We start from the raw sequence: 115,343 nt of genomic DNA, 5'->3' as shown, positions 1-115,343 counted from the left end.
TTTACATTCTTGTACGGTTTCGCGCATTCTTTGTAATGCGCGTTTTGCGTTTAAGCGTCAGCTTAATAAAGCTGCAGTGGCGCGCAACCAAGCTAGGCCTTTGGCCACACAGTTTTGTTTTAGGTGTGACGCCCCGCTTGGTTCGGGGCGTTGTTGTATCTGCAGTTTAGGTTTCTATCCCAAGCTTTGGTACGAAACAACTAAGTTATTGGGGCTAAGGCCCTTTTTTTGTTTGTATGGAGGAAATTTGTGTCAAAACTCGAGCAAGAATTAACAGCAATGTTGGAACCTGCGGTTGCCGCATTAGGGTTTGAATTATTGGGTCTTGAGTTTGTGCAAGCTGGTCGTCATTCTACATTGCGTGTTTATATCGAACATGAAAATGGTATTACGGTAGACAATTGTGCAGATGTAAGTAGACAAGTCAGTGCGATTTTAGATGTCGAAGATCCGATCACAAACGAATACGATTTAGAAGTGTCGTCACCTGGTGTTGATAGACCGCTGTTTAAACCAGCACATTATGAAAAAGCGCAAGGCGAAGAGGTACGTATTCGTACTAAATTGCCGCAAGATGGTCGCCGTAACTTTAAAGGTGACTTAATTGCTGTGAGTGGTGACATGATCACTGTGAGCATCGATGGTAATGAACATATGATTATGCTTAGCAACATCGAGCGTGCGAATATTATCGCAAAGTTTTAACTATTGAGTGCGAAGGACAAGGGCAAGCGAGGCATTACCTATGGCAAAAGAAATATTATTGGTGGCAGAAGCCGTTTCCAATGAGAAGGCAGTCCCAAGAGAAAAGATTTTTGAAGCGTTAGAGTTCGCACTAGCGACTGCAACAAAGAAAAAACATACTGGTGAAATTGAAGTTCGTGTTTCAATTGATCGTAAAACGGGTGAATACGATACGTTCCGTCGTTGGATGGTTGTAGAGCCACAAGAAGATGGTTCACTAGAAAACCCATACGCAGAGATCACGATCGAAGCTGCTCAAGTAGATGAACCAGAAATTCAACTTGGTGACTACGTCGAAGAACAAATCGAGTCTATCAAGTTTGACCGTATTACGACACAAATGGCCAAGCAAGTTATCGTACAAAAAGTACGAGAAGCTGAGCGAGCATTGATTGTTGAAGCGTATAAAGACCAAAAAGGCGAGCTGGTAACCGGCGTTGTTAAAAAGGCAACTCGTGACGCTATCGTGATTGATTTAGGCAACAATGCTGAAGCGGTTATCTACCGCGAGGATATGTTACCACGCGAAAGCTTCCGCCCTGGCGACCGAGTTCGTGGTTTGCTTTACGAAGTTAAGCCAGAAGCACGTGGCGCACAATTATTTGTCACTCGTTCGAAGCCTGAGATGCTGATGGAATTGTTCCGCATTGAAGTACCAGAAATTGGCGAAGAAATGATTGAGATTCGTGGTGCAGCGCGTGATCCTGGTTCTCGTGCAAAAATCGCAGTTAAATCTAACGATAAACGTATTGACCCAGTTGGTGCGTGTGTGGGTATGCGTGGTGCGCGTGTTCAGGCGGTTTCTACAGAACTTGGCGGTGAGCGTGTTGACATCGTGTTATACGATGACAATCCAGCACAATTCGTTATCAATGCAATGGCACCAGCTGAGGTGGCATCAATCGTGATGGACGAAGATTCTCGTTCAATGGACATCGCAGTAGAAGCGGATAACCTAGCGCAAGCAATTGGTCGTAATGGTCAAAACATTCGTCTTGCTAGTCAGCTAACTGGTTGGGAATTAAACGTGATGACGGTTGAAGACATGGAAGCGAAAAACGCGGAAGAGTCTGACAAGCTAGTTAACTTATTCACAGAAAACCTTGATATTGATGACGACTTCGCGACGTTACTTATCAACGAAGGTTTTTCTACACTAGAAGAAGTTGCTTACGTACCGGTTGCTGAGTTCCTAGAAATTGATGGTCTTGATGAAGACACAGTTGAAGAACTGCGTAACCGTGCAAAAGATGCATTAACGACAAAAGCACTTAAGACAGAAGAAAGCCTAGAAGGTGCAGAGCCTGCTGAAGACTTATTAGCACTTGAAGGTTTAGAGCGTCATCTTGCATTTGTAATGGCAAGTAAAGGCGTTGTTACGCTAGAAGACTTAGCTGAGCAAGGCATTGACGAACTCGTCGAAATAACAGAATTATCAGAGCAAGAAGCTGGGCAGTTGATCATGGCTGCACGTAACATTTGTTGGTTTGGTGAAGACGCATAATTTATTAACGGAGGTAACACACACTATGGCAGAAGTGAGCATTGAGAAACTAGCCGAGACAATTGATACAACTGTTGATAAATTGCTGCAGCAGTTGAATGATGCAGGGATCACCAAAGGCAAAGACGACACAGTTACTGAGTCTGAGAAAGCACAGTTGCTTGACCACTTGAGCAAGCAACATGGCGGTAAAGGCGCTGAAGGCCCTGAGCGCATGACTCTACAACGTAAGAGTAAAAGCACGCTGAGCGTTAAAGGCTCAACGGGCAAAGAAAAGTCTGTATCTGTGGAAGTACGCAAAAAGCGCACTTATGTGAAAAAGAGCTCGATTGACCAGCAAAAAGAGCAAGAGCGTTTAGCTGCTGAAGAAGCTGCACGCCAAGAAGCACAGGTGAAAGCACAGCAAGAAGCTGAGCAACAGGCTAAAGAAGACGCGGAACGTAAAGCGAAAGAAGAAGCTGAGCGCAAAGCGAAAGACGACGCAAAACGTAAAGCTGAAGCTGAACGTAAAGCGAACGAACAGCAAGACAAAAAGGTGGACAGTGTGCAACTTGAAAAAGAGCGCATTGAAGCTGAGCGTCTGCAAAAAGAAGCAGAAGAGGCAGCATTGAGAAAAGCTGAAGAAGAAGCGAAGCGCCAAGCTGAAGAGGCGCGCAAGTTAGCAGAAGAAAACGAAGCTCGTTGGAAGCAAGAGGAAGAGGAACGTCGTCGTCGCGAAGAAACGGCGGACCACCACTTAACGACCTCAACTTACGCTCGTGAAGCGGAAGATGAGTCTGATGCGCGTGAAGAGAAAAGTGCACGTCGCAAGAAGAAGAAAAAGGCTCCAACGAAAGAAAGAGAAGAACTACCAGTTAAAGGTCGCAAGGGTAAGCTAAAAGCACCTACTTCGTTACAGCACGGCTTCCAAAAGCCAGTTGCGGATGTAAAACAAGAAGTACGTATTAGCGAAACCATTACCGTTGCAGAGCTTGCATCTCGTATGGCTGTAAAAGGCGCAGAAGTTGTTAAAACAATGATGAAAATGGGCGATATGGTGACTATTAACCAAGTTATCGACCAAGAAACTGCGCAGTTAGTTGCTGAAGAAATGGGCCATAAAGTCATTCTAGTAAAAGAAAATGAGCTAGAAGAGCAAGTACTAAGTGACCGTTCAGAAGTTGAGTCAACAGAGCCTCGTGCACCGGTAGTAACGGTAATGGGACACGTTGACCACGGTAAAACGTCAACACTTGACTACATTCGTAGTGCAAAAGTTGCTTCAGGCGAGGCCGGTGGTATTACTCAGCACATTGGTGCATACCACGTTGAAACTGAAGGCGGCATGATCACCTTCTTAGATACCCCAGGACACGCTGCGTTTACGTCAATGCGTGCACGTGGTGCAAAAGCAACCGATATCGTAATTCTAGTTGTTGCGGCAGATGATGGCGTGATGCCACAAACCAAAGAAGCGGTACAGCACGCGAAAGCGGCGGGTGTTCCTTTGATTGTTGCTGTAAACAAGATGGATAAAGAAGGCGCTGATCCAGACCGCGTTAAGAATGAACTTGCTCAACTTGATGTTATCCCAGAAGAGTGGGGCGGTGATACGCAGTTTGTTCATATCTCTGCAAAAGCGGGTACTGGTGTAGACGAGTTACTTGAAGCGGTTCTAATGCAAGCTGAAATCCTAGAGCTAACAGCACCAACTAAAGGCATGGCGGCAGGTGTTGTTATCGAGTCACGCCTTGATAAAGGTCGTGGTCCAGTTGCAACCGTACTTGTACAGTCAGGTCAGCTAAGCCAAGGTGACATTGTTTTATGTGGTCTAGAGTATGGCCGTGTTCGTGCGATGCGTGACGAAAACGGAAATGAGATCAAAACAGCGGGTCCGTCAATTCCTGTTGAAATTTTAGGTCTTTCAGGTGTACCTGCAGCCGGTGATGAGGCAACCGTTGTTAAAGACGAGCGTAAAGCGCGTGAAGTTGCTTTGTACCGTCAAGGTAAATTCCGTGACGTTAAACTAGCGCGTCAGCAAAAAGCGAAGCTTGAAAACATGTTTACTAACATGACTGAAGGCAACGTATCTGAAGTTAACGTGGTATTGAAAGCGGACGTTCAAGGTTCAATTGAAGCGATTGCTGATTCACTGACTAAACTGTCAACTGACGAAGTTAAAGTGAAGATTGTTGGTTTTGGTGTAGGTGGTATCACTGAAACTGATGCAACGCTTGCTGCAGCCTCTAACGCAATCATCGTTGGCTTTAACGTTCGTGCTGATGCATCAGCGCGTAAAGTGATTGAAGCTGAAAACCTAGACTTACGTTACTACAGCGTTATCTATAGCTTGATTGAAGAAGTGAAACAAGCAATGTCGGGTATGCTTGCTCCAGAATTCAAGCAAGAGATCATTGGTCTTGCTGAAGTACGTGACGTGTTTAAGTCACCGAAGATTGGTGCTATCGCAGGCTGTATGGTTACTGAAGGCATCGTTAAGCGTAGCGCACCAATTCGTGTACTTCGTGACAACGTAGTTATTTACGAAGGTGAACTTGAGTCACTTCGTCGCTTTAAAGATGACGTACAAGAAGTACGTAATGGTATGGAATGTGGTATCGGTGTTAAGAACTACAATGATGTGAAAGTTGGTGACCAAATCGAAGTATTCGAGACGGTAGAAGTTCAACGTACACTGTAATTCTAAACTGAAAGTGTGATTAAAATGGGGGCAATTGCCCCCATTTGTCTATTGTGTTTAAATAAAATTTATTGTTATTTTTCAATATTTTAATTTTATAAGTGGTGAAAATGAGAGAATTTTCTCGCACAGACAGAGTGGCTCAGCAAATTCAAAAAGAGATTGCGGTTATTCTACAACGCGAAATTAAAGACCCCCGTTTGGGCTTCGTTACAGTATCTGCTGTTGAGGTGTCTAGGGATTTGTCATACGCGAAAATCTTTATCACAGTCCTTAATACTACGGATGAAGATAAGACTAAGCAAAGTGTTGCGATTTTAAATGATGCGACGGGATATATTCGTTCAGTGCTTGGGAAACGAATTCGTGCTCGTATCATGCCAGAGCTACGCTTTGTGGTAGACAACTCTTTGCTAGAAGGTATGCGTATTTCTAACTTGGTTGATACGGTGATCCGAGAAGATAACCAAAAGCGTGGCCCTGAGTCATCTGAGGACTCTTCTGAGAATCCTTCTGGAGATGAGCAAAAGTAATGGCTAGACGTTCTAAAGGTCGTCCCGTTGACGGCATTGTGCTGTTGCACAAGCCGCAGGGGATCTCGTCGAATAAGGCGTTACAACAAGCTAAAGGCATTTACTTTGCGCAAAAAGCAGGACATACGGGCGCACTCGACCCGCTCGCAACGGGTATGCTCCCGATCTGCTTTGGCGAAGCAACCAAGTTTACTCAGTTCTTATTGGACACAGATAAAACGTATGTGGTGCGTGCAAAGTTAGGTGAACGTACGACGACATCGGACTCTGATGGTGAAGTTGTCGAAACAAGACCAGTCTCTATTGACCTAGAAACACTACAAAATGCTGTAAACAGTTTTTTGGGTGAATCGGACCAGTATCCTTCAATGTACTCTGCGCTGAAGTATCAAGGTCAGCCTTTATACAAGTATGCGCGTGAAGGCATAGAAGTGCCTCGTAAGTGCAGAAAAATCAATGTGTATAGTCTGACACTAGATGAATATGATGCTGACAATGAAGAAATTCAAATGACGGCACATGTTTCAAAAGGCACCTACATTCGTACCATTGTGGATGATCTTGGCGAAAAGCTGGGGTGTGGCGCGCACGTGATCATGTTACACCGCTCTAAAGTGGGCCATTATCCGAGCGAAAAAATGGTGACGATAGAGCAGCTTGAAGAAAAATTGCAACAAGCAAAATCTGAAGGTCTAGAACCGTCAACGTATATTGATGAGTTACTACTACCAATGGATACCGCGTTGGTTGATTTACCGGTTGTCGCAATCACGCAAGAGCAAGGCAAGGCATTTAGCCATGGCCAGGTTGTGGTGTGTGGTGAAGTGCCCGATGGCGTCATCAAAGTGGTCGCGGATGGTCAGTTTATTGGTATCGGCGAGCGCAATGCCGATGGCCATTTAAAAGCAAAAAGAGCCTTAGCGACCAACCAGTAAGTTTTACTAGCGTCAGATAATACTTGCTGGTACAATTCGCGCCTCTTACCGCTTTGGCTGAATTAGTGATCGGCTAAAGCACAATTTAAATTCTATTTTTGGAGTTATTATGTCACTAAGCAACCAAGAAAAAGCAGAAATCGTAGCAAAATTCGCACGTGCTGAAGGCGACACTGGTTCACCAGAAGTTCAAGTTGCACTTCTAACTGCTGACATCAACAAGTTACAAGGTCACTTCGCTAACCACAAGCATGACTTCCACTCACGTCGTGGTCTTCTACGTAAAGTTAGCCAACGTCGTAACTTGCTTGACTACCTAAAAGGTAAGAGCGTTGAGCGTTACTCAGCACTAATCAAAGAACTTGGCCTACGTCGCTAATAATTTGATTACTTGTTGGCTTTTTAGCCAACATCAGAAAAAGGGGCCTAATCGCCCCTTTTTTTGTGGCTGATGTCCAAGTATACTAAGCTACTTCGGCATAGGGCCGAAACTGCGCCGACATCATTTGCCAATTGTAGTGCTTAAGTTGATTCGCGAGTCTACTTAAGACTGTAATTGGTAGTTGTTGGCGTTTATATTTTGTTTTTTGAAGGAAATATTTGTGCAAGCAATTATTAAAGAATTTCAACTAGGTCAACATACCGTGACTCTAGAAACAGGTGCTATCGCTCGTCAAGCTGACGGCGCAGTACTAGCGAGCATTGGCGACACATCGGTACTTGTTACTGTTGTTGGTAAGCGTGATGCAGCACCAGGTCAAGATTTCTTCCCACTAACTGTTAACTACCAAGAGCGTATGTACGCTGCGGGTCGTATCCCTGGTGGTTTCTTAAAGCGTGAAGGTCGTCCAAACGATGGCGAAACACTTATTGCGCGTCTTATTGACCGTCCAATCCGTCCTTTATTCCCAGATGGTTTCGTAAACGAAGTACAAGTTATCGCGACAGTTGTTTCAGTTAACCCTGAAATTCAACCAGACATGGTTGCTATGATTGGTACTTCAGCAGCTCTTGCAATTTCTGGTATCCCATTCAACGGCCCAATCGGTGCTGCACGTGTTGGTTACATCGATGGTCAATATGTACTTAACCCAACGCTTAAAGAGCTTGAAGAAAGTAAACTAGACCTAGTTGTTGCTGGTACTGAGAACGCGGTACTTATGGTTGAGTCAGAAGCGGATGTGCTTTCTGAAGAAGAAATGCTAGGCGCGGTTGTATACGGTCACGAGCAATCTCAAGCTATCATCAAAGCGGTACAAGAGTTTAAAGCGCAAGCTGGTAAACCAACATGGGATTGGGTTGCGCCAGAGAAGAACGTTGCTCTAGCAGACAAAATTGCAGAACTTGCTGCAGACAAAGTTGGTGAAGCTTACCGTATTACTGACAAAGTAGCGCGTAAAGAAGCACTATCTGCAGCGAAAGAAGCAGTGGTTGAAGCGCTAACAGCACAGCTTACTGAAGGCGAAGAGTTAGATATACAAGAAGTATCAAAATTATTCGGTTCATTAGAGAAGAAAATCGTACGTGGTCGCATCATAGCAGGTGAAAAGCGTATTGATGGCCGTGAACCAGATATGGTTCGTGCGCTTGACGTGATGACAGGTGTTCTACCTCGCACACACGGTTCTGCAATCTTTACACGTGGTGAAACTCAGGCGCTAGTAACAGCTACTTTAGGTACTGAACGTGATTCACAGATGATCGATGACCTTACTGGTACGCACAAGCACCACTTCATGTTGAACTACAACTTCCCTCCATTCTGTGTAGGTGAAACTGGTTTCATTGGTTCTCCTAAGCGTCGTGAAATTGGCCACGGTAACTTAGCAAAGCGTGGTGTTCAAGCGGTCATGCCTACGCTTGCAGAATTCCCGTACTCAGTGCGCGTTGTTTCTGAAATTACAGAATCAAATGGTTCATCTTCTATGGCATCAGTATGTGGTTCATCACTAGCGCTAATGAACGCAGGTGTTCCAATCAAAGCATCTGTTGCGGGTATCGCAATGGGTCTTGTGAAAGAAGAAGAAAACTTTGTCGTACTTTCTGACATCTTAGGTGATGAAGATCACTTAGGTGACATGGACTTTAAAGTTGCGGGTACAAGTGCTGGTGTTACAGCGCTACAGATGGATATCAAGATTGAAGGTATCAACAAAGAGATCATGCAAATTGCGCTTAAACAAGCGAAAGCGGCACGTTTGCACATCCTTTCAGTAATGGATGAAGCTATCTCAGCACCTTCAGAAGAGCTATCTGAATTCGCACCGCGTATCTATACGATGAACATTCCACCGAAGAAGATTGCAGAAGTGATCGGTAAAGGTGGTGCAACAATTCGTCAATTGACGGAAGAAACAGGCACGACGATTGAAATCGAAGACGACGGTACAATTAAGATTGCTGCAACTGATGGCATGAGCGCAAAAGACGCAATTGCTCGTATCGAAGCATTAACTGCAGAACTAGAAGTTGGCACGATTTACAATGGTAAAGTTGTACGTATCGTTGACTTTGGTGCATTCGTTAACGTATTGCCAGGTAAAGATGGTCTAGTACACATTTCTCAGATCAGTGCTGAGCGTGTGAACAACGTGACTGACCACTTATCTGTAGGCCAAGAAGTAAAAGTTAAAGTACTTGAAGTTGATCGCCAAGGCCGTGTTCGCTTAAGTATCAAAGAAGCACTAGAGCAGTCTGCTGAACAAGCGCCTGAAGCGCCAGCAGAATAATTTGTGCGAATAAAATAAGATAGTATCGAAAGGGGGCTGTATGGCCCCTTTTTTTATGCTTTAATGGCCGCTAAAGTAAGCGTAGTAAAGCGGCTAAGGAAGAAAATGAAGTTTAGATCAGTTTTTATTTTGCCCATCGTGTTTTTGGGGCTCGTTGGCTGCCAATCAAGTCAAAGCAATCATGCTCAGCAAGTTGTCAATGTGCCATTGAGCGTGCCACTTGCAGCTAATTTTAGAAATGAAATTGCCATTGCTCGTTATTCTGAGCTGCTACTTGCGAGTGATTTACAAGAAGAACAAAAAGCACAGCTTTATTATAATCGCGGCATGCTTTATGACAGTTTAGGTTTGAGCACGTTGGCGCGTATAGACTTTAATCGAGCGGTGAAAATGAAGCCTGATCTGGCTGAGGTATACAACTTTTTAGGTATTCATCACACCTTGCTGCAAGAGTACGGCAAAGCGTATGAAATGTTTGATGCGGTGCTCGAACTTGACGAGCAACATGAATATGCCTATTTAAACCGTGGCATTGCGTTGTATTACGGCGATAGACCCGCACTTGCAAGCCAAGATTTTTCCGCATTCTTATCTCGTTCACCGCAAGACCCTTATCGCGCGATGTGGCTTTATCTAGCGCAAGTAAAAGTTGACCCACAAATGGCGAAGATGCAATTACGCAACAATAGCGACGAGATAGATCATGACAAATGGTCGAGTCAGCTTGTTGATCTATACCTCGGTGATTTGAGTGAAACACAGTTTTTGGCGCAAATATCAGAAGGTATAACCGACCAACAGCAATATGCAGAACGACTTTGTGAAGCATACTTTTATTTGGCGAAGCTTTATCAAGCTCGCGGCAATGAGCAAGTTGCCATTGATTTCTTTAAATTGACGCTCGCGACCAATGTGTATGAGTTTGTAGAACATAAATACGCGCGTTTGGAGCTAGACATTCTTGCTGGTAATGCTGCAGGTTAACTTTCTAAGCTTATGTGTTTTTATATTACTGATGATGACGCAAAGTCATCATCAGCCATACCTCGAAGAGACGACTACGAGGCAACAGTATTTAGCTCGATATCCACATAGTTACTATTCAATTCAACATAATGTCCCTTTACAGAGCTTATCTGACGATACCATCCTTGCATTGCAAACTTTGAATGAGCCCGAATTGAAATTTGAATGGTCCATTCGCCTTGCTCAGCAAAAGAATTACGCAGCGAGTGCATTATATTGGTCGCAATACCACGATGACGCTTCAACGGAACAACTCACACGATTACAAAATCAGTTAATAGCGCACCGCTCATTTGTTGGTTTAGCGCAGTTAAAAACGATAACGAGATTGTCTGAGTATGCTGATGCGATGCTTGCCAGTGAAAATGGCGTTAAGCCCGATCTCTTTTCTGAAAGTAGGCTTTTTGAGCTTGGCCTAAAGACGTTAAACGAAACAGTGAGCTTTAGTAGTGTATGTAAAAATAAGGTGTTGCTGGTTGCGGATCACTACTCAGCGGTCAGTCATCTTAGACAGTTACGGGCACAATACAATGAGCAACCAGAACCTGCTGCAAACAGTTTTTGTTTGAGTGAAGTGTTTTATGTTGGTGACACAATGGCTTGTGATGTGACTCAAAATGGGTTTGCTCGTTGCCACGGTGGACGTTTAGCGCATCAATATGGTGCTAAACTCAATCATGTTGACTATGTGATAGCAATGACCAAAATGGGCTTAGCAAATGTCACCAGTGGGATGATGATGCTATCGACCGACAGTGACTACGCAATCTTTTTGCATGAGCTGATGCATTTCAGCGGTTTTGAAGATGAGTATGCCGTGTCAAAAGGTAAAGCGAGTTGGCTGTGCAAAGCTTCTGGTCAATATGCGCCGAATTTGCAGGTATCGGCACAGCCACCAAAAGAAGGTTGGTACTTGAGCCAAACTTGTCAACATGGGCAACTCAATGCATATAAGCCATCTAGCGAATGGGGCATTATGCTATTTCAAGAGTTACCTTTGAGCGAGCAATATCGAAAATTATGGCGTAGGGCCATTGAATCAAAGCAATATCAATTACCCTATTTTAGTACAAATGCTGAGTGACAAATGAGCATTTATGCACAGCTTTTTGGCAAGATATGAATTTAATCTGAAATGTTTATTAAGGTTGTTTAAAGTTTGCACGACTAGCGGCTAAAACTATAGACAACTCAAATACTAATAAGTATAAATGGGAAAGTTTTGTGTGCTTAAAACCAAACTCATGTGTTTTATACATTACGGTAGGTTGCACAGGCGCTCAGTGTAGGTCGTGCATTCACGACGCTGAAACAAAAAGGTTTAATCTATGACTTTGCTTTGGATACCCTTGCTATCCTTAATCGGCAGTATTCTCTCATCATGTTCGGGTAAGTTAACGCGCAATCAAACAACTGCATTGACGCTTGTAACACCCATAGTAGCGCTAGCATGGGCTATTAATCTTTCATTGGATGTCTTCTCGGGTCAAGTACTCAGAGAAAGCGTATCTTGGATCCCGCTACTTGGGATTGAATTGGCCTTTAGGTTAGATGGGCTTGCGTTACTCTTTGTGTTTATGATTTTGGGCATTGGTATTTTGGTGATCTTCTATGCGCGCTATTATCTGAGCGAGAAGGATTCTATGCCAAAGCTATTTGCGTATCTAATGCTCTTCATGACCGCCATGCTGGGCATTGTTATGTCTAATAATGTGCTGCAGCTGTGGGTGTTTTGGGAGCTAACGAGTATCAGCTCGTTCTTACTGATCAGTTACTGGTGGCAAAAGTCAGAGGCGCGAAAAGGGGCGCGCATGGCACTTGCTGTGACAGGCGGTGGTGGTCTAGCACTGTTAGCGGGTTTAATGATCATTGGTAACATTGTAGGTAGCTACAACCTAGATGTTATTTTACAAAGCAAAGCGCTGATCCAATCTCATAGTTTGTATGAAGTTGCGCTTATTCTTGTCTTGTTGGGTGCCTTCACTAAGTCGGCCCAATTTCCATTTCATTTTTGGTTACCACACGCCATGGCAGCACCAACACCGGTAAGTGCTTACTTGCACTCTGCGACCATGGTTAAAGCGGGTATATTTCTGTTAGCAAGATTTTATCCTGCTCTGGCGGGGACTGATCTTTGGTTTGTGTTGGTTGGTTTAACGGGGCTCGCGACATTATTGTTCGCAGCATACGTCGCCTTGTTTAAACATGACTTAAAAGGCTTGTTAGCTTATTCGACCATTAGTCACTTGGGTCTGATAACGCTATTACTGGGCTTAGATACTGAGTTGGCAACGGTTGCAGCGATTTTTCATATTATCAACCACGCGACATTTAAAGCCTCGTTGTTTATGGCGACGGGGATCATTGATCATGAAACGGGCACGCGTGATATGCGCAAGCTCAATGGTATGTGGCGGTTTATGCCTTACACAGCAACACTGGCGATGGTCGCAGCTGCTGCAATGGCGGGTGTGCCCCTATTAAATGGTTTCCTGTCGAAAGAAATGTTCTTTGCAGAGACTTTATACCAGCAATTATTGGGGTCAATGTCTTGGCTAATCCCTGTCTTGGCAACGATTGCAGGTGCGTTTTCGGTTGCTTATTCTGCGCGTTTTATTCACGATGTTTTCTTTAATGGTGAGCCTGTTGGATTGCCTAAACAGCCTCATGAACCACCACGTTATATGAGAGTGCCGATTGAAATTCTAGTGGCGCTTTGCTTGATTGTTGGTATGTTCCCGAATTTAGTGATCGACAGTATTTTGAATGTCGCGTCGTCAGCTGTGCTAGGGCGTGCGGCTCCTGAATTTCAAATCGCTATCTGGCATGGATTTAATTTACCGTTGCTGATGAGTGGTATTGCCGTATGCGGTGGTTTATTTATTTACACGCAAAGACGTTATTTATTCCAATTTCAAGCGTCTTTGCCGCCACTGAATGCCAAGAAAGTATTCGATACGTTTGTGTACACTATCGTTAAATGGAGTCAGCGAAAAATCGTCGCGATAGAAAACGGGTCGTTGCAGCGCTATCTAATGCTGATGTTTGTTGTAGTACTGCTTTGCGCAGGCTGGCCTTTGTTTGAAATGGCCCAGCTTGTAGGCGATAAAAAGCCAACCTCGGTTGATATGCATAACGGTATTGGTGCCGCCTTATTGATGATAGGCGCGATTGGGACAGTAATTTGGCATCACCTAAGAATGGTGTCGCTGTTGATGGTTTCCGTGGTTGGCTTGATGGTTTCTGTCGCATTTACGCGTTTTTCTGCGCCCGATTTGGCTTTGACTCAGTTAACTGTAGAGGTAGTGACCATCATCTTGTTGATGCTTGCGCTGTTTTTCTTACCACAAAGAACACCTAGAGAATCTAGCTCTATCCGAGTACTGAGAGATCTTGGGATTGCCTCTGCAATCGGTGTTGTTGTGGGGAGTATTTGTTATGCCATGATCACGCGCCCGCTTGACTCTATTTCCGAGTTTTTCATTGCCAACGCTAAAACAGGTGGGGGTGGTACCAACGTTGTTAACGTTATTTTGGTTGACTTTAGAGGGTTTGATACCTTGGGCGAAATCACGGTGCTCGGCATTGCTGCGTTAGGTATTTACAAGCTATTGCTCAACTTGCCATTGTTTATGCCTGCCAGCGATAGCGAAGGGCGTCCTTGGGCTAAAGAGCGCTATCCAATTCTATTGGCGAGTATTTCACAAAGCTTGCTGCCATTAGCGTTGTTAGTGTCCTTCTATATTTTCTTGCGTGGTCATAATTTACCTGGTGGTGGTTTCATCGCAGGCCTAGTAACCGCAATCGCCTTTATTTTGCAGTACATTGCGCATGGCTCAAATTGGATTGCAGAGCGGTTGACAATTAACTATCGAAAAATCATCGCATCAGGCATTGCCATTGCGCTCGTGACAGGTGTCGGTAGTTGGTTCTTTGATAGGCCATTCTTAACCAGTTGGTTTGATTATTTTGATTTGCCGCTGGTTGGAAAAATTGAGCTAGCAAGCGCCCTTGTATTTGATTTAGGTGTTTATATTACGGTTGTTGGAGCAACATTAATGATTTTAGCTAGCTTAGGTAAGCTCACTGCCGATGCGCCAAAAGAAGAGGTGAATTTCTAATGGAACTGCTATATGCATCTTGCGTTGGGTTACTGGTTGCTTGTGGCGTGTTTTTGATCCTTAGGGCAAGAACATTTCCCGTTGTGCTGGGCTTAACCATGTTATCTTACGCGGTTAACTTATTTCTGTTTTCGTCGGGTCGCTTATCACTGAACCAAGCCGCAGTGTTGGGTCATGCACAATCTTATGCAGATCCTTTACCTCAAGCGTTGGTATTGACCGCTATTGTGATTGGCTTTGCAATGACGGCTTTTGTGGTGATTTTAGCGATTCGTGGACGTGCCGATTTGGGCAATGACCACGTTAATGGCCAAGTTGTAAATAATAAAAATAAGGGTAAAGCATGATCCAGCATTTGACTTCTTTGCCTATTTTATTGCCGATGCTCGCAGGGGTGGTGTTGTTAATGCCACCTTGTGGGAAAAGCTTGCCTATCCGCCGCGTGGCATCAGTACTGTTTAGTGTTGTAACATTACTCGCATCCATTTTGTTATTATTACATGTAAAAGATGCAGGTACACAGGTGTATGCCATCGGTAACTGGTCCGCACCATTTGGTATTGTGCTCGTTGCTGATCCACTTTCAGTATTGCTCATTAGCTTGACTTCATTGCTTGGTGGTATATGTGCCTTATATGCGTGTGCGGGAGATGACGAGAGAGGGGCATTCTTCCACCCACTTTTACACTTTTTGGTGTTGGGGGTGAATGGCGCGTTCTTAACAGGCGATATGTTTAACTTGTTTGTGTTTTTCGAAGTGTTGCTGATAGCGTCTTATGCGTTGCTCATGCATGGTGGCGATAAACATAATACGCGAGCAGCTTTGCAGTATGTCATTATGAACTTAGTTGGTTCTGCGGTTTTTCTCATTGCGTTAGGCACTTTGTATGGGGTGTTAGGCACGCTCAACATGGCCGATATGGCGAATAAAATTGCCAGCTTGCAAGGCGATGATATCTATTTGGCTAAAATCGGTGGTTTGCTGCTATTAGTGGTATTTGCATTAAAAGGCGCATTGTTGCCGTTGCATCTTTGGTTACCGAATACTTATGCCACAGCATTGCCTGTTGTTGCTGCACTCTTTGCGATTATGACTAAAGTCGGTGTGTATTCTATGATGCGTGTTTACACCATGATCTTTGGCGAGCATGCAGGTGAGCTGAGCTTAATGGCACAAGAGTGGTTGTGGTGGCTAGCGATAGCCACGATTGTTTTTGGTGCTATCGGTGTGCTTGCCAGTCAAGACTTACGCAAATTGACAGCGAATCTTGTGATTGTATCAGTGGGTACTTTAGTCGCCTTAGTTGCTGTACAAACGGTGCAAGCAAGTGCAGCCGCGATTTATTACTTAGTACATTCTACATTGGTGAGCGCCGCATTATTTTTACTTGCCGATCTTATTGCTCGTCAACGGGGTAAAGTATCAGACAGACTCACGGCAGGACGACCTGTGATTCAGCCAGTGTTACTGGGTGGGTGTTTCGTGCTTGCTGCTGTAACCGTTATTGGTATGCCACCACTATCAGGTTTTGTGGCAAAGATTTGGTTGTTAAAAGCAACGCTTCAAAGTGATTATGTTTATGTGTTCTGGCCCATTTATTTACTTGCGAGTCTCGCGTTACTGATGGCGATCGCGCGCGCCGGAAGTACTTTATTTTGGCACCACACAACAAACAAACCCATTGAATCAGCAGACGAGATGAAAGTGCACCCAGCGCAACTAAGTGCTTTGCTGTTACTGATTGTCGCATCACCAGCTTTAGTCATTTTTGCAGGTCCGCTGACTGACTATGCTTTTGCTACTGCAACGAGTTTGCATGACTTTGGTGCTAACGTGAGTGCGGTACTTGAGGGAGGTCAGTAATGCGTTTAGAGTCTCGTTTTTCATGGCTGCCAACGCCATTTCGAAGCCTGCTATTATTTTGTGTGTGGCTTTTGTTGAATAACAGCGTTTCTGCAGGACATATCATTTTGGGTTTGTTGCTCGCGATTATTATCCCATTGATAACGCACCCGTTCCGCACAAAGCAACCGCTTATTTTAAAACCAGGCTTAGCACTGCGCCATTTATTGCTGGTTTTATACGATATTATTACAGCCAATGTGCAAGTCGCATTGTTGATATTGGGTCCCAGCAAACGCTTAAAACCAGGATTTGTAAAGGTGCCGTTAGATTTGGCGCATAGTATGCCGATCACTATTTTGGCCAGCACAGTAAGTTTAACGCCAGGCACGGTAAGTGCGGAGGTGTATCCATGGCTTGAATCTCAAGCGGATGAGAATGAACCTCAACAACGCTATTTGCTGATCCATGTACTCAACCTTGAAGATGAGCAAACGCTGATACAGACCATTAAGCAGCGTTATGAAGCGCCACTTAAGGAGATTTTTGGATGTTAGAAACGGTTATTTTGATTGTGTTTGCCATGATTGGCGTGTCGCTCATGCTTAATTTATGGCGCCTAGTGGTTGGGCCTTCGGTGCCTGATCGAATTTTGGCGCTTGATACCATGTACATTAACAGCATCGCGTTGATCATTCTGTATGGCATGAGCATGGGCACTAGTTTGTATTTTGAAGCGGCATTACTAATCGCTATGCTCGGGTTTGTCAGTACGGTTGCAGTATGTAAATACTTGCTTCGCGGCGATATTATTGAATAGGTGTAAATATGTCTGAGTGGATTATTTCAATCTTATTATTGATAGGCGGCTTTTTCGTACTTGTTGGCTCAATCGGTTTGGTTAAAATGCCAGACTTTTTCATGCGCTTGCATGGTCCGACAAAAGCAACCACATTGGGGATGGCATGTTTGCTGACGGCTGCAATGGTTTATTTCAGTCAGCTGCAAGATGGTATCAGTGCGAAAGAAATCTTAATTTCTATTTTTTTATTACTTACCGCACCGATCAGCGGCTATATGCTCATAAAGTCAGCGATCCATCATAAGCTCGATAGCGTCGAGCGTACATCAGGTAAAGATAATATTGAAGACGATGTATAAATTGTTTTAATAAGATAAAAAGGCATGGGGAAACTCATGCCTTTTTTATTGCTGGTGATTTCATTTGTTGCACTGATTGCACGTTTGTGATTTGCTGTACAAACATAAAAAAACCAGCTTGATGGTTGAATTGTAATCAGTTTTTGTTTTTATATTAGAAATAGGGCTGAATCATTCACCCACACGCATATCGACATGTCACACCTAAAAGGAAACATATGGATCAGGCATCGATTAAAAATAAACTACTTATCTTCCTTGGCGCATTAGTCACGACATTAGTGATGCTACTCACGCTTTTTATGTGGTTTCATTTAGAGCAGCAAAATGCCAGCCAAAATGAGCGCGTACATGATGTAATTTACCGTCAAGCGCAGCAGAGTTTAACTGCACAAGGCCATTATTATGCCGAACGTGTTGCGGGTTTTATCAATGAAGCGTATCGAGTGCCGAATTCTGTGGCTGGGGTTTTAAGTAATACAGCACAAAATCAACCATTGTCTCGCGAAGAAGTGCAAAGAGCCATTGCGGGCGCTTTAGCGAAGAATCAGTTTGTTTCTTCTATGTATGCGCAGTTTGAAGCTAACGGTTATGATGGTAACGATGCTCAATATATGGCTGGTGCCAGTCATTCAGTAAAAGGCGATGGTACCTTAGAAGTGTATTTTACAAAGGATCTATCTGGTATCACGCAACAAGCTGTTGCTTCAGCCGCAGATAAATATTTAACAGCCAAAAACGAATTTGGGTTACGAGAAGCCGAATGGTACTTATGCGCTCGTGATAAAAACCAGCCCTGCATCATGGAACCCTATTTATACGATGGCACGTTAATGACCTCACTGACAGTGCCGGTACAAGCACTGGGCCAATTTGTTGGCCTAGTGGGCGTGGATGTCAATTTACCCGTATTTCAGCAACAAGCCGTTGAGCTATCGAAAAGCTTGTATGGTGGTGCGGCAAAAGTGTCTTTATTAAGTGACCTAGGATTGGTGGTTGGTTCTAGCCACTATAAAAAGTTAGCGCGCCCACTGCGCGAGTCGATGTCTTCTGACCGTGCAAGAGCTTTACTTTCGCTGCATAACTCAAGTGATTTTTTGGAAATCGGTGGCGATATTGCCATTGCCTTGCCAATTCATATTAAGCTTGCCGATGTAACTTGGTCACTACTTATAGAAGTGCCTAAAGAAGTTGTTTTAAAAGATGCGGCTCAATTATCGCAAGCGCTAGATGCCTCCGCAAAATCGGCAAGTCAAACCATGTTGGTTGTTGGCGTTGTGATTGCAGCCGTAGGCATAGTACTCGCGATTTGGCTTATTAACACCATTATTAAACCCTTGACTCAGATCCAACTGAGAGTTGAAAGTCTAGCAAGTAGTGAGGGAGATCTAACTCAAGCGTTGCATGTGAGCCAACACGCAGAGTTAATAGCGCTGGCCAAGGGATTTAATATATTTACAGATAAGCTTCGGCATATGATCGATGATCTGAAAACACTGGCGGAGCAGTCTTACCAGCAGTCGTTTATGACAACGGAAGTTGCTATCAACATTAAGAACAAAGTAGCAAATCAGCATAATGAGATAGACAGTGTTGTTGCCGCTATCAATGAGCTAAGTGCAACAGCCAGTGAGGTTGCTCGCTCGTCAGAGCAAGCGGCACAAAGTGCCAACGAAGCCGCAGAGCAAGTGCAGCTTAGTGAATCAAGCATTGTTAAGACGACGCAGACCGTGCAAGCAATGGCCACGCAAGTGTTGGAAGCCAAGCAGGCGATCAATAAAGTGGTTGAACGCAGTGCGGATATTTCTCAAATACTCGATGTGATCCGTGCAATTGCGGAGCAAACTAATTTACTCGCATTAAACGCGGCAATTGAAGCGGCAAGAGCCGGTGAACAGGGGCGTGGTTTTGCGGTTGTTGCAGATGAAGTTAGGGCACTGGCGTCTAAGACGCACGCTTCAACGAATGATATCAGTGAATTGATTAATAATTTAACCCATGAAGTTAATCGCTCCGAAGATATTATCGAAAGTTCGGTTTCGCAAGGAGAGCAAGCGGTGTCGTACTGTGAAGAGTCGGCGCAGGCAATGAGTACGATGGTGTCTATGCTGGCAAATATTTCCAACGAAGTGACACAAATAGCGACAGCAGCAGAGGAACAAAGTGTCGTGACGGAAGAGATCAATGGTAACACCACTGGGATCTCGGATGCGGCGGCTGAGTTGTCAGCGCTTGCCGATCAAGTCGAACAAGCTGCCAGCACTATGACGCAGATAGTTGAGCAAAAACATGCGCAGCTCAATTTATTAAAAACGCGCCAATAGTGAGCGCAAACTGGCATAACGCGTTTAGTTAACATAGAATAACTGTTAATTTATACAGTTATTCTATGAGCTCTTCATAATGAAGCTTTATATTGCAGAAAAACCATCATTGGGTAGAGCAATAGCCGACGCACTACCCAAACCACACGTTAAGCAAGATGGTTATATTGAAACAGGCGATGGCAGTGTTGTTTCTTGGTGCATTGGTCATTTACTGGAACAAGCTGAACCGGAAGATTACGACCCTAAGTATAAGAAGTGGCAATATCATGACTTGCCCATACTACCAACCGATTGGCAATTTAAAGCAAAACCAAAGACTAAAAAACAGCTGGTTGTACTCAAGCGCTTGATAAAAAAAGCAAGCATTATCGTTCATGCGGGCGATCCAGACCGAGAAGGTCAGCTACTGGTTGATGAGGTGTTGCAACACATAGGCCTGTCGGTACAGCAAAAGCAATCGACACAACGCTTACTGATTAGTGATCTAAACCTACAAGCGGTTAAAAAAGCACTGCAAACACAAAAATCAAATAAAGAGTTTATTCCACTAAGTGTATCGGCGCTTGCTCGAGCGCGTGCCGATTGGTTGTATGGAATGAATCTAACACGCGCCTACACGCTAACGGGGCAAAAAGCAGGTTATCAAGGTGTGCTATCTGTTGGCAGAGTACAAACGCCAGTATTAGGCCTAGTTGTGCAAAGAGATATAACAATAAAGAACTTTGTGTCTAAGCCTTTTTACGAAGTTTTCGCACATCTTTTAACGGACGAAAAAGAGTCGTTTGTCGCTAAATGGCGACCAAGTGAGGCATGTGCACCGTATATGGATGAAGAAAAACGAGTACTGGTAAAAGCGTTAGCGGAAAATGTGGCTTCGCGCATTCAGGGTCAACCGGCTGAAGTGGTAAAGCTACAGAAAACGCCCAAGAAGCAAGCTCCACCTTTACCTTATAATTTGTCGGCGTTACAAATTGATGCAAATAAGCGTTTTGGTATGTCGGCTAAGCAAGTGTTGGACGTATGTCAAAGTCTGTATGAAAAACATAAATTGATCACTTACCCACGTTCGGACAATCGTTATTTACCCAATGACCATTTTCACGAACGTGAACAGGTGCTCTCGGCAATTGCGAATAATCAGGGATGCGAGCAAGAAAAAATTGGCAACGCAGATCTATCACTTAAATCTAAGTGTTGGAATGATAAAAAGGTAGAAGCACACCATGCCATTATACCAACGAGCAAAAAACTAAAGTCGTCACCACTTGGCCAATATGAGCAGCAAGTGTATGAGCTTATCTGCAGGCAGTATGTGGCGCAGTTTTATCCTTCGTATACATATAATGAGACTGTGGCTGAGATTTCAATCGCTGGGGGCATATTTATTGCCAAAGTTAAACAAGTGACAAATTTGGGCTTTAAAGCTTTGTTTGGCAAAAATCAGTGCGAGGATGGATCAGAGTCCTCATTTTTGCCTCCTTTAGCAGAAGGGCTGCAGCTATTGTGCAGTGATTCTGAAATACGCGAGAAACACACGCAACCTCCCCAACATTACACTGATGCATCTTTGCTCGGTGCTATGACGGGTATTAGTCGTTACGTTAAAGATCAAGACATCAAAAAAATCTTAAAAGATACTGATGGATTAGGTACTGAGGCTACAAGAGCTGGGATCATCGAACTTTTGTTTAAAAGAGGGTTTCTACAACGAGAAGGAAAGCTAATCAAAGCCAGTGAAATAGGGCATGCAATGATAACCATGCTCCCAGAAACGCTTACTTTGCCGGATAGAACGGCATTGTGGGAATCACACTTAGCGAAAATAGCCAATAAAGAATGCAGCTATCAAAATTTCATGGATCCGCTTGTTGGTCAAATTCAAGAGATAATCTCAACCGCACAACTAACTAATACAGTGAGCTTTAGAGGGCTTGCGAAACCGAAGAGCGCTAAGCGCCGTTTTAAGAGCCGCGCAAAAAGTTCAGTGAAGGTTAGCAACTAGACTTGTAATTACAGCTATTGCCTCAATATATGAACAAACTAGCTAAAAACGACGATAAGCAAAGTATGAGCAACCAAATTCAACTAACAAGTGAAAATATACAACAGGTGCTTGGTGAGCAACACCAAGATAAACTGATCTTACTGACTTTTTTTAGTGCACAAAATCCAGACTGTATTACACAGGCTGCAATATTAAGTAATCTGGCCACAAGTTATGAGTCGCATCTTGTAGTGGCAACAGTGGACTGCGATCTTCAGCAAGCATTGGCTTCGCAATTAGCTCAGCAAATTGGTTTACAAGCACTACCCACGCTTGTCATGTTGAAAAATGGCGCACCAGTTAACATGCTACCAGGGGCTCAAAGTGAAGAAGAGATTAAAAAGGCATTGGCAGAGCATTTACCAAAGCCTGAAATGTTATTACTTGACCAAGCGAAACAAGCATTAGCAAATGACGACTTAAATGCTGCGTTCAGTTTCGCCAAACAAGCGTATGACATCGACGCGGATAATACGCGAGTTAAGCTTGTGCTAGCGAATATATGTATTCAGATACAAAAGCTGGATGATGCGCAAGCGTTGTTAGATTCCGTGCCTGGATCAGAGCAAGATCCATACTTCCAAAATTTACAGGCAAAACTAGAGCAAGCAAAACAAGCTCAGGAATCGCCTGAAATAAAAATGCTAAGTGAAGCTTTACAGGCTGAACCTGAGAACAATGATATAAAACTGAAGTTGGCAGGTTTACTTGCGCAAGCAGGTAAAAAAGAAGAAGCGCTAGCGCTGCTGTTAAACATTTTGCAACGTGATATGAATTTCATGTCAGCAAGACAAGATTTTTTAGATGTTATCGCTTCGCTTCCTGATGGTGATGCGCTTGCTGCATTATATAGACGTAAGCTATATAGCCTTCTCTACTAACGGCTAAAACGTAAAAGGTACACACACACTGTTTGAGGACATAAGTGATGTACTTTTTGCAAAAATAATTTGCATCTTTGGTCTTTTCAATAATACTTAATGTCCCGCTGTGCAAAAAACAAACTAAAACAGCTCGCAAAAAACAGAAAACATATCTTTTGTGGGTTTTTAGTTTGTTTTTTGTTCGAAAGGCGTGTTTTTATAAGTTTTTATAAAAAAGTGCTTGCGTAATTGTTTGGGATGCCTATAATGCGCATCCACTGACACGGAGCGCTGCGCTGAATAAGCAAAGCAGCAACGAGTCAGCGTCAAGTAAAACTTAAACTTGAAACTTCTAAAAAAGAAACTTCAAATTAAGTGTTGACAAAAAATCGGGAATGCTTAGAATGCACATCCCTCGAGACGCGAAAGCAGCTCGAAACGTTCTTTAAAAATATGAAGCAATCATCTGTGTGGGCACTCGTACAGATTGAGTTCTAACAGCAAAATCTAGCCTCGCTAGAGGATGCAAACAAATTTAGAGTCTCAATTGAACTGAGTGACCAACGGAAACAAGTTTACTTGTTTCAGCACAGTCAATTCGATTTCTTAGGAAATCAAAATCAGAATTCAATGAGCACGAAACTTAGGTTTCAAAAAACTTTTAATTGAAGAGTTTGATCATGGCTCAGATTGAACGCTGGCGGCAGGCCTAACACATGCAAGTCGAGCGGTAACATTTCTAGCTTGCTAGAAGATGACGAGCGGCGGACGGGTGAGTAATGCTTGGGAACATGCCTTTAGGTGGGGGACAACAGTTGGAAACGACTGCTAATACCGCATGATGTCTACGGACCAAAGTGGGGGACCTTCGGGCCTCACGCCTAAAGATTGGCCCAAGTGGGATTAGCTAGTTGGTGAGGTAATGGCTCACCAAGGCGACGATCCCTAGCTGGTTTGAGAGGATGATCAGCCACACTGGGACTGAGACACGGCCCAGACTCCTACGGGAGGCAGCAGTGGGGAATATTGCACAATGGGCGCAAGCCTGATGCAGCCATGCCGCGTGTGTGAAGAAGGCCTTCGGGTTGTAAAGCACTTTCAGTAAGGAGGAAAGGTTGGATGTTAATAGCATTCAGCTGTGACGTTACTTACAGAAGAAGCACCGGCTAACTCCGTGCCAGCAGCCGCGGTAATACGGAGGGTGCGAGCGTTAATCGGAATTACTGGGCGTAAAGCGTACGCAGGCGGTTTGTTAAGCGAGATGTGAAAGCCCCGGGCTTAACCTGGGAACTGCATTTCGAACTGGCAAACTAGAGTGTGATAGAGGGTGGTAGAATTTCAGGTGTAGCGGTGAAATGCGTAGAGATCTGAAGGAATACCGATGGCGAAGGCAGCCACCTGGGTCAACACTGACGCTCATGTACGAAAGCGTGGGGAGCAAACAGGATTAGATACCCTGGTAGTCCACGCCGTAAACGATGTCTACTAGAAGCTGGACTCTTCGGAGGACTTTTTCAAAGCTAACGCATTAAGTAGACCGCCTGGGGAGTACGGCCGCAAGGTTAAAACTCAAATGAATTGACGGGGGCCCGCACAAGCGGTGGAGCATGTGGTTTAATTCGATGCAACGCGAAGAACCTTACCTACACTTGACATACAGAGAACTTTCTAGAGATAGATTGGTGCCTTCGGGAACTCTGATACAGGTGCTGCATGGCTGTCGTCAGCTCGTGTTGTGAGATGTTGGGTTAAGTCCCGCAACGAGCGCAACCCCTATCCTTAGTTGCCAGCGATTCGGTCGGGAACTCTAAGGAGACTGCCGGTGATAAACCGGAGGAAGGTGGGGACGACGTCAAGTCATCATGGCCCTTACGTGTAGGGCTACACACGTGCTACAATGGCGCATACAGAGTGCTGCGAGCTCGCGAGAGTCAGCGAATCACTTAAAGTGCGTCGTAGTCCGGATTGGAGTCTGCAACTCGACTCCATGAAGTCGGAATCGCTAGTAATCGCGGATCAGAATGCCGCGGTGAATACGTTCCCGGGCCTTGTACACACCGCCCGTCACACCATGGGAGTGGGTTGCTCCAGAAGTGGTTAGCCTAACCTTCGGGAGGGCGATCACCACGGAGTGATTCATGACTGGGGTGAAGTCGTAACAAGGTAGCCCTAGGGGAACCTGGGGCTGGATCACCTCCTTATACGATTTAGAACTTATTTGTTCGTAGTGTCCACACAGATGATTGTTGCTTGGTCTTATGACTGAGTGATATTGCTCTTTAAAAATTTGGAAAAGCTGATAATTAATTCTTGTAGATATTTATATCTATAAAGAGTTTTCAAAAGTAAAACATGCCGATAAGCAGTTCTTATTAAGGATTTGTTTATTAGCGTCTACTTTAGTATTCAATATTAACTTCTGGCGAAGTTAAACTGTCTTTGACGATACAAACCATTTTGGGTTGTATGGTTAAGTGACTAAGCGTACACGGTGGATGCCTTGGCAGTTGGAGGCGATGAAGGACGTACTAACTTGCGATAAGCCTAGTTGAGCCAGTAAGAGGCGCTTGAGACTAGGATTTCCGAATGGGGAAACCCGGCCCTTTGGGTCATCATGCAGTGAATACATAGCTGTATGAAGCGAACGCGGAGAACTGAAACATCTAAGTACCCGTAGGAAAAGAAATCAACCGAGATTCCGAAAGTAGCGGCGAGCGAAATCGGACTAGCCCTTAAGCTTTAGTGTAGTTAGTGGAACATTCTGGAAAGTTTGACGACACAGGGTGATAGTCCCGTACACAAAAACTTATCTAAAGTGAAATCGAGTAGGTCGGAGCACGTGAAACTTTGACTGAATATGGGGGGACCATCCTCCAAGGCTAAATACTCCCAACTGACCGATAGTGAACCAGTACCGTGAGGGAAAGGCGAAAAGAACCCCTGTGAGGGGAGTGAAATAGAACCTGAAACCGTGTACGTACAAGCAGTAGGAGCACCTTCGTGGTGTGACTGCGTACCTTTTGTATAATGGGTCAGCGACTTATATTTTGTAGCGAGGTTAACCGATTAGGGTAGCCGTAGCGAAAGCGAGTCTTAACTGGGCGCTTAGTTGCAAGGTATAGACCCGAAACCCGGTGATCTAGCCATGGGCAGGTTGAAGGTTGAGTAACATCAACTGGAGGACCGAACCCACTAACGTTGAAAAGTTAGGGGATGACCTGTGGCTAGGAGTGAAAGGCTAATCAAACCGGGAGATAGCTGGTTCTCCCCGAAATCTATTTAGGTAGAGCCTCGGACGAATACTTACGGGGGTAGAGCACTGTTAAGGCTAGGGGGTCATCCCGACTTACCAACCCTTTGCAAACTCCGAATACCGTAAAGTACTATCCGGGAGACACACGGCGGGTGCTAACGTCCGTCGTGAAGAGGGAAACAACCCAGACCGCCAGCTAAGGTCCCAAAGTGTATGTTAAGTGGGAAACGATGTGGGAAGGCTAAAACAGCTAGGAGGTTGGCTTAGAAGCAGCCACCCTTTAAAGAAAGCGTAATAGCTCACTAGTCGAGTCGGCCTGCGCGGAAGATGTAACGGGGCTAAACATACCACCGAAGCTGCGGCTGCGAATATACCACCCAAACTATTTTAAGATTAACGTTGACGCACGAAGTGCCCAACACGTTGAGTTGGTAAGAGATAGTTTCGGGGTATATTCGCGGGGTAGGGGAGCGTTCTGTAAGCCGTTGAAGGTGTACCGGGAGGTATGCTGGAGGTATCAGAAGTGCGAATGCTGACATGAGTAACGACAATGCGGGTGAAAAACCCGCACGCCGGAAGACCAAGGGTTCCTATCCCATGTTAATCAGGGTAGGGTAAGTCGACCCCTAAGGCGAGGCTGAAGAGCGTAGTCGATGGGAAACGGGTTAATATTCCCGTACTTGGAATAATTGCGATGGGGGGACGGAGCAGGCTAAGTAAGCATGGCGTTGGTTGTCCATGTGAAAGTGCGTAGGCTGGTGACTTAGGAAAATCCGGGTCGCTAAGGCTGAGACACGAGACGAGCCACTAAGGTGGTGAAGTTACTGATGCCCTACTTCCAGGAAAAGCCTCTAAGCTTCAGATTATTTCGAATCGTACCCCAAACCGACACAGGTGGTCAGGTAGAGAATACTAAGGCGCTTGAGAGAACTCGGGTGAAGGAACTAGGCAAAATTGTACCGTAACTTCGGGAGAAGGTACGCTGTTGTTGGTGATGGGATTTACTCCTTAAGCTGACGACAGCCGCAGTGACCAGGTGGCTGGGACTGTTTATTAAAAACACAGCACTGTGCAAAATCGTAAGATGACGTATACGGTGTGACACCTGCCCGGTGCCGGAAGGTTAATTGATGGGGTTAGACGTAAGTCGAAGCTCTTGATCGAAGCCCCGGTAAACGGCGGCCGTAACTATAACGGTCCTAAGGTAGCGAAATTCCTTGTCGGGTAAGTTCCGACCTGCACGAATGGTGTAACCATGGCCACGCTGTCTCCACCCGAGACTCAGTGAAATTGAAATCGCAGTGAAGATGCTGTGTACCCGCGGCTAGACGGAAAGACCCCGTGAACCTTTACTACAGCTTGGCACTGAACATTGAGCCTACATGTGTAGGATAGGTGGGAGGCTTTGAAGCGGTGACGCCAGTCATCGTGGAGCCGACCTTGAAATACCACCCTTGTATGTTTGATGTTCTAACTTAGGTCCCTTATCGGGGTTGAGGACAGTGCCTGGTGGGTAGTTTGACTGGGGCGGTCTCCTCCCAAAGAGTAACGGAGGAGCACGAAGGTTGGCTAAGTACGGTCGGACATCGTACGGTTAGTGTAATGGTAGAAGCCAGCTTAACTGCGAGACAGACACGTCGAGCAGGTACGAAAGTAGGTCATAGTGATCCGGTGGTTCTGAATGGAAGGGCCATCGCTCAACGGATAAAAGGTACTCCGGGGATAACAGGCTGATACCGCCCAAGAGTTCATATCGACGGCGGTGTTTGGCACCTCGATGTCGGCTCATCACATCCTGGGGCTGAAGTCGGTCCCAAGGGTATGGCTGTTCGCCATTTAAAGTGGTACGCGAGCTGGGTTTAGAACGTCGTGAGACAGTTCGGTCCCTATCTGCCGTGGGCGTTTGAGAATTGAGAGGGGCTGCTCCTAGTACGAGAGGACCGGAGTGGACGAACCGCTGGTGTTCGGGTTGTGATGCCAATTGCATTGCCCGGTAGCTACGTTCGGGATCGATAACCGCTGAAAGCATCTAAGCGGGAAGCGAGCCTCGAGATGAGTTCTCACTTTAACTTTAAGTTAACTGAAGGGCCGTTGGAGACTACAACGTTGATAGGCTGGGTGTGGAAGCGTAGTGATACGTTAAGCTAACCAGTACTAATTACCCGTGAGGCTTAACCATACAACGCCAAAGTGGTTTAAGAGACAGAAGTTAGTATTAACTAAAGTAGATTTTTACGAATTATCAGAATTTTTCCAGATTTAAGCAAAGTGAAGGTCGCGACAGCAGTGTTGCTTGATATTCACCTTGCGCAAATGAAATGCTCAGCAAAGCTTGAAGTAATTAACCATTTGCACTCCAGTTTTCCTGGTGACTATAGCGTTTTGGAACCACCTGACCCCATGCCGAACTCAGAAGTGAAACGAAACAGCGTCGATGATAGTGTGGCAGCTGCCATGTGAAAGTAGAACATCGCCAGGTCCTAATAAAAGAAACCCCGATACGAAAGTATCGGGGTTTTTTGCGTTTTAAGCCTGTTGGAAGGCGCCTTTGGCTTTTCCAACCTACAAGGTCATTCCTATTCGTAGGCCGGTATAAGGTGCGAAGCGCCGCCATCCGACAATGAGAAATAATACCAATCCATCTTAACTTTTTCCCACCTCTGCCGACTCTCTTTGACACATTTTTATCACTCGTTTTGTACATGAAACAAAGTCATTCCAAGCTTCACTGCAACTCTCTACAATATCTTCATAACCTTTGAAACAGCGATCCGCTAAATGGTGCTGCCGCAGCCAACTCCATACTTGCTCTATCGGATTCAGTTCAGGTGAATAGGGTGGTAGTTTGATAATAGAGACATTATCAATATCTGTTACCAGTGATGCTTGATGCCATCCTGCGCCGTCCATCAACACTACAGCATGTCGGCCAGGTGCGGTTTTCGCTGATATTAGCTGCAAGTGCTGTTTCATGACACTCAAATTCCCCCATGGTGTGATGAACGCTTCAGTCTGTCCTGTTGAAGGGCACACAGCGCCAAATAGATAGGCATAGTCAAACGCTTGTTGTTTGACTGCCCTAGGCCGGGTTCCTTTTTTGCCCAAAGGCGTGTCGTAGTGTTTTGCTGACCAAATCTGGCTTCGTCTTGAAACCAGATATCGACGTCATTCAGACTGATAAATAGCGGGATCGTTTTGATCAATTCCATTTGCAGTTTTTTTAAAGTCCTGTTGAACTTGCTCGGATTGCTTAGGGTGGAGAGAGCGGCTAGTGATCCAGCTAAAGCCTAAATGTTTCAATAGTTTGTAAATCGCATTAGGATGGTAAGAGACGTTAAATTCATCTTCAATATATTGCTTTATACGATACCCCGTTAGTCTACCACCGCTGTCATTTTGACTGTGTTTTTCAATATACTGGAAAAGTTTTTTCTGCTGTGCATCGTTAAGGTAGCAACGTTTACCGGTAGGTTTTGTAGCGTCAAGGCCAGCTATTCCCTTATCTAGGTAGCGTTTTACCCACTCATTTAGCATTCTTCTGCTGACATGAAGCATGGCAGCAATTTGCGTTCTGTTGTGGTTATCCCGGTAGTGCGCGACCGCTAAATAGCGAATTTTTTTACGTGCGTCCTTTTCGGATTTAGCCAGCTTAAAAAGTTCGGTAGAAGTATGAGTATTGATAGCTTATTTATTGGTTGGAAAATAAATACAATTAGATCACAAATCATTACTGGATAGTATAAGAAAGAAATACTACAAAAATATATATCTTTAGTTGCAATTAGTGGGGTAATTGGTTTAGCCTAAATATGAATATTTTCATATTTAGGCTGAGCATGAAAGGTAAATGGGTTAGTCAGGAAAGCTTGGAAGTTTACGTTTGGTAGGTTAAATACTAGATTTATTTATGCTGTTAGATATAGCGATTACTCTAAGTGTATCGCGATGATTTTATTCGTCGCTGGATTTTTCGACTAGTATTGTTCTAAATGGAGAAAAGGAGTAGATTAATGAGTAATGTATTGACAATAAAAAATGAACTGCCGAAAGAAGTTTTGAAGAAAGTTATTGGAGGATCGGGTGGTGGTCTAAATGGAGCTGAACCACCTAATGAACATTTGACGTCGGATAATACTCGAACTTAATTTTTGCAGCAATTATAAAGGGAACTTAAGTGAATGAAATCTTAATAAATATAGGGTTGGTGTTTGTTTTTTTGCAAGCCTGTGCGTTGTTGTTGTTCCTCTGGCTAGCACAAGCGTCCGTTAGGTCGTTGTTGTTTGGACGACCTAACAAAGAGCCAAGTACAGAATTTGAACACTCATTTTTCATCTATATTTGTGTCAGTTTAGCATTTCAGGGAATAGGCTTTTTCATTGGCGACATTATATTCTCCATTGATATGGGAGTGCAGGCTAAACGACAAGTTTTTTACATTTACTACAGCATTCATGAAGCGCTTTTTTTAGTCGTTATGCTCCAATGGCATAATTATAAACGTTGTGAGTTTGCACGTATGACAACATACGGCTTTTATGTGTCGTTCACATTAATGATGTTGTTTTTATTAAGGTATGTTGACCGTGTGATTTTTAACACAGAAATTCTTAGGGGCATCTATAGTCAAGTAATTGCCTTATCCAATTTATGTATAACCTTAATTTTTCTATCCTACCCCTTAATGCGTTTACACCATCTAATTAAGGAAAAGCTTTTTAATAAAAAATTACCTCAGTAGGCACTTAGGCTAGCTAGGTTCTCTGTGAGTAAATATTGAATTTTTTAAGTTTTAAAAAAAACCTAGTTAGATTTATTAAAAATGAGCGAGGCCCACGAATGGACCTGCTCATTGGGCTAGTAACTTGATTGGAATTGGTTACGATGCATTGACGTCTTGTTGCACTTCAACTTCTTGACCTGTGGTTAAACGCTCAGCACCACGAACTGCAATAGTATCACCAATAGATAATGAACCTTCACTGACGGGCTTGATGGCGACAAACTTGCCCTGGCCTTTACCTACCTTTACAGGAATTTGCTCTGCTTTGTTATCTGCATTGATGCGTACAACGTGTACGCCTTGCTTGCGCAAAATCAGTGCGTCTCGGTTAACAAGCAGTTCGGGTTGATTGCTATTTAAGGGTACTACCACATCGACTAATTGACCAGCGGCCCAGCTGTGGGTACTTTGATTAGGCAATGTTGCCCTAACTTCAAATGATTGTGAGCGAGGGTCGGTTGTAGGTATTACCGCAGTGACCGTTGTATCTGCTCGGTTCAACGCCCCAAGCGTGCCGGCTGAGATTGGCAAAATCATGCCTGTTTTGATGTACTTTAAATACTTTACGGGAACGTACAAGCGGGCTTCTAGGTTATTGATGTCAATTAAGCTAAGTAGTTCATCTGCTCTATTCACATCTTTTCCTGAACGGCTGTAGCGTTCGCTGATCACACCTGAAAATGGTGCTCGTAGAGTCGAGCGATTGAGTTTGTCTGCGATGACCTTCAATTCAATCTCAGCGAGTGCAATGTCTGATTTAGCCAAATCATGTTGTTGCTTTACTTTATCTACCTGACTTGCTGCTGCGCTACTTGTTTTTGCAAGTTGTGTAAGTCGCGCAAGTTCTTGCTTTTGAAACTGCAAATTGATCTTAGCGCGATTCAGCATTTCGTTTTGACGAGCCTGTTCCAACTCTAGAGGCAAGGTGTCTATGCGAGCGAGAACTTCTCCCTTTGTGACTGATTTGCCAGGCTCCGCTACATAAGTCAGCAGCCCTCCAACGCCCGCTGTAAGTTTTACATCTTGTTTTCCATACAATGTACCATGTACTGCAAATTCGCTTTGTAACGGCGCATTTGTCAGTTTTTCAACCGTGACAGGCGATTTTGCGTATGCCATTGGTGAACTAACAATACTCGACGCCAGTAATAAAATGCCAACACTGAGTGAACATGAATTGAATAGTTTTTTTGATAACAACATAATAATTCTCTTATTGGTTGGCGACTAAGTTTAACGCAGGTTTATCTGAGATAGACGTCTTGTTAACACGAGGTGGGCGCTGCTTTCCAAGCTGTAATAGGCTAGGCATTAATACCAAGGTGAATATTGCACTGATAGCCATACCGCCAACAATAACAGTGGCGAGCCCTCGATATATTTCTGACCCAACGCCCGGCATCAGCATCAGCGGCAGCATACCGAATAGGCTCGTTAACGTGCTTAAATAAACTGGACGCGCGCGCATGAGCACTGCTTGACGTACAGCAGCGCTTCTAGTGATACCTTGATTTTCGCAATAGCGGGTTTGATCTACGAGCAAAATTGCATTGTTAACCACCAAGCCAAGTAAAATAATAAAGCCGATCATGGTCAGTAAATCTAATGATTGGAACGTAAATAGGTTGAGTACGAATAATGCTAATACACCGCCAGCAACGGCTAACGGCATGACGAGCAGTACTAAAAAGCTATCTTTAGCTGACTTAAATAAGGCTGTCATCAACAAGAATAGAATGAACAAAGCTAAGGCAAAGTTAACTGTCATTTCCTCAATCGCAGAGTTCATCTTCTGTGCGTTACCGCCCAATATAACGCTTGCATTAGCTGGGATGCTTTCTCGTACTTTTGGCATTACATGTTGTGCTAAAAGTGCTTGCGCTTCTTGAAGGCTCATTTTTGGTGGTGGAGTCACTGCAACGGAAACTGTGCGCTTGCCGTTGACACGACGAAGCTGGGTTGGGCCGACTGTACGCTCAAGCTCAGCAAGCTCTCCTAGTGTTTGAATACCAGCGTTAGGGGTAACGAGAGGAAGGGCTCTGAGCTCTTCTGGCGTTTGCCAAGCGTTTGCCCTTAAGATAACGTTCATGCGCTCGTTACCGTTAAAATACTCGTTAATAAACAATCCGCCTGTAAATGCTTGAACGGCCTGAGCAACATCATTTCTGGTTAACCCAGCTTGCGTGATCCGTCTATCATTCGGATTTAGACGAAGTTCCGGTTCTGCCATATCTAGACTAGGCTGGGGCTGTGCCGTCGCATCTGGCATCGCTTCTTTTACTGCGGCAAGCGCGGTTTTTGCACCCGCGATTAAATCATCCATGTTTGGTCCAGTTAGATCAATGTTGATAGCTCGACCATCGCCACCGTTCGACACTTGGATCATGGAACCTCGAAATAGAAAAACCTGTGTGTCGGGTAAATCTTGGAAGATCTCTTCACGAGCAACTTTCATTAATTCTTCGACTCGTTGAGGGTCGTCTGAGTAAATGAAACCACCTGCATTTGCGCCAAATACATAGAAGTTGAAATCCTTTATTTTTGGTGTTTTCTCTCCTGTGTAGTAGGGCATTAAACGCTTTTTAACGCGCAATGCAATTTCCTCTTCCATGTAGTTGATATTGCCACCCGGTGGCGTGTTTAAACTATAGAAAAAGCCGTCAGTGGGCGCCCTTGGCATGAAGTCTGTTTGAGGCAGCAAGGTGAGTGTCACAAGTACAGAGCCGCCAAGCAAAGATGCAATCCAAGTCAGCTGTTTAGTGCGATTATCGGTAAGCGACATCACAAACTGAGTGAGCTTAATCCAATACGATTTATACGGATCTTCTGTGTTACCGTTTTCAGGTAAATATTTGTTTGCAATAGGGATAATAGTCAACGCACAAATTAAAGATGCGATAACTGCAATGGATAGTGTGAGTGCCAAATCAGAGAATAATTGTCCTTCAATACCCGCCATGAACATAATCGGTAAAAAGATAGCAACACTGGTCGCCGTTGAGGCAAACAACGCGCCAGCTACCTGAGTGGCACCTTTTAACGCGGCTTTGCTATTGGCTAATCCTTCACTTTTTAATCTGGCGATGTTTTCTTGCACAATGATTGCGGCGTCTAGCACAAGCCCTACCGCAAATGCGAGACCTGCTAGTGATACGACGTTCAAGCTTCGCTCGAAAATATTTAGCGCTAAAAATGCGACCATAAGTGAAACAGGGATCGTTGCAGCAATTACAAGTGTTGCTCGCATGCCCCTAAAGAACAGCCATAAAATGCCACAGGCCATTAATACGCCAAGGCCTAGGTTACTTTTGACTAGTTGTAATGCGTTACGGATATGTACGGAAGCATCGTAGCTCAGTTCAATAGCCAATCCAGCGTCTTTTAAAATACCGCCATTTAACTCGTGAATGGCTTGGTTTAGGCCATCTAATACCGCCACAGTATTTGAATCGTTACTGCGTGAAATGGTGATGTAGTAGGCAGGCTTACCATTACGCAATGTCATAGAGCGTCTGTCGGTGACGGTGTCTGCAACTGTCGCGACATCACCCAGGTAAATAGGACGCTCACCGGAATAACCCACTCGCATTTGTGTTAGGCTATCGACATCATACTTCCCGGTAAATCGCACGGTATATTGGCGACGACCCACGTCGGCTAAACCTCCAGACATATCCGTTGATGTTGAAATGGTGCGACGTATTTGCCCTAAGCTAATGCCAAGAGCTGCAGCTTTGTGAGGATCAAATGTGACACGCAACTCTCTTTGGCGTTGGCTATTGAGATTAACGCGAGATACGCCGGGAATTTTGGCAAGTCTAGGTTCGATGAAATCCTCAATTTGCTTTTGATAGTTTGCCATATCGAACTTTTCACTATCGAAATTGAGTGGCACCACAAGTAAACTTGCCGCTGTTGGACCACCTGAGCCTGGTCCGCCACCACCACCTGCTGTAACGATTGGGTCTGTTGCGTCAAGTGGTAAAGGTGGTGCTTGGTTTAAGCTGGTTAATACATCAAGCATCGCTTGTTGCATATCGGCATCGACCGCAAAGGTTAACGAGATAAACCCGTTACCTTGGTTAATTTGTGTATTGACCTCTAAAGCACCAGGGGTGTTCTTAACGGCATTTTCTAAAGGCTCAATGATCATTGATTCTATTTCTTCTGGTGCAGCCTGACGCCACCCTGAGAAAATTGTAATTTGTGGCTGCTCGATGTCAGGAGTTAGCTGGATCGGCAACTTAAAAATGCTGATCACACCAAACAGCATAATTAAAGTTAAGATCACTAATACACTCGCTGGGTTCTTAAGCGAACTTCGTGTTAGGTTCATGACAGTATCCAATATTTGCCCTTATCGCTCTAGTATTAAGCAAATCAGCATAATCCGCTAGAGTATAAAGAAGCCTCTGTTTTCCAAAAAGCGACAAATTAGCGTATATTTGGGATAAATTGCTACTTAGCAACAATTTGTAACGATTTAGGATACTTTGTAATATCTTTTGAAGCAGAATTTACATATTGAAAGCGCAATTCATGTTGGAGCAAGAAGCTGGGTGTGGAGGCTGCGAGATTGCTGCCTCCCGAATGGATTTTAAGGTTGAACATCGGTGTCGCTAAATGTTGGATAATTGGATGGTTTGAAACGATTAATGTTGTTTAGAAACCGACTGTCTTTGACGGGGAGCGTTGCCGAGCCATAGTCATATTGATTGAGCTTATCGCGTAATGTTTGATTATTAATGCCATCTCCTTGCATTTCATACCAGCTGATAATGTTAGGTGTGACAAATCGATTATAACCGTTTTCTGCAATTTCATTCGTTTTAGCAAAACGCATTGCATGCGTCAGTATGCCATCTTTGTGGTAAACAATTTTTAGATGTCCATTTTCAAATGGTAACTCAGATGCTCTCTTTGTGTATAAGTCTCCGTGTGCACTATAACTGCCATGGGTGACGATGCCATCATGCGTCCATACTGCTGCGTATTCCCAATCGTGTCGATGTCCGCCGCCAAAATAAGGAAAGACTTGGTCTTTTTTAAAGTACAATGCGTAAAAATGTGCACAGAATTGCCCAGACTCATTTTCATGGCAGGCAAAGCGGTGGACAGTATTTGAGGTAGCTAGAAATTGGCTGTCTCTGCAGCTACCACCCAATGCCCCAGTTGTCTTAAGGCCTGAATTTTGTTGACCGGTCCTACTAATGCCTGCACTTGGCAAGCATCCATCACCATCAAAGTCGAATACCGGCTCTGTACCGTTGATAATGTAATAAGGTGGTAGGGCTTCATCTAGCGCGGTGAAATCATTCGCCAAAGATAGGCTGCTATGGGTTGCGGCGGCAATAAAAAATGCGAGAGAGTATTTTGTTGTCATAATGATATGCTTCACAGTTAAATTTGAAGAACTAGAGTAAACATCATTTATGACTGAAATGAAACCAAAAAGTTAAATTTTAGGTTTTTTGCTCTTCTTGCGTGGTGCGTTTTTTTTCAAAATCTTCGCGAACAATTTCCAGTGCTGACAGTACATCTTCAGCAGATACTTGGTTCTGCTCTAACAAGAGAATTAAGTCAACTGCCAGTTTGACATGAGTAGGTGCATTGTCTAAAGAGTCACTCACTTCTGATTGGTTCCTTTTTTTGCTACTTGTGCCATGGCTACTTCTATTGCTGTTTCAACGCGCTTTTCCATTAGCTCTCTTTCTTGACCTGGCAAATAAAAGGCCATATCCACGTCATTGCGAATATAACGAGCAGGCAATTGGTTGAGTACGGTGCAGCAAAAGTCAGCCATTACGTCTTCGTCGTATTTTTTGTCTAAATTATGTTCAATGATTTTTTCTAACACGATTTTTTCGTAGTAGTTATGTACATCATCATGTAGTTTCATGTTGCGGGTCCAAAGCAAGTGTTCCATATACTCTTATACAATAATAGCTGGCTTATTTTGCAGAGCAATAAAAAACTGTTCATGTACATCAACAAGTTGAGATATATCTCGTTGGTACCCTCCACCCATTGCCGCCATGAGAGGTAAGCCACTTTTAAAACAGTAATCGATGATTAATTGATCTCGAGCTAGAACGCCGTTAAGCGTTATATCGAACATGCCAAGTTCATCGTGTTTGACAATATCTGCGCCGGCGTTGTAAAGAATGATATCAGGTTGGTGGAGTCGACAAACAAGTGCGAGCGCTTGTTGTACGGTTTCTAAATAGTCTTTATCTTGGGTTTGGTTAGGTAGGGCGAAATCGTAATCAGATAAGACCTTCGTGCGAGGAAAGTTCTGCTCGCAATGTATAGAGCAAGTAATGATATCTTCTCTTGTTTGTAGCACAGTTGCAGTGCCATCCCCTTGGTGTACATCACAATCAAAAATGACAACTTTATCGGCATGTCCTTGCTCGATTAGCACGCATGCGGCAATCGCTAAGTCATTGAATATGCAAAACCCTGCCGCAAAATCTTTATGAGCGTGGTGGTAGCCACCACTCATATTGACCGCGACACCATGTTCGACTGCGTATTTGGCCGCGTCTATGCTTGCACCCACAGAGTATAACGTTCTGTCTACTAATCCTTCAGACCACGGGAACCCCATCTTTCGTATGGCTTTTTTATCCATAAGGCCATGAACAAAGTTGTGTACATACTGCTCATCATGGCATAACAAAATAGATGAAATTGGCGCTTTATTTGGGCGTATAGTAGGGGGGAACACGCGTTTTTCTTCGATCCGGCTGTGCAGTAATTGGTATTTACCGATTGGGAATCTGTGGTGTTGTGGTAGTGCGAGTTGCGAATACAGTGGGTGGTAAAAAATCATTAGCGGTTTTGTTGTCGTTCAACTTGCTGGATTTTTGCTTCTGTGGCGGAAATGGCTTTTCTGCATCGGCCAAGGCGTGCATGTAAAGCTAAGATCTCTTGGTTAATTTGCGTGGCTTGTTCCGCATTGGCTTTATCTAATTGCTGCTTTCGAACTTCAATCATTTCTATCAAGCGTCTTTCAAACTCATGATTTTGAGAGAGTTCTTGATAAAGTTCATGCGAGCTTTGCATGATTTTTTGCACTGCTTTTTTATACACCGTGTGCTTTTTCTTAAACTGGGCTTTGTTTTCTTTAGCCCATACTGGTGTTGATTTTAAAACCTTGATGATGGCTTCAATTTGGTTGCCAATTCTCTGTACCGCAAAGTTGTGTGCGTGACGTTTCTCTGGTGCCGGTAAGTGTTTTATCTGTTGCTTAATTTCTTCAACATAATCGCTTAGCACAAGACTTTTTGTTGCAAAAACAGAACGGTCGAAAAGGCTAGGTTGGGCTTGAATATAGCGGTTTTTATCAAACCATTTTGCATTGTCGAACTGTTTGGCTTGCTCGCCCAGTTTTGCCACTTGCTGATTCAAACGTTCAAGCGCCTGACTCATGAAAAATAAGCCTCTACGATAAGCTTAATCGCCAATATAATGACCACCGTATTAAAGAGCGGCTTAATCAATTTGCTACCAAATTTGATGGCAGAATGCGCACCAACCCAAGCGCCTATCATCAAAAACGCCCCCATCGAGATACCAAGTAGAAAGTTTACATGACCTAGCGCTACAAAGGTAATGAGTGAGATAAAGTTAGATACAAAGTTCATTGAGCGGGCTAAGCCGCAGTTAAGCAATAAGCTCATTTTATATAATAGGCTATTTGATGCGGTCCAAAAGGTGCCAGCACCAGGTCCAGCCATGCCATCAAAAAAGCCGAGTGATAGACCTTGTAGCCATTGTTTTGTCTTTAAAGCCGATTCGTTTTTTGGTAGTGAGTGTGACTGTGTTGGGCTCAGCTTGCCAAACAAGCTATAGCACGCGACACAAATTATTATAATGGGAAGCAATTTATTTAAAAATTCAACGCTTAAGTAATCAACGATTAAGGTGCCTAGTAATGCACCGATGGCAGTCGCCAAAATAGAGGAAGCCCAAAATTTGGGATCAAAAAGGCGCTTTCTATAGTAGGTGACGCTTGCGGTCAATGAACCAAAGCTTGCCGCCAATTTATTGGTCGCTAAGGTTACATGTGGTGGCAGTCCAGCTGTGAGAAGGGCGGGAACAGTTAACATACCACCACCACCGGCAATGGCATCAATAAAACCAGCTGCAAGGGCGACTAAACAAAGTAACCCCCATGTCATTGGGTCAAGCGCAAGTTCAAACATTTAATAGTCTATTTGTCGTTTAAAGGGCGGCAGCGTATCAAGCATGGCTTTGCCGTAACGTTTTGTTACTAAGCGCCTGTCTAATATCGTTATACGGCCGTGATCTGATTCTTTACGCAGCAGTCTACCACAGCTTTGTACTAATTTCTTCGCTGCATCGGGTACCGTGATTGATAAAAACGGATTACCTCCCTTGCTTTGCACAAATTCAGCCTGTGCTTCTTCAATGGGCGAGGTGGGGACAGCAAAAGGAATTTTTGTTATGATTAAGTTCTCAAGGTATGCACCGGGCAAGTCTAACCCTTCAGACAGGCTTTGTGTGCCAAACAAGATACTACCTTTACCATCATCGATATTTTTTTTATGCTGTGAGAGTAAGCTATCACGGGATTGCTCCCCTTGTACGAGTATTTTCCAGTGCTTTTTTCTAAGCAGTTGTACGACATGATTCATTTGCCAGTAAGATGCGAATAACACTAAATTTGCTTTGGTTTTGTCCAAATAGGTGGGCAGAATTTGTGCTAGGTGATCGCTAAATGCCTTATCAGTCGGGTCGATATCAGAGGCCGGTAAATGCAAAGTTGCTTGCTTAGGGTAATCAAAAGGTGAGTTTGCTTTGATAAATTTAACCCCAGGCTCGTTGGCCAGTCCGCTCTCTCTGGCAAAGTGATCAAATGTACCAAGGGCGCTTAAAGTAGCGGAACATAGCACTGCGCCTGCACACTCCTTCCAAAGTTTGTCTTTTAAGTAGTAGCCGACCTCGATGGGGCAGTCACACAGTAAATGGTCATGATGGTGTTTGTATTCGAGACGTTTTATCCATCTTGCATGAGGCGTATGTTCGCCTTTATTGGCATAGCTATGCCAGAGCTTGTGTAGTTGTTCTAAACGGTTGATATATTGGCCACTTTCAGCTAGTAGAGGGTCGGCCAAAAATGGTTTTACGTCACCGTCACTCACATCTAATGTGAGTGCGTCGTGCATTTTATTGAGCGCTCGTAATACGTCTTGGGTTGCATCGCTAATGTCTTTTGCTTTTGCGGTGAGAGACTCTGGAACAACACCGTGTTCAAAGCGAAATGTGTCTTCCTGATTATAGGCAAAGTCGGCTTTATCTAATATGTCGCGAACCGCTTTTAAATCTTTACTTGCATCGTTAGCGGCGTCGTTCAGCTTAAAATTTTGACCAATCGCTTTTTGCGAAACAATAGTCGCTGCCATTTTACCACTGAATTTCAAAAGCTTTTCAAGCCATTCTATGGTGCCTTTTATTGTTGCAGCAGCCGAAGAAAAGTCTCTGGTGATATGGGGTAAATGATGAGCTTCATCAATAACGTAGAATGTATCATCGGGCTCGGGTAAGATTTTCCCCCCTCCCAATTCTAGGTCTGCTAACAATAACGCATGGTTTATCACTAACACATCCATTTGTGCCATTTTCTGCCTTGCTAAGTGAAAAGGGCATAAATGGTGCGATTTCATCTGCCGCTGACATGCATGTTTATCGCATGCTATTAAATTCCACACTTTGTCAGGAATGGTATCAGCCCAGCTATCTCTATCACCCTGCCAGCGTTTATCTTGATATGCGCTATGCAAATCTCGTAAACATTTTTGTTCCATATCCGAAAGAGGTGATGACAACGTCGGCGTCATAGAGAGTTGTACGCTGTCTTCATTCAGTGCTGCATTAAGCTTTTGCACACATACATAACGTTGGCGTCCTTTTACCAAATCGAATTTGAAGTCAAACCCACAGTGTTCTTTGAAAAAAGGTAGCTCTTTATTAATCAACTGCTCCTGAAGTGCTACTGTTGCGGTCGAAATGACCAGCTTTTTCTTTTTAGCAAGTGCTGTAGGTAGGGCGCTCAGGCAGTACGCTAAAGATTTACCTGTACCAGTACCGGCTTCGATAACACATATTTTTTGCGTTTTGTGATATTCCCCAGCAAGCGTTTTCGCTATCTCGGCAACTAGATAGTTTTGACTGCTGCGATGGCGATAGCCGTCTAGGCTTTCAGCGATATTTTGATGAGTTTGCCGAATTGTTTTTTTGAGCGCGTCAGAAAGCATGCGGTTCGCCTAATAGATTCTTATATGTATATAATTACAGTACCGATGGCTATTTTAGATGGGTAAGCATTTTGGCACAAGCAGTGTATGAGGGCTTTATCTTATCCCGACAACAAAGCAACGTCCAAGGACGTATGCAATTATGTTATTGGCTGGGTACCGACAAAGGGGCTGTAAAAGTGCTTGTTGGAGGGGAACGGCCGGTGTTTTTTATACGCACGAGTGATCTGGAAAAAGTACAAATACTTTTGGCAGGCACCCCTTGTGAGTATAAGTCACTCGAAATGAAACATTTTGACAATAGCCCAATGACGGCTTGCTACTTTAGTAGTGGCCAAGCATATCATCAAGCAAAGTTGGCTTTGCAACACCAGATTCGCTTGTATGAAGACGATATTCGTCATTGTGACCGATTCCTGATGGAGCGTTTTATTCGTGGAGCCGTTTGGGTGAAAGGTGATGAAGTGCGTCGCGACGGTTACATTGAGTTAAACAATGCCCAGCTGAAAGCCAATCGCCATTATACACCGCATCTGACTGTACTATCTTTGGACATTGAGTGTGATGAAAGTGGGGTGTTGTTCTCAATTGGACTAGTGAGTGAACAGCAGTCATACGTCATTATGATAGGTGAGCCAATTGATGGCGCGCCAAACTATATCGTTTGGGTTGAAGATGAGAGTGCATTACTCAAAACGTTGATGGAAAAAGTTCAGCATTTGAACCCAGATGCGATTATTGGTTGGAACGTCATTGAGTTTGATTTTGTCATCTTAGCTGAGCGTGCCGAAGCTTTAGGAATTGAACTGATCTTAGGTAAAGATCAACAGCCACTTCATCTTTACAAAGGAAACTATGTTCATATCTCGATAAGTGGCCGTGTGGTTATTGACGGCATCGATACGCTGAAAAATGCTACTTACCATTTTGATAGTTTCAGTCTAGCTCGTGTATCAGAGCTGGTACTGGGTGAAAGTAAACTCATTGAGCAAGATAATCGGCTCGAAGAAATAGTTCGGCAATTTCATGAAGAGAAGCTCACATTAGCAGCTTATAACTTAAAAGATAGTGAGCTGGTACTGGCTATTTTTAACAAATTAAAGCTGATCGATTTTGCTGTTGCACGCAGCCGCTTAACTGGTTTGGAACTTGAGAAAATGGGCGGTTCAGTGGCTGCGTTTACAAACCTATATCTCCCGTTACTGCATCGCAGCGGTTATGTTGCACCAAATTTGGCGGAGCATGGATTAGATTTTGATAGTCCTGGTGGTTATGTTATGGACTCAAAACCTGGGCTATACAGGAATGTGGTTGTACTCGATTTTAAGAGCCTCTACCCATCAATTATTCGAACGTTTCGCATCGATCCATTAGGCCTGATTAAAGGGCTTGCTTCCCCCTGTGAGGCAATCGAGGGTTTTAACCAAGGTTTTTTCTGTCGCAATGAACACCATCTGCCCGACTTAGTCGGGGAACTGGCGCAAGCAAGACAACAGGCGAAAGTTTCGGGAGATCAGATGTTATCCCAAGCGATCAAAATCATTATGAATAGTTTATATGGTGTTTTGGGTTCAAAAGGGTGCCGGTTTTACGACCCTAGACTTTCTAGTTCGATCACTTTGCGTGGACATCAAATCATGCAGCAAACAAAACAGCTTATCGAGTCACTCGGGCATGAGGTTATTTACGGAGACACAGACTCTACCTTCGTAAAACTCCCCAATGATTGGGATGTGAGCCAATGTAAACGAGCAGCAAATGAACTAGTGAGTAAAGTTAATGAGTTTTGGCAGGTGTGGTGCGGGGAAAAATACGATATTGAGAGCTATTTGGAACTTGAATTTGAAACACTCTACCACCGTTTTTTTATGCCAACGATTCGAGGTCAAAGTATAGGTTCAAAAAAACGCTATGTGGGCGAAACATTTGTTAACGGAGAAGCGCAGCTTGTATTTAAGGGAATGGAAAGTGTGCGCAGCGATTGGACGGATATCGCAAAAGAATATCAACAAGATGTTATTAAGGCTATGTTTGGTGGTCAAGAATTGTACGGTCTAACGAAAAGGTATATCGATAGGATTTACTCCGGTGAAGTAGATCGTTTGTTGCTGTATTCGAAACGACTTGGGCGAGACATAGAGCAGTACACAAAAAATATACCTCCCCACGTCAAAGCTGCCAAGCATGCATCAAGGGTGGGGGATAATCAAAAGTATCGGAAAGGTAGTAAAATTAGGTACTACATTACCAGATCAGGTCCGAGAACATCATTGGATAAGGAGAAAATTGATTATGAACATTATGTTGAAAAGCAAATATATCCGATCCTAATGATGATACCTAATTACGAAACTGTGTTTTTTAAGTTAAAAAAACAGGGCGCATTTTTGTTCTAAGATCATAATATCGTTTTATATTTGTATATAAAAAGTTGTACCTTCATGGGGTAATTGATGTAAATAAAACAATTTGCGGTTGACGCTAACGTCAATGCTTGTTTAATATTCACGGTAATTGTTGCGTACCAGCAACTTTTCATAAGGGTTTAACCCATAAAAATTACAAGCTACTAACAAGTAGTCCAGGGAGATACAAATGTTAAATAATAAAGTTTCGAAAGCGGTACGCTTAGCTATCGCTTTTGGAGCAGCATCAACTGCTGCTTTCTCAGCAAATACATTCGCAGCAGAAGAAGGTGCTGAACAAATCGAACGCGTTCAAGTAACTGGTTCACGCATCAAACGTACAGACCTTGAAACAACGGTTCCAATCACGACAATCGGTCGTGCTGACATCGAAGCTATCGGCGCACTTAACGTTGCTGACGTACTAAACCAGAGCCCAGTATCTATCGCGGGCGCTGACCAATCAAACAGCTCTTTTTCTAACTCAGGCGTTGGTCTAAACACGACTTCTCTACGTAACCTTGAAGAGTCTCGTACACTTGTACTTGTAAACGGTCGTCGTTTTGTTTCGGGTCGTGCGCCTTCTTCTGGTTATGCTGTTGACTTGAACTCAATCCCAACAGCGATGATCGAGCGTATCGATATTCTTAAAAGCGCTTCATCTGCAATCTACGGTTCTGATGCGGTAGCGGGTGTAGTAAACATCATCTTACGTGAAGGTTTTGAAGGCGTTGAAGTAAACGCGCAAACTGGTATTTCTGGTGAATCTGACCGTGAAAAGTACTCATTAAACATCACTGGTGGTAAGTCTTGGAACGACGGTAGTGTAACTGTTGCACTTGGTTTCGATGATGATAAAGGCTTAAAATCAGCAGACCGTGAATTCTCTAAGCTTGACCAAGCTATCTTACTTGATGACAACGGTAATGAGTATGTAGGTGAGATCTTCTCATCTTACCCACCTCAAGGCCGTATCGGTGGTTTTAACTCAGATGGTACACCTTTCAGCTCAGATACAACTGACCGCTTCAACCGTGCGTCATACCGTCAGCTAGTTACGCCAATTGAGCGTAAGTACATGGCGTTTAACTTTAAGCAATACTTAGCTGAAGACGTTCAGTTCTTTACAGAAGCGAACTGGAACTCGTCAAAAACGAACAATTCGACAATTGAACCAACTCCATTCACTACTGATGACGTGTTCCTTCCAGAACGTGGTGGTTTAGGTGGTATTAAACTTGGTAACCCAATGGTACCACAGGGCTTACGTGATGCGTTGTTAGCTCAAAACCCGGACCTTACTTTAGAAGACAATATTCCTACAATGGTTCGTCGTATGGTTGAGTTCGGTGCTCGTTCTACAGACTTAGAGCGTGACACAGTACGTATCGCATCTGGTATTGACTGGGAAATCAATGATACTTGGGCACTTAATGCTTATGTATCATGGGGTAAAACTGACCAGCGTCAACAAAACGGCGGTCAAGTTAACGTTGAACGTGCTGCTGAAGCTTTTGACGTAGTAGTTAACCCTGAAACGGGTGCTCTTCAGTGTCGTGACGACTTAGCCCGCTTACGTGGTTGTGTGCCATTAAACCTATTTGGTGCTGGTTCTATTTCAGCTGAAGCGGTAGATTACGTTAAAGTGCCAGCTAAGGTATTAGGCCAAGTTGAACAGCTAATCACTTCTGCATCACTAGTAGGTCAATTACCTGTTGAACTACCTGGTGGTAACATTGGTGTTGCATTTGGTGTTGAACACCGCCTAGAAAAAGGTATGTACTTACCAGGTGATTTAGCACAAACAGGTGCTTCAAGTACTAACCGTTCACTACCTACTGACGGTAGCTTCACTTCTGACGACGTATACGCAGAAGCAATTCTACCACTTCTAGATAACTTAGAGCTTGATTTAGCGGTACGTTACAGCGATCACGAAATTGTGGGTGGTCAAACAACGTGGAATGCTGGTATTCAGTATTCGCCACTTGACAGCTTAAAACTACGTGCATCTGCGGCAACAGCTATTCGTACGCCTAACATCGCTGACTTGTTCGGTGGCCGTGGTGAAACATTTAGTGGTGTAGCGGATCCTTGTGATGGAATTTCAGTTGGTGATTCAGGTAATGTAGCGACTAACTGTCTATCAATTGCAGAAGTTCGTGCACGTGCTGAAAGAGACGGTTCATTCAACCTAACTCAAATCGAAAAACAAAGCACAGGCGGCTTCATCGGTGGTAACGCTGATGTTAAAGAAGAAACTGCTGACACGTTAAGCTTAGGTGTTATCTGGCAGGCGACTGAAGAGCTTTCTTTCACAATCGACTACTACGACATCAGTGTTGAAGATGCAATCACAACTACTAGCCGTACTACCGTTCTAAACCGTTGTTTCGACGTTGCTCCTGGCGAATTTGATGCAACTTGTGGCGGTGCAGCTCGTCGTGACCAAAATGGTGCATTAACTGGTGTTGATTCAGGTACGAGTAACGAGAATAACCTAGATACAAGCGGTTACGATATCGAAGTTAACTACAAAACTGAAACAAGCTACGGTGAGTTTGGTGCTCAGTTAGTATGGAACCACATCAAAGAGTTTAACGAAACTGGTATCCTAAGTGGTGATGTTGTAGAGAAGAAAGGTGAAGTATTTACACCTGACAATCGTGCAAACTTAAACCTTACTTATGGCCTAGATGACCTAAACGTATCATGGCGTATGCGTTACTGGGCGAGCTCTTACGATAGCTTGAATGAAGAAAACTTTAACTTCACGACTGGTGATGCGTTAACAACATTCAACCGTTTCCCTTCAGTGGTTTACCATGATCTATCAGCTAGCTATAACGTTTCTGATGATACACAAGTAAGCCTTACTGTTCGTAACTTAATGGATAAGCAACCACCAGTTGCGAACCAGAGTTCAGCGAATGGTGGTACTGGTATCAACACTGTATCTGAAGCGTTTGACGTAACTGGTCGTTACTTCCAGTTAAGCTTAACAACTAAGTTCTAATTTCAAGTTAAGAACTAGTCAATATTGTAAGGCTCTATCGTAAGGTAGAGCCTTTTCTGTTAAAAACTTTAATTTTTTTATTATTGCCTTTTTTATTTGCCCGCTTGTTTCTGTTTACGGTTCATTTCTTTTTCCTTCATCTTTATTTTTCAATTTAATTTCCAGTTTGACTGTTTTAATTGGTTTTTTTTGTTTTCTGTGGTGTTTTTATTGTTGCTATAATGGGGATTGTTTGTTGTCGATTTTATCTCTCATATGTTTCGGTGGTATTGACCTGCTGTTAAATCGAGGCTTAGTATACTTCGCTGTATCTATATAGGAACTCATGAAAATCTGTTAGATACAGACAATAAAACTATAAAAATCAAAACTTTGTTTTTTGATTCAGGGAGATAAACCACATGTTAAATTCAAAAGTTTCTAAAGCGGTACGCTTAGCCATCGCTTTTGGAGCAGCATCGACTGCTGCATTTTCTGCAAATACTTTTGCAGCTGATGAAGAAGCGAAAGAAATTGAACGCGTTCAGGTAACGGGTTCTCGTATTAAAAGAACAGACCTTGAAACGACGGTTCCAATTACAACGATTGGCCGTGCTGATATCGAAGCAATCGGTGCACTAAACGTAGCCGATGTTTTAAACCAAAGTCCTGTATCTATAGCTGGTTCTGACCAATCAAATAGTGCATTTACAAACGCAGGAGTTGGTCTAAACACCACCTCACTACGTAATTTAGGTGAATCTCGCACATTGGTACTTGTGAACGGACGCCGTTTTGTTTCTGGTCAATCACCTGATACTGGTTATGCTGTTGACTTGAACTCAATCCCAACAGCAATGATCGAGCGTATCGATATTCTGAAAAGTGCATCATCAGCAATCTACGGTTCTGATGCGGTAGCGGGTGTCGTAAACATCATCCTACGTGATGGTTTTGAAGGTGTTGAATTTAACGCACAAACTGGTATCTCTGGTGAATCAGACCGTGAAAAACACTCATTAAACATCACGGCTGGTAAGTCGTGGAATGATGGTAATGTAACGGTAGCGTTCGGTTATGACGATGATAAAGGCTTAAAATCATCAGATCGTGACTTTTCTAAGCAAGACCAAGCGATATTAATTGATGATAACGGTAACGAATATATTGGTGATGTGAACTCATCTTACCCACCTCAAGGCCGTGTAGGTGGTCTAAATGGTGATGGTACACCGTTCTCTGACAGCTATACCTTTAACCGCGCATCTTACCGTCAATTGGTTACGCCTTTAGAGCGTAAATATATGGCGTTTAACTTTAAACAACAGTTAAGCGAAGACGTCCAATTTTTTACAGAAGCGAACTGGAACTCTTCAAAAACTTATGATTCAACGATAGAACCTACACCATTTAGAACAAATAATGTGTATCTGCCTGAGCGTGGTGGTATGGGTGGTATCAAGATTGGTAATCCAATGCTACCAGAAGCGTTACGAAACGCATTGTTGGCAGTAAACTTCGATGACGATCCTGATAACGATGTAACTCTAGATGACAACATGCCTGAGCTTGTTCGTCGTATGGTAGAGTTTGGTGCGCGTTCTACTGACCTAGAGCGTGATACTACGCGTATTGCGACGGGTATTGATTGGGAAATCAACGATATGTGGTCGGCCAATGCGTATGTTTCTTGGGGTAAAACTGATCAACGTCAAGAGAATGGTGGCCAAGTGAATGTAGAGCGTGCAGCACAAGCATTCGATGTTGTTGTTAACCAAGAAACAGGTGAATTACAATGTCGCAATGAATTAGCACGCTTACGTGGTTGCGTTCCACTAAACTTGTTTGGTGCAGGCTCAGCATCTGCTGAAGCCGTCGATTATGTAAAAGTACCAGCCAAAGTATCTGGTCAGGCTGAGCAGTTTATCGCGTCTGCATCGTTAGTTGGTCAATTGCCGCTAGAATTACCTGGTGGTAATATTGGAGTCGCTTTTGGTTTAGAGCACCGTTTAGAAAAAGGTTCATTCTCGCCAGGTGACTTAGCACAGACAGGTGCATCAAGTACTAACCGATCACTGCCTACGGATGGCAGTTTCACTTCAGATGATATCTATGCTGAAGCGATTCTTCCTGTATTAGATAATTTAGAATTCGATCTAGCTGTGCGTTATACAGACCATGAAATTGTTGGTGGTCAAACGACATGGAACGCGGGTGTGCAATACTCTCCGCTAGATACTCTTAAGCTTCGAGCTTCAGCAGCAACAGCTATCCGTACACCAAATATTGCAGATTTGTTTGGCGGAAATGGTGAAACTTTTGCGAACGTTGCTGATCCATGTGATGGTGTTAAAGTAGGTGATTCAGGTAATGCTGCTGTAAACTGTTTATCGATTGCTTCAGTGCGTGCTCGAGCTGAAAGAGATGGCTCATTCAACTTATCGCAAGTTGAAAAGCAAAGTACAGGTGGTTTCCAAGGTGGTAACCCGAATGTTAAAGAAGAGACTGCAGACACGCTAAGTTTAGGTGTTATTTGGCAGGCAACCGAAGAGCTTTCGTTCACAGTTGACTACTATGACATTCAAGTTGAAGACGCAATTTCAGTAACTGACCGTACAGTAGTACTAAGCCGTTGTTTCAATGTTGCACCAGGTGCATTTGATGCAAGCTGTGGTGGTGCGGCACGCCGTGACCGTAATGGTGCCTTAACGGGTGTTGATACTGGTTCAAGTAACGAGAATAACTATGATACAAGTGGTTACGATATCGAAGTTAACTACAAAACAGAAACCAGTTACGGTGAGTTTGGTGCACAGTTAGTGTGGAACCACATTAAAGAGTTTACTGAAACCGGTATTGTAACAGGTGATGTTTTAGAGAGAAAAGGTGAAGTATTAACGCCTAAGAATCGTGCCAACTTGAATCTAAACTATGGTCTGGATGATTTTAGTGCAACGTGGCGTATGCGTTATTGGGGTGAGTCATTCGATAGTTTGTATGATGAGAACTATAACTTCACGACTGGTGAAGCATTGAAAGGTGCTAACCGCTTCCCTAATGTTGTTTATCACGATGTATCAGCTGCTTATAACTTGTCTGATGATACTAAAGTAAGCCTGAGTGTACGTAATTTAATGGATAAAAAGCCGCCATTTGCTGGACAAGGTTTTGATAAGGGCGCGACAGGTATCAATACAGTATCTGAGGCGTTTGACGTAACAGGTCGTTACTTCCAATTAAGCTTTACAACTAAGTTTTAATTTAGATTAGTTACAAGTTAAAACTAAAAAGCCTCATCAAGTGATGAGGCTTTTTTCTTTCGCAGCAATGCATTAGAACCTATAACTCAGGCCAACTACCAAGCTACTGACATCTAAATCACCCATGTCCATATATTGAAAGCCAGCATTAAATGCCATGCCATTATCCCAGTCGTATTGCCAACCTGCCTCAGCAAATAGGCCAATACCGTCTTTGTCGACTAATACGTTGCTGTGACGAGATATCTCATACTCATAAAACTGTCCACCGAGCTTGCCATAAAAGTGACTATTTTCAGTTACAGGATAATACCCTTTGGCAGCAACCACGAAGTTGCTATACTCGACCTTGTTGGCATCTAAGTTAAAAAGTAGTGCGTCGTTACGGTCGCATACAAATTTGCTTTTGTTAATTTCGGTGCAATTCCAATCATCGGCTTCTTCACCGCCGTTTATTCCCACCTCTAACGCCCAAGTCGGGTCAAACTGATAATTGTAGTACACATAAAGAGAGCCAACACCGTCGCCATCTTGGCTAGAGCTTTTATAAGAAGCACTGCCACCTTGCAATTGAACGCCTACTCTATGGGTGTCGAATGACTCTGTATTACTTGCATTACTTGCAAAACTGGTTATCGCAATTAATGCCATCGATATAAGTGAGCGCGTTTTCATAATAATAATTCCTGTTTGATTAACTTTGCGACAAGTTTAGAGCGCTTCAGTGTGAGAGTCTGTTTGGCGTTTGTGAGGGGCTGTAATGAGAATGTCAGAAAATGTAAGTAGCTGTAGCTATGTTGAAGGGCAAAGTACCGGCGACTGATTTTGTAAAGACTACTCAATAACTGTTCAGACACAGTGTGGTGAATTGATTTATAAGCGGTAGGAGTGGATTAAAAAATAAACCGAATATTACACACAATTGCATTGACTTGCTGGCTATATTTGATACAAAGAAGGTAATCAATCCATTGAGTATTATGTCTTTAATGAACACACTAAATCGCAACGTCAATAAGAACACATGGCAACTTTCTGTTGTCCTGCGTTGTTCTCTGCGCTGCGGTTAATTACTTCTCTAACCGCGATGATAAAAGCGGTTAGCCTGTCAAAATCCCCACTTTTATCGTCCATTTTACAAGGATAAAGGGTATGCCTGTACAAGTATCGTACTTGTTCGTGATCTTGGTTTGGTCCACAACACCGCTTGGGATCGTTTGGAGTAGCGCGACTATGTCGCCTACTGTGAGTGTATTGTTACGCATGACGATTGCGCTTTTACTGGCAGGGTTAGTCGTTGCGGTGACTAATATCAGAGTGCCATGGCATCGTCGTGCTTGCACATTATATTTATATTCAGCGCTAGGAATACTCGGTGGCATGCTAATGAGTTATTTAGCGGCAAGAACGGTTCCATCAGGGGTAATCTCCCTGATCTTTGGTTTAGCGCCTATTTTGTCTGGGTTACTCGCGCAAAAGCTGCTGGGTGAAGCTAAATTTTCGGTTATTAAAGTCATATCACTTTGTGCAGCATTGGTTGGCTTGTATTTGATTTGTGCATCGCAAATACAGCAGTTACAACTCGCGCCAATTGGCTTACTTTACGTTTTTTTAGCTGTATGCAGTTTTAGCTTGAGTGGTGTGATGATCAAGCGTGTAAAAATAGCGATTCACCCCATGGCAACGACCTTTGGTGCTCTGCTTTTTGTTACTCCCATGTTCGCACTGGTTTGGTGGGTTTTTGACGGCACATTTGCTATTGAGCAGTGGCAAGCAAAGTCTTTGTGGTCAACCATTTATTTGGGGGTTGTGGGCTCGTTACTTGGATTCTTGGCCTATTTTCATGTATTACAAAAGTTGCCAGCAAGCACTGTAGCATTGACTACATTGATCACGCCAGGATTCGCTGTTGCCCTCGGTGTTTTTCTTAACGGTGAGGTGTTAACGCATACTTTACTATTGGGGGCGGCAATTATTATATTAAGCCTAGGTCTATTCCAATTTGGTGATAACATAAAATGGTTAAAGCCCAAAAGTAAGCCACTAGGGAGTACGGACTAATGAACACACTGTATATAACAGGGGCGGGTGTAAGTGCGCAAAGTGGTATTCCCACATTTCGTGGAGAAGATGGTTACTGGACCATAGGTAGTCGTCATTATACGCCACAACAAATGGCAACCAGAGCCATGTATCAAAACAATCCGGCTCAGTTTCTCTGCTGGTATTTCCAACGTTTTGTTACGTACAGAAATCATGGCCCGAATGACGTTCATTACTGGTTAGCGGGTAAATCGCTTATTACTCAAAACATTGATGGCTTGGATGGCAAAGCAGGCAACCGTGATTATATTTCAGTCCATGGCAGAATTGACCAAGTGACTCTATTTCATGAGCAAGGCCAAAGCGTTGCGCGAGTTAATGCACCTTGGGATCAAGTCGATGAAAATCACTTAACTGAATCGCTATTAGAGGTATTTAAAATACCGCGAACTGGGCCCAAGTTAAATCAGTCACTCAAACCCTATGTGCTGCTTTTTGATGAATATTATACTGAGTTGTATCAAATAAGCCGCGCGCAAAACATGATGATGCAAGCGGAAAAAATGGTGTTTATGGGTACATCATTTAGTGTGAATATTACACAAATGGCGCTTGAAATTGCGCAATATAATCAGATTGACATTGAGGTGGTTGACCCGAAGCCCACGCATATTCTGTATGATAAAGTGCGCTATCATGCGATGACGGCGCTCGATTACATTCGAACCTAACGTAATAGCGCTAACACATCCTGACCTGAGCATTGAAACGCAGCGCTGATGAGTAAAATTCGATGGCTGTTTATATCAAAATGCTCAAAACTTGGGTTGTTTTTCAAATGATTACAAATCAGCATTAACGTATCAGCTTGGGCACTCACTTGCTTAAGTTGCGCTTCCAAAAGTGCCAATGCGGCGGTTAACTCGTGATCGGGTAAAGGCTTTGCGCACGTGTTGAAGGCGAGGTAGCACTCCATGGGTAGGAGCTTTTGCTCATTTTTGCATGCTAACGCTTTGGCTAAAGAATCGTTGCGCTCAAAAAGCAGTAGCGAACGTATATAATTAAATGGCGGTTGCACATTATGTTGTTGCTTGAACAAGCCATGTAATAGTGTATTCCCCTGTGCATTTTGCAAACAAAACCCTTCGCTGGCGGTTAATGCAGGTGTAAAAAAAGTAAGCTTTTCAATTGTGTTGATCGCAGCAATTAGTGGCTCTGGCATCGGTTTTTTTTCTAATAATGCGCTGACTAAGTCCTGCAATACTTGATAGTTCTGCTCGTTGGCGCTGGCTTGCTGATATAAATATTTTAATTGGCCTATGTTTTCATTGGTGCTGCACTTCAAGTAAAAGTCACTTAAAGCGCCCATATCTTTGCGTTGTAAAAGTTCGACAAATTGAGTCAATGATTTTTGATTATCCATTTTATTCCATAAGCGAAATATGCTGGATTAAGTGTAGAATAAATTCGTTAAAAAAGGGAAGCTTATCCTGGATTTGTGAGGTCGCTCATCAGTACAAATAATAAAGCCACACCCTTCAAATAATGTGAACAATTTAGCGAAATTATCAGCGCTAAGATATTTTGTTTTAAATTATCAAATTTGCAGATTCTTTCACTACACTTTAAGTTCTAGCAGTGAAAGAGAAGTGCGCATGTTTGACGACGATTCCATTCTATTTAGCTCTGAAGATGAACAAGAAGAAATCATTTCACGCCCACCATGGAAAATACTCATTGTTGATGATGAGGAAGATATTCACCAGATCTCAACCTTAGTACTTTCGCAAATGCAATACGATGGCAGAGGTGTGACCTTTTTAAATGCCTACAGCGGTAAAGAGGCTGAAGAAATTATCGTAGAGCATGACGATATTGCGCTTATTCTATTGGATGTGGTGATGGAAACCACACACGCAGGGTTAGAGTTTGCCAAATATGTGAGGGAAATAGCAAAAAATGCAAAAGTTCGTATTATTTTACGAACAGGGCAGCCAGGCATGGCGCCTGAATCAGAGATCACTCGTGACTATGATGTGAATGATTACAAAACGAAGACCGAGTTGACCAGCAGTAAGTTAAAAGCTGCGGTGATCGTTGCGCTAAGAACTTATCAGCATTTAGAAAAAACAGAGTGTGTGCAAATAGGGTTAGATAAAATCATACACTGCACAAACTCTTTATTAAGCGAGTCAGAGCTGGTTGAGTTTGAAATTAAGGCTTTTCAATCATTAGCCGAAACGTTGCCTTTGAGTCAGCAATTTGAACCGAGTCCGGTCAGTATTTTTATCGCTGAGTTAGATGTGCATGAAGACAAGTTCAATGTTCAGCTACCAGAGCACCAAGAATTAGACATACCCGCCAGTATTTTAAAGACCTTTACAGCCAAGTACGAACCGAAGTTTTTCCACAGTGCGATCATGGAAAACTTTGGTTTTTTATTTATCGGTGAAAAGCAAGATGGGGTGCCTCTTTTTGCTGTGATGAAATACCTTAATAAAATTGAAGAGCAAGAAGAGCTACTGTTATTGAATTTAGGCCAAAACATCGAGATAGCATGGCATAACGCGCAACTTCAAGCGCGGCTAAGTGACAGTAACATTGACCTCGAAAATCAAGTTGCAGAGCGAACGCAAGAGCTCAATAGTGCGCGAGAACGAGCGGAACAGGCCAATCTCGCAAAGAGTATGTTTTTGTCAAACATGAGTCATGAAATTCGTACTCCCCTTAATGCTATTTTAGGTTTTGCGCAATTGATGGAACGCGCGAAAGACTTATCGCAAAACCATAAACAAACCATGGATAAAATCATTAGAGCTGGCAATCACTTGCTCGATATTATCAATGATGTGCTCGACATTTCAAAAATAGAAGCAGGCTCAAGTAAACTCAACCTTGTTGATTATGAGCTCACGTCTTTGCTGGATGATTTAGGCTGCATGTTTAAGCTGAAATGTGAGCAAAAAAAGCTGAGTTGGCGGTTGGAAAATAACGTTACGGGCAAGGTAGGGGTGCATGGTGACCAAGGAAAGTTAAGGCAAGTGCTGATTAATTTGCTTGGTAATGCGGTGAAGTTTACAGATCAAGGGGAAATTAAGCTTGTTCTTACACAAACCAGTGACACATGCTTTTATTTTGAAGTGCACGATACGGGTCCAGGTATCTCAGAGCAAGAACTGGCAACACTATTTACCAGTTTTACACAGGGCAGTGCCGGGGCTGAAAAAGGCGGAACAGGCTTAGGTCTATGCATTTCAAGTAAGCAGGTAGAGCTGATGGGAGGAGAGCTTACAGTCACGTCTAAACTTGGCGAAGGAAGTTGCTTTAAATTTTGCTTGGAGTTACCCCAAGCGAGTGTTGATGTTGAAGAATTTAAGAAGGCACAACCAACACAATTGTCGTTAGTTAAAGGTAAAAAGCTACGGGCATTATGTGTTGATGATGTGGCGTATAACCGAGAAATCCTCGGGCAAACACTTTCATCTTGTGGCATTGATGTGGATTATGCTGAGGATGGCCAGCAGGCAATTGATAAGATTAAGGAAAACCAGTTTGATATTGTCTTTCTAGATTTACTGATGCCAGTAATGCGCGGTGATGAGGCCGTTGAGATCATTCGCAATGATTTGGCGCTAAAAGACCTCAAATGTATCGCTATTTCTGCATTTAGTTTACATCACGAAGTACAGCATTATTTGAGTATTGGCTTTGATCAGTTTATCGGTAAGCCCTATACCATTGCGCAAATTTTTGAGTCTCTAGTCTCCTATTTCCCAAATCACTTTGAACAGGAAGCGGAGCAAGATAATGGAGAACAGAAGGGGGATGCAGAAACAGAATTCGATTTGAGCGTATTTTCTTTGCCTAGTGAACAGCTTGATCAACTGAAATTAGCTGCGCAGATCAATAGCACTTCAAAAATTAAGCAAATTCTTGCACAAATAGATGATCAAAGGCCAAATAGTCAGCAACTTACGCAATATTTGGCTAATTTTATAAGTAAGTTCGACATGGCTGGATTTAAAGCCGCACTTGATGAGGTGCAAGATGAACAGTGATTTAGTTTCACTTAAAAATTGCAAGATACTAATTGTTGATGACAAAGCTGAAAATTTGGAGTTATTGACCAGTTTTTTGGAAGCGGAAGGCTATGAAGTTGCATTTGCGACCTCAGGTAAAGAAGCTATCAACATAGCCACCATCTTTTTACCACACCTTATTTTACTCGACGTGATGATGCCTGGCATTGACGGCTTTGAAACGTGCCGGCGTTTAAAGTCTTTGGATAAAGTAAAAGATGTGCCTGTCATTTTCGTGACGGGTAAAGCAGAACTCAGTGACATAGTAGAGGCGTTTAGTGTTGGTGCGGTGGATTATGTGACTAAGCCAATTCGACAAGAAGAACTGCTGGCTCGAGTTTCAACACATCTGCAATTACAAGCGTTAATCAACTTAAGAGATGAGCTTATTTCGACCTTGCGTGATAAAACCCTAGAACTTGAAAAGCTCTCAAAACTTAAAGAACAGCAGCTTGAGAAATCTCAACAGTTTAATCACATTGGCGAAATGGTCGGTGAGTTGACTCATGAACTCGGTACGCCATTAAGTGTGATCAGCACTGCAATCACCCATTTAGATGATAAGCAAAAGCAAATCAATAAATTGGTTCAAGATCAAACACTGGCAAAAGCGGATCTACAAAACTTCATTGATAATGCAGCGCAAAGCTATGACATTGTACTTTCTAACCTCAATAATGCGATTCACTTGATTAATAGCTTCAAGCACATCGTTGTCGGCGAGTTCAGTGGAGCGGTAACCGAGTGTAACTTATCTGATTATTTACACGACATAAAGAAGGTGCTGCAACCCAAGCTAAAACGCTCTCGCCACAAAGTAAGCATCACTTGCCCAGAGCTTTTGCAAGTAACCACGGATGCTGGAGCCCTATCGCAAATACTCATTAACTTAATTAATAACGCGTTGGTTCATGCATTTGATGAAGATACCGATGGCAGCATCGATATAAGTGCTGAGTTAAACGATGATACGGTGTTACTCACAATAGAAGACAACGGCAAAGGTGTTGATGCAGATAAACTCAGCAAAATTTTTGACAAATACTTCTCAACTCGAATTGGCAGTGGTGGTAGTGGTTTAGGTTTATATATTGTGAAAAACCTAGTTGAAAATACCTTGCAGGGCAGCATAAAAGTAACGAGTCACATCGGCAAAGGCACTCGGCTTGATATTTCGTTTGCGCAGCATATATCAAGTTCTAAATAAGTCATTGAGCTAGTTAAATAATTTGTCACATTTTGTTTGTTGCTAGATAACGCTGCTCTGGCACTATGTTTTGCGTTCTGAAAAATAATATTAATTAGATTAAATATGAATTATACCGTTCATTTAGTACCGCCAACGGCGGAAGAATTTGTCACTCTAAGAGCGCAAGTAGGTTGGGGACAAACCGACCTTAACATGGCCGCTCTAAGTCTAGCGCAGAGCTTGTTTCATGTAACAGTCAGATTTAATGGCGAATTGGTCGGCATGGGTCGAGTGATTGGTGATGGCAGCTTATTTTTTTATATTCAAGACATTGTCGTATCACCTTCACATCAAGGAAAAGGCGTGGGGCATATGTTAATGACTGAGGTTGAACGCTATATCGCATGCCACGCACGAGCGGGGTCTACCGTTGCGCTTTTATCTGCACAAGGGAAAGAGCCATTTTACGCTCGCTATGGTTATTTAGTGCGTTCGGGGGAACCGCTAGGGTTAGGTATGTGCAAGTTTTTGTAGTGGCTAGAAGGCTGTGCTACTTACGAATTTGTGTTAGCTAGCTCGTCTTTTTTCGCTCAGCTTTGTTTATCTTGTAGATAAAAATAACTTGCTGGTCAGCATACCTTTTTAATCATATAAATCGCGCTATACAACAGAGGTTGTTTGTTATGTTTAGTGACGCTTTTTGTCACTGTCGATTTGTTTTTAAGATCAGGAATTGTCATGTTAAAAACTTTGATTGTGGTTGAATCAGAGCAGGCCGCAGCTGAGTTTGCCTTAGCCAATGTGTTAAGTTTTGAACAATATTTACAAGATTACCCAAAGCGCGATGAACCGAAGACGCGCGTTATCAATTTGTGTGATACAGGCCAGTATTTGAGTAAAGGTTATTACTGCTCGTTACTTGCTGAAGCCAGAAAGCATGTTGTATTACCAACGGTAAAAACAATTAATGCACTGCGTACCGAGCACATAGAATTACCTTTAACATTGACTCAGAAAAAGCTACTGGAGCAAGATGCTCAGTGGTTGTTCTTTGGACAATCTGCGCAACCACAATTAGCTTCATTCGCAAGTGCGATATATAAGCGGTTTGCAGCACCATTACTTTGCGTGAAGTTACTGTCGGACAATCGTTTACTTGTCGAGCAGGGCTCTATTACTGCGTTAGATGAGGTGCAAAAGCAAACCTTAGTCAACACAGTACAAGCGCTGAGCGAATCAGCGTGGAAGCGCTCGAGCAAACAACAACACGCACGTTGGGAAATGGCGATTTTGGTGGATCCACAAGAGCCTTCCCCCCCGAGTGATGAAGAAGCAATCGCGAAGTTTGTTAAAGCAGCACGAAAAAATGGTATTCATGCTCAGGTCAAAACTATTGACACTTTGGATGATATTAACCAGTACGATGCTTTGTTTATTCGTCAAACGACAGCGATTGATCATGTTACCTATCGACTGGCTAGCAAAGCTGAAAGTGCCGGTGTAGTGGTAATGGATGATGCAACGTCAATTTTGCGCTGCTGTAATAAGGTGTATTTACATGATGCATTTAGTTACTCCAAGGTACCGACACTGAGAACGCAAGTGGTAAGCGACAGCGCTGCAACAACATTAGAACAGTTGGAACAGTTGTTTAGTTATCCAATGGTGCTGAAAATGCCTGAGGGGTCGTTCTCTCGTGGTGTTTATAAGGTTAAAGATAAAGTCCAATTAGCTGAGCGGTTAGAAGAGCTACTTGCAGAAAGCGCACTGGTGTTAGTGCAAGAGTATTTATACACCGACTTTGATTGGCGCATTGGTGTACTAAATGGGCGAGCGATTTATGCGTGCCGCTATCATATGGCCAGAAATCACTGGCAAATTTATAACCATGACTCAAAACGCTTTAGTTCAGGTGGTTTTGAAACGTTGCCCACCTTTGAAGTGCCCAGAGCGGTACTTGTTGCGGCATTAAAGGCCTGCAAAGTTGTGGGTAATGGTTTGTATGGCGTTGATATAAAAGAAGTGAGTGGCAAGGCCTATGTGATTGAAGTGAACGACAACCCCAGCATAGATCACAAAGTAGAAGATGCGTATTTGGGTAACGAATTGTACATGTTGATCATGGCTGAGTTTGTCAGACGCTTAGAAGCAAGAGGCAAAGATGAGTCGTAATGACATCACGCTTCGTAGTGCTTCAATGGCGGATTTAAACCAGCTTTTGAAGATAGAGCAGAGCTGCTTTAGTACCGATAGGCTTAGTTCGCGTAGTATTAAGCACTGGTTGCAGGCCAAGCATGCGCTGTTTGTCGTAGCCCTGAGCGATGATGCGATCTGCGGCTACGGTTTAGTATGGTGTTTGAAAGGCACTCGCTTAGCGCGGTTGTATTCCTTAGCCGTGCTTCCTGCTTTTCGCGGTCAAGGGCTAGCGCAGTTAATACTCAGTGAACTTGAAAACCGTACTCAACAAAAGGGTAGAGCATACTTACGCTTGGAAGTGTCAGCGGTCAATCACGCGGCGATCAACCTATATAAAAATATGGGTTATCAGGTGTTTGGTGCTTACAGCGATTACTACGGTGATGGCAGTGAAGCATTGCGTATGCAAAAGCGTGTGGCGCACTTTGATGGTAAAGGAGTCGCTTTACCTGTGCCTTGGTATAAACAAACCACTGATTTTACATGCGGTCCGGCGGCACTGCTGATGGCGATGCATAGCTTGAACGAACGCATGGAGTTAAACCAAGCTCATGAATTGGCGCTTTGGCGTGCAGCAACGACTATTTTTATGACCAGTGGTCACGGTGGTTGCCATCCAATTGGTCTAGCTTTATGTGCGATTAACCGTGGCTTTAAGGCACAGGTTTTTTTAACGCAGCTAACGCCGCTTTTTTTGGAAGGTGTGCGTAGTGAAAATAAGAAACAAGTGATGCGTACGGTGCATGATGAGTTTGTTTCACAAGCTCATGATTTAGGGTGCACACTCAACGACAGCGCGTTGGAAATAGACCAGCTTCATGCACTGTTACGAGGCAATTATCGCGTGTTAATTTTGATCAGTACCTATCGCCTTGATGGTAAAAAAGCACCGCATTGGGTGTGTGTGACAGCCATGGACGCCAACTGTGTGTATGTGCATGATCCCGATTTGGATGATGCGCAGCAGTCAATTGATTGTCAACATGTGCCCATCGGGAAAGAAGAATTCGCTAAAATGGCGACATTTGGCAAAAATAGGTTACGTGCCGCAATTGCTATCAGCAATTAACAGTCATACTTTTTTGCAGCGGGTTGCATACCAACCTGTTGCATAACCACATCCCACCAAAAACCAAAGTATACTCGCGGCAAGAGAAAAGGTTGTGGTTTGCTGCCAAAACATAATACTTAACGGGATCGCTGCAAGTCCTCGTAGTAAACAAAGTAGGGCTAGCGTGAGCAAAGCAAGGTTCTGAAATGGTAAACGGCGGATCAATTTAGCCCCTGCAAGCGCATAGCACGCACACAGCACAAATAGCGAAGCAATAAATATGGTGGCAACCGGGGCTTGCCAAGTGCCCGCAATCGCGGACTCAACGATAAACTCCGGTGCAAGTTGTGCTCGAAAACACTGCTCACCCAAGCCGATGCAGCTTAAGTGTGCAATTGCTGTGATAACCGCCATCGCTGCGCAGAACAGCAAACTTACCCGAGTAATTGTGTGAGCTTTGCTCATAGGTTGAACTTCCTTTTCAATTGTATAATGACCGACATCTGTTTATATTGCTTATCATATTGATAAAGAATAACTAAAACAATGACATCACAACATAGTCCAACCATTATTATCACGGGTGCCTCAAAGGGCGTGGGTGCCGCCTGTGCGCACGCCTTTGCAGGTGCATATCCCAACGGCGTTAATTTGGTGCTGGTGGCAAGAAATTTAGCGCCATTGCAAGAGATGCTGACACAATTAGCACAATATCCAAATTGCGAAATACTGCTGGTTGACGCCGATGTTGCTCGAATTGATGATTGTGAGCGGTTAATTTCACAAACGGTTAGGCGCTTTGAACACATTAATGTGTTGGTGAATAATGCAGGCCTTCATCATCGTGGCGAGTTTAGTAAGCTCGAGGCAACTCAGGTGGCAGCTATGATTGATGTGAACATGCGTGCGCCCATTTTGCTAACGTCATTGGCTCTTCAACATATGCCATCATCAGCGCAAAATGCCGTCGTGATGGTTGGCTCTTTGGCTGGGTTGACGCCGTTACAGGGGGCGGCGACTTACAGTGGTTCAAAATCAGGGTTACGTGCGTTTACTTATGCGCTGCATGATGAGTTGAAAACGCGTGGTGTTAACGTGGCCGTGGTGTCTCCTGGTCCTATCGACACAGGGTTTATCATGGATGAAATTGACCAAGTGGAAGACATTGTTTATTCACAGCCTATGAGCAGTGCGGAGCAAGTTGCAGATGCCGTACTCAAATTAAGCCAATCAACCCAAGCTGAAATTGCCATGCCAAGCATGAGCGGAAAATTAGCTACCCTGAGCTATTTATTCCCTCGTTTTAGGCGCTCAGTACGTGGGCTTTTGTATCGAATTGGCGCTAAAAATAAAGCCAAGTACCGTAAGCGTAATACAACGAACTAGAGGCCACATTTATTCTTCCATGAGTGCCGTAAGCCATTGCTGGAATAGTTTAATTCGCGATAACCTCGGTGAACTGGCGTTGTGCAAAAAGCTGTAGCGAACGCCTTGTTGGCAGCTAATGTTAAAAGGTTGAACCAGCAGCCCTTGCTGTAAATAGTGTCGTGCTTGTTTGGCAGAACCGAGAAAAATACCATGTCCTGTCAATACAGCACCTAACGCAAAATCCATATTGCTAACTTCTAACCATTGACCTTTGTCTACATCGCGTTTGATACCGGCTTGTTCAAACCAGTAACGCCAATAATCATTTTGTGCATAATAAATCAGTGGGCAATGCGCCATATTAGCTATGTTCTCGAGCCCTGCCTGCTGGGCAAATAGGGGGGAACAAAGCGGCACCAGTTTGTCTTCTAAAATGACTTGTTGCTCAACCCCATCGAATGATGACTCTCCATAGCGAATGGCAATATCCACACTACCATATCTTACATCCTCTAAATTGGGGGAAACTAGTACTCGTACTGATATTTCAGGGTGCAACTGCGCAAACTTCCACATGTTAGGGATCAAAATCATGGAAGCAAAAGATTGTGTGGTTGTCACCGTAAGTGGCCCTTCGACAGGTTCGCAACTTACTTTACGGACACATTCTGCAATACGCTCAAAATTGTCAGACAGAGATTGTGATAATACTCTACCTTGCTGTGTCGGCAGCATGTTTCTGCCGTGTCGATAGAATAATTTGCAGCCCAAATAATCTTCCAGAATCCGAATTTGTTGGCTTACCGCAGCTTGTGTCACAAATAGCTCTTTTGCGGCTTGGCTATAGCTGTTATGTCTGGCTGCGGCTTCCACATAACGCAATGCTGTAAAATGGGTGAGTTCTTTATACATAACTTAAACTTATAGATCTTGTTAGATTTTATCGTTCGAATTTGTCCGTTTATTCTCCAATAATGACATGGTTCTATAATTTTGGAAAGTGAGAGAATAAATGGGCGAAAATAAAAAATCATATAAAAATTATAAAGATGAACCTTATAAGTGTGAGTCTAATAGATGGCTAAAGTGGCAAATATTCTTGGCTAGAAAGTTTAATCTCGCCGATGCTGTTCGAGTTAAATAGAGATAAGATTATATTGATGTTGTGCGTATTTGGTTTGCACAGCAATGTGCAAACTAAAATAATTGTTTGCTTTCACATTTGTTGCACTTTTGCTTGTCACTGTTTAGCTTCGGATCACAGTCAGGTTTGGAGTCACTATGAACAGAGCGACGTTAAAACATACAACGGTATTAGCAGCCGTTATGGCAACATTATATGTGTCAGCACCTTATGCAAAACCGCGAATGCAGCCACCGCCGCATCAACCACCCGCACCACAACAGCGTACGCCGTTAGATGATGAATTAGCGTCACTGATTGAGTTAAACAATCTAAGTGGGCGAGTGGAGGGGGCCAGAGAGTTACCTAGAATATCAGATCCTGTCGCCCAACTAGGGATGCAATTATTTTTCAGTAAAGCGCTCGGCGGTGAAAAGTCGGTCGCCTGTGCAAGTTGCCACGATCCTCGATTGGGTGGCGCGGATGGGCTTTCTTTTCCTATTGGCACCAATGCGGTGGATGAAAACGTTGTTGGTCCAAACCGCCGCGCGATTAATGATGAAATCAATATCCCACGAAATTCCCCCACCATTTTTAATACAGGATTTGCAAATAACTCCTTGTTTTGGGATGGACGTGTGGAACGAGTGACGGTGACGGATGAGCAAGGGAACGAAACAAGCTTTATCAGCACACCCGATTCAGGTTTTGGACAAGCGGATGAACAAGCGGGCGATAGCTTAGTCAGTACTCTCGCGCGTTTTCCAGTGACTTCAAAAGAAGAAATGCGTGGGGAAGCATTTCCTGACGCGACTACCAATGAGCAAGTTAGAACGCACCTAGCACAGCGTATAGGTGATTACGGCGAAGAGGCGGGCAGCCTTGCAACCAATGATTGGCTGCAAGCGTTTCGCGACGCCTTCAATTCTCAAGCCGATGCGCCTGCACTGATCACTTTTGACAACATCGCATTCGCGCTAGGGCAATATCAAGCCTCATTTGTGATGGTTAATACAGATTGGCATCGCTATGTGCGAGGTGATTTAAATGCGTTGAGTGAGCCGCAGAAGCAGGGCGCTAAGTTGTTTTTTACGCAAATTGCTGATGGCGGAGCGGGCTGTGTAAACTGTCACAGTGGCGACCGGTTTACCAATGACGGCTTCTTCAATCTCGCTTTTCCTCAATATGGAATTGGTAAAGATGAGACCCATGCAGACATAGGCCGTGCCGCAATTGACCCTCAAGCACGCAATCAATTTGCGTTTCGAGTTCCAAGTTTACTCAATGTCGCTTTAACAGCACCTTATAGTCATGCGGGCGCTTATGAAAGTTTGGAGCAGGTGGTCAGTCACTATTCGAATCCAGAGCAAGCGGTCGAAGCGTTTTTTCAACGCGGCGGGGCATGTGGCTTAAAGCAGTTTGCCACAAGCGCCGAGTGTGAGACACTGAATACCAATGCACGCCAAAACAGTGATGCTGCATTGAACTTATTGCGACAGTCCCCCTTTGTGGCTGCCAATTTGGATGCACAACAGCAGCAAAATTTAGTGGCCTTTTTACGTGCGCTAACTGACCGGTGTGCTAAAGACAGAGAGTGTGTGAGAAGGTGGGTGCCAAACCGCAGAACTCCCGATCCAGATAATTTACGTTTGCGTACGCCAAGACCAATAGGTGGATAGCCGAATATTATGAAAATGACCATTCGCGTCAAACTTTTGTTGATTATTTTAATAGCCAATACCGCTTTGGTACTGGCTATATACCTTGCAAATAAATTTGCTTTTGAGAAAAGTTTTTCGCAGTACATAGAGAATACTTCTCGAGTGCAAATGCAAGAGGTGATCGCAAAAGTAGCCCAAGCTTATGATAAACACCAGTCTCTCGATTGGGTGTATAAAGGCTCAGAAGATTGGGATAGCGTGGTCCGTTTCTATTATGGCTTATCTGGGCAAGAGCTACCGCGCAGACGCTCTGAGTCAAGGCCACCGCCAAGGCGCCGGCACGAGCAGGGGCGAGATGGTGAGCGGCCAATGCATCGACCACCTGAACGTCGAATGGAGGATGGCGCGCGTGCTGAGCGGCCAAATCGGCGTCCACCGCCACCAAGACGCAATGAGAACAGACGGCTTTTGCTCAAAGATGGCAACGGCAAGTTAATTATGGGGAATGCGCAAAATACCAAAAATACATTTTGGTTCCCGGTGTATAAAACTGATCATTTAGCTGAACCTAAACTTGCGCACGTTATTGCCTATTTAGGCGTAGAAGGCAGTGCTTTGATCAGAAATGAATTTGATACCTTGTTTGCTAAACAGCAGCAACAGCAATTTATATTGATTGCTTTGATTGCGTTGCTAGTCACGGTGATATTGGCGGTCCCTTTTAGTAAGTATTTAGTCAAACCCATTGTGCTACTTAGGCGCAATGCGAAGGTATTAGCGCAGGGGAACTATGATGCCCATGTTGAAATTCACAGCAAAGATGAGCTGGGGTTGCTGGCGCGTGATATGAACCGTTTGGCGGATACTTTGGCGCAAAACCAAAGTGCAAGACAGCAATGGATTGCCGATATTTCGCATGAATTGCGCACGCCAATTGCGGTTATTCGTGCTGAAATAGAAGGCATGATCGATGGCGTGATTGCGACAGAACCTGAGCAGTTGTTGTCATTGCATGAAGAGATCCAACGTTTGACTCGATTGGTGGATGATTTGCACCAACTATCGCTGTCTGATAAAGGTGCGCTTACCTATCATATGGGCAAACATAATCTATATGATTTGCTTTCTAGAACGTTTGCGAAAAGTCGTCATGTGATAGATACCAAACATCTCGCGTTTTCATTGCAATGTAACGAAATGATGGAAATCGAATGTGATGAACAAAGGTTAGGGCAGTTATTTGATAACTTATTACAAAATACATTGCGTTACACCGATTCGACTGAGCAGCTGCCTGGTACTCTGGATGTCAAAGTGACGCAGCAAAATGGCATAACAACCATATGTTGGCAAGATAGTGCTCCGGGTGTGTCATCTGATCAACTTGAGAAGCTATTTGATAGGTTGTATCGCGTAGAGGGGGCGCGTAGTAGAGTTACTGGTGGATCAGGGTTAGGACTGGCAATATGTCAAAGTATCGTACAGGCACACAACGGAGAAATAAAAGCGAGCTTGAGTGAACTCGGCGGTGTCGCTATTATGATTGAACTGAGACATTAAATGGACCGCCTGTGTGTCAAACAAACATATTCTGATCGTAGAAGACGAGCCAAAACTTGCTGATATTTTAAGTAAGTATTTGGCTCAAGCCGAGTATACATCGCATATTGTGCTTGATGGAGCCGACGCAGAACCAGCTTTTAAAAGCCAACAACCCGCACTTATTTTATTAGATTTGATGCTGCCGAACGTAGATGGCATTGAAATATGCAAGCGCATTCGCGCTTACTCGAATGTGCCCATTGTCATGATCACCGCCAAAGTAGAAGAAGTTGATAGATTACTTGGTCTAGAAATTGGCGCTGATGACTACATTTGCAAGCCTTATAGCCCCAAAGAAGTGGTCGCACGCGTTAAAGCAATTTTGAGGCGCGTTGCATTGAATGAACAAGGGCAAACGACGGAAGCTGAAAGTAAATTAAAGCTAGATGAAGAAACCTTATTCGCCTCATTTTTGAGTGAGCGGGTATCGTTAACTCACGTTGAGTTTATGCTGCTAAAAGCAATGTATGGACACCCAGGACGTATCTATAGTCGAGATTCTTTGATGGATCACATCTATGAAGATAATCATATTGTGAGTGACAGAACCATCGACAGCCACATCAAAAAAATTCGTAAGAAGTTACATGGTATTGCGCCTGAGCATGAATTTATCCACTCCATTTATGGCGCGGGTTATAAATTCGAAGCGCAAAATGGTTAGTGCACACGGAGCCGATGACTTAAGCGGCTCCTTGTAACTGTTGTTTTTCAGTGATGTATTGTTGAGCAATGGTTGCGCATAAATTGTCCGATATTGGGTTTTGCTGATTGTTCGCTCTAACCAAAACCACATCAGCGATGGGCAAACTGGGTAGGGACTGATCGTTCAAAATAGATAAGTCTCCGATGCTTAATTTGCCCATAGCCCCAATCGCTAAGCCACTTCTGACTATGCCCCTAAGCGCACTGGCACTGCCGCTACACGCGGTTATTTTGTATTCGCGGTTTTGCTTATGTAATCCTTCAATGGCGGCTTGATGAAAACGACAATCTCGTTGAAAAATCGCAATAGGTAGCGGTGAGTCATCAACTAACGATGTACTCGGGTTGTGTACCCACACACCGGGGGTTGATTCTAGTAAATAGCCTTCTTCAGAGTCTGAAGAACGCGTGATCACCGCCAAATCTAAGTGACCACAGTCGAGCATGATCTTCACGCGATTGCTTGGGGTGCAAGTAATTTGTAGATCGAGGTTCGTCCATTGCTGGTGGAGGAGCTCGACTAAAATGGGCAACACAGACTCGGCATAGTCGTCTGGGCATCCTAGTCGTAATAAAGTGCTTGGTTTGGCCGCATTCATCTGTTGTAACGTATCATCGTGCAGTTGCACGAGTTGCTTGGCATAGCGTGCGAAAATTTGTCCATCTAAAGATAAACTCAGCGTTCTACCTTGTTTTTTAAACAGCGACTTGCCCAAGTCTTGCTCTAGCTTTTTCATTTGCATGCTGATGGCAGACTGCGTACGACTTACCTGTTTCGCGGCGCGTGTAAAGCTGCCTGTTTCAACAAAAGCTAAAAAACTTCTGAGTGCATCGATATCCATTTTGTATCCAAACCTATCAATAATGCTGATAGGTTATATCAAAATTATCCGTTAGTCATGGTCCTTTAATTACGTTTAAATAAACAAAAAACGAACATCAAGGAGTTATAAAATGCAGCTATACATAGGTAATAAAAACTATTCTTCATGGTCGCTTAGAGCGTGGTTAATGCTTGAAAAAAATGATATTCGCTTTGACGAAATCAAACTTCCTCTTGATACCGAGGCATTCTACGAGCGTTTGAAAGGGGTTACTCCAAGTTTGAAGGTGCCAACGTTAGTAGATGACAACACCCATGTATGGGATTCGCTGGCTATTTGTGAATACATCAACGATGTTTATTTATCTGGAAGTGCTTGGCCAAAAGATATAGCAATAAAAGCGAAGGCACGAGCAGTGGCGTGTGAGATGCATTCAGGGTTTTCAGCCTTACGTAATGAAATGCCGATGAACATTCGCGCCAAACGTCGTTTAAATATTTCTGATGCTTGCCAAAAAGACATTGCGCGCATTGAGCAAATTTGGGCTGAGCAGATGAGTCAATTTGCGGATGAAGGTGGCTGGTTATTTGGCCAGTGGTCAATTGCGGATGCAATGTTTGCGCCTGTGGTATTGCGATTTAAAACTTATGGTATTGTTGTGAACGCTCAGGCACAAACTTATATGGACAAAGTGTTAAGTTGTCCTGCACTGACAAAGTGGATAAACGAGGCATTAACTGAAACTGATGTGGTTGCCATTGACGAAGCAGGCGAAGAAATTGCTGAAGGAGTAATATGAAAACAATCGGTTTAATTGGTGGAATGAGCTGGGAGTCAACCGCCACATACTATCGCTTGCTTAATGAAGGGATTAAAGCCAATTTAGGTGGGCTCAACTCGGCTAAAATCTTGCTTCATAGCGTTAATTTTGCCGACATCGAAGCGTTGCAGCGCTCAGGTGATTGGTCGGCATGTGGCGAGATTTTGGGGGAAGCGGCAAGAGGTTTAGAAAAGGCCGGTGCAGATTGTATTGTGATCTGCACTAACACCATGCATAAGGTGGTTGATGAGATAGCGCAGTTTACTGCTTTGCCCATTCTGCATGTTGCCGATGTGGTTGCCCATGCATTGAAGGCACAAGGCGTGTCTTGTGCGGCACTGCTCGGCACACGTTTTACCATGCAAGAGTCGTTTTACATTGACCGCCTGCAAAGCCATGGATTGAACATTATTGTTCCACCACCAGTACAGCAGCAGACAATCGATAGTGTGATTTACCAAGAGCTGTGTTTGGGCATAATTAATCGCGACTCAAAAAAAACTTATTTAAATATAATTAAAGAGTTGCAGAGCCAAGGTGCACAAGGCGTTATTTTGGGCTGCACAGAAATTGGCTTGCTGATTGGTGATAAAGATTGTGATTTAACGCTGTTTGATACAACCGAGCTTCACGCTCAAGCTGCTGTGAACTTTGCATTATCAGCATTTTAAAGGACACACTCCAATAGCGTAAATGAATTGATAATCAATTACTTTACGCTATACCTAAAAGACTTAGTAATTTATTTAGTGGTAGGGAACTGTGCAAAAACTGTCTATTTTAGGTATGACTCTTATCGGCATATGCTCCATGTGTTCCCACGGTTCCGATGATAAAAGTTTATTTGTATTAACGTTAGATGACCTGCTAAGTTTAGAAGTGTCTTCAGGTTCAAACCGAGCCGAAAAACTACGCGATACCCCAGCTTCTATACAAGTAGTTACACGTAATGATATTCAACAGCGTGGTTACACACACCTTTCTCAAGTTCTGGCAGATTTAACCGGTTTTGATCTAAGTACCAGCTATGGGCATGATTATTCTACTGCATATCAGCGAGGCTATCGCACCCCTTTTACACAGCGTACTTTAGTCATGATCAATGGAGTTACCAACAATTTATTGTGGAGCCATGAATTTCCAGTTAATCGCCAGCTTCCAATGAGTGCTATTGAGCGTATTGAGGTGTTGTCTGGTCCGTCTGGCGCAATTTACGGACCTAATGCCTTTCTTGGTGTAATTAATATTATAACTCAGGATAGTCAGGTGATAGAAGACGGTCGCAATGATGTAAAGGTCCAGTTGCAATTGGCAGAATTTGGTTACAAGGCATTGGAAGTGTCTGCTTTGGGTCGCGAAGGAGACTTTAGCTACTCCATTTCAGGCCGACTATTTGAGGAAGACGATAAAAACCTAGATCAAATGGCAAAGTGGGGGTTTATTAATGAAGACTACTTGTCGAATGCTAATTTTTGGGGACCAGTATTGAAGCGAGAATACGATGGAGTGAATTATGGACAATTTCGTTCCAAGGATCGCGAACATGCACTTTTAGCACAGCTACATTATACAAATTGGGAACTTGGATTAAATCACTGGATCACGAATAATGGTTATGGTGTTAAGTTGAGTTTCGATCGAGGTCAACCGAATGCATTGTGGGGAAAAAAAACCACGCTACTGTACCTACGTAACACCGTTGATCTGAACCAAGACTTTAAATTAAAAAGCTTCTTTCGTTACCGTAAAGATAGACGTTATGGGAATTGGGCAGAAGCGACGCCTGATTGGGCACCTGAACAATCAGGTTATTCATACGTGAGTATTTCTCAGTGGAATGCGGTCAGTGATGCTTGGAATATTAGGCTAGATGGTGAGTATCAACTATCACAGTCGTGGCATTTATCAGTTGGACTCACTTATGAGCGTAAGAATCTCACCAAAACCTATGATATATGTGGCTATTGGGCATCTGCATTTTGTTCATCAGATAACGCCCCTGATGAGCTGGGGCCTTATGGCTTGGGAAAGGGCGTTTATTACTCTTTAGATGAAACATTACCGACGTTTACTGGTCCGCATTCAGATATGCCTGCGCAAAACACGATAGATATGACCGATAAGGGCGCTTACTTTAGAGGCACTTATAAAATCGATAACTGGTCTTTGAATGCAGCACTACGGTGGGATCACAACTCTAAATTTGGTTCATTTGTAAAACCTCGCCTAGCAGCAAACTATCACTATGATGAACACAATACTTTTAAGCTTATTTATGCTTCTGCTTATCAGGAACCTGCGCCAATACAGTTATACGGAGGTTGGAATGGTCGCAGAGCAAACCAGGATATGCTACCAGAAGAAGTAAAGGATTTAACCGCAGCATGGATGTATCAACGAGGAGCATGGTTTGTGGACTTCTCAGTCTATAACAGTCGTTATGACAATGTGATCAAGGAAGAAGCAGAAAATGCGGGTTCGCGGAATGTAATGGGGGCTGAACTAAGAGTAAAATATGAGTTCGATAATCCTTGGTTTAATGCACCACAGATCAGTAGTTATGTGAACTACAGTTACACACACAGTCGTAGTCAGATCACTTATAACCATCAACAAGGAGTGTGGATAGGTGAGGGCAGTGCAGCATGTATTCAACAAGCCAGTGATGAGGCATGTACAAGGTACGACACTGAGTTAGGTGATATTGCACCCCATAAGTTAAATATGGGTGTAAATGTGCCTGTAACGGAGGGGTGGAGCTTGAATACTCGGTTTAACTATGTGTCTTCGAGAGAGTTCTATTTGCGCAATCCTCTGCGTGGGCAAGCTCTTAAATTGGGAGATTATTTAATAACTAATCTGGCGGTGATATGGCAGTGTGATCTACTAACCGTGCATGCTCAAGTTAATAACCTGTTTGATAGTCAGGTTTATCACCCCGGGTTATTACAAGCTGATTCAGGTAATATGTTTTCAGACTCTGGCGGTAACTTACTAAGAACAAAAGGCTTTAATAATTCTATATTGCCGCAAGTTGGCCGTAATTGGGAGTTTGGGATCACAGCCAGCTTTTGAGGCTGTTTAGCGCGGAATAATAATCGAGAGACTCAGTGAAAGGATCTCAATTTCCAGCAGGGTTGCTTGTTCAATCTCTCAATGAATACAGTAGTGAAAGGGCTTAGGTGCGAGAACGTTTACTAATTTTCCTTGTTGGGAGAAATAAAATAGGCACACATATTATGTAAAAGCTCAAAAGTAATACGCCTTACTTTTGAGCTTTGCGTTATCTATTTTAGCAGTTTTCATTTTCTGCTTTTACAGCTTCTTTGACATTTTCACAGGCATCTTCAACGGCATTTTTTCCGTCTTTAACCATTTCGTCAAGTTGTTCTCCTGCATCTTCTGCTGGACCTTCAGAGCAACCAGTCAGTGCGAGTAAGGCTACAATACCAGAAACTTTCATTAGATTGTTAAAGCTCATATTTATCTCCTTCAGCCTCTCGGCTTTCTCAGTAATGATGTAATAAATGACAGTGCTAAAAGTGCGACAAAAATAAAGAACAATATCTTAGCAATGCCAGCTGCGGTGCCTGCTATGCCACCAAAACCAAATACAGCGGCCACAAGCGCAAGTACTAAAAATGTTAATGCCCAACGTAACATAAGGCCTCCTATGTTGTTTCTGCCATGATTAAGCTGACACTTCTTTTAGATGCTTCATCTCATCATGACATGCTTTCATATTCAGGCGTGTTTGACTCAGGCTTTGATAACACGCTGGTGGTAATGGCTGTTTTAAGGCTGAATCAATTTTCTCCAGCACTTTATCTTCAACTTCTTCCAGCTGAGATATGTAAGTGTGCTCTTTATCTGTACTAACAAGTGATATAATTTGCGTGTAAGTTTCCCTTAACTCAACACTAAATGCGCTGTCTTCTTCGACTTTACCTTCATCTGTCACAATAAAAGGCTGAAGGGCTGAAGCAGCCCGTGTTTTCTCTAAAATATTTTGCTCAAAAATTCGCTCAAGCATTGGATTATCAAGCTTTTCTTTCGCTTTTGCGTAAAATTCGGCACCACCGTTTAGTACTTTGACTAAATCTTTTACTGGGTTCATATCATAATTAGAGTTAGACATATTGTTCTCCTTAAACTTGATTTTAGTTTTGCAATTCAACTTGAATAATGCACCCTCCATGCCAAAATTTTTCTTATTAATAATCATATAGTTGGTGCTTGCCACTATTATGCATTGTAATTTTTACCTAAACTTTGTAATTACTGCTCACGGGTGCTTTGTACATCTTGCAAGGTTGTGCCGCCTTTGGCATTGAAATCGAGTGTACGAATAGGGAATGGAATTAGAATGTCATGTTTATTGAGCGTATTGTGAATGGCCACAATGGCCTGATGACGAATATTCATAAAATCACCATTGCCAGGGTAGCTCATCCAGAACCAAACCAATAAGTTGACCGCACTATCATCAAAGCTGCTTGCATATACTGCAGTTTCTTGTTTATTGATAACGAAATCGAATTGGTTGATAGCTTCCTCTATCACTTTTCTCGCTTTGTCTATATCGTCGGCATAAGATATTCCAACGGAGATCTCTAGTCGACGCTTGCCTAAAGTTGAATAGTTGAGCAGCTCATTTCTAAATAGTATTTTATTCGGCGTGACGGAGAGTTGGCCATAGAAGTTTTCTATAAGTGTGTTGCGTAAGTTGATTTGCTTAACGGTACCAAACGTGCCATCCGCCTCAATAACATCACCGACACGAAAAGGCTTTCGTATACCCATTGCAACTCCTGCAATTAGATTCTCTGTCATATCTTGAAAAGCAAAACCGATCGCCAAACCTATAATCCCAGCACCTGCTAGTAGTGACGCTACTGCACCGGATAAGCCCATAATATCTAATGCAAAGAAAAATCCGATGGCGATAATAATAAGTCGAATGATCGCGCTAAGTAGTCCCGCAACTTGTATAGAGTGAGACGCCCTTTTAAATAATTTGAGTGTCCATTTAGAAATCAAACTGGAAAGCGCCCAAAAAATTATAAATATAACAATGGCGACAACAAGGTTGGGCAGATTTGTAATACTTAACTCTGCCCACGTTTGGATTTTTTCATGTATGAGTTGCCAGAACTTTTCAAGTGACACCATATTCATATTGACCTCTGTGTTAGTAGTAAAAAGACTAACACCGCATTTTTTATGCCATGGAGCAGATTTTTTATATTACGAGGTAAAAAGGCTCGGTAGAAAACTCAGTGTGAAGTTTTTACCCGTAAAAACTTCACACTGGTCAGAAAAGTCTGCATAGCGTAACAAGTTAACTTCTATCGTTTGTTTTTATCCAATTGAAAAATAAGTGATTTTTATTTGGCATGGAGGCTGCATTAGTTAAGTCGTACAAACAATTGAAGGAGAACGATTATGAAACGCACATTTATTTCAATGGCTATGGTTTCGGCTTTAACTATGACATCTGTAAATGCAAACGAGAATGCTTGGGAAAAAGAAGCGAGCGATGCTTGGATAGATGGTAAAGCAGAAGCAACGCTACTTTTCAACACCAACTTGAATTCATTTGATATTAATACTGATGTTCACAACGGTGTGGTAGTACTGACGGGTAAAGTTGAACATAGCGTAGATAAGAAATTGGCAGAGGAGCTAATTGTCGGTATAGACGGCGTTAAAGACATCGATAACCGTATCAGTATTGTTGCAGATGTTGATAAGAAGTCGCTTGAGCAAGAGCGTGGTATGAATGAGTCCTCATTTACTGACGCAAAAATAGCGACAGTGATCAAAACGCGCTTACTATTTGATACAGATATTAGTGGTACCGACATTGATGTCGATGTTGAAAATGGCAAAGTGACACTGACAGGTACAGTGGATTCTGCGTCAGAAAAGCAATTAGCTGTCACAATAGCGAAGAATGCGGATGACGTTAAACGGGTAGATGATCAGCTAGAAGTTGTCAAAGAATCTTAATCTTCACTTATGAGCGCTCTTGAGAGCGCTCTCCTATATGTTTTTTCATTTCATCACAAATACTATCTATAAAAATTTAGGGAGCAGTTATGCGTAAAACGCGTTTATTATCATCAATTTCACTTGCATTTGTATTAAGCTTTTCAAGCTCAACAACGCTAGCCGCAGAGGGAAATTACTTTGACTTTAATGGAGACCCCAAAGTATATACAGGTATTGGATATGGTCAGTATTCATTTCAGTGGAATGATAGAGACAGTGATACCAGCTTTGATGACGATTCCGCGATGCTAAAAGCATACGTTGGTACGGCGTTAAACGAATACTTTAGCGTGGAATTAGCTTATCAGAACTTTGATGAAGCAAGCGATATCGACCGCAATGCAGAGTTGGACGGTGTATCGCTGGCAGCACGGTTTTCAGCTCCATTGAGCGAACGATTCTCATTATACGCAAAAGGAGGGTGGCTTGAATGGAGCGCAGATGTATATGCCAATGTACCAGAAATTGGGCGAGTTGGTACAGAGCTTGACGGCGGAGACTGGTTTTATGGTGCAGGCTTAGCATTTGCAGTATCAAGCAACGTTAATATGCGCTTGGAATACGAACGCTATGAGCTAGAGAATGATATTGATCCTGATATGGATGTTGCATCGGTTTCTATAGAATATGTTTTTTAAATTGATAAGTACGCTCTAATATTTTCCTCCCTTTGATCTATTATGATCCCAAGCCACTATGTTGTCATAGTGGCTTTTTTCATTTTTTAAGGGAGCGTAGTGAGTGATTATTACTGAGTAAAAATTACTTGCTCTGGGTAATTATAAGTAATGATATTCACCTCAATCAATTAAGTTGTTGATATTTAAGGGGATTTTTATTGGCCGGGAATTTGCAAAACCATGGTGAGTTTAGTTAATCAGGAGCTATTATGAGCAATTCAAACCCCACAGCCAATCGTACTCAATCTAAGTCTAAAACAAACGGAAAGTTAGATGCTACACACCCTCTGTCAGATCATTTGGCGGATTCATTACATCATACTATTGATGCATTACATGACAGCGCAGCCCGAACTGAGAATGGACTTAGAAAAAAAGGGGATGCATCAGCACAGTCTATGAAAGCGCAAACACGCTTAATGAGAAAAAAATGGAATGAGTCAGGCGTAAAAAAATATGCAACAGAAAACCCAGTAAAAACGGCAGGTATGGCATTTACAGCTGGAATTTTGCTAAGCATGTTATTAAGGAAAAAATAATATGAAAGAGTCAACAAATTCTCCATATGAAGAGCGTGACTCACACGGCTTAGAGGCGCAGTTTACTGCGCTCTCTGAGCACGGCGCTCAGTTACTGGCAAGTTATGGCGCGATGGCAAGTGAATTTTTACAGTTACTTAAAGTCAAGTTAAAAGCCAATTTGAAGGTTGTTTTCACTATCTTGATACTGATTATTGCTGCAACTGTATTAAGTAGTCTAGTTTGGGTGAGCTTACATATTTTGATAGTTCATGCACTGGTATCATCTGGGCTAAGTTGGTTTGTTTCCGCGGGGCTAGTGATGGTATTTAACATCTTGATTATCTATTATTTATTGGTTACGGCTATTAGATTGTTTGATAAGGCTAGTAGTGACGTGCTCGACGACTTCTTTAATTTAAACTAGGTAGGTATATTATGACTCAGTTAGCTAAGTTTATTTATCACAAGGTGCATCGAGAAGTACGTGAGCAGCGTTTTGTATGCAAACAGTGTATTCGGGTTCACCGTTTAACAAAAACGCGATTTATTCGTTCTTCAAGAGCGCTTCTGTCATCTCCTGCTGCCATCATAGGTGGTACGCTGCTCATTGCAATTACTTGGCGCAGCCATCGTATTTCCACTTTACGCCGATTGGTGATGTTAAGACGGCTGCTAGGGTAATATTGAGATAAATCACTAAGCCTCTATTAATTGTTGTAGATCCAGAAGTGAAACAGGCTTGAGCAGAACTTTATTCACATTGTATTGAGCGAGAAGTTCGGGCTCAGGGCTGGTGCCACTGACAATTACAATATCTTGTTCTGGTTTTAATGCTCTGATCTTACTTGCAGCTTCAAATCCGGTGCCATCAGGCAGTTGTAGATCAAGTAAAATTAGATCTATACGCTGTTCTCGCCCGATGAGTTCCATACAGCTTGAAATGTTGGATGCACTGTGCACAGTAATACCCAATGACTCTAAAAGTAGCGTCATTAATTCCCTCGCATCTTTATCATCTTCAACCAGTAAAATACGGGCGATGTTGTATTTGGGTGCCGCAGGAAGAAGGCTAGTTTGTTCTGAGTACCGCGCTTTATCCAAAAAATGTGATAAACATGCATGCAGCTTTACGATATCAATGGGTTTGGTGAGGGTGTCGTTAAAACCTAATGCATTGAGTGTTTCTTTACTGCCTTTAATGGCCGCAGCGGTTAAAGCGATAATAGGTACATTTACTCCCAACTTTCTAATCGCAACAATGGCGTCGCGACCATCCATACATGGCATGTGTAGATCCATCAGCACCATATCAAAGTTATGGCTGTTTGCTAGAAGTGCAACGGCTTCTTTGCCATTTTCAGCACAACTGACTTCAACACCGGTTGCATGCACTAGATCAGCAATAAGCGAACGGATTTCAGCGATATCTTCAACAACAAGTACATGGCCACTTAAATGCCTTTTTTGTATATTCGAAGGCGCGCTTATTGGTTGCAACAGATTGAGTTTAACGAGGTTAAGCGGAGTTTGTATTTGGTCATCAGAAATATTGACGTAAAAAGAGAATCGACTACCGACATCAGGCTCCGATTCTACCTGTAAGCCTCTGCCCATTAATGAGATAAGTGCAGAGCTTATAGCAAGCCCAAGTCCTGCACCTTCGTCACTTCGGGTTGTTGTATCTTGTACTTGCTCGAAGGGTTTGAAAATATGCGCTTGCTTGCTTTTTGGAATGCCAATACCAGTATCAATTACGATGAAATGTAACTCTGAATTAGATTCGTAACTAACGCATACTTTGATGTAACCTGAATCTGTGAACTTAATGGCATTATAGATAATATTAATAAGCACTTGGCGTAATCGAGTTTCGTCACAAAAAATTTGTTCAGGCACTTCAGTTGTTGCCACGAAAGAAAACTCAAGATTTTTTTTAGTTGCTGTTATTTTGAAGAGGTTCTGCAAATCACATAAAAATGGAGCCAGTGACACCCAACTTTTAGATAAAGATAGGGTATTAGCCTGAATTTTTGAGAGATCTAATACATCATTCAATAATGTGAGTAAGTGTTGGCTATTATTGTTGATAATAGACAACTCAGGCTTGATATCATCTAACTCGGTACGATCTAGTAAAATACTCGTGTAACCCATTATGGAAGTTAATGGGGTACGCAACTCATGGCTTAGATGGGCTAAAAATCGATCTTTAGCTCGGCTGTCTGCTTCTACTTTTAAACGTTCAATTCGTTCATTTGCAAGCTCTTTGCGAGCTAAAGCGTAACGAATTGCTCGGATGAAACGGACACTGTTAATCTCTGATTTTACCAAGAAATCTTCTGCACCTAATGTGAGTGCTTGGCTATCAAGTATGGCGTCAGCTTGACCTGTGAGCATCAGAAATGGGGTTGTAACTCCCATCTTTTTGGCCGCTTGAAGCACAGATAAACCGGTATGGGCCCCTAGCTGATAATCTAGCAAACATAAATCAAATACCGATTGTTGTAGACTCTGAATAATTTCATCGAAGTCACTTAACCATGTGACATCAAAGTCATAATCGGGCATTTCTTGTAGATAGTCTAAAGCGAGGATATAGTCATCTTCATCGTCTTCAATGAGTAATAACTTTACCAAACGGTTTTCTCTCATGGTGTTTTTCCATTAATGCTTAGGGTAACTCGACAATTTCAATCCAATATTTTCCAAGGTTTTTCATCAATTCAACTAAACCTTCAAAATTGACTGGTTTGGCGATGTACGATGCCGCACCTAGGTCATAGCCTCTGAGTTTATCTTCTTCTTGTTTGGACGTTGTTAAGATCACCACTGGTATGGAGCGGAGCTTCGGGTCTGCTTTAATTTCTTTTAACGCTTCTCTACCGTCCATTTTGGGCATGTTTAAATCGAGTAAGATCAAACTAGGTCTTGGATACAAGAGTTGATCTGCAAATTCGCCTTCATTTCTTAAGTACTCAAGTAACTCTACCCCATTACTGACAAAATTAATGGTGTTCAGCACGCGACTTTCTTCTAATGCATCCTGAGTTAGCATGCGATCATCTTCATCATCATCAGCCATGAGGATACTAATTTTTTGTGGTTCTAAGTAGTTCATTAGGATTGTCCTGTACACTGTAAATGTTTGCGTCATAGGGCAAAGTGATAGCAAACTCAGCCCCAATGTTTGTTGGGCTAGAGGCGCTGATCAGGCCGCCGTGACGCTCAATAATGCGCCTACACACAGCTAGACCAATACCGGTACCTGCATATTCCTTTCGAGTGTGTAAACGTTGAAATGGGGTAAAGATTTTCTCTTGATATTCAGGTAAAAAACCAATCCCATTATCACTAATAGTTATTTGTATCCACTTGCCGACCCTATGGTTATTGATATGCTCAGGTGCATGCGCATCTTGGCATGTAATTTTGATTATGGGAGTTGTATCAGTGTGACGAAATTTAATGGCATTAGAAATAAGGTTTGAAAATAACTGACTAAGTTGACTTTCATCCGCCACGATAGTGGGTAAAGGAGGAATACTAATTTGGCATTGGCTTTGCTCTATCGCGATTTCTAAGTCGTCAGTGACCTTGTTGAGTAAGTCATTGAGATTGACAGGTGAAAATGGCTTTCCACGCGTTGTAATGCGTGATAACTCCAATAAATCGGTGATGAGTGTCGACATTCTTAGTGCAGCCGAATTCATACGAGAGAGGTAGTCTTTACCTTTTTCTCCAAGTTGTTCTTCGTAAGCACTGGTTAGTCTGTCACCAAAAGCACGTATCTTTCGTAATGGTTCTTGTAAATCATGCGAAGCAACAAAAGCAAAGTCTTCAAGCTCGCGATTACTGCGGTTAAGCTCTTCAGCGTATACTTCTAATGCATGGGTTCGCTCTTTAACCTTTTGTTCTAATTGTGCATTGTAGAGTTCTAAACCTTGTTTAGTGTCTCTAGTATTTTTTAGATGTTTCATTAGTAAAATTAGTAAAGTTGCACACATAAGAATGCTAAGAACAGTAAACCAGATCACATTGCGCTTAGCTTTAGTCCTAGCACTGTCGAGAAGTGTCAACAGCTCCTGTCGGATCAACGTTTCTTCTTGGATGATGGTGCTATATTTCCCTCTGATATTGATTAAAGTACTTTCTGTATCCTCTAAAATTCGTTGCGTCAGAGCATTATCCGCAGTGGCTGCCAAGTCAATCGTTGCGCTTAATGAATCCAGTTTGATTTGTGCCAGCTGGGTAAATTGCTTTATACGCTCTTGTTGAGTTAGGCTTTGTGACTTAACCCTTTTGATGTGCTCAAGGCTTTGGGAGAATTGCTGGAGGGCTTGTGAATAGGGTTGAAGGTGTTTTGATTTTTCGGATATTAAGTAACCGCGCTGTGCAGACTCAGCATTCAGCAAGTGAATATGTAGGCGATCAATAAGCAGCATTACTTGGCTTGCATTCATGAGTTTTTTTTGAATTGCTGCAATATCATTTATATTTTTCAAGCCAATCATAGCGTTAAATAAAATGGCGATAACTATAATAGTTGCATTTATCCAGGCAAATTTTGAGATACTTATGCGTTTAATTATATGGTCCATGACGTTTACAATACTGTTATTTGAATTCAACTTGTTTAATGAGTCACTCTAATAGTTGCTGCATAGTTTCACTACACTCTTTTGCGCAGTGAATAATTTGGTCCGCAATTTTCTTAACTTCTTCGGGGGAAGCTGGTTTTTCAATCATGAGTTTCAGCAACTCGGCATTCATCGTTATGTGGTTCAATGGTTTTCTGGCATCGTGAATAACTGTTTCAAGGTGCGACTTATGTAGCATATTGTGTACTCTCCTAGCTTAAATTTACTTACGAGACCTGCTCATAGGCGTTAAGTCGGTTGTATAGCGTTTTGGTGCTTATCCCGAGAATTTTTGCGGCATTAGTTTTATTACCATTGACCGATTCCAGAGTTTTGTAGATAAGCGCCTTCTCTAAGGCTTCTATTGTGGTTCCAACTGTGACGTCAGTCTCTGGTGTTGCAACTGAAGTCTGATTTAACTTAATTGGAAGTGAACTGTCTTGTAATTTTGAGTTTTGACGAGAAAAAGGTGAATCCAGTGTTGTGGGAAATACTAGGCGACTATTTTGTAAATCTGCCATGATGTAAGCACGATGTATTGTGTGTTTTAACTCTCGAATATTACCAGGCCAGTCATGCGCCATGAGTCGAGCCATATCTTCTTCTAACAACTGCAAACTGCTGTTATGTTGCTGATTCAATTTATCTAAGAAGTGCTTAGCCAGCATGGGAATATCATCTGCTCGTTGTCTTAAGGGAGGAATTGTGATCGGAAAAACAGCAAGCCGAAAATAAATGTCTTCGCGCAGTACTTTGCTCTGAGCAATGTCTTCCACTGAACGGTTAGTTGCCGAGACAACACGGCAGTTCACTGGAATACTTTTCGTACCACCCACTCTAGTTACGGTTTGGGTTTCTAGTACACGCAACAAGTTAGGCTGCATTTCGATGGGCATTTCAGTCAGTTCATCTAAAAACAAAGTGCCATCGTGAGCTAATTCGAATACCCCTTTTTTTTGGTTATTTGCGCCTGTAAAAGCGCCTTTTTCATGGCCAAATAACTCACTACCAATGAGATCCTTAGGGATTGCACCACAATTGACTGATACTCGTTCACCGGCACGCTGACTGGCGTTGTGAATAGCCTGTGCAACCATTTCTTTACCCACACCACTTTCACCTAGTAGCATGACATTGGCACTCGTTTGGGCAACACGTTCTATCATCTGATAGATTTCTTTCATGGCGGGAGAATCGCCTAAGAGGCAATCAAAGTGGTATTGGGTACTGGAATTGAGGCTTGAAAAGGGGGCGTTTTTTTTTGATTTTTGATATAAAACCGTTTTTAAGTCTTCTGCATCAATGGGTTTTGTTAGGTATCCAATATCTTCGCTACAGATCTGCGCAATTGCACTTTTTATAGAAGGGTGGCCTGTTATCATAGTGACATGTGGTGATATATTTTCGGTCTTAAGATAGTCTAATAAATGCAGGCCACTACCATCTGGTAGCATAAAATCTAGTAAAATGTGATCAAACGTTTGTGTTGCTAACCATTGTTTCGCTTCTTCTAATGTTACTGCACAAAATACGTCCCACTCTAAATATTCAATGATTTTACAGGCTAACTCGGTAAATTCTAAGTCGTCATCAACTAACAAAACGCTCTTCACATTCTTATCCTTACTTTATGCCGCAAAGCACATTGTATCTTATTTTTGTATGCTTTTGTAATCATAAGATTAGTTAGTAATGATGGAGAGGCTTTTTGGCTCCACATCAATAGTGAGCGATGTTGCTGAGTTAATCTCACCATCAATAGAATACTGGAGCTCGTGATCACTTTTGAGATAAATATGTTTCGCACGTTGATGCTCTACGCTTTTGTTGCTCACACTTTCAGAGTGAAAACTATTATTTACTAGTTCCGCAAGACTGACCAACTTTGTAGGTGTGTCGGCGGTATGGTGTAAAATAGTGATATCTAGTAGGCCATCTTGCCAGTCAGGGGCGCCTCCGCCTTGTGCGAGTACGGTACTAAAGGGGGCCGCGTTGGCGACGGCTAAACTACAACAATGTATATTTTGCGCTGAGTGATCTTCGAGTTGCAATTGTATACTCAATCTTTTGTTGGTGATGAGTGCATCAAAAAAGCCTTTAATATACGCAAGCTGGCCGAGATCGTTTTTACTTTCTCTATTTGCACTGTCGATCATTTGTTCCTCAAAGCCAATCGCGACAACAAGTAATGCGGTTTGTTTGTTGCAGGACATTGTGTCCATTTTTACCACATTGTGCTTTATCAATGCTTGGCACGCTTGAGTAACTGGCTCAACTTTACTAGAGGCACCATACAACACATGCGCTAGAGCATTAGCAGTACCCATGGGAATGATACCTAAATGATGTGGTGAGTTTTTAATGGCCGCTGCGACTTGAGTAACCGTTCCGTCACCGCCGCAAGCCACAAATGTTTGTGCTTTTGTCAGCGATTTGGAAAGGTTTTTTATTTGCTCGGTGACGTTATATTGTGCTTGTGTAAAGTGAAACTTGAGCACATATTGTTTAGTTAATTCACCCAGAATCGCATTGTCATGTCGATACCATTTACCAGAGCCAGAGACCGGATTAACGATCAAGTGAAGGGTGTTTGGAATACGCTTATGTCGTTGATTATAAAATGCAACAAGGCTTTTCAATTGTTTTTTATTTAATCGAGCGGTACCTCGAATGTTTTTCACTTGCTGCGTAACGTCTCTGACAGATAGCTCAGGATGAGAGGCAAGCAAATAAGCACACAGCATAAAGAATGAGCGTCCTCGTCCTAATGCGCAATGAATCACGACTTTGTTTTGTAGCTGGTGCTGGGCTTCTATCCAGTTGATAGCATGGCTGAGCTGCGATTCACTCGGAGAGAAATGATCTAGAATTGGAATGTTAAGGTAATAGAACCCTTCTTGTTCGGCTGACCAGTTTAAACCATCAAACTCTGCAGTTACATCTAAAATAGCCGTTACTTTTTCAGCTTCAAGCATTTCAACATCAGTTGGAAATAGTCGACATGCTAGATATAAATTGTCGGTTATTTGTTGTATGGGAGGTACCTTATCTCTATGGCGAGCAAATGCATTGTATAATTGTGCACCTAGAAGATAAGGCAGTAAGATAAACTTAACCGAGGTTGGAATAGACCCTGTCGCTGACTTTCGAAACAAACTTGGATAGTTACGACCATATGCAACCAATACACATGCAAATGAAAGGCAAAGCCACAAAGCTGGTAAAAACATCCAACTACGATAGCTTAGGATAGTGAGACCACTCGCTAGTATAAATAGTAATAAGTAGTATTTGGTCATTTTCATGTCAGTATTGATCCCTATCTTTCAAAGCTAAATGCTCGTTATGTGACTCAAAAACTATGCCGATTATTAAATCTTAATAACTATCTGTTTTAAAAGTTAATTTATTTACTTTACTAAAAATAGGTAATTCGCTGTGTAATATTTACCTGTATGGGCTTCAGAGTCAGCAAAAATTACATTTGGCAAAGTTTAAAGTTTAGTGTGCTTGCGTGTTTGTGTATAACAATAGGATAAAACACAGCGGTTATACCATCTACGAGAGTTGTCTGTGCATATGAGGTGGAACACTAAATTTCTTATATTTAGTTGGCGAGTCACCATTGTTGTGCCATGTTTAAGTTGGTTTTGCAGTTTTTCATTGTTCAGTTATTTGATATTTAAATTATTTTTAAAGTTTTTATTCTAATTATTGAGCTTGTGTGAAATATTAGCCTTATGAATTTGTTATTAGGAGTGTGCGGCTCGCACTGTAAGTCGAATGTTCAAAAAGCTGTCGATCAAACAAAAAATTATTTTGGGGTTTTCTAGCCTAGGAATATTGCTCTTACTGGCCAGTGGACTGGCTTATACTTCCCTGACACAAATTAACTATGCAAACACAGAAGTAAAAAGTGTGGCAGTGCCTATCTTGAAAACGGCCAATGGCTTGCAACTTAAGCAAAGCGCATTGAGTAAATTAATATCTAAAGTGTACAGTGAAAGCGATCCTGGGTTATTACGTAAAATTGAGCAACGTTTTAACTCCCAGCAACAGGCTTATCAACGTCAATTAGAAGAACTGACAACGCTCACTGAAAATAAACGACAGTTTGCAGGACCACTAGAAAATATTATTACGATTAGTAAAAGTATTGAGCAGCATGCACGTGCACTTTTAGTGGCCAAACTCAGTGCCACAGAGCAGCTGGAAAAGACTAAAAAATCGGTGCTTCAGTTTGAGCAAATAAGAGCCTTAGCTAGCGATGCAATGCTCAATTTAGAGCTGATCGAAACCTCAAATGCGCGACAACTTGCCGAAGTTGCAGGCACAGGTATACGTATTGACGATATGATGTATACCCTCAGTGATAACGTCAAAGTGGTTAATCAGTTAGATGTACAAGAGCTTACCGCGCAACATGAAGATGTGCGTTTCTTATTGGCCAATATTCAAGACAATTTTCAATTTCTAAAGCGTCAGTCGCAGGGGTTAGATGCGGGTGAGTTATTGGGAGAGTTTACAACTCAATTAGCGAAGATGACTGAATTGCTGGACCAACCAGGTACGTTGTACCAAAGCGCGCAGTCAAAGCTTAGCTCAATTGATGCCTCCAAATCGGCCTATCAACGTGCGGAACAAGCGACCGAACAAGTGCAGAACGCGTTGCGAGCACTACAGCAGGCATCGGATGAGCAATTCAGTTTTTATCAAGATATTGGCGAACAAAAAATTGTACAGGCCAAACAAACGACACTTATTCTCGCTGTCATATTTATTACTTTGGCTGTATTTATCGCGGTATCAACCAGCCGTGCAATGCTAGGGCCGCTAGCAGCGGTAAATAAAATGCTTGGTTACTTAGCCAATGGCGATTTTTCTCGTGATATGAAAAAGCGCAGTAACGATGAATTTGGCATGTTGATAGACAACATTAACCAAGTAAGAGATAGCCTTAAAGTGTTGCTGGAAGACATTAACCACAAAGTGCATGAGCTTGAAAATATGTCAGACTCTACTCAGCAACGTAGCCAGTTGCTTGCACAGAACGCTCAGCGCCAACTGCAACGCATTGACAGTGCAGCAGGGCTCGCCTCGGAAATTGCCATAAGCGCTCAGCAGGTGAGTGCAGAGTCCGCGACCACGCTCGATAGTATCAAAGAAGCCGAGCAGCAAGGGTTAAATGCGAATCAGATAGCCAATAGCAATAGGCAAAGTATGTTGTCGCTAAATAGTAAAATGGCAGATGCTGTGGCGATTATGGATAAGCTCACCGGTCACAGTGAAAGCATCGAAACCATTCTAGATACCATCTCATCGATTGCTGAACAAACTAATTTATTGGCACTCAATGCTGCGATAGAAGCGGCTCGTGCTGGAGAACAAGGGCGCGGGTTTGCGGTGGTTGCTGATGAAGTGAGAACACTCGCTGCGCGAACACAGGCATCAACCAATGAGATCAGCGCCATGATCGATGCTTTACAACAAGATACTAAACTAGCTAATAGTGCGATTTTGGAAGGGCAAAGTGGCACACACACGTGTGCACAAAGAAGCGAATCACTCTCTGAGGCGATTGCGCAAATTGAACAAGTGTTGGTTCAGGTCAATAGCTTGAGTACGCGAGCCAGTGGTGCCGCAAACGAGCAAGTTGGGCATTGTCAACAGATCGAAAGTGTGATGTCTCAGGCACAACAAACCGCGCAAGATAACGCCAGCGAAATGCAACATATGGCGCAAGCAAGCGAGTCGCTTAGTCGGTTTGCAAACTCGCTCACTGAATTGGTCAAACGCTTTAAGCTATAGCGGCAACGGATGAGAGTATTTGCCTGCACTCACTCAGTTTCATAAAGTGGGGAACAGGGTAGTCAGGATGTGCTTCTTTGAGCGCAGATTGCGCCAAACTCTCGATATCTTCTGCTTTTAATTCATTAAACTTGGTTTGAATATTCATGCTGTTTAACAGCTGTTCAATATGATCTAATAAATCTTGAGCTTGCCTCTCAACAGGGTAGTCTAACGAAGTTAAGCGACATTCTTGAGCGATGAGCGCTAAGGTTTTATTGATCCTATCGCCATACCAGCGCAATACGGGCATAAGCAATACCGCATTGGACAGGCCGTGCGCTGTGCCGTAGCTGGCACTTAGCTGATGCGAGATGGCATGAATGTAACCCACTGAAGTGCGTGTAAAAGCTTGTCCTGCGTAAAACGAAGCAAGTAATAGTTGCTCTCTGGCTTGTAAGTCGTTGCCGTCTTGATATGCCTTTGGCAGATACGTAAATATTAAATCACAGGCATTGAGTGCGCGCTCTTTACTAAATTTCATGCAATTAATGCTGAGCAAAGCTTCTATGGCATGTGTTAGCGCATCAACCGCTGTTGTCGCTGTCAAGTGTGGGGGTAAAGACACCGTAAGCGCCGGTAGCAATACCGCATGTTGTGGGACAAGGGCAAAATCAGTTGCTGCATATTTCAGCTGTGCTTTAGGATCATTGACCACCGCTGCGACCGTGGTTTCTGCGCCTGTCCCAGCAGTTGTTGGTATCGCGATATTCGGCGGTAAGCGCTTTAATACTTTAAATAACCCTTTAAATGATGAGACCGCTTTATTTGGCCTAACAACTTTAGCACCAATTAGCTTGGCACAATCCATCACCGATCCCCCGCCAATGGCAATGATTGCTTGGCACTGATTCTGTTTGTAGGCATCAAAGCCCATTTCAACATTTTCGATGCTTGGGTTTGCGTGGACTTGATCGTAAACAACGGGCTGCATATGTGACTGAGCCATATTTTCTAATAGGGAAGGAAAACCGGCCAAGCCATGTATGATTGGATCTGTCACAACGAGTACTTTAGCGTCGCGCGGCAGTTTTAGAGCGTACAGAGCTTGAATAAATGCTTGTTCACCACGGTGCAGCGTTGGTTTTGGTACATCAACAAGAACAACAATGCACTTTAAAATAAAGTGATAGCAGCGATAGAGTAGGGTCATGTTTATGCTCGTTTTTTACACGTAACAAAAACTGTAGCATAGAGGCGATTTATCACCTAGTCGTAAAACTGAGAAGGTAAAAATAACAAAGCCGCTTAAAAGCGGCTTTGTAGAGACTAGCTGTTAGGCTGTAAAGCTAACTGGGCGTCTTTCCTTACGCTCACCATCACGGCGAGGTGGACGTTTGCCATCGTTACGTGGTTCTTTAAAGCTACGCTTTCTTTCACCACGTCCTTCAGAGCCACCCGCTTGATCAGCTGGGTGAGCACTCTTAGTGAGCTTCATAGGACGCTTACAGATAAATACGTTCTGGAAGTGTGATAACACCTCAGCTGGCATATTCTGTGGTAACTGTACCGTACTGTGTTCATTAAACAAGCGGATGTCACCGATGAACTTGCTTGAGATATCAGCTTCGTTTGCAATCGCACCAACAATGTTCTTAACTTGAACACCGTGATCACGACCCACTTCGATACGATAAGTATCCATAGGACCTTGTGAGCTATTACGTGGACCTCTGTCAGCGCCACGGTCTGATGAACGCTCTGAACGTTCACGACCTTTACGCTCACCACGAGGCGCACCATCACGTCCACGGCCTTCACGAGAACCATCACGACGATCGTCACGTTCACGACGCTCGCGTTGGAACTTGATTTCTTCGACCTTAAGTGGTGATTGTTGCTGAGCTAAACAAAGTAAAGCACCCGCTAAGTCTTCAGCACTTAACTCAAGCTTTGCAGCTAAGTCTTTTGCTACATCATTAAAGAATGTGATGTCTTTGTGCTCAAGAGCCGTAGAAAGCTTAGTTTGCAGGCTTGCGATACGCTTTGCTTCAACCACTTTAGCAGAAGGAAGCTCAACTTCAGCGATTTCCGAATTAGTGTGACGCATGATATTGCGTAGCAAATAACGTTCGTTGTGTTTTACGAACAAGATTGCTTTACCACTGCGACCTGCGCGACCTGTACGGCCGATACGGTGAACGTATGCTTCGCTGTCTTGCGGAATATCGTAGTTGATTACTAAGCTTAAACGGTCAACGTCTAGACCACGTGCAGCAACGTCTGTTGCGATTACGATGTCTAATAGGCCGTTTTTCAAACGCTCTACCGTGCGCTCACGTGCTTGCTGGTTCATATCACCATTTAGTGGCGCTGCTGAAAAGCCTTCATGCTCAAGTAACTCAGCAAGTTGCACAGTGTCGTTACGTGTACGAACGAACACAATGGCACCATCGTACTCTTCAGCTTCTAAGAAGCGTACAATTGCTTTATTCTTGTGAACACTCGCTCGCCAAAACACCTGTTCTACAGTAGAAACCGTAGAATTACGTGCAGAGATATGAACCTGCTGTGGATTATCTAAGTATTTTGCACAAATAGATTGGATCTGCTTTGGCATTGTTGCAGAGAATAAACAAGTTTGCTTATTCTTTGGGGTTTTTTCCATGATGCTTTCAACATCATCGATGAATCCCATGCGTAGCATTTCATCTGCTTCATCGAGCACAAGTGCACGTAAGTCAGATAAATCTATTGTTTTACGGTTGATATGGTCAATTAAGCGGCCCGGTGTCGCAACAATAATTTGTGCACCGCGGCGCAATGCGCTTAGCTGAATGCCATAGCTTTGTCCGCCATAAAGGGCAAGTACTTCTACACCTTTGGTGTATTTAGCATATTGTTCAAATGCTTCTGCCACCTGAATGGCAAGTTCACGAGTTGGTGTTAACACCAAAATTTGTGGCTGCTTAGTAGCCGGGTCAATATTGTTCAATAATGGTAAAGCAAATGCTGCTGTTTTACCTGTACCCGTCTGCGCTAGTCCCAGTACGTCCTTTCTTTCTAGCAATAACGGTATACATTGAGCTTGGATCTCAGATGGTGTCTTGTATCCTTGCTCTTCGACTGCTTTTAAAATTGCAGGAGAAAGATCTAAAGATTCAAACGTGACTGGTTCTGACATTAATGCGCCTCAACGAATTTAAAGAGGCGCGCATTGTATAGGAAAAGCAGATCAAATGCTTGTACTAATTAGAACTAATTTATATGTGATTGAAGTTGTACGTTTTTTAATCACGCCTAAAATGGGTATTTAACAACATATTTACTAAGTTGCTATCATTGCACGTGTTTTAAGCGTGTTGTGTTCACTCACGATACAAGTCTAAATTATCTTTTGCGTAAGCTTCAAATTCGGTAAAGCCACCAATATGGTTCTGATCAATGAACACTTGCGGTACGGTTGGACAAGGTTTGCCCGCCGATTTTTCTAAATCGGCTTTACTCACACCTTCTTTAATAATATCAACATATCGATAATTAAAATCGTCACGCTGGCTAGTTAAGCGTTCTGCCACTTCTTTTGCACGAACACAGTAGGGACACCCTTCACGACCAAAAATAACAGTAAACATAAAAAATCCTCTTGAATTGAACTGAGTACAGTGTAGAAGAAATAAGTGCAAAGAAAAGCGATTAAAAGTGATTCTTCCAATCGGAAATTTCGATTGTGTTAAATGATTATGAAGCGTTTCATTTCATACAGCCAAAACATCTTCAAGTTGAGTGGTGGGGCTAGGTATATTTGTCACAAACTTTCACAGTTGTTTGTTATTTCAACTTTATATTTTAAGCACAAACACGTATTGTACCAGTTTTTAAAATTTTGAAAGGCATAGAGATGCTCAGATTATTACTGCTAATTACAGTTTGTATTAGCTTACTTGCAGGGTGTAACAGTACAACTCGAGTAAAACCTAACATGGTTTCAAATAAAAAGTACAAGGTAAATAAAGACATTGTTTTGCCTTTGCAAACTAAGGTTGTAGCGTATGTCCCTACAGGCAAGCTAAAGAGTGAGTTTTTTGCGGTTGGTCGTATTCATAAACCAGGTAAGGCACTGACGGAAGCGACTCAGTCTATTTTCAAAAACTACTTTAGTGAATTTAATTGGTTTGAAAGTGAGCAAGACGCTCAGTACATATTTAAGCTTGATCCAGAGTGGGACTTGGAAGCCGGTGATCTAAAAGTAACTTTGAATTATGAAGTGTTTTCATCAGATGGTAAGTCTTTATTCAAAGGTGACGTTGTAGAGACAAGTGCGTATAACTACCTAAATAGTGATGCAGGCTTTTATAATTCTGCATATAAAGCAATGTTAGCCGTCCTATCGCGCTTTGCGAATAAACATGGTAGCCAAGTGCTGAACATGCCTTTAGCGTCTTTAATCAATTTTGATTTAAACAAACTCATTGGTGAAAAACCGATTAGTACAGGTACTGGTTTTTACATCAATAATGAGGGCGATTTACTTACCGCTGCACATGTTTTGAGAAGCTGTTTAGTTACCAAAATAAAAGTTGATGGAGAATATAAGGCCGTTAAAGCGGATGCAAGCAGCACGCTACTAGATCTAGCAGTGATTAAATCAGGAACGAAAAGCCCGAGTTATTTGCAGTTACCAACAAAGAGTTCATTAGAGTTAGGTGAGAAGTTGACGTCTGTTAGCTATCCATTAGAGGGATTGCTAGAATCTTCGCCAAACATGACATTTGGCAATATTACATCTGTTAAAGGGCTAACAGGTTCAAAATCTACTTATCAATTTAGTGCGCCTGTGCAACCAGGTTCGAGTGGTGGTCCATTGGTGTCAGACCATAATGAACTATTGGGAGTGACGACTAGTTCACTCAATACTAAAAGCCTAATTGAAAAAGGGGTTATACCGCAAAATGTGAATTTTGCGACAAAACCAGAAATGATAAAGAAATTTCTTACAAAGCATAATATCCCGTTTAAGCAAGGCAAAAGAAACGACATTGCAGTCACAAAGCTTGCTCTAGAATCAACAACATCAATTGCGTGTTATCAATAATAGGAACTGAATTGTGAAAAAAGTACTTATCTTGCCAATTATTGCGTTTCTAATGCTTATTAGTCAGCATGCGAAAGCTTCTCTGGTGCTACCACCGGCGCAATTCATCAACATCGTAGATGATTTTCTGACAGACGAGCTTAAAACTTTTCCCATGTTTGCTAATATTTCAGATGAGCTGCCTGGTAGCCCAATTAAAGTGGTTGCTTATCTAGAGCAAGATACGACCTCGGGTGGAGCAGCGGCGGAAGCAACATCCATTCTTTTATCAGCGAGTACGTTAGGCATCTTGCCTGTAGTTAGTAATAAAGACTTAAAGTTATCTTATCGAATACTGATTAATGGAACGCTTCTTAGTGAATATCGCTTCATTAAAAATGTGACAGAATCAGACAATATTTGGTTGGCTCAGTATGACAGAAAGCTAGATAAGGATATTGTTGAGTGGGTCAAGTCAACTATCCCTGATGTAATCAGTCAGTTTAATAACGACGATAAAATTAAATCTTTATTAGAAGAGTATAATTTCTATTTTGATTAATCTTATCGAATAGAACTTTCAGATGGGGCCTTAGCGCCCCATTTTACGTCCTATAAACTGTTTTTATTAAGTGGTAGCCAAACTTGGTTTTCACAGGGCCATGTACCTCAAACAAAGGTTTTTTAAACACGACATCGTCAAATGCTTTAACCATATCGCCTTTGTTGAATTCCCCTAAATCCCCGCCGCGCTTTTTAGAAGGGCAAATTGAATGTTGTTTAGCGAGTTTATTAAAATCCCCACCTTTCGCTAATTTTGCTTTGATGTCTAAGCACTCTTTTTCGGTTTTAACCAATATGTGGTATGCACACGCTTTAGGCATGGTTGCTCCTGAAATTGATCTGAATGGCGAGATCATGAAGGGCTTGGTGTTAAAACACAAGCCCTTTGGGGAGCTTACTAATAAATAAGTGCGGTTAGAAGGTCACGCTAAATCCGATAGATGGACGCATTTCAAAATCGTCTTCTTCTTCTTTAATGTACAGATCATCAACGGATTTAACCTTTTTGTAGTCTAAATCAATGTAGCTGACGTTTTGCTGTCCATAGGCATTCATTAACTCAAGTATTAATTTGCCATCCAACCCAAATAACTGGGTTTTTCGCTCAAAGCGAATATCTAGCCTGTGATACATGTCGTGACGTTTTGAGAATGGATCTCCATACACCGGTAAAAAGTGATCCGCATAGTCTGGGTTTTCCTTCACACCAACGATGGGGGTGTACGCTTGTCCACTGCGTGCCGTAAAGTTAAAACCGCCTTCCCATAATTCATTGACCTCATAGTGGAATACGGCATTAAACACTAAAGGCGTGTCGGCATAATAGTCACGAGTTACGTTGGCTCTGTTGTCTGTTCGTTCGCTTTTGGCATAACTCAGAGCAACCCACCCATACCAGTTGTCGGTTTTGTTTTTGCTAAGCAATAAATCAACCCCGTAGGCTTTGCCTTCTACTTGGTTGCTATACAGCAAGTGTGCATCTGGCGCACTTGGGTCTATTGCCAAGGGTAAGTCATCCATAGTTTTATAGTAACCTTCAATCGACCATGACCATTCATTTTCAAGCTGTTGTTCAAATCCTAGTGTAAAGTGATCGGATGTCTGTGACTTTAACTTGGGATTACCAACCTTAGGGATAATGTAGTCAACATCTTGCATACGGTTGTACTGACCATATTTAGCAGTGATCGTACTGTCGTCACTCAGGTAATAATTAAGCGCTACACGTGGTGACGTAAAGTCTTCATCGGTGTAGTCATTATGTTGTAATTGTACGCCCACTTCTGATTGCAATTTGTCGGTGACTTGCCAAACATGTGTTATGCCAAGAAAGCCTGAATCAATTGCAATTTGTTGGTTGCCATTAATGCGTTCACCTTTTTTCAAATCACAATCAGGGTCCAGTTCGGTACATAAGTACTGAAAGGTATCGTATTTGAAGGTGGTTTCGTTATCAAAATAAGCAAAATCAGTAATGATCCTGTGTGCTTGGTTGATACGATAGTTAAGCTGTGCCTTATAGCTATACTGCTTCTCTTCTTCTTGTTCAAAGAAGCCCGACGTTAGGGTTGCTTTTTTACCATATTCTAGTCGTCCTGAATGGTCTAGTGCACCCACGCCAACTCTGAGGTGATAGTTTTTACTATAGTGATCCCACAGTAAGCTTTGGCTGGTGAATTCACGAATAAACCGAGCATCTCCTTGGAACTCTGGTGTTTTTTTCGCAAGTTCTGCACGCTCATTGAATCCAGCTGCAGCTGAATCTTCAGCGCCCGTGAAGTTAAAGGTGAGTGTATTGTTGTTGTCTATATCCCATAACCATTTACCTTGATAGTCATGATCATCAGGCGCATCGTTGACGACGATACCGTTTTTCTCACCATCATCATCTTCTAACTCTTCACCTTCAGAGAAAAATAATGGCAGGGTGCTTTTGCGTGCCGAAAAATAGAAGGCTGTATTTTCGGTTGCTTGGCCTTCAATAAACACACCAGCATTAAACATCGTAAAATCTAATGTCGTTGTGATTGGTTGATATTTTGGGTTACGTAGTGTGACATCAAATACAGCGCCAGTTGCGTTACTGTATGCAGCGCCGTAGCCAGCAGAGTACAACTGAAAATCTTGGATAATGTGGCGGTTAAAAATAGAACTGCCAAAGTCATGGAAAATGTAGCCAGCAGGTATGAAGTCTACTTCAAAAATATTGTCACTGGGTGAGGAGCCTCGCACGGCAGGTTCGCTCATTGAACCACCCGCAGCCACTACGCCTGGTAGGGAATAGACTGCACGCAGTGGATCGCCCATTGCGCCGGGCATCTCAATGAGCTTTTCAGTGTCTTCGGTAATCGAGCTAGTGATACTGCTGCGTTTGTAGTGAACTTCGATATGTTCGATGTTTTTTGGCTTATCTTCAGCGTGTGCCGCCAATGCAATACACATCATGATAGGCGATAGAGAGAACGAGCGTTTTTGCGTACGAGAGAGCATTGTTTTATTCCTGCAATGAGTTCAATGATGACAGCAAGAAGTGTACTTTGCTTACTTGTAGAAGTGTTTTAGATTTGGGTAATAAAGTGTGTGGTTGAGCATACAAATATTTACATTCTAAGGCGCAAACCAATTTCGCTCGAGTAGCCCATATCACGCGCAATAATATTACTATTTTCGTCAATGATATAATAACTTGGGTATGCACTGACTCGGTAGTTGGCACCCAAGTTTTGGTCACCGAGTAGAATGGGCATAGCTAGGTTTAAGTCCGAAACAAACGCATTGACTTGTGCTGCACTGTCATAGTCCAGTGCGATGGCGACGGCATTAATTTGCTCATGTTGATATAGCTTATTGAGGTTGGGTATGCTGTAACGACAAACTGTGCACCAAGGCGCAAAAAAGTATAGGACGACCTTTTGTCCTTGAAATGATGTGAGGCTGATACGATCGCCGCTACCTAATTGCGGCAAAGAAAAATACGGAGCAGGTTGATTACCTCCGGTGGGCAGCATGTCTTTTTGTTGGTAGCTACCGACAAGTAGAAATACCACGACAATAGCTGTTAGATGTAAAAGCGTTTTTATCACATGCAGTCCTTAAACGAATACAAGCGTGCGGAGTGTATCGCGTAAGAAAGACAAGAGAAAGATGTGTGCGACGCACACATCTTAGTTTGAGACTAACCTAAATAGCGTTTGGCTTTTTGCGGTTTAATTTTGGTGAGATCGACTAACACTAAGCCATCGATACAATTATTAAAGTCGGGATCAATACTAAAGCATAGGAAGTTGGCACCATCTTCTTCGCAAATTTCCGTGTATTGCTTGAATAGCGTGGGTACTTGCGCGCCTAGATTGGCAAGCACATATTTCAACTCGGCAAAATCTTCTTTTATGTCATCACCTTGGAACAAGGTTTTACATTGTTCAAGTTGCTGACTCGTGAGTTTAAACTCGTTTTTTGGTTCCGCATGTGCAGGCAAGCGAGCAAAGTAGTGTTGGTAATGGTACACCAGCATCGCTTTTGCTTCGTCAGGTAAACTGTTTGATAGGCTTACCGCGCCAAATAAATATCTGTGCTCAGGATATCGTTTCACAAATGCCCCAATACCGTACCAAAGATAATCAAGACTTTTCCTGCCCCAGTATTTAGGTTGAACAAAGCTTCTGCCTAACTCTAATCCTTGCTCGAAATAAGGTTGCATTTTATCGCTATAGTTAAACAAACTATCCGTGTAGAGTCCTTGTTGGCCATAATCCTCTAGTACGCGTTTAGCACTCGCCATTCGGTATGCACCGACTAGTTCTAGTTGACGCGGATCCCAAAGTACTAGATGATGGTAGTGCATGTCGTATTTGTCGATATCTCGGCGTTTACCACTGCCTTCACCGACAGCGCGAAATGCGATTTCGCGCAGGCGACCAAGTTCCCTAAAAATGACGGAACTACCTTGATATTGGTATAAGTAAATTTGCATACCATCTTGGGTTTCACCTAGCAGCTCACATGCTTCAAGCGCTTTTTTGAGTTCTTTTTTACATTCAGGCACCGCGATAGGTGTTTGCGTCTTCAAAGGTAGCGTTTTCTTTGTGCTCAGTCGATAGAGCTGTTTACGGATCAAGCCGACGATTTCTTTATCTTTTAAGTTTTCAATTAAGTAAGACTCAGGTGGAATACTGGCACCAATTTCAAACTCAAGTGACTTTTGTCTTTGCTTAAACATTTCCTTGACCAATAGCAAACTAGCTAATGGCTTGTAGATCATGGATGTGCCGTAGAACAGCGGACTATTTTTGGCCTTAATATAAATAGGTAAAATAGGACTGTTGGCTTTTTTAGCCATGCGCAAGAAGCCTGAGTTCCATTTGCAGTCTTTGATGCCCGTAGGGCTCAATCGTGATACTTCTCCGGCTGGAAAAATAAGTAGTGCGCCTTCATTTTTCAAGTGCTTTTGAATATTGGCAAGCTCTTGTTTACGGCTAGTACCAGACAAATTATCGACCGGGAGCAATAAAGAATGCATTGGTGTTAACGACATCAGCATACGATTGGCAACCACTTTAAGATCTGGGCGAACTTTGTTGATCACGCGAATGAGGGCCAGTGCATCTAAAGAGCCAATTGGATGATTGGCAACAATGACGACACTACCTTCACTTGGAATATGCTCAATTTGTTTTGGTTTGTAGCGTGCATCAAAGTCTAGTTCATCTAAAACTTGTTCTACAAATTCAATTCCCTGCAAGTGGGGGTAAGTGTCGGCGAATGCGACAAACTCTTGTTCATGCAATAAGTAGCCTAAGCCTTTTTTAACTAACCCCTTGACCTTAGGTGAATTTTCTAACTGAGGTAAGTTAGCTTCGATCACTTTATCGACACTGATCATAAAACTGTCCTATTGGATATGATTAACATTAGATTAAAAATATCCCGTGACAGGAATGTTGCAGTTAGCGGTCATTTGTATGACATTAATTACCGTTAGAAACCCGAGACGATTATATAGGATTTTGCTTCTTAGTTAGTTTAATATAGAAATATTAAATAGTTATGGAGACATAGTTATGTCCTTTCTTGTTTGTGTTACTGGAAGAGATAACACCAAGTTACTCACAGAACTCAAAAGTCGTTTGGGTGATGAAGCGGTATACGAGTGGCCTAATTGCCCAGCTCCTGAAAAAGTTCAGTTTGTTTTGGCTTGGAATGCGCCCGATGCACTATGGGCAAAACTGCCAAACTTGCAGGTTGTGCAATCGTATGGTGCGGGAGTGGATGGCATTGCCATGCATTTGTTGCCAAAGCACGTTCGGGTGACGCGTATTATTGATAGTGTGCTTGCGGATGACATGGCCGAATATGTACTGGGTCAGGTGTTAGCGCATAAGTTGCGTATAAAACCATATTATTCTCAACAGGCAGAACAAGTTTGGAAACCTAGACGAGCACAGCAAGGCAACAAAGTGGGGATTATGGGGTTGGGAGAGCTTGGCTTGAAAGTTGCGGAGCGTCTGAATAATAATGGCTTTAAAGTGTATGGCTGGGCCGCATCACCTAAACAAATTGACTTTATTGCCTGTTTTACTGGGCCTTCAGAAATCGCCTCGTTTCTAAACGAGTTAGATTATTTAGTTTGCTTATTGCCATTAACCAAGCAAACCAAGGGCATTTTGAATAAATCGCTTTTTGAAAAGTTACCTAGCTCGTGTGTGGTTATTAATGTTGCTCGTGGCCAGCACCTTAATGAGCAAGATTTGATTTGGGCGCTCGATAATCAAGAGATTGCAGGTGCGAGTTTAGATGTTTTTACGCAAGAGCCGCTTCCTCATGAACATCCATTTTGGCGCCACCGTGCAATAACAATTACGCCGCATTGTGCAGCATTGACGAGCATTTCAACAGCCTGTGAGCAGATTGCTAATAATTATTTTTCTTTATTAAATAATAAACCGCTAAACAGTGAAGTGGATCGAAACAAGGGGTATTAAGCCGTTATTGATAAAAACGACTTTATCTTGGTTAAATATTTTATATAATTCATGGTGTTACTTAATTTTTCTGAAACGAGTAGTTTGCATTGGTAGAGTAACAAAAATGTCACGATTTGTTCATTATCCTGTATATAAAAACATCTTGTCCGTTCATCGAATATTCAGTAGATTAGTAAAAAATAATAAAAACAGGAGGCTATAATGAAAAGCAAGCAAAGCGGAGTGAAGTTATCGTTGGTACTTTTTTCGGTTATTTTGTTAGGAGTGTCTGCGTGGTTTACAAAGGCCCAAGCAAATGAACTGCCTGAGCCTTCGGAGGTCGCAATATCACAAGCTAGCGCTTAGCATGTAGCTCTCTATTTTCGATTTTTTTCTCTTCACTTTTTTTCAACAGCACATAGGTCGAAGCGCTGCCACCATGGCAGCTCAGGGCACTGTGAAATGCAAGCACTTGTGGCATTTCTTGTAGCCACTTGTTGGTGTAACTTTTTAGTATTGCGGGGAAAGGCTTACTTTTAAGTCCAATGCCGTGACGCACTAAAAGCACCCTGATATTGCGCTGTTGGCAATCCATCACAAAATCAAATAAGGCCTTTCTGGCTTCATAAAAAGAACGCCCGTGCATATCTAATGTTGCATCTATCTGGTATTTGCCAAGACGCAGGTTTTTGTATACCCCTTCTTGTACACCCGATTTTTTATACGCCAGAAGATCATGCGGATCTAATAGATCGACATACTCTGTGGACAAAAAGTTAGGGTCAAAATCAATTTCTTTTTCTGCTGCACGACGCTTTTCTAACTGTGCAATTGTGGGGGAATGTTTTAAACGAGACAACTCCACTTGGTTTGTTTGCGCCAGTGGAGTGACATCTCCCATGGATGCTAAAAATAGCTCTTCATCTGTCATAGCCATACTTCACCTGTAAAGCAACTGAGAGTATGGCTGAGATTTTAGCTTAGTCTAACTGTAATGACTACTAGCTAAGCTCGAGATGGCCAAATGTATATACTTTAAATAGATAAAAAGTATTAATTAGAATGAGGCTAAGGTTAGATACCACGCTAGTATTAACAAGATCGAGACTGAATGATAAAAACAGTAAGCTACACGCCGTGATCGCAGCAGCGCGCAAAAGTGTTATTTGATTGATAAAGAAGGCACCTAAGCCTAAAGCTAGCAATACAATATTGATGAGCCAATCGAACTCGTTGAGCATGGTCTGTATGGGTTTCCATTGTTGATTAAAGGAGCGCCATTATGGTGATCATTTGACCATGCTTCAAGCGAGTATTTTTATAATTTTCAGATTAGTTTTTTTAATCCATAATTAGCTTTTTAAGGGCTGGAATAAAGCCACCTTGCTCGATGATTTGATACTTTTGGCAGCTATCAGGATTGTTTTCGTCTACACATAGATACAAGGTATTACGCTCAAGCGCTGGCCTTGGGTGAAGGTTAGAGTCAAACAAGACAGGGTCGAAGCCTAAAGCACCACTCCAATAGACGCTTTGTGAGACAAGTCCGAGTTTCTCGTAAGTAATAAGCTGAGGTTTTGGAAAGATAATCGCAGCGAGCGTCAGTACGCCTAGTACAATCCATTTTGTAGGTCGCTTCTTGGCATCTGATTGTTGCAGTTTTGCATTGTCTTCTGGCTGCCCTGATGCTTTTTCAATTGTTAAGTTCGCTTTATGAGGGGTACGAGTAATGCGTGCTTTATGTTTGCCCTGAACTTGGCCTAGTAACGCTTGTTTTTTGTTTTTTTTCTGTTTATTTGGATTGTTTGCCATACCTAGATGTAGCCTTTTAGTTGCAGCACTCTATAATAGATCTATCATTTCAATGATAACGTATTTTTTATTCGCAGCCTATGGGAAAGGATTATGGATCAGCAAATCTCAATATTAATCGTCGACGATGTTGGAACCGTGAGAAGCTTTTTGCATCAGACTCTCATGCATTTGGGCATAGACCGAGTAAAAGAAGCCTCGACAGTTAGACAGTGTATTAAAGCGTGTGAAGAACAACATTTTGACATCGTATTTTTAGACATTGAACTACCGGATGGTGACGGTAAAGAAATAATCTCTCAATTAAACGAAATTAACCCCGAGTTAAATGTCGTAATGGTTTCCGCGCACTCTACAGTGGAAAATGTCAAAGATGCGATTGAGTTGGGGGCAAAGGGGTTTGTGGTTAAACCATTTTCGCCGAAAAAAATTGCAGCGATGTTGAAGAAGTTTTATCCAGAGTTAGAGATAAGCTAAGCAATTCACTAAATTTTAGGTATAAAAAAACCGACTTTCGTCGGTTTTTTCATTCAAAAACAAATTATAGTGCTTTAATTTTAGCAGCTAAACGGCTCTTATGACGAGCAGCTTTGTTTTTGTGGATAAGACCTTTAGTTGCGTAACGGTCTAGGATAGGTGTTGCAACAGCAAATGCTTGAGTTGCAGCTTCTTTGTCACCAGCTTCAATTGCAGCAACTACTTTTTTGAAGTAAGTACGCATCATTGAACGACGGCTTGCGTTGTGCTGGCGGCGTTTTTCGCTAGTAATAGCGCGTTTTTTTGCAGACTTGATGTTAGCCAAGGTTTGCTCCTAACAATCTTAAAATAAGCTTAATTTAAAGGCCGAGGAATATGCCCGTTTTAATCGCAAAAGTCAATATAATTTGACGACTGCGGCCTTTGTTTCTTTATCATGGTAGCCTGATCACACTAAAACCTCAGCGAAAACGCGCATGGCATTTAGTAATCGCAGGCACTTGAATCACACCAATACCAAAGAAATCCCTCGGCTGCTGCGATTAATGGCGCGTATTGTAACAAACCTTGCTTCGTTCACATAGTGTTAGGTTAATAATTTTTATACTTGCATGGCGCTTAGATAAATGTTTTGCCTGTTTTTCGCCATCCTATGGCATAATTGTCAGGTTTGAATCATAAGGAGAAAAGGGTGGCCAAAGGGTTATTTAAGTCTGGCATGATTGTAAGTGCTATGACGATGATCTCGCGTGTTATGGGGCTAGTTCGCGATGCCGTTGTCGCTAATTTGCTCGGTGCGGGGTTAGCCGCGGATGTGTTTTTATTCGCTAATCGAATTCCAAACTTTTTACGCCGCTTATTCGCCGAAGGCGCTTTTGCCCAAGCGTTTGTACCTGTGTTGTCAGAGATAAAAGAAAAACATGGAGACGATAAAGTCCGCATTTTTGTGGCGCAAGCTGCTGGTACACTGGGGACTATTTTGCTGTGTGTGACTTTGCTTGGCGTGATTGGATCACCTGTGATTGCCGCCTTGTTTGGTACAGGCTGGTTTATTGATTGGTGGCAAGGTGGTGAAAATGCGCATAAGTTTGTATTAGCCAGCGGCTTGTTAAAGCTGACCTTTCCGTATTTATTTTTTATCAGTTTAGTGGCGCTTAGTGGTGCCATTTTGAATGTGTATAACCGCTTTGCGGTTGCGGCTTTTACGCCTGTGCTGTTAAACATATCTATTATCAGTTGCGCTATATTTTTGCATGACAAATTCGATGTAAGTGCTTACGCACTTGCGGTGGGCGTTTTTATAGGCGGGGTTGTTCAGTTTGTTTTCCAACTGCCTTTTTTATACCGTCTTGGCATGTTGCAAAAACCACAGTTTGCTTGGCGTTCTGACGAAGTCACTAAAGTTAGAAAGCTGATGTTACCCGCTATGTTCGGTGTTTCTATCAGTCAGATCAACTTACTACTGGACACTGTTATTGCGTCATTGTTGGTAACTGGCTCTATCGCTTGGCTTTATTACTCTGATCGATTGATTGAGTTTCCGTTAGGCCTTTTTGGTATTGGTATCGCGACGGTTATTTTACCCGCACTATCAAAGCTGCACGCAGGGGATAAGCTGGATGATTTTCAAAAAACCTTAGATTGGGGAGTACGCTTTGTGCTTTTCTTAGGGTTTCCCGCGATGTTTGGGTTAATGGTTATTAGTCCGCTCATTATCTCAGTGTTGTTTGACCACGGCGCATTTTCTAGTGGGGAAATCGATCATGTTCAAGCGGTGAGCTATGGCGTGGCAGCATACTCGGTTGGGCTTGTCAGTTTTATGCTGATCAAGGTATTGGCGCCTGGCTTTTACGCCCGTCAAGATACTAAAACGCCAGTAAAAATTGGTATTGTAACACTCGTTTTAAACATGATTTTCAATATTATATTGGCCCCATTCATCGGTTATTTGGGTTTAGCTTTAGCTACTTCTCTATCTGCCAGCTGTAACGCATTTTTGCTGTATCGGCAATTAAGCCACAGCGATGTGTACCATATTTCGAAATTTACTTGGTTATTTGCGCTCAAGTGTGTTGCTTCGGCCATGTTGATGGCGGCGAGTGTGTGGTATGTCGCGACGTTTTATGCTTGGCAAGCGTGGCCTTTAATGCAGCAGATCACTTTGTTATGCGCTTTATTGGTTTTGGCGGCAATCAGTTATTTTGGTTTGATGTGGATTTTTGGTGTTCGACTTTCAACGATTAAAGATGTCCGTGAAACACCGTGATAGTTATCAGTGATTATTCTGCTTAACGGCTTACAAAGATTCACATTCGTGCTTTACCTAGATGTTCGCATTTTTGAGCAACTTGGGTATAATCGCTCACTTTCAACGATTGCACTATTTAAGGCATTGAAACTATGCAGCTGATCAGGGGTATCCATAACATTCGACCACATCACTTTGGTTGTGTGTTAACTATCGGTAACTTTGATGGCGTGCACCTGGGCCATGTCGAGGTTCTTAAAGGCCTTCAACACGATGCTAAGCAGTATGGGTTGCCTAGTACGGTCATGCTATTTGAGCCGCAACCTCAGGAATTCTTTGCAAAAGAAAAAGCGCCAGCCCGTCTTACTCGATTAAGAGACAAGCTTGCGTTGTTGGCAAAACTAGGCATTGAGCGAGTGATTTGCGTTAGTTTTAATGGCAAGTTTGCTGGCCAAGAGGCTGAAAGCTTTATTGAGCAAGTCTTAGTGAAAAAACTGGGTGTTAAAGCACTTACAGTTGGCGACGATTTTAGATTTGGCAAAGGTCGCAAAGGCGATTTTGATATGCTGAAGCGCCTTGGTGATATTCATGATATGCATGTGAAGAGCACCGCGAGCTTTCGCCGAGATGATCATCGAGTAAGCAGCACCCTGATAAGGCAAGCACTTGCCGCGGGAGAGCTAAATAAGGCCCATGAAATGCTGGGTCACACTTATGCGATTTCAGGGCGTGTGATACACGGTTGGAAAAAAGGCCGAGAGCTAGGCTTTCGAACGGCAAATATTGCGCTTAAACGGCAAGTAAATCCCGTAAAAGGGGTATTTGCGGTTAGAGTAACGCTGGATGGCAAACAATATGAAGGCGTTGCGAATGTAGGGAATAAACCTACGTTGAATGGTACAAAAGCTCTGCTTGAAGTACATTTATTTAATTTTAACCAAGATGTCTACGGACATTTTATGCAGGTGGAGCTAATTAAAAAGCTTCGCAATGAGCAAAAATTCGATACATTGGAACAGCTTACAGCGCAAATCGCTCAAGATGTTGCCGCTGCAAAACAATGTTTTAATTTTAAGTAGCCGATACGGAAACTAGGATAAATGAGCGACTACAAACATACTTTGAATCTACCGGAAACTGAGTTTCCAATGCGCGGAAACTTAGCGCAACGCGAACCAAAAATGCTACAAGCTTGGTATGAAAAAGACCTATACGGTCGAATTCGTGACGCGAAAAAAGGTAAGAAGCCATTTATTTTGCATGATGGCCCTCCGTACGCAAATGGTGATATTCACCTAGGTCACTCAGTAAACAAGATCCTAAAAGACATCATTGTTAAATCTAAAACATTATCTGATTTTGACGCGCCTTACGTGCCGGGTTGGGACTGTCACGGTCTACCTATCGAGCTTCAAGTTGAGAAAAAAGTAGGTAAGCCGGGTCATAAAGTTACTGCAGCGGAGTTTCGCGAAAAGTGCCGCGCTTACGCAGCGAAACAAGTTGAAGGCCAAAAGGCGGACTTTAAACGTTTAGGTGTGTTAGGTGATTGGGACAAGCCTTACTTGACCATGAACTTCGACTTTGAAGCGAATGCAATTCGTGTACTTGGTCGCATCATCGAAAATGGCCACCTTCACAAAGGTGCTAAACCTGTTCACTGGTGTACAGACTGTGGCTCAGCATTGGCTGAAGCAGAAGTAGAATACCAAGATAAGCAATCGCCAGCGATTGATGTGCGTTTTGATTTTGTTGATCAAGAAGTCGTTGTTAAAGCGTTTGATTTGGCACCGGGGCACGAGGGTAAAGGGTTAGTTAGCACTGTTATCTGGACTACCACACCTTGGACTTTACCTGCTAACCGTGCGGTGGCGATGAACGAGCGTTTAGAATATGCCCTTGTTCAAGTGGAAGATGAAGGGAAAGAGCAGCGTATTATTCTAGGCTCTGAGCTAGTTAAAGATGCGATGGACCGTTTTGGTTTCAATCATTACCACGTACTGGGCTATGTAAAAGGCCAAGCGCTTGAAAACTTGCGTGTAGCACACCCATTCTTAGACTTTGATGTACCCGTTATTTTAGGTGATCACGTAACAACGGACTCAGGTACAGGTATTGTTCACACAGCACCGGGCCATGGTCCAGAGGATTTCTCTGCGGGTCTTTCTTATGGTTTGGAAGTTTCTAACCCAGTTGGCGCAAACGGTGTGTTTTTGCCAGATACACCTATTTTTGCAGGTCAACATGTGTTCAAAGCGAATGCAAGCATAGTTGAATTGTTGGCAGAAAAGGGCGTATTGATGCATCATCACGCGCTTCAACACAGCTACCCACATTGCTGGCGTCATAAAACGCCGATTATTTTCCGTGCTACGCCGCAGTGGTTTGTGAGCATGGATCAAGCAAACTTACGTAAAGACTCACTCGCTGAAATCGGTAAAACACAGTGGATCCCTGAGTGGGGTGAAAATCGTATCGCAAACATGGTAGAAGGTCGCCCTGACTGGTGTATCTCTCGTCAACGTACATGGGGTGTACCGATCGCACTATTTGTTGATAAAGACACTGGTGCACTTCATCCCAATACCAATGCGTTAATTGAGCAAGTAGCTAAGCTTGTTGAAGAGAAAGGCATCCAAGCTTGGTATGACTTAGATCCAGCGGTGTTACTTGGCGAAGATGCAGAGCAATTCATCAAAGTACAAGACACGCTAGACGTATGGTTCGACTCTGGCGTAACACACGCTTGTGTTGTGGATGCACGTGAAGAGTTAACCGGCCCTGCGGACCTTTACCTTGAAGGTTCAGACCAGCACCGTGGTTGGTTTATGTCGTCAATGATGACATCGGTGGCGATTAACGGCCATGCGCCTTACCGTCAGGTATTAACGCACGGTTTCACCGTAGATGAAAACGGCCGTAAAATGTCAAAGTCTTTAGGCAACGTCATTTCACCTCAAAACGTGATGAATAAACTAGGTGCTGACATCTTACGTTTATGGGTGGCTTCAACAGATTATACTGCGGAAATGACGGTTTCTGATGAAATATTCAAGCGCTCAGCAGACCGTTACCGTCGTATTCGTAACACCAGCCGCTACTTACTGGCAAACTTAAGTGGTTTTAATCCTGCGACTGATTTAGTTGCTGTTGAAGACATGGTTGAGCTGGATCGTTGGATTGTGGCGCGTGCTGCTGCATTGCAAACAGAGATCATTAATGCTTATGACAACTACCAAATGTTAGTCGTAACGCAAAAGCTAATGAATTTCTGTACGGGAGAGCTTGGCTCTTTCTATCTAGATGTTATCAAAGACCGTCAATACACCGCTAAGAGTGACAGCCATGCGCGGCGTTCTTGTCAGTCGGCGCTTTATCACATTGCGGAAGCAATGACACGCTGGATGGCACCTATTATGAGCTTCACCGCACAAGAGATCTGGGAAGTGCTACCGGGTGAACGTGGTGAGTTTGTGTTTACCGATGTGTGGTATGCTGGCTTTGAAAATGTCACTGAAGGTGCGTTGAATAACGAATACTGGCAAAACCTGCTTGAAGTGCGCGATGAAGTGAACCGTGTTTTAGAAAGTGCGCGTAAAGAAGAGTTGATCGGTGCAACTTTGCAAGCTGAAGTGACTTTATATACCGGTGGTGACTTAGCTGAATCATTGCAGAAAATCGGTAATGAGCTGCGTTTTGTATTGTTAACGTCTAAGGCGGTAGTTGAAGTCGTGAACGCGAAGCCTGAAGGTGCGATTGCAACTGAAATCGACGGTTTGTACATCGCGATTAATGCCACAGAAGCTGCGAAGTGTGAGCGTTGTTGGCACTATTGTGATGATGTTGGCCAACACGAAACACACACAGATTTGTGTGGACGTTGTGTAAGCAACGTTGAGGGTGATGGCGAAGAACGTCAGTTTGCATAGGAGCAACTAGTGACTAACACAACGCAAAAAAGTGGTTTAGTCTGGTTGTGGCTGAGTCTACTGCTTTTTGCAGTAGACTACATAACCAAAGCCGTTGTTGTTGAGAATATGGATCTTTACGAATCGATAAAGATCCTACCGTTTTTCAATTTTACGTACATGCATAACTACGGCGCGGCGTTTAGCTTTTTAAGCGAAGCGGGTGGCTGGCAGCGTTGGTTTTTAAGTACAATTGCGATTGCGATCAGCGCCTTGTTGTTGTTTTGGCTTAAAAAAATACCTGCGCGTAACTGGGTGCTTTGCTCAGCATATTCCATGGTACTTGCGGGCGCTTTAGGCAATTTAATCGATCGTCTGATCCATGGTTATGTCATCGACTTTTTACATTTTTACTATCAAAATTGGCATTATCCAGCTTTCAATATTGCAGATATGGCGATTGTTGGTGGCGCAGGATTGTTAATTTTTGACGCTTTTACTGGCAGTAAAGCACAGGAGAAAAAAGCATGAGTGAACAAATGATTGGTCCACAATCAGAAGTTGTGTTTCACTTTTCAATCAAACTTGAAGATGGCTCTGCGGCTGACTCGACGAAAGTTCATAACAAGCCTGCTAAGCTCTTTATGGGTGATGGCAGTCTGACTGAAAATTTTGAAAAATGCTTGCTCGGTTTGAAAGCCGGTGACAGTAAATCTTTTGATTTACAGCCAGAAGACGCGTTTGGTCAGCCGAATCCAGATAATATTTATTATGTGGAACGCAGTAAGTTTGGTGCTGATGCACCGGCCAAAGTCGGTAGTATTATTGCCTTTACACAACCTGATGGCACTGAACTACCAGGCTTAATTCGTGAAGTTGCGGGTGACTCTGTCACCGTAGACTTTAATCACCCATTGGCGGGTCAGCCCGTTACCTTTGAAGTGGATATTTTAGAGGTGAAGAACTAATGGACATTTTACTTGCTAACCCACGTGGCTTTTGTGCAGGTGTAGATAGAGCGATCAGTATTGTTGAACGCGCGCTCGATATTTTTGAAAAGCCTATTTATGTACGTCATGAAGTTGTGCACAACAAATATGTTGTGAATGGGCTACGTGACCGAGGTGCTGTGTTTGTTGAAGAGCTGCATCAAGTACCCGATGATAGCATTGTTATCTTCAGTGCTCACGGGGTGTCTCAGCAAGTACGTCAAGAGGCCAAGCGTCGCGAGCTTAAGGTGTTTGATGCAACTTGCCCGTTAGTGACCAAAGTGCATATGGAAGTAACCCGTGCTAGTCGAAAGGGCACTGAGTGTGTGTTGATCGGCCATCATGGTCACCCTGAAGTAGAAGGCACAATGGGGCAGTATGATAATCCCAATGGTGGTATTTATTTGGTAGAGACCCCTGATGATGTGGCAAATCTGCAAGTAAAAGATGCTGACAATGTATTCTACTGTAGCCAAACGACACTCTCGGTTGATGATACGGCGGATGTGATTGATGCGTTGCGTGCAAAGTTTCCAAACATTCATGGCCCACGCAAAGATGATATTTGTTATGCCACACAAAACCGCCAAGATGCGGTGAGAGATTTGGCAGACAAAGTGGACGTGTTACTAGTTGTAGGCGCGAAAAACAGCTCAAATTCCAATCGCCTAAGAGAGCTTGCCGATAAAATGGGCACGCTCGCTTATCTTATCGATGATGCACAGGGTGTTGACCCTGATTGGTTCCACGATGTGAAGTCAGTTGGTGTAACAGCGGGGGCTTCTGCGCCAGAGGTGCTAGTTCAGCAAGTTGTAAACCGTCTAAAAGAGCTGGGTGGCAACACGGTTGTTGAAAACCCGGGCGAAGAAGAAAACGTGGTATTTGCTGTTCCGGTTGAGCTGCGTTAAGACTGTTCGCTTTGATGTTTAAGTCTGGCGATTTAACTTCACAGCTTATTCCTACGATTATTACCCATCGAGGCGTACTCGCTATGCTAGTCGCCTCTCAAATTCTCGCTGCAATTCTTGCGCTGTCGCCTTTAAGTTACGACGACTTTTGGGTGCGACTGGGCATTTTCAGTTTGTTCATCCATTGTGTGAGTATGCTGGGGTTTAGCACCTTGTATGCGTTACGCCACTTAGTTTCACGTTGTAGCGTGGTTTTTCAAATACTGATTATTGTTGCTATTTTTCAGTGTGTGACCGCAGGGCTAAGTACTTTGATCCATTATTTGCCTGGCCTTCAAGAAAATGCATTTGACTGGTCATTTGTATTGAAGAATATGGCAATTTGTTTATTCATGTCGCTGTTGTTTATTCATTCAATGAGTATTTTTTTAGATAAACTGCAAACCACAAAGACGTTGTCACGGGTTGAACTAGAGGCCTTGAGTGCGCGGATCCGCCCACATTTTTTGTATAACAGTTTAAACACCATTGCTGAGCTGACACAGGGGGATAAAAATGACGCGGAACAAGCCGTGTTGTCACTGGCCCAATTGTGTAAGGCTGCGATGCGAACAAGTGAGCTGACGACGTTACGGGCAGAGCTTGAGCTTGCGCGTCAGTATATCGAATTAGAGCGTTGGCGATATGCGCAGCGCCTTGATGTAAGGTGGTATTTGCCAGAGCATATTCCTGACGTCACATTGCCTGTGTTGAGTGTGCAACCTTTGCTTGAAAATGCCATTGTTTACGGTGTGGAGCCACAAACTAAACCGACACGGGTAGACATAGAGCTACATGAAACTCAGGCTCAGGTTTCACTGAAGATCAGCAACCAATACTCACAAGAAAAAGTAAATCAGTACGGTGGGGAAGGCATTGCTCAAGATAATATCAAAGCCAGATTGGCACTCCATTTTGGTGATCGAGCCACGCTCAACACCGAGCAAAGCAATGAAATCTACACCGCCACGTTAACTTTTTTGAAGGAGCGGACCTGATGAAATATATGGTCGTAGATGACGAACCGCTCGCACGTCAACGGATTAAGAGACTCATGAGCGGTATTGCGGGCGCTGAATGTGTCGCTGAAGAGTCGAGTGCAGAGCAAGTTGTGGCATTGATTGAAACACACCAGCCACAGCTCTTACTGCTTGATATTAATATGCCAGGCATGAATGGTCTTGAACTTGCCCAGCGTATTAGCTTATTGAACAAACCGCCTAAAATAGTTTTTGTTACGGCGCACTCGGAACATGCTTTAGACGCATTTTCAGTTTTTGCCAGTGGTTACCTTATTAAACCTATTACGCTAGCGCAGTTACAAAAAGTCGTAGCGCATCTTTTCCCCCAAAAGCTAAAATATTTGCTGGGAGGCCAGACAAGATGGGTTGATGTTGAGCATATTTTAGTGGCCAAAGCGAGCGAGAAGTACACTACCTTGTTCACCGAGCAAGGAGAAATTATTTTAGAGACCAGCTTGAAAGGGTTGTTAGCAAAATACCCCGAGCATTTTGTGCAAGTGCATAGAAATACCCTTGTTAAGCGCGCAGCCATCGTCAAGTTATACAATACACCGCAAGGGCATTGGGTGTCTGTTGCTGGCTTCCCAGACGAAATTGTGGTCAGCCGTCGAGCATGGCAGCAGTTGCAATCCTTAGGTTGACCGTTTATCGGCAGGATTGACCTTTTATTCCCCTCATTCTTGTAAGTTGTCGCTCACTTTATACAATAAAGTGAGGTGATTTTTATTTTATTGAACATGTCATTTAAACACTCAAAATCTTCAGGTTTTACGCTTTTAGAAGTGCTGATCGCTTTTATGGTACTGAGCTTTGGCCTCTTAGGGGCTGTGGCACTACAAGCAAAAGCGAAACAGGCCAGCCTTGATGCAATGCAACGCTCAGCTGCGATAGCGTTAGCGAATGACATAATTCAACGTTTGCGGGTCAATGATACCCTGCAACTATCAACGCACTACAAAGTGGTTTTTAACAGTCAAACAACCCTTAACCCTGTCACTCGGTGTTTTAGCGGTCAGTGTGATGCTGCCAGCATTGCCGCAATGGATATAGAACATTGGCGTCAGGCAATACGTGCTAGAGAAAATACAGGTGCGCTGGACAATACCACCGTCTGTATTATGCCTTCGCCAGTTGGGGGCACACGTAATCGTGGTTATAACGTTGAAGTGGTTGTGGCTTGGCAAGGTAAACAAGCGATGAAAGCGAGTTCAGATAATCAGTCGATTAGTTGTGGGGAAAAGAACGATAAGCGCCGTTTGGTGGTATTGAATAGCTATATTTTGGTGCGAGGATGATGATGGTCAGTCGTGGTTTTTCAATTGTTGAATTATTGATTGCGATGTTCATTGGCGTGCTGATCTTAGCGGGTGTGGGTGCGACTTATGTGAGTATGAAAACCACCACACGAGATACTCTGGCGATAGGGGAGATGCAAGAGGCGGGGAGGCTGACCTTATCGATTTTGCAGCGTGATATTGAACAAGTTGGATTTTGGGGCACATTTTATGAAGAAGGATTTAACGATGACAATGTTGCCATGGGTGGTGGAGTAAAAAGCCCGCGAGGAGATTGCTATGGCGGCATAAATAATGGCAGTTTTCCTGATAAGAGCCCAGCTAACTTTCGTTCTATTTACGCCAGTGTGGTGGCTGACAGCCATGCGCTCAATTGTGTTTCCAATACCAAGAAAAACACCGATGCAATTCAACTTAAATTTTTAGAAGGCAAACAGCTCGCAAGCGCAAACAGCATGCAAAATAATCGCTATTACTTTGTTGCCGATCAAGAACGTGCTTTATTTACCACAAACACCAATGGCTTTTCCCTACCCACGGTTAATTCAACGCTTTGGCCTTATAGCCATCATGTTTATTACATTTCTCAGCAAGAGATTACGCTTAGGGACCACAAGTTATCGATTCCGGTGTTAATGCGCAGGCGACTGACAGTCAATGGCGGGATGATCAGCGAAACCGTGATGGAAGGGGTCGAAGATTTACGTTTTGTTTTTGGTCTAGATACAGATGGTGATAACCGAGTGGACACTTATCGTAGTACTCAAGACATGAGCGCGTCCGACTGGGAACGTTTACATGGCATTTTGACTGTTCAAATTTTTATTCTAGTTAGAGCGTTAGAGCCTGATCCAGACTTAGCTCGCAGCAATAATACATTTATTTTGGGCTCAGATCCCGATAAGCGTGTGCATACCTTTAATGACAATTTCAGAAGAACTGTATTTTCAACCACGGTCAGACTTAACAATATGGGAAGTATCGTATGGCGTTTGTAAATAACCAGCGAGGTGTTGTGCTGATCAGTGCCATGTTAATGATCGTCGCGGTGAGTGCGATCGCGGTAACCCTAATGAGTTCAAGCAGTGTCGATTTAAAAATTTCTAATGCCGTGCAAGAGCGCGAAGAGGCTGAAAACTTGTTGATGGGTGAAGTACAAAGAGCGGTTGCAACACAAACTGCGTTGGGCGGCAATAGTTTATTTACACGCAGCCGCCAGCAGCTTGAACTAGGAAATAACACATTTAAGGGACAAAATGGGGCGGTGAACACGGTTACCAGCTTGAATAAGGGGCCCATGGAGATTAATTGTCCACGCTCTTATGCCTTTACAGCTGGGATCAGCTGCAATATGACACAGCTTGAAACCACCATTACCTATGGCGCTAAGGCACAGCACACCATTACTGTGGTCACAGGGATAGGGCAAGAAATGCTCAGCGTTAAGGAAGGACGTTAACACATGAAGCAGTGCTTATTTTTATTGATGACACTTATATCCCACTTAGTCAGTGCGGATGATATTGAGCTGTATATCAAACAAGATGTCGCCATTAAACAAACCCCTAAAGTGATGGTGATATTTGATACTTCTGGCAGCATGGCTTTTTCCAGCACCAATGGAGACAACTGTGGCTATGATTACGGCAGAGGACGTTATTACTTATGCCCAGATAACCGTTTAGGTGTTGCAAAGCAGGCTATTACCGACTTGATTAATGGCAATCCAGACATTGATTTTGGTTTAATGCGCTTTAACCAAGATCAAGGCGGTTATATACTCGCGGGCCTTGGTGCCAGCAATTATGCGCTTAGATATCAAATTAATGCGTTAGAGGCGATAGGGTCGACACCGTTAACAGAATCACTTTGGGAAGCATATCGTTATCTTTCTGGCGGAAGTGTTGGCTATGGCTATGGGGTGCCATGGCAATACCGAGATACCAGTGTAGAGCGCGGAAATAGCTATATTTCACCCTTTCAGGCAGTTGCGAATAACCCTGATATTTGTGCCAGTTCAGCCAGTGTTATTATGATCACCGATGGTGAACCGTCCTCGGATGATGATAGCAATTACGATATTTCTAACCTTTATTACAGCACGTTTGCCAAATCGGCAGAAAAGCTTCATGACAGCTATTTGCCTGCACTTGCTGAGATCATTGCGGGTAAAAAAGATCTCTACCCGCCAAGCCAAGTTTTAGAAGATAAAGGCCGTGTTTACACCATTGGCTTTGGTACGGATGTCAGTCAAAAGGGCACCGAGGTGCTACAAAAAGCGGCGCAATTGGGCAAAGGGATTTATACCCAAGCAAATACGCCCAATGAACTGACCGATGCGCTTAAAAAGCAATTAGATGTTATTCGTCAGGTGAATGACAGTTTTTCTGCGCCTTCTGTTGCAACCAGCAGCTCAGATCAAACCCGCAGTGGTGAAGCGCTGTATTACACCATGTTTCACCCTGAATCCCACACTAGATGGCAAGGCAATCTGAAAAAGCTTAAGTTTTCTAACAATAAAGTGGTTGATATGGGCGGTGCCGCTGCGCTAGACGAGAAGGGGTTAATAGCCGCAAGTGCGACCACCTTTTGGTCAGAAAGCGGCGCGCAAGATGGCAACAATATTCAGCGAGGTGGGGTGAACTACCAACTGTATAAGCAACGCAATCGTACCATTTATTCTGACTATGGTAAGGGGTCATTGCGACCGTTCACTGTGCCTGAAGGAAAAAGACAGTACGGTAATGTGCGCCGTTTCGCAAGCGCGTTGGGGGTGTATAACAACGAAGTTAAAAACACCATTAATTGGCTGTACGGCTGGGATGTTGATGACGATGATAGAGATGGCGTGTGGTTAGAGCGCAGGACAGATATATTTGGTGATCCTTTACATTCAAAACCAGTCACCATGGATTACGGTAATGGTGATATTCGCGTTATTGTTGGTACGAATGCCGGTTTGTTGCACATGTTTAAAGACAAAGGCAACACTGTCGAAGAGAGCTGGGCGTTTATTCCAGAATCCTTGTTTACAGTGATCCACAACACGCGCGTAAGAAAACCGGACACTAAGTTATATGGCATGGATGGGCCGTTGACGGTTTATTTTCACGATGTTGACCAAAATGGCAAAGTAAACGGTGATGATAAAGTTTGGTTGTTTGCGGGGATGCGCCGAGGGGGAAATCGTTATTATGCGTTCGATATTACTAACCCTGATAACCCTGAGTTGATGTGGGGTAAACCACTGACAGGAGGCTCAGGTGCTTTTGAAGAATTAAACCAAAGCTGGTCAAAGCCTGAAGTGACCTATATTGAAAACCGAGCTAAATCTCCGGTGCTTATTTTTGGAGCGGGTTACGATACGAACAAAGATAATGGTAACAGTGCAGACGGTAAAGGTCGGGGTATCTTTATTATTGATGCGAAAACGGGCAGCCTTGTTTGGTCTTTAACTCCAAAAAATGGTTTTAAAGGTAAGCATAGTGTTCCGGGTGATGTTGCAATGTTGGACTCCAATTATGATGGCTATACCGATAGACTTTACTTTGCCGATACCGGTGGAGACGTTTGGCGGGTGGACATGCCAAGTGCGAATCCAACAGACAATGATAAAAAATGGACGCATTTTAAGCTTGCGCAACTAGGTCAGCCAGGAAGTAGTGGCGATCGGCGGTTTTTCTACAAGCCTGCTGTTGCAAGAACTTATTTTAGCAAAGTGACGGTGACCTCAACGTCTGATGGCAATATAAAAACGCGTAAAGATACGCCTTATGAGGCGGTGATACTAGGCTCGGGAAATCGCTCTAGACCGTTATCAACGGGCACAAAAGATTATCTAGTGATGATAAGAGATGAGCATACGGTGACGCAGTCTTTTCAAACAAATGTGCCATCAACAATTCAATTTAATGAGCTGATGGATATTACCCAAGATCCATTTGCCGCAAAGCGAGATAACTTGAGAGGCTTCACGGATGTTGAGGCGCAGTTAGGTCAGTTTAAAGGTTGGAAATATGCGCTATCAGGCAATGAAAAATCGCTGGCAGCACCGACGGTTGCTGGCGGAATTGCCTATTTTACATCATACACACCGCCCAGCGCTGTGAGCCGTTGTAAAGCATCAACGGGGACGGGCAATTTATACGCCTTTCACTTGCACTATGGAACCCAAGTGTATGATGAGCTGAAATTTGAGACCACGCATACCGTACCGGATACACCAAAAGTGTACTTTAATTGTGAAAAAGCACAGGGGCAAAATGACTGCGAAACCGTGGTGCGTATGGTTGGCCCAGCTATAAAAACAGAACTGGATAAATCACCGGGCAATGGACCATCGACGGGTACGCCGTGGACACCCTCCGAGTTACTGGATTCAGTGCCTGTCGTGATCAACGGAAAAATAACCTTAACCCGTCCTCAGGTTGATTTTGGTTTAACCACAAGACAAATGTATATATACAAAAAAGAGCTTAATGATGAAAAATGATCGCAGCAAGGCGCATGGTTTTACCTTATTAGAACTGCTGGTGGTATTGGTGATTGTGGGTATCGTCTCGACTTTTGCTTACCCGAGCTATCAAGAGCATCTTGCTCGAGCCGCTCGCTCCGAAGCGATGACTTTGCTGCTAGATGCAGCAAACCGTCAAGAGCAGTACTTTGTTGATAACCGTAAATATGCGAGTGTGTTGGAAGATATCGGTGTGCCTGAGAAAACGGCCAATGGTTACTATGCCATTTCAGTGACCAGCAAAGACAATGAGTTTGAGATTGTGGCCAGTGCGGTATCGGGTCCGGTGGCGGGCGATAAAAAATGTACGTCACTCAAAGTGAATCATCTTGGTCAAAAGCTGAGTTCGGGCAGTGCAACCAAAGAGCAATGCTGGCAACGCTAGTTAGGTGCTAGTTATTAGTTATAAGGGGCACTTATCTGTGTCCCTAATTCTTGCTCTACCGGAATTGCTTACGCTCATTTCCAAACCCGAAGCTTCTCCGTCATGTTCTGGCAAACAGTAAACAAAAGTACCATTAGTGAACCCTTTTATCGCGCCTGTATAATTAAACACAATCGCCCGACGAGGATAGACGAGTTTATCTTGTGTTGGAATTGCATCGACTTCAAGTAGCAGTGTATCGTCTTTGTCGAGTACATTTTGCTCGCCCCGATCGACAAAAACCGAAATAGACTCGTGCCAATGACTATCAACGCATTGATTAT

96 protein-coding genes, 3 rRNA genes and 1 pseudogene (1 of these 100 cut by a window edge) are annotated in these 115,343 nt (G+C 43.1%); 63 read left to right on the top strand and 37 right to left on the bottom strand.

Going from position 1 to position 115,343, the window contains the following annotated elements:
* Positions 1-249 precede the first annotated feature (249 nt).
* The 21 genes from rimP to rrf all read left to right on the top strand — a co-directional run bounded on the left by rimP (position 250) and on the right by rrf (position 28,242).
* On the top strand, positions 250-705 hold the full coding sequence (gene rimP, locus AC5FX4_RS15800; RefSeq protein ID WP_493607294.1) for a ribosome maturation factor RimP: 456 nt from the start codon (positions 250-252) through the stop codon (positions 703-705).
* Between the two features lie 40 nt (positions 706-745).
* Positions 746-2,248 carry a transcription termination factor NusA gene (gene nusA / locus AC5FX4_RS15795; protein ID WP_493607293.1) on the top strand — a complete coding sequence of 501 codons (1,503 nt, stop codon included), beginning with the start codon at positions 746-748 and terminating at the stop codon, positions 2,246-2,248.
* Positions 2,249-2,273: 25 nt separating this feature from the next.
* Positions 2,274-4,928, top strand: coding sequence for a translation initiation factor IF-2 (gene infB, locus AC5FX4_RS15790; RefSeq protein ID WP_493607292.1), 2,655 nt, complete (start codon positions 2,274-2,276; stop codon positions 4,926-4,928).
* 110 nt (positions 4,929-5,038) lie between these two features.
* On the top strand, positions 5,039-5,461 hold the full coding sequence (rbfA, locus tag AC5FX4_RS15785) for a 30S ribosome-binding factor RbfA (protein WP_493607291.1): 423 nt from the start codon (positions 5,039-5,041) through the stop codon (positions 5,459-5,461).
* On the top strand, positions 5,461-6,396 hold the full coding sequence (truB, locus tag AC5FX4_RS15780) for a tRNA pseudouridine(55) synthase TruB (protein ID WP_493607290.1): 936 nt from the start codon (positions 5,461-5,463) through the stop codon (positions 6,394-6,396). Before rbfA ends, truB begins: the two co-directional genes overlap by 1 nt.
* A gap of 109 nt (positions 6,397-6,505) precedes the next feature.
* Entirely contained in the window at positions 6,506-6,775 is a 270-nt protein-coding gene (gene rpsO, locus AC5FX4_RS15775) for a 30S ribosomal protein S15 (protein WP_010385052.1), read from the top strand.
* Between the two features lie 223 nt (positions 6,776-6,998).
* Complete coding sequence (pnp, locus tag AC5FX4_RS15770) at positions 6,999-9,125, top strand: polyribonucleotide nucleotidyltransferase (protein ID WP_493607289.1); 2,127 nt, start codon at positions 6,999-7,001, stop codon at positions 9,123-9,125.
* Positions 9,126-9,230: 105 nt separating this feature from the next.
* Positions 9,231-10,109, top strand: a complete 879-nt coding sequence (gene nlpI / locus AC5FX4_RS15765; RefSeq protein WP_493607288.1) for a lipoprotein NlpI — start codon at positions 9,231-9,233, stop codon at positions 10,107-10,109.
* A gap of 31 nt (positions 10,110-10,140) precedes the next feature.
* A complete protein-coding gene (locus tag AC5FX4_RS15760; protein ID WP_493607287.1) occupies positions 10,141-11,235 on the top strand; it encodes a hypothetical protein in 1,095 nt (364 codons plus the stop codon).
* Positions 11,236-11,479: 244 nt separating this feature from the next.
* Complete coding sequence (locus AC5FX4_RS15755) at positions 11,480-14,272, top strand: monovalent cation/H+ antiporter subunit A (RefSeq protein ID WP_493607286.1); 2,793 nt, start codon at positions 11,480-11,482, stop codon at positions 14,270-14,272.
* Complete coding sequence (locus AC5FX4_RS15750; RefSeq protein ID WP_493607285.1) at positions 14,272-14,619, top strand: Na+/H+ antiporter subunit C; 348 nt, start codon at positions 14,272-14,274, stop codon at positions 14,617-14,619. Before AC5FX4_RS15755 ends, AC5FX4_RS15750 begins: the two co-directional genes overlap by 1 nt.
* Positions 14,616-16,136, top strand: a complete 1,521-nt coding sequence (locus AC5FX4_RS15745; protein ID WP_493607284.1) for a monovalent cation/H+ antiporter subunit D — start codon at positions 14,616-14,618, stop codon at positions 16,134-16,136. The genes AC5FX4_RS15750 and AC5FX4_RS15745 overlap by 4 nt, the downstream gene beginning before the upstream one ends.
* Positions 16,136-16,672 carry a Na+/H+ antiporter subunit E gene (locus tag AC5FX4_RS15740; protein ID WP_493607283.1) on the top strand — a complete coding sequence of 179 codons (537 nt, stop codon included), beginning with the start codon at positions 16,136-16,138 and terminating at the stop codon, positions 16,670-16,672. The genes AC5FX4_RS15745 and AC5FX4_RS15740 overlap by 1 nt, the downstream gene beginning before the upstream one ends.
* A complete protein-coding gene (locus AC5FX4_RS15735) occupies positions 16,666-16,935 on the top strand; it encodes a K+/H+ antiporter subunit F (protein WP_476291869.1) in 270 nt (89 codons plus the stop codon). Before AC5FX4_RS15740 ends, AC5FX4_RS15735 begins: the two co-directional genes overlap by 7 nt.
* 8 nt (positions 16,936-16,943) lie before the next feature.
* Positions 16,944-17,276 carry a Na+/H+ antiporter subunit G gene (locus tag AC5FX4_RS15730; protein WP_493607282.1) on the top strand — a complete coding sequence of 111 codons (333 nt, stop codon included), beginning with the start codon at positions 16,944-16,946 and terminating at the stop codon, positions 17,274-17,276.
* A gap of 218 nt (positions 17,277-17,494) precedes the next feature.
* Positions 17,495-19,600, top strand: a complete 2,106-nt coding sequence (locus AC5FX4_RS15725; RefSeq protein WP_493607281.1) for a methyl-accepting chemotaxis protein — start codon at positions 17,495-17,497, stop codon at positions 19,598-19,600.
* A 79-nt stretch (positions 19,601-19,679) separates the two neighbouring features.
* Complete coding sequence (locus AC5FX4_RS15720) at positions 19,680-21,605, top strand: DNA topoisomerase III (RefSeq protein WP_493607280.1); 1,926 nt, start codon at positions 19,680-19,682, stop codon at positions 21,603-21,605.
* A 65-nt stretch (positions 21,606-21,670) separates the two neighbouring features.
* Positions 21,671-22,528, top strand: coding sequence for a tetratricopeptide repeat protein (locus AC5FX4_RS15715; RefSeq protein WP_493607835.1), 858 nt, complete (start codon positions 21,671-21,673; stop codon positions 22,526-22,528).
* 644 nt (positions 22,529-23,172) lie between these two features.
* Positions 23,173-24,711, top strand: a 16S ribosomal RNA gene (locus AC5FX4_RS15710).
* A 267-nt stretch (positions 24,712-24,978) separates the two neighbouring features.
* Positions 24,979-27,942, top strand: a 23S ribosomal RNA gene (locus AC5FX4_RS15705).
* Between the two features lie 185 nt (positions 27,943-28,127).
* Positions 28,128-28,242 (top strand): 5S ribosomal RNA (gene rrf, locus AC5FX4_RS15700).
* Together the 16S, 23S and 5S rRNA genes form the textbook arrangement of a ribosomal RNA operon.
* 164 nt (positions 28,243-28,406) lie before the next feature.
* On the opposite strand, the pseudogene AC5FX4_RS15695 reads toward rrf, so the two are convergent.
* A pseudogene (locus AC5FX4_RS15695) lies at positions 28,407-29,444 on the bottom strand (IS630 family transposase).
* A gap of 329 nt (positions 29,445-29,773) precedes the next feature.
* Between AC5FX4_RS15695 and AC5FX4_RS15690 the strand changes: the two are divergent.
* Entirely contained in the window at positions 29,774-29,908 is a 135-nt protein-coding gene (locus AC5FX4_RS15690) for a hypothetical protein (RefSeq protein WP_493607279.1), read from the top strand.
* A 29-nt stretch (positions 29,909-29,937) separates the two neighbouring features.
* Positions 29,938-30,501, top strand: a complete 564-nt coding sequence (locus AC5FX4_RS15685) for a hypothetical protein (RefSeq protein WP_493607278.1) — start codon at positions 29,938-29,940, stop codon at positions 30,499-30,501.
* Positions 30,502-30,639: 138 nt separating this feature from the next.
* On the opposite strand, the gene AC5FX4_RS15680 is transcribed toward AC5FX4_RS15685, so the two are convergent.
* The 9 genes from AC5FX4_RS15680 to dinG all read right to left on the bottom strand — a co-directional run bounded on the left by AC5FX4_RS15680 (position 30,640) and on the right by dinG (position 40,826).
* Positions 30,640-31,746: an efflux RND transporter periplasmic adaptor subunit gene (locus AC5FX4_RS15680; protein WP_493607277.1), complete on the bottom strand. Its 1,107-nt coding sequence runs from the start codon at positions 31,744-31,746 to the stop codon at positions 30,640-30,642.
* Positions 31,747-31,756: 10 nt separating this feature from the next.
* Complete coding sequence (locus tag AC5FX4_RS15675) at positions 31,757-34,879, bottom strand: efflux RND transporter permease subunit (protein WP_493607276.1); 3,123 nt, start codon at positions 34,877-34,879, stop codon at positions 31,757-31,759.
* 261 nt (positions 34,880-35,140) lie between these two features.
* Positions 35,141-35,926, bottom strand: coding sequence for an NPP1 family protein (locus AC5FX4_RS15670; protein ID WP_493607275.1), 786 nt, complete (start codon positions 35,924-35,926; stop codon positions 35,141-35,143).
* A 79-nt stretch (positions 35,927-36,005) separates the two neighbouring features.
* A complete protein-coding gene (locus tag AC5FX4_RS15665; RefSeq protein ID WP_493607274.1) occupies positions 36,006-36,173 on the bottom strand; it encodes a YbaM family protein in 168 nt (55 codons plus the stop codon).
* Complete coding sequence (locus tag AC5FX4_RS15660; RefSeq protein WP_493607273.1) at positions 36,170-36,442, bottom strand: late competence development ComFB family protein; 273 nt, start codon at positions 36,440-36,442, stop codon at positions 36,170-36,172. Before AC5FX4_RS15660 ends, AC5FX4_RS15665 begins: the two co-directional genes overlap by 4 nt.
* 33 nt (positions 36,443-36,475) lie before the next feature.
* A complete protein-coding gene (locus AC5FX4_RS15655; RefSeq protein WP_493607272.1) occupies positions 36,476-37,378 on the bottom strand; it encodes a histone deacetylase family protein in 903 nt (300 codons plus the stop codon).
* The gene (locus AC5FX4_RS15650) at positions 37,378-37,977 is read right to left on the bottom strand and encodes a primosomal replication protein (RefSeq protein WP_493607271.1); all 600 of its coding nucleotides are present in this window, start codon (positions 37,975-37,977) and stop codon (positions 37,378-37,380) included. The genes AC5FX4_RS15655 and AC5FX4_RS15650 overlap by 1 nt, the downstream gene beginning before the upstream one ends.
* Positions 37,974-38,753 (bottom strand): TSUP family transporter, encoded by a 780-nt coding sequence (locus AC5FX4_RS15645; protein WP_493607270.1) that lies wholly within the window; start codon positions 38,751-38,753, stop codon positions 37,974-37,976. The genes AC5FX4_RS15650 and AC5FX4_RS15645 overlap by 4 nt, the downstream gene beginning before the upstream one ends.
* Positions 38,754-40,826, bottom strand: coding sequence for an ATP-dependent DNA helicase DinG (gene dinG / locus AC5FX4_RS15640; RefSeq protein ID WP_493607269.1), 2,073 nt, complete (start codon positions 40,824-40,826; stop codon positions 38,754-38,756).
* A 71-nt stretch (positions 40,827-40,897) separates the two neighbouring features.
* On the opposite strand from dinG, the gene AC5FX4_RS15635 reads away from it, so the two are divergent.
* The 3 genes from AC5FX4_RS15635 to AC5FX4_RS15625 all read left to right on the top strand — a co-directional run bounded on the left by AC5FX4_RS15635 (position 40,898) and on the right by AC5FX4_RS15625 (position 49,486).
* Positions 40,898-43,222, top strand: a complete 2,325-nt coding sequence (locus AC5FX4_RS15635) for a DNA polymerase II (protein ID WP_493607268.1) — start codon at positions 40,898-40,900, stop codon at positions 43,220-43,222.
* A gap of 199 nt (positions 43,223-43,421) precedes the next feature.
* On the top strand, positions 43,422-46,247 hold the full coding sequence (locus AC5FX4_RS15630; RefSeq protein WP_493607267.1) for a TonB-dependent receptor domain-containing protein: 2,826 nt from the start codon (positions 43,422-43,424) through the stop codon (positions 46,245-46,247).
* A gap of 401 nt (positions 46,248-46,648) precedes the next feature.
* On the top strand, positions 46,649-49,486 hold the full coding sequence (locus AC5FX4_RS15625) for a TonB-dependent receptor plug domain-containing protein (protein ID WP_493607266.1): 2,838 nt from the start codon (positions 46,649-46,651) through the stop codon (positions 49,484-49,486).
* A gap of 72 nt (positions 49,487-49,558) precedes the next feature.
* Here AC5FX4_RS15625 and AC5FX4_RS15620 read toward each other — a convergent pair whose 3' ends face one another.
* On the bottom strand, positions 49,559-50,161 hold the full coding sequence (locus tag AC5FX4_RS15620) for an outer membrane beta-barrel protein (RefSeq protein ID WP_493607265.1): 603 nt from the start codon (positions 50,159-50,161) through the stop codon (positions 49,559-49,561).
* 477 nt (positions 50,162-50,638) lie between these two features.
* Here AC5FX4_RS15620 and AC5FX4_RS15615 point away from each other — a divergent pair, with 477 nt between their 5' ends.
* Together AC5FX4_RS15615 and AC5FX4_RS15610 are read left to right on the top strand one after the other, a co-directional pair.
* Positions 50,639-51,547: a DMT family transporter gene (locus AC5FX4_RS15615; protein WP_493607264.1), complete on the top strand. Its 909-nt coding sequence runs from the start codon at positions 50,639-50,641 to the stop codon at positions 51,545-51,547.
* Complete coding sequence (locus tag AC5FX4_RS15610) at positions 51,547-52,260, top strand: SIR2 family NAD-dependent protein deacylase (protein ID WP_493607263.1); 714 nt, start codon at positions 51,547-51,549, stop codon at positions 52,258-52,260. The genes AC5FX4_RS15615 and AC5FX4_RS15610 overlap by 1 nt, the downstream gene beginning before the upstream one ends.
* Here AC5FX4_RS15610 and AC5FX4_RS15605 read toward each other — a convergent pair.
* On the bottom strand, positions 52,257-52,952 hold the full coding sequence (locus tag AC5FX4_RS15605) for a hypothetical protein (protein WP_493607262.1): 696 nt from the start codon (positions 52,950-52,952) through the stop codon (positions 52,257-52,259). The two genes, AC5FX4_RS15610 and AC5FX4_RS15605, sit on opposite strands and share 4 nt — an antisense overlap.
* Positions 52,953-53,184: 232 nt before the next feature.
* Here AC5FX4_RS15605 and AC5FX4_RS15600 point away from each other — a divergent pair, with 232 nt between their 5' ends.
* From AC5FX4_RS15600 to AC5FX4_RS15580, 5 genes are all read left to right on the top strand, one after another.
* Positions 53,185-55,587 (top strand): response regulator, encoded by a 2,403-nt coding sequence (locus AC5FX4_RS15600; RefSeq protein WP_493607261.1) that lies wholly within the window; start codon positions 53,185-53,187, stop codon positions 55,585-55,587.
* Positions 55,577-56,815, top strand: coding sequence for a hybrid sensor histidine kinase/response regulator (locus AC5FX4_RS15595; protein WP_493607260.1), 1,239 nt, complete (start codon positions 55,577-55,579; stop codon positions 56,813-56,815). The genes AC5FX4_RS15600 and AC5FX4_RS15595 overlap by 11 nt, the downstream gene beginning before the upstream one ends.
* Positions 56,816-56,920: 105 nt before the next feature.
* Positions 56,921-57,331: a GNAT family N-acetyltransferase gene (locus tag AC5FX4_RS15590; protein WP_493607259.1), complete on the top strand. Its 411-nt coding sequence runs from the start codon at positions 56,921-56,923 to the stop codon at positions 57,329-57,331.
* 204 nt (positions 57,332-57,535) lie between these two features.
* A complete protein-coding gene (locus tag AC5FX4_RS15585; RefSeq protein ID WP_493607258.1) occupies positions 57,536-58,969 on the top strand; it encodes a RimK family ATP-grasp domain-containing protein in 1,434 nt (477 codons plus the stop codon).
* Entirely contained in the window at positions 58,959-60,062 is a 1,104-nt protein-coding gene (locus tag AC5FX4_RS15580) for a peptidase C39 family protein (RefSeq protein ID WP_493607257.1), read from the top strand. Before AC5FX4_RS15585 ends, AC5FX4_RS15580 begins: the two co-directional genes overlap by 11 nt.
* A 3-nt stretch (positions 60,063-60,065) precedes the next feature.
* Here AC5FX4_RS15580 and AC5FX4_RS15575 read toward each other — a convergent pair whose 3' ends face one another.
* Positions 60,066-60,509: a hypothetical protein gene (locus tag AC5FX4_RS15575; protein WP_493607256.1), complete on the bottom strand. Its 444-nt coding sequence runs from the start codon at positions 60,507-60,509 to the stop codon at positions 60,066-60,068.
* 81 nt (positions 60,510-60,590) lie between these two features.
* On the opposite strand from AC5FX4_RS15575, the gene AC5FX4_RS15570 reads away from it, so the two are divergent.
* Positions 60,591-61,430, top strand: a complete 840-nt coding sequence (locus AC5FX4_RS15570; RefSeq protein ID WP_493607255.1) for an SDR family NAD(P)-dependent oxidoreductase — start codon at positions 60,591-60,593, stop codon at positions 61,428-61,430.
* A 9-nt stretch (positions 61,431-61,439) separates the two neighbouring features.
* Here the strand turns inward: AC5FX4_RS15570 and AC5FX4_RS15565 are convergent, their stop codons facing one another.
* Positions 61,440-62,324, bottom strand: a complete 885-nt coding sequence (locus tag AC5FX4_RS15565) for a LysR substrate-binding domain-containing protein (RefSeq protein ID WP_493607254.1) — start codon at positions 62,322-62,324, stop codon at positions 61,440-61,442.
* A 369-nt stretch (positions 62,325-62,693) separates the two neighbouring features.
* On the opposite strand from AC5FX4_RS15565, the gene AC5FX4_RS15560 reads away from it, so the two are divergent.
* Genes AC5FX4_RS15560 through AC5FX4_RS15550 form a run of 3 tightly spaced genes read left to right on the top strand, consistent with a single transcriptional unit; the run spans position 62,694 to position 66,462 of the window.
* Positions 62,694-64,214: a cytochrome-c peroxidase gene (locus AC5FX4_RS15560; RefSeq protein WP_493607253.1), complete on the top strand. Its 1,521-nt coding sequence runs from the start codon at positions 62,694-62,696 to the stop codon at positions 64,212-64,214.
* Between the two features lie 9 nt (positions 64,215-64,223).
* On the top strand, positions 64,224-65,756 hold the full coding sequence (locus AC5FX4_RS15555; protein WP_493607252.1) for an ATP-binding protein: 1,533 nt from the start codon (positions 64,224-64,226) through the stop codon (positions 65,754-65,756).
* A gap of 13 nt (positions 65,757-65,769) precedes the next feature.
* A complete protein-coding gene (locus tag AC5FX4_RS15550) occupies positions 65,770-66,462 on the top strand; it encodes a response regulator (protein ID WP_493607251.1) in 693 nt (230 codons plus the stop codon).
* Between the two features lie 19 nt (positions 66,463-66,481).
* Here AC5FX4_RS15550 and AC5FX4_RS15545 read toward each other — a convergent pair whose 3' ends face one another.
* The gene (locus AC5FX4_RS15545) at positions 66,482-67,345 is read right to left on the bottom strand and encodes a LysR family transcriptional regulator (protein ID WP_493607250.1); all 864 of its coding nucleotides are present in this window, start codon (positions 67,343-67,345) and stop codon (positions 66,482-66,484) included.
* 112 nt (positions 67,346-67,457) lie between these two features.
* Between AC5FX4_RS15545 and AC5FX4_RS15540 the strand changes: the two genes are divergently transcribed.
* The 3 genes from AC5FX4_RS15540 to AC5FX4_RS15530 all read left to right on the top strand — a co-directional run bounded on the left by AC5FX4_RS15540 (position 67,458) and on the right by AC5FX4_RS15530 (position 71,222).
* A complete protein-coding gene (locus AC5FX4_RS15540; RefSeq protein WP_493607249.1) occupies positions 67,458-68,126 on the top strand; it encodes a glutathione S-transferase family protein in 669 nt (222 codons plus the stop codon).
* Complete coding sequence (locus AC5FX4_RS15535; RefSeq protein WP_493607248.1) at positions 68,123-68,818, top strand: aspartate/glutamate racemase family protein; 696 nt, start codon at positions 68,123-68,125, stop codon at positions 68,816-68,818. The genes AC5FX4_RS15540 and AC5FX4_RS15535 overlap by 4 nt, the downstream gene beginning before the upstream one ends.
* 91 nt (positions 68,819-68,909) lie before the next feature.
* Complete coding sequence (locus tag AC5FX4_RS15530; protein ID WP_493607247.1) at positions 68,910-71,222, top strand: TonB-dependent receptor plug domain-containing protein; 2,313 nt, start codon at positions 68,910-68,912, stop codon at positions 71,220-71,222.
* A gap of 217 nt (positions 71,223-71,439) precedes the next feature.
* Here AC5FX4_RS15530 and AC5FX4_RS15525 read toward each other — a convergent pair whose 3' ends face one another.
* From AC5FX4_RS15525 to AC5FX4_RS15510, 4 genes are all read right to left on the bottom strand, one after another.
* Positions 71,440-71,628 carry a hypothetical protein gene (locus tag AC5FX4_RS15525; protein WP_493607246.1) on the bottom strand — a complete coding sequence of 63 codons (189 nt, stop codon included), beginning with the start codon at positions 71,626-71,628 and terminating at the stop codon, positions 71,440-71,442.
* A gap of 11 nt (positions 71,629-71,639) precedes the next feature.
* Positions 71,640-71,810 carry a DUF1328 domain-containing protein gene (locus AC5FX4_RS15520; RefSeq protein ID WP_493607245.1) on the bottom strand — a complete coding sequence of 57 codons (171 nt, stop codon included), beginning with the start codon at positions 71,808-71,810 and terminating at the stop codon, positions 71,640-71,642.
* A 28-nt stretch (positions 71,811-71,838) separates the two neighbouring features.
* Positions 71,839-72,285: a PA2169 family four-helix-bundle protein gene (locus AC5FX4_RS15515; protein WP_493607244.1), complete on the bottom strand. Its 447-nt coding sequence runs from the start codon at positions 72,283-72,285 to the stop codon at positions 71,839-71,841.
* 140 nt (positions 72,286-72,425) lie between these two features.
* On the bottom strand, positions 72,426-73,325 hold the full coding sequence (locus AC5FX4_RS15510; protein WP_493607243.1) for a mechanosensitive ion channel family protein: 900 nt from the start codon (positions 73,323-73,325) through the stop codon (positions 72,426-72,428).
* Positions 73,326-73,592: 267 nt separating this feature from the next.
* On the opposite strand from AC5FX4_RS15510, the gene AC5FX4_RS15505 reads away from it, so the two are divergent.
* The 5 genes from AC5FX4_RS15505 (at position 73,593) to AC5FX4_RS15485 (ending at position 76,083) form a co-directional block, all read left to right on the top strand.
* Positions 73,593-74,159 carry a BON domain-containing protein gene (locus AC5FX4_RS15505; protein ID WP_493607242.1) on the top strand — a complete coding sequence of 189 codons (567 nt, stop codon included), beginning with the start codon at positions 73,593-73,595 and terminating at the stop codon, positions 74,157-74,159.
* 89 nt (positions 74,160-74,248) lie between these two features.
* The gene (locus tag AC5FX4_RS15500) at positions 74,249-74,839 is read left to right on the top strand and encodes an outer membrane beta-barrel protein (protein WP_493607241.1); all 591 of its coding nucleotides are present in this window, start codon (positions 74,249-74,251) and stop codon (positions 74,837-74,839) included.
* A gap of 251 nt (positions 74,840-75,090) precedes the next feature.
* Positions 75,091-75,420, top strand: coding sequence for a hypothetical protein (locus AC5FX4_RS15495; RefSeq protein ID WP_493607240.1), 330 nt, complete (start codon positions 75,091-75,093; stop codon positions 75,418-75,420).
* 1 nt (position 75,421) lies between these two features.
* The gene (locus AC5FX4_RS15490) at positions 75,422-75,826 is read left to right on the top strand and encodes a hypothetical protein (RefSeq protein ID WP_493607239.1); all 405 of its coding nucleotides are present in this window, start codon (positions 75,422-75,424) and stop codon (positions 75,824-75,826) included.
* An 11-nt stretch (positions 75,827-75,837) separates the two neighbouring features.
* A complete protein-coding gene (locus AC5FX4_RS15485) occupies positions 75,838-76,083 on the top strand; it encodes a hypothetical protein (RefSeq protein ID WP_493607238.1) in 246 nt (81 codons plus the stop codon).
* A 15-nt stretch (positions 76,084-76,098) separates the two neighbouring features.
* Here AC5FX4_RS15485 and AC5FX4_RS15480 read toward each other — a convergent pair whose 3' ends face one another.
* From AC5FX4_RS15480 to AC5FX4_RS15455, 6 genes are all read right to left on the bottom strand, one after another.
* Complete coding sequence (locus tag AC5FX4_RS15480) at positions 76,099-78,054, bottom strand: response regulator (RefSeq protein ID WP_493607237.1); 1,956 nt, start codon at positions 78,052-78,054, stop codon at positions 76,099-76,101.
* 19 nt (positions 78,055-78,073) lie between these two features.
* On the bottom strand, positions 78,074-78,520 hold the full coding sequence (locus AC5FX4_RS15475; protein WP_493607236.1) for a response regulator: 447 nt from the start codon (positions 78,518-78,520) through the stop codon (positions 78,074-78,076).
* Positions 78,492-79,904 (bottom strand): sensor histidine kinase, encoded by a 1,413-nt coding sequence (locus AC5FX4_RS15470; RefSeq protein ID WP_493607235.1) that lies wholly within the window; start codon positions 79,902-79,904, stop codon positions 78,492-78,494. The genes AC5FX4_RS15475 and AC5FX4_RS15470 overlap by 29 nt, the downstream gene beginning before the upstream one ends.
* Before the next feature lie 139 nt (positions 79,905-80,043).
* Positions 80,044-80,238, bottom strand: a complete 195-nt coding sequence (locus tag AC5FX4_RS15465; protein ID WP_493607234.1) for a histidine kinase dimerization/phospho-acceptor domain-containing protein — start codon at positions 80,236-80,238, stop codon at positions 80,044-80,046.
* A gap of 28 nt (positions 80,239-80,266) precedes the next feature.
* Positions 80,267-81,652: a sigma-54-dependent transcriptional regulator gene (locus AC5FX4_RS15460; protein ID WP_493607233.1), complete on the bottom strand. Its 1,386-nt coding sequence runs from the start codon at positions 81,650-81,652 to the stop codon at positions 80,267-80,269.
* A 69-nt stretch (positions 81,653-81,721) separates the two neighbouring features.
* Positions 81,722-83,338 carry a diacylglycerol kinase family protein gene (locus AC5FX4_RS15455; protein ID WP_493607232.1) on the bottom strand — a complete coding sequence of 539 codons (1,617 nt, stop codon included), beginning with the start codon at positions 83,336-83,338 and terminating at the stop codon, positions 81,722-81,724.
* A gap of 520 nt (positions 83,339-83,858) precedes the next feature.
* On the opposite strand from AC5FX4_RS15455, the gene AC5FX4_RS15450 reads away from it, so the two are divergent.
* A complete protein-coding gene (locus AC5FX4_RS15450) occupies positions 83,859-85,847 on the top strand; it encodes a methyl-accepting chemotaxis protein (RefSeq protein ID WP_493607231.1) in 1,989 nt (662 codons plus the stop codon).
* Here AC5FX4_RS15450 and AC5FX4_RS15445 read toward each other — a convergent pair.
* The 3 genes from AC5FX4_RS15445 to AC5FX4_RS15435 form a co-directional block, all read right to left on the bottom strand.
* On the bottom strand, positions 85,837-87,039 hold the full coding sequence (locus AC5FX4_RS15445) for an iron-containing alcohol dehydrogenase (protein ID WP_493607230.1): 1,203 nt from the start codon (positions 87,037-87,039) through the stop codon (positions 85,837-85,839). The genes AC5FX4_RS15450 and AC5FX4_RS15445 overlap by 11 nt on opposite strands.
* A gap of 123 nt (positions 87,040-87,162) precedes the next feature.
* Positions 87,163-89,010 carry a DEAD/DEAH box helicase gene (locus AC5FX4_RS15440; RefSeq protein ID WP_493607229.1) on the bottom strand — a complete coding sequence of 616 codons (1,848 nt, stop codon included), beginning with the start codon at positions 89,008-89,010 and terminating at the stop codon, positions 87,163-87,165.
* A 184-nt stretch (positions 89,011-89,194) separates the two neighbouring features.
* Complete coding sequence (locus tag AC5FX4_RS15435; RefSeq protein WP_493607228.1) at positions 89,195-89,461, bottom strand: GrxA family glutaredoxin; 267 nt, start codon at positions 89,459-89,461, stop codon at positions 89,195-89,197.
* A 266-nt stretch (positions 89,462-89,727) separates the two neighbouring features.
* On the opposite strand from AC5FX4_RS15435, the gene AC5FX4_RS15430 reads away from it, so the two are divergent.
* Both AC5FX4_RS15430 and AC5FX4_RS15425 read left to right on the top strand, forming a co-directional pair.
* Positions 89,728-90,921 (top strand): S1 family peptidase, encoded by a 1,194-nt coding sequence (locus tag AC5FX4_RS15430; RefSeq protein ID WP_493607227.1) that lies wholly within the window; start codon positions 89,728-89,730, stop codon positions 90,919-90,921.
* A gap of 13 nt (positions 90,922-90,934) precedes the next feature.
* Positions 90,935-91,462: a hypothetical protein gene (locus AC5FX4_RS15425; protein ID WP_493607226.1), complete on the top strand. Its 528-nt coding sequence runs from the start codon at positions 90,935-90,937 to the stop codon at positions 91,460-91,462.
* Positions 91,463-91,505: 43 nt separating this feature from the next.
* Here the strand turns inward: AC5FX4_RS15425 and ppiC are convergent, their stop codons facing one another.
* The 4 genes from ppiC to olsF all read right to left on the bottom strand — a co-directional run bounded on the left by ppiC (position 91,506) and on the right by olsF (position 96,346).
* Positions 91,506-91,784, bottom strand: a complete 279-nt coding sequence (gene ppiC, locus AC5FX4_RS15420) for a peptidylprolyl isomerase PpiC (protein WP_476287402.1) — start codon at positions 91,782-91,784, stop codon at positions 91,506-91,508.
* A 94-nt stretch (positions 91,785-91,878) separates the two neighbouring features.
* Entirely contained in the window at positions 91,879-93,954 is a 2,076-nt protein-coding gene (locus AC5FX4_RS15415) for a TonB-dependent receptor plug domain-containing protein (protein WP_493607225.1), read from the bottom strand.
* A 110-nt stretch (positions 93,955-94,064) separates the two neighbouring features.
* Positions 94,065-94,547 (bottom strand): TlpA family protein disulfide reductase, encoded by a 483-nt coding sequence (locus AC5FX4_RS15410; RefSeq protein WP_493607224.1) that lies wholly within the window; start codon positions 94,545-94,547, stop codon positions 94,065-94,067.
* A gap of 92 nt (positions 94,548-94,639) precedes the next feature.
* Positions 94,640-96,346, bottom strand: coding sequence for a bifunctional ornithine lipid synthase OlsF (gene olsF, locus AC5FX4_RS15405; RefSeq protein WP_493607223.1), 1,707 nt, complete (start codon positions 96,344-96,346; stop codon positions 94,640-94,642).
* A gap of 178 nt (positions 96,347-96,524) precedes the next feature.
* Here olsF and AC5FX4_RS15400 point away from each other — a divergent pair, with 178 nt between their 5' ends.
* Entirely contained in the window at positions 96,525-97,445 is a 921-nt protein-coding gene (locus AC5FX4_RS15400; protein WP_493607222.1) for a 2-hydroxyacid dehydrogenase, read from the top strand.
* A gap of 337 nt (positions 97,446-97,782) precedes the next feature.
* Here AC5FX4_RS15400 and smrA read toward each other — a convergent pair whose 3' ends face one another.
* From smrA to AC5FX4_RS15385, 3 genes are all read right to left on the bottom strand, one after another.
* Entirely contained in the window at positions 97,783-98,364 is a 582-nt protein-coding gene (smrA, locus tag AC5FX4_RS15395) for a DNA endonuclease SmrA (protein WP_493607221.1), read from the bottom strand.
* A gap of 64 nt (positions 98,365-98,428) precedes the next feature.
* Entirely contained in the window at positions 98,429-98,668 is a 240-nt protein-coding gene (locus AC5FX4_RS15390) for a hypothetical protein (protein ID WP_493607220.1), read from the bottom strand.
* A gap of 100 nt (positions 98,669-98,768) precedes the next feature.
* Positions 98,769-99,239, bottom strand: a complete 471-nt coding sequence (locus tag AC5FX4_RS15385; protein WP_493607219.1) for a hypothetical protein — start codon at positions 99,237-99,239, stop codon at positions 98,769-98,771.
* 93 nt (positions 99,240-99,332) lie between these two features.
* Between AC5FX4_RS15385 and AC5FX4_RS15380 the strand changes: the two genes are divergently transcribed.
* Positions 99,333-99,716 (top strand): response regulator, encoded by a 384-nt coding sequence (locus tag AC5FX4_RS15380; RefSeq protein ID WP_493607218.1) that lies wholly within the window; start codon positions 99,333-99,335, stop codon positions 99,714-99,716.
* Between the two features lie 64 nt (positions 99,717-99,780).
* Here AC5FX4_RS15380 and rpsT read toward each other — a convergent pair whose 3' ends face one another.
* Positions 99,781-100,041 (bottom strand): 30S ribosomal protein S20, encoded by a 261-nt coding sequence (gene rpsT / locus AC5FX4_RS15375; RefSeq protein ID WP_070992575.1) that lies wholly within the window; start codon positions 100,039-100,041, stop codon positions 99,781-99,783.
* Between the two features lie 366 nt (positions 100,042-100,407).
* Between rpsT and murJ the strand changes: the two genes are divergently transcribed.
* From murJ to AC5FX4_RS15310, 13 genes are all read left to right on the top strand, one after another.
* On the top strand, positions 100,408-101,982 hold the full coding sequence (murJ, locus tag AC5FX4_RS15370; protein ID WP_493607217.1) for a murein biosynthesis integral membrane protein MurJ: 1,575 nt from the start codon (positions 100,408-100,410) through the stop codon (positions 101,980-101,982).
* 134 nt (positions 101,983-102,116) lie between these two features.
* Entirely contained in the window at positions 102,117-103,043 is a 927-nt protein-coding gene (ribF, locus tag AC5FX4_RS15365; protein ID WP_493607216.1) for a bifunctional riboflavin kinase/FAD synthetase, read from the top strand.
* A gap of 21 nt (positions 103,044-103,064) precedes the next feature.
* Positions 103,065-105,890: an isoleucine--tRNA ligase gene (gene ileS / locus AC5FX4_RS15360; protein ID WP_493607215.1), complete on the top strand. Its 2,826-nt coding sequence runs from the start codon at positions 103,065-103,067 to the stop codon at positions 105,888-105,890.
* Between the two features lie 9 nt (positions 105,891-105,899).
* Positions 105,900-106,400 (top strand): signal peptidase II, encoded by a 501-nt coding sequence (gene lspA, locus AC5FX4_RS15355; RefSeq protein WP_493607214.1) that lies wholly within the window; start codon positions 105,900-105,902, stop codon positions 106,398-106,400.
* Positions 106,397-106,837 carry an FKBP-type peptidyl-prolyl cis-trans isomerase gene (gene fkpB, locus AC5FX4_RS15350; RefSeq protein WP_493607213.1) on the top strand — a complete coding sequence of 147 codons (441 nt, stop codon included), beginning with the start codon at positions 106,397-106,399 and terminating at the stop codon, positions 106,835-106,837. The genes lspA and fkpB overlap by 4 nt, the downstream gene beginning before the upstream one ends.
* On the top strand, positions 106,837-107,766 hold the full coding sequence (gene ispH, locus AC5FX4_RS15345; protein WP_493607212.1) for a 4-hydroxy-3-methylbut-2-enyl diphosphate reductase: 930 nt from the start codon (positions 106,837-106,839) through the stop codon (positions 107,764-107,766). Before fkpB ends, ispH begins: the two co-directional genes overlap by 1 nt.
* A 14-nt stretch (positions 107,767-107,780) precedes the next feature.
* The gene (locus AC5FX4_RS15340) at positions 107,781-108,803 is read left to right on the top strand and encodes a sensor histidine kinase (protein WP_493607211.1); all 1,023 of its coding nucleotides are present in this window, start codon (positions 107,781-107,783) and stop codon (positions 108,801-108,803) included.
* The gene (locus tag AC5FX4_RS15335; RefSeq protein ID WP_493607210.1) at positions 108,803-109,468 is read left to right on the top strand and encodes a LytR/AlgR family response regulator transcription factor; all 666 of its coding nucleotides are present in this window, start codon (positions 108,803-108,805) and stop codon (positions 109,466-109,468) included. Before AC5FX4_RS15340 ends, AC5FX4_RS15335 begins: the two co-directional genes overlap by 1 nt.
* Positions 109,469-109,564: 96 nt before the next feature.
* The gene (gene pilV, locus AC5FX4_RS15330; protein ID WP_493607209.1) at positions 109,565-110,122 is read left to right on the top strand and encodes a type IV pilus modification protein PilV; all 558 of its coding nucleotides are present in this window, start codon (positions 109,565-109,567) and stop codon (positions 110,120-110,122) included.
* Positions 110,123-110,124: 2 nt separating this feature from the next.
* Complete coding sequence (locus AC5FX4_RS15325; RefSeq protein ID WP_493607834.1) at positions 110,125-111,120, top strand: PilW family protein; 996 nt, start codon at positions 110,125-110,127, stop codon at positions 111,118-111,120.
* Positions 111,108-111,581 carry a pilus assembly protein PilX gene (locus AC5FX4_RS15320; protein WP_493607208.1) on the top strand — a complete coding sequence of 158 codons (474 nt, stop codon included), beginning with the start codon at positions 111,108-111,110 and terminating at the stop codon, positions 111,579-111,581. The genes AC5FX4_RS15325 and AC5FX4_RS15320 overlap by 13 nt, the downstream gene beginning before the upstream one ends.
* Before the next feature lie 3 nt (positions 111,582-111,584).
* Positions 111,585-114,614 (top strand): pilus assembly protein, encoded by a 3,030-nt coding sequence (locus tag AC5FX4_RS15315; RefSeq protein WP_493607207.1) that lies wholly within the window; start codon positions 111,585-111,587, stop codon positions 114,612-114,614.
* Positions 114,601-115,020: a type IV pilin protein gene (locus AC5FX4_RS15310; protein WP_493607206.1), complete on the top strand. Its 420-nt coding sequence runs from the start codon at positions 114,601-114,603 to the stop codon at positions 115,018-115,020. Before AC5FX4_RS15315 ends, AC5FX4_RS15310 begins: the two co-directional genes overlap by 14 nt.
* Before the next feature lie 18 nt (positions 115,021-115,038).
* Here AC5FX4_RS15310 and AC5FX4_RS15305 read toward each other — a convergent pair whose 3' ends face one another.
* Positions 115,039-115,343 carry the 3' portion of a GspH/FimT family pseudopilin gene (locus AC5FX4_RS15305; RefSeq protein ID WP_493607205.1) on the bottom strand. It continues 226 nt past the right edge of the window, so only the last 305 of its 531 coding nucleotides appear in the window; its start codon lies beyond the right edge, outside the window; the stop codon is at positions 115,039-115,041.

The organism is Pseudoalteromonas sp. ATL1 (genome assembly GCF_058933015.1).
Note: the sequence above shows the minus strand (reverse complement) of the source record. Positions and strands in the feature narration are given on the sequence as shown.

Excerpts from the sequence above, each read along its gene's own strand:
- fkpB (WP_493607213.1), top strand. The coding sequence starts at position 106,397 with ATGAGTGAACAAATGATTGGTCCACAATCAGAAGTTGTGTTTCACTTT.
- AC5FX4_RS15335 (WP_493607210.1), top strand. The coding sequence starts at position 108,803 with ATGAAATATATGGTCGTAGATGACGAACCGCTCGCACGTCAACGGATT.
- AC5FX4_RS15605 (WP_493607262.1), bottom strand. The coding sequence starts at position 52,952 with ATGGATAATCAAAAATCATTGACTCAATTTGTCGAACTTTTACAACGC.
- AC5FX4_RS15510 (WP_493607243.1), bottom strand. The coding sequence starts at position 73,325 with ATGAATATGGTGTCACTTGAAAAGTTCTGGCAACTCATACATGAAAAA.
- AC5FX4_RS15310 (WP_493607206.1), top strand. The coding sequence starts at position 114,601 with ATGATGAAAAATGATCGCAGCAAGGCGCATGGTTTTACCTTATTAGAA.
- AC5FX4_RS15480 (WP_493607237.1), bottom strand. The coding sequence starts at position 78,054 with ATGAGAGAAAACCGTTTGGTAAAGTTATTACTCATTGAAGACGATGAA.
- rbfA (WP_493607291.1), top strand. The coding sequence starts at position 5,039 with ATGAGAGAATTTTCTCGCACAGACAGAGTGGCTCAGCAAATTCAAAAA.
- AC5FX4_RS15500 (WP_493607241.1), top strand. The coding sequence starts at position 74,249 with ATGCGTAAAACGCGTTTATTATCATCAATTTCACTTGCATTTGTATTA.
- AC5FX4_RS15320 (WP_493607208.1), top strand. The coding sequence starts at position 111,108 with ATGGCGTTTGTAAATAACCAGCGAGGTGTTGTGCTGATCAGTGCCATG.
- AC5FX4_RS15730 (WP_493607282.1), top strand. The coding sequence starts at position 16,944 with ATGTCTGAGTGGATTATTTCAATCTTATTATTGATAGGCGGCTTTTTC.
- AC5FX4_RS15440 (WP_493607229.1), bottom strand. The coding sequence starts at position 89,010 with ATGTCAGAACCAGTCACGTTTGAATCTTTAGATCTTTCTCCTGCAATT.
- AC5FX4_RS15575 (WP_493607256.1), bottom strand. The coding sequence starts at position 60,509 with ATGAGCAAAGCTCACACAATTACTCGGGTAAGTTTGCTGTTCTGCGCA.
- AC5FX4_RS15595 (WP_493607260.1), top strand. The coding sequence starts at position 55,577 with ATGAACAGTGATTTAGTTTCACTTAAAAATTGCAAGATACTAATTGTT.
- smrA (WP_493607221.1), bottom strand. The coding sequence starts at position 98,364 with ATGGCTATGACAGATGAAGAGCTATTTTTAGCATCCATGGGAGATGTC.
- AC5FX4_RS15650 (WP_493607271.1), bottom strand. The coding sequence starts at position 37,977 with ATGAGTCAGGCGCTTGAACGTTTGAATCAGCAAGTGGCAAAACTGGGC.
- AC5FX4_RS15430 (WP_493607227.1), top strand. The coding sequence starts at position 89,728 with ATGCTCAGATTATTACTGCTAATTACAGTTTGTATTAGCTTACTTGCA.
- AC5FX4_RS15570 (WP_493607255.1), top strand. The coding sequence starts at position 60,591 with ATGACATCACAACATAGTCCAACCATTATTATCACGGGTGCCTCAAAG.
- AC5FX4_RS15610 (WP_493607263.1), top strand. The coding sequence starts at position 51,547 with ATGAACACACTGTATATAACAGGGGCGGGTGTAAGTGCGCAAAGTGGT.
- AC5FX4_RS15590 (WP_493607259.1), top strand. The coding sequence starts at position 56,921 with ATGAATTATACCGTTCATTTAGTACCGCCAACGGCGGAAGAATTTGTC.
- ppiC (WP_476287402.1), bottom strand. The coding sequence starts at position 91,784 with ATGCCTAAAGCGTGTGCATACCACATATTGGTTAAAACCGAAAAAGAG.
- AC5FX4_RS15715 (WP_493607835.1), top strand. The coding sequence starts at position 21,671 with ATGAGCAACCAAATTCAACTAACAAGTGAAAATATACAACAGGTGCTT.
- AC5FX4_RS15455 (WP_493607232.1), bottom strand. The coding sequence starts at position 83,338 with ATGACCAAATACTACTTATTACTATTTATACTAGCGAGTGGTCTCACT.
- ribF (WP_493607216.1), top strand. The coding sequence starts at position 102,117 with ATGCAGCTGATCAGGGGTATCCATAACATTCGACCACATCACTTTGGT.
- AC5FX4_RS15755 (WP_493607286.1), top strand. The coding sequence starts at position 11,480 with ATGACTTTGCTTTGGATACCCTTGCTATCCTTAATCGGCAGTATTCTC.
- AC5FX4_RS15545 (WP_493607250.1), bottom strand. The coding sequence starts at position 67,345 with ATGGATATCGATGCACTCAGAAGTTTTTTAGCTTTTGTTGAAACAGGC.
- AC5FX4_RS15465 (WP_493607234.1), bottom strand. The coding sequence starts at position 80,238 with ATGCTACATAAGTCGCACCTTGAAACAGTTATTCACGATGCCAGAAAA.
- AC5FX4_RS15760 (WP_493607287.1), top strand. The coding sequence starts at position 10,141 with ATGATGACGCAAAGTCATCATCAGCCATACCTCGAAGAGACGACTACG.
- AC5FX4_RS15735 (WP_476291869.1), top strand. The coding sequence starts at position 16,666 with ATGTTAGAAACGGTTATTTTGATTGTGTTTGCCATGATTGGCGTGTCG.
- infB (WP_493607292.1), top strand. The coding sequence starts at position 2,274 with ATGGCAGAAGTGAGCATTGAGAAACTAGCCGAGACAATTGATACAACT.
- olsF (WP_493607223.1), bottom strand. The coding sequence starts at position 96,346 with ATGATCAGTGTCGATAAAGTGATCGAAGCTAACTTACCTCAGTTAGAA.
- pilV (WP_493607209.1), top strand. The coding sequence starts at position 109,565 with ATGTCATTTAAACACTCAAAATCTTCAGGTTTTACGCTTTTAGAAGTG.
- AC5FX4_RS15645 (WP_493607270.1), bottom strand. The coding sequence starts at position 38,753 with ATGTTTGAACTTGCGCTTGACCCAATGACATGGGGGTTACTTTGTTTA.
- AC5FX4_RS15415 (WP_493607225.1), bottom strand. The coding sequence starts at position 93,954 with ATGCTCTCTCGTACGCAAAAACGCTCGTTCTCTCTATCGCCTATCATG.
- AC5FX4_RS15625 (WP_493607266.1), top strand. The coding sequence starts at position 46,649 with ATGTTAAATTCAAAAGTTTCTAAAGCGGTACGCTTAGCCATCGCTTTT.
- AC5FX4_RS15485 (WP_493607238.1), top strand. The coding sequence starts at position 75,838 with ATGACTCAGTTAGCTAAGTTTATTTATCACAAGGTGCATCGAGAAGTA.
- AC5FX4_RS15670 (WP_493607275.1), bottom strand. The coding sequence starts at position 35,926 with ATGACAACAAAATACTCTCTCGCATTTTTTATTGCCGCCGCAACCCAT.
- AC5FX4_RS15720 (WP_493607280.1), top strand. The coding sequence starts at position 19,680 with ATGAAGCTTTATATTGCAGAAAAACCATCATTGGGTAGAGCAATAGCC.
- AC5FX4_RS15740 (WP_493607283.1), top strand. The coding sequence starts at position 16,136 with ATGCGTTTAGAGTCTCGTTTTTCATGGCTGCCAACGCCATTTCGAAGC.
- AC5FX4_RS15690 (WP_493607279.1), top strand. The coding sequence starts at position 29,774 with ATGAGTAATGTATTGACAATAAAAAATGAACTGCCGAAAGAAGTTTTG.
- AC5FX4_RS15380 (WP_493607218.1), top strand. The coding sequence starts at position 99,333 with ATGGATCAGCAAATCTCAATATTAATCGTCGACGATGTTGGAACCGTG.
- AC5FX4_RS15515 (WP_493607244.1), bottom strand. The coding sequence starts at position 72,285 with ATGTCTAACTCTAATTATGATATGAACCCAGTAAAAGATTTAGTCAAA.
- AC5FX4_RS15675 (WP_493607276.1), bottom strand. The coding sequence starts at position 34,879 with ATGAACCTAACACGAAGTTCGCTTAAGAACCCAGCGAGTGTATTAGTG.
- AC5FX4_RS15540 (WP_493607249.1), top strand. The coding sequence starts at position 67,458 with ATGCAGCTATACATAGGTAATAAAAACTATTCTTCATGGTCGCTTAGA.
- AC5FX4_RS15385 (WP_493607219.1), bottom strand. The coding sequence starts at position 99,239 with ATGGCAAACAATCCAAATAAACAGAAAAAAAACAAAAAACAAGCGTTA.
- AC5FX4_RS15655 (WP_493607272.1), bottom strand. The coding sequence starts at position 37,378 with ATGATTTTTTACCACCCACTGTATTCGCAACTCGCACTACCACAACAC.
- AC5FX4_RS15400 (WP_493607222.1), top strand. The coding sequence starts at position 96,525 with ATGTCCTTTCTTGTTTGTGTTACTGGAAGAGATAACACCAAGTTACTC.
- AC5FX4_RS15340 (WP_493607211.1), top strand. The coding sequence starts at position 107,781 with ATGTTTAAGTCTGGCGATTTAACTTCACAGCTTATTCCTACGATTATT.
- rpsO (WP_010385052.1), top strand. The coding sequence starts at position 6,506 with ATGTCACTAAGCAACCAAGAAAAAGCAGAAATCGTAGCAAAATTCGCA.
- AC5FX4_RS15520 (WP_493607245.1), bottom strand. The coding sequence starts at position 71,810 with ATGTTACGTTGGGCATTAACATTTTTAGTACTTGCGCTTGTGGCCGCT.
- AC5FX4_RS15555 (WP_493607252.1), top strand. The coding sequence starts at position 64,224 with ATGAAAATGACCATTCGCGTCAAACTTTTGTTGATTATTTTAATAGCC.
- AC5FX4_RS15525 (WP_493607246.1), bottom strand. The coding sequence starts at position 71,628 with ATGAGCTTTAACAATCTAATGAAAGTTTCTGGTATTGTAGCCTTACTC.
- AC5FX4_RS15560 (WP_493607253.1), top strand. The coding sequence starts at position 62,694 with ATGAACAGAGCGACGTTAAAACATACAACGGTATTAGCAGCCGTTATG.
- AC5FX4_RS15620 (WP_493607265.1), bottom strand. The coding sequence starts at position 50,161 with ATGAAAACGCGCTCACTTATATCGATGGCATTAATTGCGATAACCAGT.
- AC5FX4_RS15750 (WP_493607285.1), top strand. The coding sequence starts at position 14,272 with ATGGAACTGCTATATGCATCTTGCGTTGGGTTACTGGTTGCTTGTGGC.
- AC5FX4_RS15445 (WP_493607230.1), bottom strand. The coding sequence starts at position 87,039 with ATGACCCTACTCTATCGCTGCTATCACTTTATTTTAAAGTGCATTGTT.
- AC5FX4_RS15490 (WP_493607239.1), top strand. The coding sequence starts at position 75,422 with ATGAAAGAGTCAACAAATTCTCCATATGAAGAGCGTGACTCACACGGC.
- AC5FX4_RS15600 (WP_493607261.1), top strand. The coding sequence starts at position 53,185 with ATGTTTGACGACGATTCCATTCTATTTAGCTCTGAAGATGAACAAGAA.
- AC5FX4_RS15435 (WP_493607228.1), bottom strand. The coding sequence starts at position 89,461 with ATGTTTACTGTTATTTTTGGTCGTGAAGGGTGTCCCTACTGTGTTCGT.
- AC5FX4_RS15745 (WP_493607284.1), top strand. The coding sequence starts at position 14,616 with ATGATCCAGCATTTGACTTCTTTGCCTATTTTATTGCCGATGCTCGCA.
- AC5FX4_RS15315 (WP_493607207.1), top strand. The coding sequence starts at position 111,585 with ATGAAGCAGTGCTTATTTTTATTGATGACACTTATATCCCACTTAGTC.
- AC5FX4_RS15615 (WP_493607264.1), top strand. The coding sequence starts at position 50,639 with ATGCCTGTACAAGTATCGTACTTGTTCGTGATCTTGGTTTGGTCCACA.
- AC5FX4_RS15630 (WP_493607267.1), top strand. The coding sequence starts at position 43,422 with ATGTTAAATAATAAAGTTTCGAAAGCGGTACGCTTAGCTATCGCTTTT.
- AC5FX4_RS15680 (WP_493607277.1), bottom strand. The coding sequence starts at position 31,746 with ATGTTGTTATCAAAAAAACTATTCAATTCATGTTCACTCAGTGTTGGC.
- AC5FX4_RS15660 (WP_493607273.1), bottom strand. The coding sequence starts at position 36,442 with ATGAAACTACATGATGATGTACATAACTACTACGAAAAAATCGTGTTA.
- AC5FX4_RS15495 (WP_493607240.1), top strand. The coding sequence starts at position 75,091 with ATGAGCAATTCAAACCCCACAGCCAATCGTACTCAATCTAAGTCTAAA.
- nlpI (WP_493607288.1), top strand. The coding sequence starts at position 9,231 with ATGAAGTTTAGATCAGTTTTTATTTTGCCCATCGTGTTTTTGGGGCTC.
- AC5FX4_RS15535 (WP_493607248.1), top strand. The coding sequence starts at position 68,123 with ATGAAAACAATCGGTTTAATTGGTGGAATGAGCTGGGAGTCAACCGCC.
- AC5FX4_RS15475 (WP_493607236.1), bottom strand. The coding sequence starts at position 78,520 with ATGAACTACTTAGAACCACAAAAAATTAGTATCCTCATGGCTGATGAT.
- AC5FX4_RS15565 (WP_493607254.1), bottom strand. The coding sequence starts at position 62,324 with ATGTATAAAGAACTCACCCATTTTACAGCATTGCGTTATGTGGAAGCC.
- dinG (WP_493607269.1), bottom strand. The coding sequence starts at position 40,826 with ATGCTTTCTGACGCGCTCAAAAAAACAATTCGGCAAACTCATCAAAAT.
- AC5FX4_RS15325 (WP_493607834.1), top strand. The coding sequence starts at position 110,125 with ATGGTCAGTCGTGGTTTTTCAATTGTTGAATTATTGATTGCGATGTTC.
- ileS (WP_493607215.1), top strand. The coding sequence starts at position 103,065 with ATGAGCGACTACAAACATACTTTGAATCTACCGGAAACTGAGTTTCCA.
- AC5FX4_RS15390 (WP_493607220.1), bottom strand. The coding sequence starts at position 98,668 with ATGCTCAACGAGTTCGATTGGCTCATCAATATTGTATTGCTAGCTTTA.
- nusA (WP_493607293.1), top strand. The coding sequence starts at position 746 with ATGGCAAAAGAAATATTATTGGTGGCAGAAGCCGTTTCCAATGAGAAG.
- ispH (WP_493607212.1), top strand. The coding sequence starts at position 106,837 with ATGGACATTTTACTTGCTAACCCACGTGGCTTTTGTGCAGGTGTAGAT.
- AC5FX4_RS15725 (WP_493607281.1), top strand. The coding sequence starts at position 17,495 with ATGGATCAGGCATCGATTAAAAATAAACTACTTATCTTCCTTGGCGCA.
- AC5FX4_RS15580 (WP_493607257.1), top strand. The coding sequence starts at position 58,959 with ATGAGTCGTAATGACATCACGCTTCGTAGTGCTTCAATGGCGGATTTA.
- AC5FX4_RS15585 (WP_493607258.1), top strand. The coding sequence starts at position 57,536 with ATGTTAAAAACTTTGATTGTGGTTGAATCAGAGCAGGCCGCAGCTGAG.
- truB (WP_493607290.1), top strand. The coding sequence starts at position 5,461 with ATGGCTAGACGTTCTAAAGGTCGTCCCGTTGACGGCATTGTGCTGTTG.
- AC5FX4_RS15505 (WP_493607242.1), top strand. The coding sequence starts at position 73,593 with ATGAAACGCACATTTATTTCAATGGCTATGGTTTCGGCTTTAACTATG.